This window comes from Marinilabiliales bacterium (genome assembly GCA_007695015.1).
Lineage (GTDB): Bacteria > Bacteroidota > Bacteroidia > Bacteroidales > PUMT01 > PXAP01.
The window spans coordinates 1-115,343 of the sequence record REEN01000065.1 but is presented as its reverse complement, the minus strand read 5'-3'; the positions used below and the strand labels follow the sequence as shown (position 1 = coordinate 115,343).

Sequence of the window (115,343 nt, the reverse complement as noted above, 5' to 3'; positions counted from 1 at the left end):
GCCTGTCACTAACTGTCATCATATCCGATACCAGCTTGGCCGTGTTATCGGTACTGCCGTCATCCACAATTATCACCTCTCCGCTGATCAGGTTATCATCCATAAATGCAAAGGCCGCCTCAATATCTGCAGCGATCTTATGCTCCTCATTAAGAACCGGGAAAACTACCGAAAGTTCCATGCTGTAATGTAGCAATATTTAGTTAATCAATGAAGCCAGCGTCTGGTCCCGGTAATGTCCTGGCCGGGTTTTGCCTGAAAGGCATGTGTGATTAAAAAATTCGCGGTGCGAAGCTAAAAAATGGTATTACGGCTTTACCTCTGCGGCGTGGCATGTTCGAGCAGGAACCTCTCCGCTTCGGACGACCATATAAAGTCGTTGGCCTCAAGCATCCTGTGGAGCTCCCTGAAGCAGGGATCAATGCGCCCGAGCTTACCGAAATCCTCAATGGCTGTCAGAGGAAGCGAGATATTGGTATATATCAGTTTCTTGCCGCCCGGTATTTGCGGCAGGCGCTTCGTGGTGTCTATCACCGCATCGAGTCCCCCGATATGGGTTATCATGGCGGCGGGGTTCAACCTCCCGGCAGCCATCATCTCAAGGGCCTCCTTCATGTCGTCGGTGTTGCCACCGCTGGTTCCTACAATATGGGTAAACGCGTAATGCACATTGTAAAAATTCATTTCGGCGCTGAACCCCGGATCCGAGGGGCCGGCAAAAAAGTTGAGGCAACCGTCAAAACCGAGTATCCTGTCTCCGGTTTCGACAACCTGTCGCACAGGGGCAAATACGAACACATCATCATAACCCTCATCTCCGGTAAGAGACCTGAGGTACGACACAGGATCTGACACATCAGCCGTGTTAACATACTTTAGCTCAACACCGTTCTTTGCAGCCTCTTCAGGCGTATGTATTTTGGCCACCCTTTCCAGCCGCGCCTTGTCAATGTCTGTAACTACAAGCAATCCAGGCTTCCTGTCACAATGAATTGCATAGTCAATTGCTCCGAGTCCCATAGGACCCGCTCCCGCAAGGATTGCCGCCTTTCCTCCTTCCCTTATTCCCATATCGTGCCTGTATACACCGTTTTTGGTATGGTAAGAGGCATGAAAAGCCCCGATAACGCATGACATAGGCTCGGAAAGTGAGGCGTGAAAGAAGCTTTCTCCATTGTAAGGCAGCAGGCAGTCTGTCTCCATCACCTCATTCGGTATAATGACATGCGTTGCATTTCCTCCGATATACCGGAAGGAATACCCCGGCGCATCAAGGCTCCCCTTATAGTTCATTGCCGGCTGTATGGAAAACTTGTCTCCCTCCCTGAAGTGGTCCTTCCATTTTCTTCCAACTTTCAGCAGAATACCGCTGAACTCATGACCTATGATAGTGGGATTGTTGTGCACATCGTTGGGAACACGCTTGTGGTCGGCACCCTGGGTAACAGCCTTGTAGGAAGACATGCAGATACTGTCAGATACCACCTGTGCCAGTATCTCGTCCTCCTTCATTTCAGGCAGCTCAAACTCCTCGAGCCTGATATCGTTCTTCCCGTATAATCTTATTGCTTTTGTCTTCATCATGATTATAGTTAATATGTCCTCTCCTGCAGCCGTCACTCAATCCACATGGCCGGCGGGGGGGCAGGCCGCTGGCAACACTGGTCAGTGGAGCATGTTCAGGCCGCCTGTAACAATGACCATTGGAGCATGTACCTGCCGCCTGTAACATATGGTCAGTGGAGCATGTTCTGACCACCGGTGACAGGCACAGCCTGGCCTGTTTCATATTCCTGCCCGATCACGTAGTAGATGGCCTTCATTACATCTTCAACGCGGCATCCGCGGCCTGCAGGAACCTGTTTCTCATAATGCCGTTTTACATCATCAACCGTCTTTGCGCCAGGCACCTTGCCTGTACGCAGATACTGCACAAAAAGCCCGTTTTCGGGGTCGGACCACAGCGGGCCCTCAAAAAAGTTGCCGGGGCAGATGGAATTAACCTTGATGTTGAATTGCATCAGTTCGAGCGCAAAGGACTGGGTCAAACCAATTCCCCCGAATTTACCGCCTGCATATGCGAAATTCCGGTTGCTCCCCTTAAGTCCGGATTTGGAGTTTATCTGGATAATATCGAAAAAGCGGGCCTTGCTGAAGCGGTTCTGCAGCTTCATGACCGCCGATGCATATTTCGCGCAGTGAAAATAGCCGGTATAGTTCACCCTGGTGACACGTTCAAACACCTCCTCATCCATCTCATCAAGAGAACCGGCATACAGTATTCCCGCGTTGGACACCATCAGGTCGAGTCCCCCGAACTCCATCACGGTCTTATCAACCAGCTGTTTTACAGACACCGGAACGGTTATGTCACTTTCAATGAAGACCGCCCTGTTCTTCCTGCCGGGGCCATTCAGTTGGCCTGTCAGCTTCTCTCCCTCTTCCCGGCTGATATCGGCAATCACAACATTTGCACCCTCATCGATGAGCGACAAAGCGATCCCTGCACCAAAACCCATGGCGCCACCAGTAACAATCGCCGTTATCCCCTCAACCCTGCCGGAATGTTTCTTTCCTGATGCAACGTTTCTACGGTAATTCTCCACCTCCCAGGTATCAATAAACTCTATCTGCCGGTCATTCATGAACCGCGGCCCGCCGAAGCTTTCGGTATAGCGGCTGATCTTCATGAGGTCCTCGAATATGTCGAGCGCCGTGTCAGCCATCTGCCAGTTATCTCCAATCCCAAACAGCCCGTATCCTTTCACGACAACTATTACAGGGAAATATCCGTTTTCGCTGCGAAATCTTTGAATTCCCGACTCAATCGCACCGATTATCTTTTCAGGCGAACCGTTTTCATCAATATAGAGGTATGAGGATTTGCAGTAAACAATTATATCGGGGGTGAAGGGAGCCGATACTTTTGAGAAGGAACTGCTGCTTTGGCTGAATCGGGAGATGAGTGTGTTGTTCCTTGCCGACACTGTTTTATGCCCCACGTCCGACACAAGCATGCGGATCACCGGCATGAACTGTGCGGCACCTTCCGGTACAGCCAGCTCCTCTGTCTCATCTGCCGGCCCGAGCCGGGCCCTGATCCCGGAAAAGATCCTGTCGTAAATCTGCCTTATCTCACCGGTGGTTCCGGCTGAAACGAACACCCCGTGGTTCTCCATGAATATTACCTGTGGTTCATGTCCCCTGGCCTCCCTGTATTTTTCAATCTCATCCTTCACCTTGCGGAAAAGGGTATAGCCCGGGTCAGTATACTCAATGTAAAGTGCATCAGGGAAAAGCTCTGCAGTGACCCTGCGCGAATCAAGGCTGCATAACAGTCCCCCGACCAGGGCCGGATGCAGGTGCACCACATAACTGTACTCTATTATCTCGTGAAGATTTGTCTCGACAGATGGGCGAAGCGGACTTGACGGATCGGCAGAGCATGCATGAAGATCGGCCTTGACCTGGCGCTCCCTCTCAAATGGGTCGTCGCTGTACTTTTTTTCTGCCATCTCCCGCAGCTTTGCCCTGCTCATTACGGCAAAACCGTCACGGCCGATGGTTTCAAGGCTGGTGCCGCTCGCTTTTATCCAGAGCCTGTCACCGTCCTTCCAGGAGGTGTTCCCCCCTCCTGCTATCACGTAATCCTTGCCCGTACCGTAAAACCGGGATATCTCAACAAGATCGTCCAGTGCTTTATCTTCCATAGTTACTTTAATTTAAATCCGGTAACCGTTATAACCGCCTGCTACAGATGGTTGCCGCTCGCAGACCATCAACCGTCCTTCTCGATAAACCTTGCTATTACCGCTTTCCCCAGCTCCTCAAACTCCTCTCTCTCCTCCTTCACGGGAAAACCGGCATAGCCTGTTTCTCCCTTCGCCCGCAAATACTGGTGTGCGGCAACAAGGCATGCACCCAGGTAAGAAATGCCGGCCAAATCCGGGTCAGGTTCCCCGCCGCCCCGAACCGCCACCTTCAGCGGCTGCAAAGCCGGTGTGTTGTGTTCTGTGCCGAACATAACCACAAATCCTTTATCCCTGAAAAAGCCGGTAAAACGCCTGATTGCTTCGGGGGAGTTCCTTCCCGGAATAAGTTCCACGGCCGGCACATCCCATGCCCTGAGCCTGCCCGACAGCGCTTCCAGGTCACTCTCAAACTCAGTGCAGTTTCCGCCGGCATCATCCAAAAGAACAGGATAACAGGGTATTCCGCCGGCATCTGCGATAATTCCGCATATCTCATCAATATCCAGGAAGGCCTTGCTGTCCTCCTCCACAAATGCAGGGCCTCCCGACTTGAGCAGCCTGCCCCTCAGCTCATTTTCAAGAGCGGCCACATCTGCCGGATCTGCTGCTGGTTCAGTGCCTCCAAAAAGGTCTTTGAGGAACATCTTTCTTTCACCGGCTGCCGGGTGCTTCTGAAAGATCATAAGTCGCAGGGCCCTGGCAAGATGACGTTCCCTCACCATGCCCATGGTCAGTTTTTCCCTTACCTCGTCAAACCCGATCCTCTCACTTGAACCAGCCGACTGCAGAAGGTCATTCAGCCGGGCCGTCATCTCCCTCACCTGGCGGTGGCTCTCAGCTGTCACGCTGGTTATCTTTGCTGATGAAGACCCGCTGAGGGATACCGGAAAATCAAGCCCTTTCCCGCAGAAGTAGATTCTTCCCGGGTTATTGGGGTCATTAATCCTGACCCCTTTTCTCTGCTCCTCTTCCAGAAGCCCCATAAACTCGATGTTGAAAAGGGGAAAGACCCTGTATGCAAGACCCAGTTCATAGAACCGGCTGTACCCTTCGGTTGTGTTGAAATCATTTATTCCCAGAACTTTCACATCCTCCGCGGCAGCCATTGAGAAAGCCTGCTCAAGATCATCAAAGGCACTGAACGAGTAAGGGGAGTGAATGTGGCAGTTCACTTTCAGGACAGGGCCGGGACCTTTCTCCGTGTACCATTTTATCAAATCCCCTTTCGGGGGAAAACCACGTAATATATTATGCATACTTCCGGTTATGGGGCATTGCGAAACTATTGTCAGGTAAGCAGTTCGAGTTTGTTCAGCTCCATGTTGATGAAACCAAGTTCTTCATCGGAGAGTGAGAACCCAAGTGTTCCGGCATTGTCTGACACCTGTTCCGGATCCCTTGCTCCGGCAAGCGCACAGGTTATACCCGGCTGCTGAATGGTCCAGCGCAACACAAGCTGCGACAATGTTGCAGCTTTCTCTTCGGCAAGCGGCCTGAGCTTATCGAGAAATTCATTTACCCTGACGATATTTTCCCTCCTGAACCAGTGCAGTCCGCCCCTTGCATCACCTTCGCCGAACTTGTGGCCGGGGTTGAACTTACCTGTCAGCAATCCCCTCTGCAGGGGACTGTATGCAAGGATGCCCACATCATTACTGATACACCACGGAACAACATCCTTTTCAATATCCCTTTTAAGCATGCTGTATGGCACCTGGTTCGATGCGATCACTGTTACACCGGCAGCCTCCTCCATAAGTGGCACATCGTAATTGGAAACACCTGCTGCCCTTACCTTGCCCTGGCTTATCAGCATGTTCAGGGCCTCCATAGTCTCGCTGACGGGAGTTGTGGGATCGGGCCAGTGTATCTGCAGCAGGTCAATATAATCGGTGCCCAGCCTCCTGAGGCTGTTCTCACACTCTTCGATCACCGAATCCCTTGCCGAATACCCGTACAAATCAATGCTGTTACCACTGTTATCCTTTGTCGCCATGAAAAATTTACCCCTGGTGCCGTCCCATCGCAATCCGAACTTGGTAAGGATCTGCACCTTGTCACGCATACCCTTAACTGCTTCTCCCGTGATCTCCTCGCTAAGCCCGAAGCCGTAAACGGGAGCGGTGTCAATGGTTGTTATACCCAGGTCGACAGACTTCCTGATGGCCTTTACAGCCGCGTTCTTTTCGGCCCCGCCCCACATCCAGCCTCCAATGGCCCAGGCACCAAAGGCGATAGGGGTGACCTCAATTCCGCTTTTGCCCAGTTTTCTTTTTTCCATATCTCTTTTTTTACGTAAAGATAATCATGCTGTGTAAAATACCCCGTAGCGCCTTCCATATTTACATCAGAACCCCGGCTAAACCCTTAACTGCTTTCCTTACCCGGCGCCGCACCTTTATTTCATAACCTATCGGGCCATTTTCGATGTAACGCCATTTTAACGCCAGCTATCATGCCATTTTAGATGCAACATCCTTTAAACCCCCTCCCGGCTTCTGGCCAGCAATGTCTCATCGCTGAAGTCCTCCGACACGGTGTGCCCGTCAAGCGGAACGATGCGCTGATGTATCGCATCTATCATCCACGCGGACTGAGGGAAATAGAAGTCCTCCAGCTCATGGGCAGGCACGATCCAGTTCCTTGCACCCACGACAACAGGTGGTGCATCAAGATAATCAAAAGCCAGCTCGGTTACGTTCCTGGCGATATCATTCAGGAATGAGCCCCTGGTGTTGGCATCGCCCGCGAGCAGAAGCCTGCCGGTCTTCCTGACCGATTCGAGCAGAACCTCGTAGTTAAAGGGCACCAGGCTCCTGGCATCAATTATTTCGGCCGACATTCCATACCTCTCATTGAGTATATCTGCAGCCTCGATCGCCCTGTACAGGGTGGCGCCCACGGTAAGGATGGTAATGTCATCGCCGGCCCGCTTGACGTCAGGTTCCCCGAAAGGGATCTCATAATACTCCCCGGGCACTCCCCCCTCGTGAAAATGCTCGCCAACATCATATATCCTCTGGCTCTCAAAGAAGATGACCGGATCGGTACCCTGCAGGGCTGAATTCATAAGCCCCTTGGCATCATACGGGGTAGCCGGGAAAACCACCTTCAGGCCGGGAATGTGTGCAACGAGCGATGACCAGTCCTGCGAATGCTGGGCTCCGTACTTGGAGCCTACCGACACCCTTATCACCACCGGCATCCTGATCAGGTTTCCGCTCATGGCCTGCCACTTGGGCAGCTGGTTGAACACCTCGTCGCCGGCGCGGCCAAGGAAATCGCAATACATGATCTCGGCTATCACGCGGCCCCCGCACATGCCGTAACCGATTGCGGTCCCCACAATGGCACCTTCAGATATTGGTGAATTGAAGAGCCTGTTATAGGGAAGCGCCTCGGTCAGTCCCCGATAGACCGCAAAAGCTCCTCCCCAGTCCCTGTTCTCCTCGCCATAGGCCACCAGGGTAGGATCTTTGTAGAAACGGTCTGTTACAGCCTCGAAAATACCGTCGCGCAGCTGGTACTGCTTCAGTTTTGAAAACGGTTTACCGTCGCTGTCAAACGCAAACCGCTCCTTTTTACTGATCTGCTGAACCCTGGGGTTATCCTCAAGGGGCATCAGCGTTTCGGGCTCCCTCTCCTCCATCCTGTCGGCCGAACCGCCCGAAAACATCATTTTTCCTATAAGTTCAGGCTTTGCAACCAGATCCATCCTGGGAGATATTTTGTCATCGACCGACAACCGGGTGGCCTTGAGAATCAGGTCAACCACCTGGTTCTTTATCTCATCAAGGGTATCACCGGCTGCCACTTCGGCTGAAACCAGGTTTTCACCGTATCCCTTTATGGAATCCACCTCCTGCCATGCCTCCAGCTCCTCTTTTGACCTGTAGGATGAGGCATCTGACGGCGAGTGCCCTGAATAACGGTATGTGAGCGTATCAAGCAGAACGGGTCCGCCTTTTTCCTCCAGTATCTTCTTCTTTCTTTTAAAGGCATCCATCACTGCCAGCGGGTTGTATCCATCAACCCTTTCAGCATGCATCATATCGGGGTTAACTCCCGCACCGACCCGGGCAAGTATGTCATACCCCATTGTTTCACCCTGGGTCTGTCCCCCCATGCCGTACTGGTTATTCATGAAATTGAATATCACGGGCATTCCTCCCCGGTATTCACCCTCCCACAGCGTGCGGAACTGATCCATGGCGGCAAAGCATATGCCCTCCCATACGGGCCCGCATCCCATGGAGGCGTCGCCTATATTTGCCACCACGATCCCCGGTTTAAGGTTGACCTTCTTGTAGAGGGCGGCACCCACCGCAATATCGCCCGAGCCGCCTACTATGGCATTATTCGGGTAAACCCCGAAAGGGGTGAAGAAGGCATGCATCGACCCCCCAAGGCCCCTGTTGAAACCTGTATCGCGTGCAAATATCTCGGCCAGGGTCCCGTATAGCAGGAAATCGACGGCCAGCTCCTTTACGGTCCCGTCGAAGCCCTTCTCCACTATCTTCAGGATAGATCCCCCGAAATAGGAGCCCATGATGTTCATCAACTCTTTGTCATCAAGCTTATGGATTGCCGAAAGTCCCTTGGCCAGTATTTCGCCATGGCTGCGGTGCGAGCCAAAAATATAGTCACTGGCATCAAGATGCCAGGCCATGCCCACTGCGGCCGCCTCCTGGCCGATTGACAGATGGGCGGGTCCGGGATGATTGTATTTAACTTCCCTGTACTCGTTCTTTGTCTTTATCTCATGGAGCATTGTTTCAAACTCCCTTATTATTGCCATATCCCTGTAAACACGCACAAGGTCGCTGTCAGAATAGGCTTTTCTCTCCTCCCCGATTGACCTGTCATATGAGTTCACAGGTATGGTACCAAACTCTATCTTCCCGGGCTTTCTGACTTTTAAGGGATCAATAAACTGGTTCTTAGGCATATCAATGTTTTTATATTGTACACTTTTCTATTGTTTCTATCTCTTTCCTGACTTCGGCAAGGAATGCGGAAGCAGGTGCCCCGTCCACCGCACGGTGATCGTATGTGAGCGACAATCCTATAACCGGGATGAACCCGATAACACCCTCTCCAATGTCGGCGGGCCGGTATGTGATGGTATTTACTCCAAGTATGCCTGCCTGGGGCAGGTTAAGAACAGGGGTGAACATCTCCACTCCGTACGCACCCAGGTTGGTAACGGTAAATGTGGCGCTCTCACTTGCCAGCAGACCCGGATCAACACTCCCTTTCCTGCACTCCCCTGCAAGTTCCCTTATCCGACCTGCCAGTTTCCCAACATTCATGTCACCCGCATCCCTGACGGCAGGCACCATCAGTCCCCGTTCCGTATCAACGGCAATTCCAAGGTGGACCTTGTTGAATACCCGTATCTTGTCGCCCAGGTAATGAGCATTCATGTACGGATGTTTTTTCAGCGCCCTTACAACGGCAAAGCATACCATATCATTGATAGTGATGTCGCCCGTGGCGGATCCGTCGCGGTTTTGCTTTATCTCCTTCCTCCATGCAAGCATCTTTCTTGCATCGGCGCTCATATGGTGGGTAAGCTGGGCCGAATTCTGAAGTGACTGCTCCATGCGCCCGGCAATGATCCTGCGCATGTTGCTCAACTTAACGTCACGGTACCCGGATCCGCCTGCTTCTGCGTGAGACGGGCCGGCTCCGGGAGCAGCCGCAAAATCCGGGGCAGCCTGAGATCCGGCGGAAGGTATTTCCTGCACATTGGCCGAAGATTTACCCGGAGAGGGAGCCCTCTTTTCACTTTCTGCCGCTGCCCTTTTCACGTCACGTCCGATTATCCTGCCTCCGGGGCCCGTACCGTGCAGGTTTTCAGGAGGGACACCAAGCTCCCCTGCCAGCTTTCTTGCCAGCGGCGATATACGAATTCTCCCTGTGCCGGGCACTGCTCCGGCGGCTACCGTGGCTTCTGCTCCTTTGGCAGACACTTTTTCTGCAGGTTCGCTTTTTACAGTATCTCCTTCTGCAGTCTCCTCCGGGGCACCATCAGCAGACCCGGCGTCCCCTTTGTTGTCCGGTCCCGGTTGCCGGTCATCATCTTTTGCGTGCGAATCACCAGTTTCCGGTTGCCGGTCATCATCTTTTGCGTGCGAATCACCAGGTTCCGGTTGCCGGTCATCATCTTTTAACGATGCACCGCCAGGCGCCAGTCCGCCATAATCCTCACCGGCCTCTCCGATTACCGCAACGGTTTCGAGAACCGGCACCTCATCTCCGGCCTCAAAGAAAATATCCAGGAGAATGCCTCCTGTTTTCGCCTCTTCTTCAAAAGCGGCCTTGTCTGTTTCATAGGAGAAAAGAATATCCCCTGCCACAACCGTATCGCCTTTATTTTTGTGCCAGCGGGTGATAATGCAGGATTCCACACTCTGGCCCTGTCTTGGCATAACAACTGAAGTTGCCATAAATAATTCTTTTACATGTTATTACAAGTACTGCAAAAACAAACCTATTCTAAACCTGAATCACTGCTAAACAAATATATACAAATATAATACTTTTACTTGTAATTACAAGCTAAATAAGTTGAACTCCTGATACACTTTGAACGGAAAGCTTCCGGCACGTATGCGGCTGAATGCCGGAGCTTATCAGAATGTACCGTAAATGGAATGGAAACGGGTGTTGCAGTATATTGATGAGTAGATATTTAGTTCCTGACGGTTTGTGACCATTTTTCTTTCCATATGCAGTACCGGATCGCCTGGCCTGATTTTCAGCCATGCACATAGTTCTTCATCGGCCTTGATTGCCCGTATCCTCTGCTCACCTCCCTTTATTTCCACCTGGTATTCCTTTCTCAGTATCCCGAACAGCGACCGGTTTTCAAAGCTGCGCGATGTGAACCGGGGAAGGTTTATGGCCGGGATGAAGCTGATGTCATAAAAGATGGGTTCATCATCAAGCAGCCTCAGACGGGTCATGTATATACATCCCGATTCGAGCTCAAGATCGCTCAGGCGAAACATAAACCCGTCAGGCCATGGTCTCATGGCCGGTTTAACAATGATACTGGTCTTAAGGTTCTTGTTCTTCAGTGCAGAGGTGGTGCCCGAAACCGACAATATCCCGATCCCCTGGGGCAGCTTGTTAACAATGCTCCCCTTGCCCTGCTGCTTGCTTATATAGCCGTCACTGACCAGCTCCGACAGAGCCTGCCTGACAGTGGGCCTGGTAAGTCCGTAAACACTGCAAAGCTCATTTTCAGAAGGCAGAAGGTCACCTTCATTGTATACGCCTTCGGTAATATGCCTTCGCAACACCTCGTAAAGGCGCCTGTATTGAGGAACACCCTTCTCCTGTAACTTTTCCGGTCCGGCAACCATACTCAAATATTAGGTAAAGCAGCATAAAGATAGAACAAACAACTTGTATATACAAGCATGTATAACTTTCACTCAGTCCAGAACCACCAGCCTCTTTACAGATGAATTCACCCTTACCAGGTATATACCATTACCGCCAAGATTTTCCACAGGTATAACAAGTTGCGCCGGCGGATCAGGGTCGTGATAAACCAGGACGCCCGTCTGGTTGTAAATCCGGATCACGAAATCACCTGCACCGGTAATAATGGTAACATACCCTGATGCGGGATTGGGAAATATATTTATTCCATCGTCACCGGCAGGATCTGCCTCATCAATTACTGTTGGTGCAAGCACAACCAGTTCCCGTGAAACCTCCGGTGCGGCATTATAGTTTTCATTGCCTTCCTGCATTGCAGTAATTGTGGTAGTTCCTGCCCCGGTTATCTGGATCATCCCTTCTGAAACAACAGCCACTTCAGTATCAGAGCTGGTATAGGTCACCTCCAGACCCGAACTGGCTGTTGCCCCGGCTGGAAAATCAGCATCGTCCACTGTCTTTTCAGGTAGTTTGGGAAAATTGATGGTCTGCCCGCTTTTCAGCACTGTTAGCGTCATTACTACCGGGGTTGCCGGGTACCAGTTTTCATTCCCGTTTTGGCTGGCGGTGATTTCGGTTACTCCCGCTCCGGCTATAAAGATGCTGTCACCCTTAACGGTGGCAACCTCATGGTTAGAGCTTGTATAGCTGACCGGCAATCCGCTGGTTGCAGTTGCCGGATGACCCGGCCAGGTATCACCGAACGTTATCTCGGCGGAAGTCTCCATAATAATTTCCTGGCTGCCCTGGCCAACCGCAAGGGTTTGGGTTACCGGTTCGGCCGGAGCGAAGTTCCGGTTTCCGTCCTGGTAGGCCGTGATCTCAGTGGTGCCGGTCCCGGTGATGACGATCTTTCCGTCCAGGATAACGGCTATATCATGATCGGAGCTGGTATAGCGGGCCGGGAGTCCGGATGATACTGTTGCCGGGTCGCCCGTAAATTCAACGCCGTAGGCTGTCTCATCAAACGGCTCCATTGAAATGCCCTGACCGGCTTTTTGAACGGTAAGGGTCCGGGATACCTGCACGGCCGCGGTTGCATGATCACCCTCCTGGTATGCTATAATTTCACATTCACCTGCCCCTATTATTTCAACCCTGTCATGGCGGACAACCGCAACCTGGGGATCGGTGGTTGCAAACTTTACCTGCAGTCCGGAACTTGCCGTTGCATGAAGCCTGAAATCACTGTCACCAACCATTTTTACCGGCAGCGGATCAAACTCTATTGTCTGGCCGGGAAGGGTGGTATCCTGTTCGACAATGACAAACAGGGTTCCCCGTCCGGGAAGTTCAAGCCTGATATCGCCTTCAATAGTTGTTCCGTAAGGGATGATTTCCGAGTAATTATCGGGGCCGCCGCCATCGTATGATGTAGTCAGACCGTTTACATAAACCTTCCGGGAGAAATCGCCGTTATCATTTCCCCCGGTAAGCAGATAATAGTAGTACCGGTCGCCTGCATTAAAATTTTCCATATTAATAGTGACAACCTGACCGGCAGTTCCCTTGTTCACAAGAACTATTCCGCTCTGCCCGGAATGAAACCTGGAGGCATAGCCCACTACATCCGCATTGCCTTCAACCGCCAAGTGGACCATACGGTCGCCGAAAAACTTCTGGAAATAGTACATATGGAAAAAAGGCGCTCTCGGAGTGTATCGCGGAATCCCGGGCTCGCCGTCGGCAAATATGCCGTGATTGTCGCCGTCGCTCCACCCGTTTACAAGATCCCAGCGGATCGTCATACCGTACTGGTTTTTGATCGCCTCACCCAGTACAAGGGCGGCGTGCATGCCGTTGATAAATGATACCTGCTGCATCCTGCCCTCGGCAAAAATGTTCCATTCGGTTAGCGCGATTGGCTGGGGATCGAGGCCGGCATGGTTCTTTAATCCGCCGTCAATATAATCCCTTATGCTTTTTACTTTTGTTTCGGAATTCAAAATAACATCGACTCCGGAGTTTTCCTTATAAGGGGTAAAATAGGTATGGGGTATAAAAAAATCGGCCATATCGCCCACCTGGCTCATCATACCCCGGTTCCAGCTGTTCATTACATTATCGGTATAGGTAACGTGCTCATTACGGGTTACTACCCCGATTTTGATATCATGCCCTGTTTCCCTTGCCGCCTTTCTCATCTCTTTGATAAATACCCTGGCATGTTTGCCGTAAAGCTCTCCGGAGATAAGCCTGGGCTGACCGTCTTGATTGAGAGACTGATCTATTATATAACCGCTTTCCCAGCTACCATAATTTTCATTTCCGATTTCCCAGAAGCGGGTCCTCCCATTGTCATACCTCACCCAGTCGGCCGCATACCTTGCGGCAGTGCGGACCGGATCATCGCCCGTGCCATACCGGGCATAGGAATAGTTTATTGAGATACTTCCCTCTGAATTGGTTTTCTCCAGCAAGTCATAATAGTTATCGACCGACATCGTCCAATCCTGGTTATTGGATCCGTAATGAAGTGCCCTGTATTCAAAATCTGGTGGAAGGTCAGGGGGACAGGTAGCCCTGCTGCTGGCATTCCAGAAATAATTATTCGACATACTGCCGCCGGGCCACCTGATTACGTTGGGAGAAAGATTCTGTATATTCTCAAGCGCCCTGGAGCTTTCATTTAGCTTTCCGCCCCAGGCTGCCGCGTTATGGCCGTACACAAACGGACTTACCCTGGTAATTACCGAATCGGCCCTGACCGAAACTGTAACCGTCGCCTCCTCCGTGGTCTGAATAACCTCATCAAAATCGGTTATCTCAATGGTTTTGGGAGTCCAGTCATCAAGGAAGAAGCCCTGTGCACGGGCATCCTGTCCGCCATAAGTTATTTCAGTTACCTCTCCCTTGCCAATCTGCCGCCACGTTGTGCCGGAGGTTGCGTTCATCATTGTCCCGCCCTCGGGAACCTGTGATCTGAGCAGCCCGGGCAAAAAAAATGGAATGATTAAAAAAACCGAAGCAAAACGTAATACTCTCATCTCTGATAAATAATGACATTTACAGCACGAATATAACAAATTTACCGGCCTGGAATAACGGGCGGGGCTGTCTGGAACGACTTATTGCACAGGTGTAATAAATTTCCGGGTATAATATTTTATCTTTACAGTCAGTTATAGGATCAGGTCTTGATTACAACAAACAAAGAGAAGCAAATTTCGTTCAGCCATGTACATTAAAGCGATCATAGTACTTTTCCTGGCACTTACTGTCACCCTTAATGCGAGGGATACAGTATATTACTACGGTGTTAACGGTAAGCCGGTCGAAGAGCCCGGTAAGGCCATAGAGAAGATCACTGTTACAAGGTCCTCTGCCAGCCGTTACAGGGTGCAGCACAGTCTGATCACAGAAAAGGGGCCGCAGAGGATCAGGACAGAGAGGATCAGAGTTACACGGGACGGCACACTGAAGATCCGTTACAGGGAAGAGACGGTTTTTTCGAAAAGGTATATGCGGCATATTGAGGAGGTTGAACGCGGACTTTACCGTTTTACAGAAGAGAGAGCCGGGCAGATAATGAGAACCGGCTACACAACCTCCCCTTACCACCTGCACCTTGAGGGTGAGGTAACCGAATACTATCCCGGAGGTGCAATTAAATCAATTTCAACATACAATAACAATTTACTGGTTTCCAACAGAAACTATTACCCTGACGGTACCGAGTACATTCACGACATATTTTATTCCACAGACCAGCCGGCCACCTATTCCTTTGGCGATGAGTTTTTCAGGAGATTTGTCATGTCAAGGGTCGAACAAGTGGATCTCCCTGAGATGAACCAACGGATTATTATTGGTGCCGTGGTTATGGAGAACGGAGAATTGTCAGGAATAAGGGTACTTGAAGGCTCAGTACCATCTGTCAATACCTTTTTCAGGGAAACGATCGAAATGCTTCCGGGACAGTGGGAACCCGCAAGGCTGCAAGGAGAAACCGTCAGGTCGTTTATCCAGATCCCCTTCAACCTTAGTTCCAGCAGGGCAGAACTGAGATACCTCCACCTCACCAAAAACGGCCAGCTGCTGTTTCACGACTGACAGGCAGATTCGGTGACTGCTGCTGTAACCCTGCGGCGACATTCTTCTCATACTGCATGTCAACCGGCCAAATTGCCTCTGCCGGGATTAAGTCATGGCAGATTGATATGTTATTTTAAGCAAAAACTTACCGGTTAACTATAATAATGAAGTGACAATATTAATCATCCTCATATTCCTTGAGGATCTCTTTGACTCCGTCGGGAGCAACGCGTCCGTAAGTTTTGTCCCCCACCAGCACCACCGGTGCAAGTCCGCATGCCCCCACGCACCTCAGTCCCGCAATAGAAAACCTGCCGTCGGGAGTGGTCTCTCCTACCGGCACTTTCAGGATACGCTTGAACTCGTCAAGCACCTTCTCGGCTCCGCGAACATAACAGGCGGTTCCCGTACAGACAGAGATGGGATATTTGCCGCGCGGAACCATCGTGAAGAATGAATAGAAGGTTACCACGCCATAAACCTTGGCAACAGATACATTTAGCTCCCGGGCCACCACTTCCTGAACCTCTGCAGGCAGGTACCCGAAAATCCCCTGTGCCCTGTGAAGCACGTTGATCAACTCACCAGGTTCATTATTGAACGAACTGCAGACCTCCTTGAGCTGTTTGAGGTCATTTTCCCTGAGTTTTATTTTGATTGCTGACATTTGCTGTTCTCCTGTTTGTTTCGAAATATAATATTTTACTTGTTTTCTTCTTTCACATCTGCGTCAATAACAATTTCCTTACCCCTGTCGAAATACTTTGTGTGCAACAGGTGATGGGCCTTCTCGCCCAGGGGCTCACCAAGGAACTCCTTGTAAAGCTTGATTATGGAAGGGTTCTCATGTGATTTTCTGATCGGTTTGGCAGCATCTTCCTGGTAAATGGCCTTCTGTCTTGCTTTCAGAATAGCCGAATTACCATGGTGCAGGGGCTGTCCCCCTCCCCCGATACAACCGCCCGGACAGGCCATGATCTCTATAGCGTGGAACTCGCTGTTTCCTGACCGGATGTCCTCCAGCAGCTTCCTGGCATTTCCCAGTCCGTGGGCGATACCTATCTTCAGCGGGAAGCCGTCAAAATCGACAGTAGCTTCCCTGATACCTTCCATCCCCCTTAACTGCTCAAAATCAACTTTTTCAAGCTTATTGCCTGTATGCATCTCGTATGCACTCCTTGTGGCAGCCTCGATCACCCCGCCAGTAGTTCCGAAGATCACAGCGGCGCCTGTAGATTCGCCCATGGGGCCGTCAAACTCCTCGTCGGAAAGCTTGTTGAAATCAATATTTGCCCTCTTTATGAGATTGGCCAGCTCGCGGGTCGACAATGAAAAATCGACATCCGGATTCCCGTCCACGCTGAATTCCTCGCGTGTGCACTCAAATTTTTTGGCGACGCATGGCATAATAGATACTACCACCATATCCTTGCGGTCTCTCTTGATCTTATCTGCAAAGTAAGTCTTTGCTATCGCACCGAACATCTGCTGCGGCGATCTTGCTGTTGAAGGTATGTCAAGCATGTCGGGAAAATGATACTCGAAGAAGCTCACCCATCCGGGGCAGCATGATGTAAGAATTGGCAGTTTAACATCCTTATCCCCCGCGAGGAACTTCCCGAGACGCCCCAGTATCTCAGCGCCCTCCTCCATGATGGTAAGGTCGGCAGCAAAATCAGTGTCAAAAACATAGTCGAACTCCAGCTGCTTGAGCGCCGCCACCATCTTGCCTGTAACCAGCGTTCCCGGTTCCATCCCGAACTCCTCGCCGAGGGCTGCCCTTACGGCAGGAGCAGTCTGAACCACTACTGTCTTGTTTGGATCTGCCAGTGCCCGCAGCACCTGGTTGGTATGGTCAACTTCGGTAAGCGCTGCAGTTGGGCAGACAGCTACGCACTGGCCGCAATAGGTACATTCACTGTGATCAAGGTTTCTCTCAAATGCAGGTGCAACCACCGACTCAAAGCCGCGGTTTATGGCAGAGAGAACTCCTACTGTCTGCACCTCGTTGCACATCTTCTCGCAACGGCGGCACATAATGCATTTATCCACATCACGCAGTATAGCAGGAGATGTATCGGGCTTGTAGGTTGATTTTTCACCTTCATAGGTTATTTCCCTTATCCCGAACTTGATCGCCATGCTCTGCAGATCGCAGTTGCCCGACTTGGCACATGTAAGGCACTCAAAAGGATGGTCGGAGAGCATCAGTTCCATCACCGTGCGGCGCGCATTCAGCACCCTGATGCTGTGGGTCTTCACCTCCATCCCGTCATGGCAGTCAGTCGCACACGAAGGCGCCAGGTTCCTGCGCCCGTCGACCTCCACAACACAGATGCGGCATCCGCCCGGCTTGTGCTCGATCCCCATATCCCCAAGGTTCATATAGCAGAGGGTGGGAATATCTATATCAATCTTCCTGGCGGCCTCAAGGATTGTGGTTCCCTTTCCCACCTCAACCATCCGGTTATCTATTTTAACTTTTATTTTTTCCATTATATTAAAAATAATTTATGACACACTTATTGCATTAAACTTGCACTTCTCGAAGCAGGCTCCGCATTTTATGCAGAGGCTCTGATCTATGAAATGGATCTCTTTCCGCTCGCCGCTGATGCAGTTGACGGGGCAGTTGCGGGCACAGGCAGTACAGCCCACACAGTTCTCCTCGACAACCTCGTAGCGGATGAGCTCCTTGCACTGCCCGGCAGGACACATCTTATCTTCGACGTGAGAGAGATATTCATCCCAGAAATTGTCCATTGTTGACAGAACAGGGTTCGGTGATGTCTGCCCCAGTCCGCACAACGATGTATCCTTTATCACTTCACTCAGGTTCCTGAGCTTGTCAAGTTCGGCATGTGTGCCGTTGCCCTTGCTGATCACATCCAGCAGCTCATATAACCTTTTGTTCCCGACCCGGCAGGGAGTGCACTTCCCGCAGGATTCCTCGACGGTAAAATCGAGGTAGAAACGGGCCACCGATACCATGCAGTCATCCTCGTCCATTACGATCATACCGCCCGAGCCCATCATCGATCCGCTTGCAATCAGAGTATCAAAATCAATGGGTGTGTCAAGGTGCTTCTCGGTAAGGCATCCCCCGGAGGGACCGCCTGTCTGAACGGCCTTAAACTTTTTACCATCTTTTATCCCGCCCCCTATTTCAAAAATAACCTCACGGAGGGTGGTTCCCATAGGCACCTCAATAAGTCCGACGTTATTTATCTTCCCCGCAAGGGCAAATACCTTTGTCCCTTTGGACTTTTCTGTTCCGATTGATGCAAACCATTCTGCTCCCTTGTTATAAATAACAGGTATGTTGGCAAAGGTCTCCACGTTGTTTACGTTGGTCGGCTTGCCGAGGTAACCCGACTGCGCCGGGAAAGGGGGCTTGAATGTAGGTTCGCCCCTGTGACCCTCCATTGAATGGATAAGTGCCGTCTCCTCACCGCATACGAAGGCGCCGGCGCCATAACGTATCTCAATTTCAAAATTAAAACCGGTACCAAGGATATCCTCACCCAGCAGGCCGTATTCCCTTGCCTGGTCAAGTGCTATCTTCAGCCTCTCGATGGCCAGCGGATATTCTGCACGAATATATACCAGCCCTTTATCCGCCCCTATACAGTAACCGTTGATAGCCATAGCCTCGATAACTGAATGGGGGTCACCCTCGAGAATTGAGCGGTCCATGAATGCCCCGGGGTCGCCCTCGTCGGCATTGCAAACCACATATTTCTGATCGGATTCGACCTTGCGTGCTATGTCCCATTTTACACCGGCAGGAAACCCGCCGCCACCGCGCCCTCTTAGTCCGCTATCAATCACAACTTTGGTAGCCTCTTCGGGAGTCATTTCTGTCAAAACCTTACCGAGGGCATTATAACCGTCAGCTGCAATATACTCGTCAATATTCTCGGGATTGATAAAGCCGCAATTTCTCAGCGCTATTCTGAGCTGCTTCTTGTAGAACCCCATATCTTTGGAGTCGCTTATCACCTCTTTCCTTACGGGGTCCTTGTAAAGGAGTCTTTTTACCTGGCGGCCCTTGATGACGTGTTCGGCAACTATATCGGTTGCGTCTTCAGGCTTCACCTCCGTATAGAAGGTATTATCGGGAATAGTTTTCACTATCGGTCCCTTTTCGCAAAAACCGAAGCAACCAGTGGATATTACCTGCACTTCACCGGAAAGGTCCTTGTCGGCCACCTCCTTCTTGAGGTTTTCAAGAAGCTGGTTTGAAGCTGAGGCATGGCAGCCTGTTCCGCCGCATACAAGGAGATGCATTTTGTATTTAGACATTGTTCTGTTCCTTTTGTGTATTATTTTTTATCAATAGTTTCATAATTAACCGGGATTATCCCGTCTACCAGCTCTCCCTGCTTAATATACTTTTCAATTATCTCATCGGCCTTTTTCACGTCAACGAAACCATAGACGACAGGGTCCTGTCCGGGAAGCCTGACCTCAATGGTCGGTTCGGCATAGCAGTAGCCCATACAGCCGGTCTGGGTAACGATGGCCTCAACATTGCGCTTCTCAAGGTTGCCGGTAAAGAATTCCATTACATCCTTTGCTCCCGATGCGATCCCGCATGTAGCCATGGCTACCTTGACCTGCACCATACCCTCGGGGTGCTCGCTTTTCTCCCTGAGGGAGATCGATGACTGAAGCTGCTCCTTCATCTTCTTAAGGTCAGCCAGTGACTTTACTTTTGCCATATCCGTATTTTTATAGTTTTTAGAAATTCTGCAATCTTTTCAGGGATGACAAAGCTATCCCATTAAATATAAAAAATTAATGATTTTTATTATACTTTGTAAATTGTTGTTCAAGCTCGCCCAGATTCTCTGCGATCATCTCCTTCATATATCCGATCACTTTTGGCTCACTCAGCGGCACACCTTCCAGCACCTCTTTCACCTCACGGGTATCAAAGATATATTCAGCCTCTCCGTATTTGTGCCGGTAAACAAAATCCATTTCCGGATTGGCGCCTGCAAGCATGCTTATTACCCCTGCTATATCGCCTTTCGGCGGAAGGTCAATATGCGAAAGGCTGAAAACCGCCGTGACCCTGGTCCCATTGCCCGGTTCAGAGCTTATATCGATCCAGCCCCCGGCCTGAACCGCACTCTGCATCAGCAGTGGTATCCCCATTCCGACCCTTCGGGTTGTCCGCGACGTAAACCACGGATCAGTCAGCTTCTCAACAGTTTCGCTATCCATTCCGCAGCCGTTATCGGTTAAAGTCACCGTTAACCTGTCCGATCCGCGACACTCTTTTGTCTCAACAACAATCAGTTTAGCACCGGCAACCACAGAATTCTGGGCTATGTCAAGTATATGCAATGCTATATCCTTCATGGCGAAACCACTCTCCTTCCCCCTTCACCGGCCAGGGCCATTTTAATTTCGGAAAAACTTGCCTCATTCATTCTGAACAGAGAATGCACCCTCCCGATATCATCCGGAAAATGGGCATCAGAGTTCTGCAGAAATGTGAAATCAGACAGGTACGGGTTATCGCCGAGAAACTCCTTTTTCCCGGTATGCCTTGATATCTCGAGGGCATCTGCCTTTATACCTTCCGGCACAAAACCAAGCTGGCTGATAAGACTGTTCATGCCCCTGTTAATGTGTGCCGGTATGAACAGTCCGCCGAGACTGTGCACCATCTCCTCCACCTGATCAATATCCCTGTCTATTGCGTATACCAGCAGGTTTTCAACCTCGTCGAGAATATTATCATTTTCATCTACGACTACCTGGTGCCCGAACCTCCGGGGATCATTTCTGAAAGGGATCAGAGCGTCATCCAGGAATTCCTGGAAAAGTTTGAGTTGCCGGTCTGTTTCAAAGAACGCGAGGCAGTGGACCTCTTCCCTGGTGGTGACCTCGGCGCCGGTAAGCACGAAAATACCTTTCTCCCTTCCCAGTCTGCGCATCAGAGGCCCGTGCCTTGTTGAATTGTGATCGGTTATACCCAGAATATCTATCTTCTTTTCAACGGCATGGCTGATGATGTTTCGGGGACTCATCTCAAGGTCCCCGCATGGGGAGAGGACTGAATGTATGTGTAAGTCGGCCCTGTAATCATTCATTGTTGCCTGGTTTTTGCCTGGTTTTTCCCTGCCGTTACCGGAAGGCCTATTCCCTGTTCAGCAGGTTGTGAAGCTTCCCGGCCACATCGAATGCCTGCATTCCGGTCCCCAAAACCGGTATACCCTCCATGGCTGCCTGGCCGGCCATATCATCGTCGGGCACAAGCCCCTTGACAAGTATGATTGCCGCAAGATCCTTCAGAGATGCAACTGCGGTTACGTTCCGGTGCGTCTGAAGGGTGATCCATACCATACCTTCAGCAGCGTTACCCATCACATCACTAAGCAGGTCAGAAACATAACCGCCCGTAACTTTCCCGTCGAGGTTTTCTTCACCTGAGAACACCTTTAATCCAAGCTCTTTTACTATATCTGCAACTGTCATTTTTCTTCTGCATTAATTATTTTACAAACTGTTTATGCCTGACCATTTACTGCCGGGCCGGTATTTCAGCAATTCTTGTCAAGCTTGTCCCCTCCCCATACCTCTTTCATGATCCTGAGTGATTCCTCGCATGAGAGTATCCCCCTGTTCTCAAAGATACGCTGCACAAATACACACTGGTTTATCTTTGCATAACCCTGTACAATGTCCTCGGCAAATGCCTGGCAATTGGGCGAGCCGCAAGCGGCACAGTCCACATCAGGGAGACACTTGGTTATCTCTTCAACCCTTTTCAGCTTTTTCATGGCCTCCGACATATCCTCATCAAGCTTGAGCATTGAACGGGGCTCAATGGGACTGATGGTCATCTGCTTTTTCAGAAAATCTCCGGTCTCTCCGTGAGTCACATCATCCACCAGTTGTTCAGCCAGCTTCCTGAGTCTTTCAACTGTAAAAAAGCGGTTTGCCGTGGTAAGTACTCCGCCTGCACAGCTCTCATCGCAGGCCCGCAACTCAAGGAAGTCTATATCCATCATCTCCTCGTTCTCAAGTTGTTCCAAAAAATTGATCACATTGTGTATCTCGTCTATGGCAAGACTTCTTCCGGGTGCATGATCAGATTCTCCACCGGTAAGGCTCCACAGCAAAGATCTTGGTGTAAGCTGCCGTATCTCAGGCACTATGCAGGAATCACCTTTTTCCTGCCTGACCCTGGTATAGGCTTTATTGAATAAGAAATTCATGTTTATTACACCGGTTATCGGGGAATCTTCCTGGCCGACCGGACTTTTAACAGCGGCGATCTTGGCAGCACACGGTGTTATATAGAATATCCCTATATCATTGCCGTCATATCCCTCCTCAATAAGTTGCTCCCTGAATCCCAATGCAGATATGTCAAGAGGGGGCTTGAGATGGATCAGGTTCTCAACAAGTGCCGGGAACCTGACCTGTATAAGCCGCACTATCGCAGGACAGAATGCCGATATCAGGGGGCGGGTACCTTTATGCTTCTCCATGTACTCCATCATCACCCCATAAAGTAACCCGACCCCATGTTCAACCTCACATATATGGGTAAACCCAAGAGCAAGCAACTCACTGTGAATCTGCCTGAGCGAGACATTTTCAGGAAACTGCCCGGTAAGGACGGCAGGCATAAGGGCAACCCTGACCTTGTATTCAAAGATCCTGTTGAAGTCGTCCTGCTCGACAATTATTGCATTAACCGGACATACCCGGTAGCAGAACCCGCAATCAACACACCTGTTGTCAATCAGCACCGCTTTCCCGTTCCTGACCCTGATCGCTTCGGTGGGGCATATATTCATACAATGCGTGCAACCTATGCACACATCCCTGTCAATCTTCAGCGCATGATGGAAATCCGGTTTTTTCATAGTCCGCTTCCCCTTTATAAATATGTTACCATTACTACTCTTGTTCCCTTTCCAACCTCACTGGTAATTTCGAGCTTGTCAACATTCTTCTTTATATTCGGCAAGCCCATACCTGCTCCGAAGCCCATCTCCCTCACTTCAGGAGAGGCAGTGGAAAAACCTTCCTCCATTGCCCTTTCAATATCGGGTATGCCGGGGCCCTTGTCATCTATTTCAAGGCTTATCCTGTCACGGTCTATATCCACCCTCATAATACCGCTCCAGGCATGCGCCACAACATTTACCTCCGCCTCATAAAGAGCCACGACAACCCTCTTTATAATTTTCAGGTCAACATTAAGCTGCCGGAGCTTTTTCTTTACTTCGCTCGAAGCGTAACCAGCCCTTGAAAAGTTACCTCCTTCTATTTCATATTCAAAGTGCATGACATCAGTATACAGGCCCCAAACCGGCCTGATAGAGCAATCCGCTTGTTTTGAACATGGAATACCTGCACTCTATCAATTCTATTCCGCTTTCATTTGCCAGCTCAACCATCTCCGGACTCACCCTTTTGTTTCTTACAAATATAATACAGTTTATGTCAGCCATCTCAGCCGTACGAATAGTTTGCAGCGTTGCAAGTCCGGTAAGCAATACCACGTTGTCATTGCTTAGTGTCAGAACATCGCTCATGAGGTCTGATGCAAAAGCAAGATTAAAGCCATTGCTGCTTACCCCTCCTGTCGTTCCGTTCAAACCCGGCGCCGGAATTCCGTTACCGTTGCCCGTAACCAGCCTGCCGTCGATCGTATCCAGAATTTCCTGCAAAGTCATTAATAAAGTATTTGTTATGATCATTACTGTTAATTATTTCACACTACAAAAATAACCATAAAATCATAACGCGCAAATATTTTTGTGATTTATTTAACACTGTTATTCTTTTCACACATAATTTATAATCATTCTGCCTAGCAAGACTATAGCGCGCCTGTAACTTATCAATCTCATCTATTTTTAGCGCTGAAATACGAAACCTGCTGATTATAAAAAATCCGGCCTGCAGAGGACCGGTTTTCGGAGTACATTTATCTGTTGGCGCCCGTTGAGCTTTCAGGATCACTGCCATTATTAAGAAGAACCGGATCCTGTGGAGTTTACGTTTGCTGGTACCCGATTAGCTTTTGGAATCACAGCCACTCATCAGGAGGGCAGGATTCTGTAGTATATATGTTTGTTGGAAACTAACTTCAGAACACCCTTTTTACAATCTCAACTATATTGTCGGGACGGCTCATCGTATAGTAATGGATTGCAGGAACGCCTGCTCCTTTGAGTTGGGCCGACTGCATCGAAGCCCATTCTATGCCCAGACTGTAAACATCTTTATCTGATTTACAGGCTCTTATCTGCCCGGCCAGCTCCTGAGGTATGGTAACGCCGAACACATCAGGCAGTATATCAAGATGTCTCTTTATGGCTACAGGCTTAAGTCCCGGAATCACCGGCACGCTTATCCCGGATTCCCGGCACCGGCGGACAAACTCGAAATATACGCGATTGTCAAAAAACATCTGGGTAACAATATATTCTGCCCCTGCATCAACCTTCATTTTAAGATATTCCAGATCGGTCTTCATATCCGGCGCTTCATAGTGCTTCTCGGGATAACCGGCAACCCCGACAGAGAAAGCTGTTGGTGCGGGGTCGTTAATATAATTGTCAAGGTAGATGCCCCTGTTCATGTCCATGATCTGGCAAACAAGGTCGACTGCATGTGCATGTCCGCCCTCCTCCGGTTCAAATACACCTGTTTCCCTGTTTCCGTCGCCCCTGATAACAAGAAGGTTGTGAATACCGAGAAAGTCCAGGTCGATCAGGGCATCCTCGGTATCCTGCCTGGTAAAGCCGCCGCAAATAATGTGCGGCACAACATCAATACCGTACTTGTGCTGGATGGCCGCCGCTATGCCAACCGTACCGGGCCTTTTTTTCACCACCCTGGTCCCGCGTGTGCCGCCGGGTTTTGTAATGGTTACCTTTTCTTCACGGTGATAGGTAATATTGATACATGCAGGGTTGAATTCAACCAGCCGGTCTATCGTTCCGTAAACACTCTCTATACTGCTTCCCCTTAACGGGGGAAGCAACTCAAACGAAAGCCTGGTGCCGTTCCCTTCGTAATGCCTGGTAACTTTCATTAATTATCAAAATAATTAACAGATCCGGTCAGGGTAACCACCCCGACCGGTCTGCTAAAATAATATTATTTTATTATCAACAACTCTCAATCCCTGCAAATATGCCATCCAGGGTAAAATGCAATAATCCGTCTCAGGCAAGGTGCTTTACCTTTTCAAACCCCTGCTTCAGATCTGCGATGATATCATCCTTGTTTTCAATGCCTACTGAAAGCCTTATAAGTCCGCTCACCACTCCCGACGACCTTCTCTCCTCCTCTGTAAGCTGCTGATGCGTGGTTGATGCCGGATGGATGATCAGCGTTTTGGCATCCCCTACATTTGCAAGGTGGCTGATCAGCTGTAGGCTGTTTATAAGTCCGTCAGCTGCCCCGGTACCTCCCCTGACAAGGAAGGATAGAACACCACCGAATCCGTTTGTCAGGTATTTTTTGGCCAGGGAATGGTAGGGACTGGAAGGCAGTCCCGGATAATTCACCCTTTCAACCTGCGGATGTTTCTCAAGCCACTTTGCAACAGCCAGTGCATTGTCGGTGTGCCTCTGCACCCTCAGCGACAGCGTTTCAAGTCCCTGCAGCAAAAGAAATGCATTGAAAGGGCTCAATGCGGCCCCGTAGTCACGCAATCCCTCAACTCTTGCCCTTATGCTGAATGCAATATTTCCGAACGGACTGTCACCGCCAAAAGCCTCCCAGAACTTCATTCCATGATACCCCTCCGAGGGTTCCGTGAACTGGGGAAATTTACCGTTGCCCCAGTTGTAGTTACCGCCGTCGACAATTACCCCGCCCACAGAGGTGCCATGTCCTCCTATCCATTTGGTGGCGGACTGCACTACGATATTTGCGCCGTGTTCCAGCGGCCTGAACAGGTAGCCGCATGCACCGAATGTATTGTCAACAATCAGGGGAATATCAAATTTCCTTGCCACTCCCGCAATTGCTTCAAAGTCGGGAACATTGAATTCGGGATTGCCAATAGTCTCAAGATAAATGGCTTTTGTCCTCTCATCAATCACCTTCTCAAAATCGCCTGCCCTGTCGCCGCTCACAAATCTGACACCTATACCCAGCCGCTTGAACTGGACCTTGAACTGGTTATATGTGCCACCGTAAAGGTAAGAGGTGGATACCAGGTTGTCGCCTGACTCCAATATGTTGGTCAGTGCAGTAAACTGAGCAGCCTGGCCCGATGCTGTTGCAACGGCAGCAACTCCCCCCTCCAGGGCGGCTACCCTTTTTTCAAACACATCGGTGGTAGGATTCATTATCCTGGTATAGATGTTCCCAAACTCTTTCAGCTCAAAAAGTGAGGCTGCATGAGCAGCATCTTTGAAAACGTAAGATGTGGTCTGGTATATAGGTACGGCCCTTGACCCTGTAGCAGGGTCAGGCACCTGCCCTGCATGCAGCTGCAGGGTTTCGAACGAAAGTTTCTTTTCTTTTTCCATGATTGTTATTATTAAAGTACAACAGATGTAAGGTCTGAATGGTCCTGAAGTAAAACTTGCCTGTCATTGCCGAAGAAATAGCTGTGCGTAGCCATGACTGCCCTGTTGCAGTCATTTTCCTTCACCACGAAATAGATGGCAGCCGTCGATGCGCCTGCTGCAATAATCTCAACATTGATATTCTCAGCTGCCACTGCCTGGAAAGCCCTGGCGGCAACTCCGTGCCTCTTTGTTATGCCTTCACCGACAAGTGCAACCAGTGCAATATCGTTTATTGTTTCCACATCGCTTATAAGTGACGGGGCATTGACCTTTACTGCCCTTGTTGCCTTTTTCAGGTCCCCGCTTTGCAGCAGGAAGCAGATGGCTGTCTGCGATGTAAAAACCGAAGAAATATTAACCCCCGCTGCATCCATTATCCCGGCTGCCCTGGCCAGGATGCCGGGTTTGATCCCGACACCCGGTCCCTTTAACTTCAATACCGAAAAGTGCCGGCTGAAAGTTATGCTTTTGGGACTGGTAAAACCATTGCCCGGATCAGGCCCTATGAGTGTTGCAGGCTCACCGGAGGGCGAACCTACGTTAAACACCCTTACCGGTATATTTTTGGGTTGGAGCGGCTCAACCGTTCTGGGATGCAGGATCCGTGCACCGAAATATGAGAGCTCGGCAGCCTCACTGTAGGAGAGTAGTTTTATGGTTTGAGGATCAGCTACCACCTTGGGGTCTCCGGTCTGAAAGCCGTCAACATCCTTCCACACATCGAGGCTTGAAGCATCCAGGAGGTACGCAAGCGCCGCAGCCGAATAGTCGGTTCCCCCGCGGCCCAGAAGGGTTATCTTATCCTCATCCGAAACACCGTAAAAACCCGGGACCACAAAATAGCGGTTGCCGGCAAAATGCTTCCCTACCTTTTTGGCAGATTCCTTCAGAAGGATGCTGGATGAACCGAATTCGCCATCTGTAACCAGTCCGATATGCTCCGGCAGCCGGAGAACCGAATCGAGTCCACGTGAAACCATTACTCCGTTAAATATGACAGCGCTTATCCTTTCTCCGAAACTGAGAATTGAATCATGAATGCCCGGGGGCAGTTCACCAATCGCATGAATACCCCTGTAGAGATCAGAGAGCCTGTCCAGCAGGCACTGTACCTCCCTTCCGGTGTCGGCAGCAACCCGGTCATCATCAATATTCAGCTTTATCTGTTCAAAGCAGGAATCGGTCAGAGCCTCAATGCTTCCGGAAGGGAGTTTACCCGAGTCAGCCGCCTCAAATGCTGCCTGCCTGAGCTTGTCAGTTACCCCGTAAAACGCTGATAATACGATCACACAGGGCGTGTTGTATTGTTCCGCAATCCCGGCGCATCTGCCCGGGTCATTTACTGTCTGGAGGTTTGAACCTCCGAATTTAATTACCTTGTAAGACATGACAATATGATTTATTAATTGGAAGTCAGGAATAACATAATCGCCCCCTTACCGGCAGCCTTGGCCGGGAATAAGGCTTATCCACCCTTGTTAAGGCTGATATCAGGAAAGCATGCTGCGCATGCAGCGCATAAACATATGCTTCGGGATGAGAAGCGGAAATTGCGGTATATGTACAAATGCAGGAACCGGGGCGGTTGGTCGCCCTGGCTTGTAAAGATTTAAACTGTAACCTGAATCGTTCATGATCTACGGTTTTGGTTTATAATCCCCCCTGGGGGGCAGGTATTAGCACCATTTCTCCGGTGAGAGGGTTGCTAGAGCTTCAACGAGCCTGTTCTCTCAGCTCTTCTTTATAAATCAAACCCTTTGAAAAACGGGAATGAAATTTTACAGCTGTAAAAGTAATTGTTTTCAACAAAAACCCAAAACATCACCGAAGCTTTTTTATATCCCACTTTAATATCATCCGATACCGGCTTCTATGAAATCAGGCTCCCGATGTTTTTCAAACCTTTAAGATCTGCAGCAGATAAAATTCTTTTACCTGCACTGTACCTGGCCTGAGGTTTGTCCCTCAGGTTAAAATCAAGGCTCATAGACTGGGCGTATGCCCCGCAGGATAGTATCTGCAAAAGATCACCGCGGGAAGTTGCCGGTAAAAGGATATCCTTCCCGAATACATCGGTCGATTCACAAACAGGTCCGACAACATCATACAGTTCCGGGTCACCGGAAGAGTTGATATTCTTTATGCGATGTGTTGCCTGGTAAAGGGACGGCCTCATAAGTTCGGTCATTCCGGCATCGGTAATAACAAAGTTTCTCCCGACTCCCTGCTTGGTATAAAGCACTTTTGTAACGATCCTTCCACACTGTCCTACCAGACTCCTGCCCAGTTCAAACCGCACATCTGTCCCCGAAGGCAGATCAAGGGTGCCATTAAATACAGCAAAAAAAGAGCTGAAATCAGGTACCGGATGCTGCTCAGGATCATTGTAATCAATCCCAAGGCCACCTCCCAGGTTCACCATTCTTCCTCCGTATGCCTCTATCCCGAACTCCTTCCAGATGCTGCTGACCCTTTCACAGAGCCTTCTGTAAGGCTCCAGTGATGTTATCTGGCTCCCTATATGAAAATGAAGCCCCATAAAGTCAACACAATCAGAACCGGCACAAATTTCAAGAGCCTTCCTGAGGTGCGGGAGACTTATACCGAATTTATTCTCGTTAAGTCCGGTAGTTATATACTGGTGAGTTTCCGCTTCAACCGATGGATTCACCCTTAATGCAACCCGGGCTCTCATCCCGTATAAATCAGCGATATACCTTATCACTTCAAGCTCTTCGACAGATTCGACGTTTAAGCAGAAAATGCCTTCGGCAAGTGCAAGCTTTATCTCGTCATCAGTCTTACCAACCCCGGCAAAAACAATTCCACCAGGAGAAAAACCATATTCAAGTGACCGGCGTATCTCATTGCCGCTAACACAATCGGCACCAAGGCCCATATCCCTTATTACCGCCGATACCACCGGATCATTGTTGGCCTTTATAGCATAGTGGATAGAATACCCGTAACGGGCTGCACCTTCTGCTGCTTCTGAGACTGTCTTCTTCAGAAGGTCAAGGTCATAAAGGTAATATGGTGTTCTTAATCCTGTGAGATCATCCATCTGTCACCAGCTTTAGAACGGCTCCCGAAAAGGAATGTGTTGAGTGACCGTAAAATATCCCTGACCTGTTCTGCGGGAACAACAACGGTAATATTGTTCCTGCTCCCGCCGTATGATATCATACTTACGTTAAAGTGCCTCAGAGAATCAATTATCCGGCCGGCCCTGCCGGCATGTTGCTCCAGCACATCGCCCACAACACATACTATTGCCTTTGCGGATTCTGTATCCACTTTCCCCAGTTTTTCAAGCTCCGGCAGGATCGCCGGGAGGCACGTGTCATTATCTATTGTAACCGACACCGAAACCTCCGATGTGGTTATTACATCAATAGGAGTCCTGTGCTTTTCAAAGATAGCAAATATCCGGCTCAGAAAACCATATGCATTAAGCATCCGGTCTGATCTGACCCTGATCACTGTTATTCCGTCCTTCGCCGCAACAGCAGTGATGCCCTTCCTTACCGGTCCCGACCTGATCAGGGTGCCCGGGGCATCCGGCTCCAGGGTGTTTTTGAGCTGAACAGGGATATTATTAATGCTGGCCGGCCATACGCATGCCGGGTGAAGTATCTTCGCACCAAAATATGCCAGCTCGGCAGCCTCGTCAAACGAAAGTTCCCTTATGGGGAATGTATCATCCACAAACCTGGGGTCATTGTTGCGCACACCATCAATATCGGTCCATATCTCAATGGTTTCGGCTTCCAGGGCTGCCCCGGCAAGAGTGGCCGTATAATCACTGCCCCCCCTCCTCAGGTTTGAGGTATTACCTTCGTGATCAAGACAGATATAACCCTGGGTCAGGAAACGTCCCGACGGATTATCACCAACGACAGCGGAGAGCCTCTGTCTCATATCCGTTACCGAGGGTTCACCGTCACTGCCTGTCACCGTAAAGTCAAGAGCATTGAGCCATGTTACCGATATGCCACATGAATTAAGATAAAGGGCGAATATTTCTGAAGTGATTATCTCACCACGGGAAAGCAGCCAGTTTTCATTATGGATACTGTAATCTTCACCAAGGCGGCCGGTTAACATTTCAAAATGACCGGAAACAATGGAGGTCGCCTCCAACGTAGCCTTTTCATTGTCAAACAGGTCGTAGCATGTCAGCTCAAAATGCTTTTTAAGCCCGGCAATAATCTCCGCAACCACTTCCCGGTTGCCAGCCTTCCAGTGACCGGATATATCAACGAGCGAGTTTGTTACCCCGCTCATAGCCGAGCAGATGATGAAACTTTCATCCCTTCTTTTGATCAGTTCTGCTACCTGCCTTATTCTCTCTGCATTTCCGAGGGAAGTTCCCCCGAACTTCATTACTATCATAATACTTTAAACGGTAAAATTTCCTGCAAAGAAAACAAAGCAACCGTTCATTGTAAAATATATTTCACAATTTCACTATTATTAAACTTATTGTTAAAATTTAAACATTGAAGAGCGTCTCCTGAAGAGATAACCAGGATTATGTTTTGGCAGGTGACCAGTCAAATGATATATATTCCATATAATGTTTTGGAAGGTGACCGGGCAAAAAGGCGTCTGTGCAGGATAATTTACTCATTGCTGAACGTCATCTGCGAGTAGCTCTGTACCGTTAAAGGGAAAGAGGGCGCTATCTTCAGGCTTGTCGAGGTAAACCATGTCTCCCTCTTCCAGCCCCTGTTCGACAATCACGAAATTCTCATTCGAATCGCCTGTTATCACTACCTGCCTCGTTCCGTCACTGTGGTATACATATGATATCCCGTCCTGCTCATGGAGTGCAGCCAGGGGAATATATTCAACATCATCGTACGAAGCGACAACTATTGAATTGCTTGAGGTCATTGCAGGGCGCAGGACATAGTCAACCCGGTCAATATGCACCAGTACCTCAAATACCTTTGCCTCAGTGCCGGGCAGCTCCTGTCCCACATTTGAAACTTCCACAACCGTGCCCGAATATGTGCGTCCGGGATATGAATCCACCCCGATCCTCGCCGGCTGTCCGGGTGCAACCCTGGTCACGTCTATTTCACTGACCCATGCACGCGAAACCAGGGATGTCAGGTCAGGCATCACGGCTACCGTGAGATCACGGGGATTTATATTTGAACCGACAGTTCTTTTCTGGCCGCTCCATTCACGGTGATAGATCACCATACCCGACTGCGGGGCGGTTATAACAAACTTGTCCATCACATCTTGAAGAGCCCGGAAGCGCCGTATGCGCCGTTCAAGGTTCAGGGCTGCCTCTTTTACTGTCCCTGAAGCCCTTTTCTCATAAAGAACATAATTTACCCTGGCCTGCTCAAGATCCCGTATCGCCCGATCAAGGTTTATCTCAGCCTGCCTTATAGTGGCGGGCGGCTCATAGGCCGACTGCTCAAGGATCAGCCTTCTCTCTTCGACAGCATGTTCAAGGTTTATAAGCTCATCACGCCTCCTGCTCATCTGGATTGTTGTATCTAATATTGCAGCATTATACTGCGCCTCTTCCCTCAACATCTGATCCTCGAGATCCCGCAATGACAACTCTGCTTCGGTCCTGTCGAGTGTAGCCACCCAGTCGCCCCTGTTGACCTCTGAACCTTCTGGTATAAGATCCTGGATGGGAATACCCCTGAGCCTTATATTCCGGCTCTGCAATTCGCGTGGGGCCTCGATCAGAACCTGGTTTTCCGATTCCAGTTCCCCGGTTACGGTAACAAGTACCTCAAACCTTCCTCCCGGAACCTCAAAAAAATTATGTTCACTACTGTCACTTCCTGTAGTCAGAAAAACTATCATTAACACCAAAAGAACTGAGATTCCTGAACCGATCGCAATATTTTTCCTGGTGATCTTCATTTTTGCTGGTTTATTTTATATAATTTCAATTTCAACCGGCTGGCAGGACCGGATCAGTAAAATGTACCCAACCGTTACATCATAATATGTATAACGACATGGCTCCGGGAAGATTGCCCCGGAACCTGAAACTGCCTAGTCCCATAAGTCCGGTATGCCACCGTATCCCCGTGCACGGGCAGGTGGCCTGTCAAACGGTTCAATGGCGCCCGAATGGACGTCAAACAGCCTTTTCGCTGTAGCCGACATAGCTTCCACCTGGTATGGGTAGGGCCGGTCGGTCACATCCACCAGTCCGCAATTATAATTCTCACCATCGTACCCCCTGCCGGTCAGGTCCTGGTCAGCCCATTGAAAATAAGCGGTGCCTATAAGTCCAGGATGTGCATATGCCCTCTCGGTATAGTACCGGTAGGCTGTACCGCGTTCTTCCTGGCTGTCAACCTGCCAGAGCGCCTGTGCCATGCCCCTGTCCACCGTCCCGAAATGATACTCACCTATGATCATCGGTAGGCCCGAAACCTCAAGTATCCTGTCCATGGTCTCCTGTGGCGGGTAGAGGTCGTAACAGTTGAAGCTGAAGACATCAAAAACGTTGGCGCATATCTCAAGTATCTCCCGGTTTGGCACACCGCCAAAACGCATCCCCAGGTTGAGATGGCCCGGACTGTGCCGCTTAACCGCCTCGTCGACCGTTTCAAGAAACATCCTGAAAGTCTCATATATGAACTGCTCCCTTCTTTCGGGCGTGTCGCCGTTTTCAAGGTATCTTACAAGCTCCTGCCTGATAGCCCTCTCCTCATCAAGTCCCAGTATGATATCGCAGAGCCTCTCCTCGTGGCCCAGCCATGCCGGCTCATTGGCAGTAAAATAGCCTATCAGCCAGGGATTGTCTTTGTAGGGTTCTGTAAACCTTCTTACTGATTCATCAATCCGCCCGGAAAAACCATCGGCATAAACATCGGCAAGCCCCATAAGCTCCCCCTCGATCCCCAGTCCCCGCAACTGCAGCATGAAGGCCTTACGGTTGCGGTTTATGACTTCTGCGGAAGACCAGTTTCCAATGGTATTGATGCCCCACCTCTCCATGCGGGTAAAAATGTTTTCGATCGACTGCTCCATATGGTCAGCACCGTACCTGCGATAAAGGTTCCAGGTGCCGAAATTTGCCACACCGGGCCTTCCGGGGTCAAACCCCTTCCCTTCCGGGGGAAGTTCGCCAAACATATTCCTGCGCTCATTGATCCTTACTGCGTTTCCGCCGCCTCCCGGACTAACGCAGTTAACGGCAACCGACAAAAAAAGGTAGCCCTCCGGATCGACGAACCACCACCGCCCGTTTATCTGCAGGGTGCGAAAGAAACCAGTGCCTTCATCAATACGGGCGTAGCTGTATCCGCCATATTTAGAATAGCCATAATCGCCAAACGGGTTTCCGGAACTGTCTTCAGCCTCCCATTCTTCTACAAGCTGCTCCTCAGAATAGATCTTCCCCTCCCAGTCACCCAGGTTCCACTGCCCGAATTTGTCCATTACAGGAACATCTCCAAGATAGATATCGCCCGGATCTTCAACATGCAGGGAGACAGATCTGAGCCTCAGCACCTGGTCGCCTATCGGGGCCCTCATCCGGATACCTATGGAATCGACTCCCCGCAAGGGGCCGCGCCGTCCCCCCAGGTTTATCCAGCCGGTATTGCGTGGCTGATTATACGTGCCGGCAAGATCGTGCCAGGCTCCGGGGGGTTCGCGGTAAAACCTCAACGGTATGGCAAGCCTGCTCCAGCCGTTAGCCGTATAGCTCATCACCCTGAGCTCATTGTAACCGGTTTCGGTTGTAAACCCTACATGAAATCTCTGTGGCGTTGTTATCATGAACTCCAGCACGACATACTCATACCGGTCCCAGTCCGCCGGCAATCCGGGGGAAATATCCTCCAGGGCGAACATCCTGCCCGATACCTCCCGGCTGCTGTCAAAAACTATCTCAACATAATCGCTTTTGCACGATACCATTGCAATAAAGGTGACCAGCAAGGCCCAGACCCTCACTTTTTTAACGTTGGGCAGAATATTGCCTTTTTCTGAATTTTCCATAAAACATGCAGTTTTTATTCCCTGTGATAATTTATTTGCTATCAGATCGTGGCGGTTCGCTTTTAAGTGCCCGGCTGACGGCACCGTCGAATGAGTAAACATCATCATACCAGTAAACATGCCCGTCAGCGGCCCTGGCCGTTATATAAACTATTTCGGCAGGCACAGTCCTGCTGATGTCGATTATTAGATTTTCTCCCTCTTCTATCTCCTCCTCAAGCCTTTCCATTGTCCACTCCTTATCGTGTTCAAGCAACCATTCAGCCAGCCTCAGGGGATCTTCAACCCTTATACACCCTGAGCTCAGGGTACGCTTATCGCGGATAAAGAGATGACGGTCAGGGGTGTCATGCATGGTTACATAGTAAGGGTTAGGAAGCTCTAATTTAATATTTCCCATCTGGTTGTACGGTCCCGGCTCCTGTCTTATGATATAGGGAAACCCGTTATCGAAATCACTGTGCCAGTCCACCGAATCCGGATCAACCACAGAGAAGTCTTCACTAAGCACTTTCATATTACGGCTTTCGAGGTAACCAACATCCTGCCTTATAGCAGGCAGGATATCATCTTCAAGCATACCGGGAGGGACTATCCAGTAGGGGTTGAGTTCAATCCATTTTATTGCCGATGCAAAGACCGGTGTGGGCCTTTCATCGGTCCCCACTATTACCTTCAGGCTGAATTCAGGGTTGCCTTTTTCCAATGCATACAATTCAAAAGAAGGTATATTCACCCTTAGGATACGTTCAGGCATATCTGCCGGCATCCATCTCCACCTGTCAAGGTTGGCTTCAATTACATCCATCAGGTCGTACAACGGAATATTCATTGCAACAATGACCTTTTCATCAACAATTCCGTCATCCGGAAGTGAGTGACGCCTCTGGAACAGCTCAACCTGTTCCAGCAGCGGCCGGTCAAACAGCTCTTTGTCCATGCTGCCGCCGGCAGGATCACCCTGCTCTGCAGCAAGCCTGGACCTGAGCCGGGGAATATCAGGATGCCTCATGCCTTTTTCAAGACTATCCAGGGACGTGCTGAAATGATCCCATCCACCTTCTTCACCGATCCCCCTGTATTTTTCAAGTGATGACCTAAGGTTGCGGTATTCATTATGAGCGGGAAGCAGAGAGAGAAGGTTTTCCTCAACCTGCATATTTATCAGGCTGCTGTCGACAAAATGCGGCCAGTATATAACTGTCTCAGCATCCCTGACATTCCAGACAGGAAGGAATTCCCGGCGATCTGTCTTGCCACCGGCAAAGTGGGCGGCAAGAGTAAGGAATGCATCGGTAAGCAGAATGTCAAAGACCACGCTATCTGCAATTTTTGCCTCTCCCGCAAGCATAGTGTCAAGCAGATATTCAAGGGTGTCGATATGATAATCTTCCGGGTTAAGACCCTCCCTGTATGAGTATCTTACAGTATTGATCAGCTGGTCAATATTTTCCAGGTTATCCCATTTGGCACGTAAAAGGCCTTCTTCCCTTACATATAGCCGGGCAAGAATTACAGGATTGAATACTGCATTTTCGTATAGTCCGTCAGTATCATCCTCAAAATTTACCAGGTAGCCCTCCATGATTTCCGAAAACTCACGGGACACCCTGCCGGGGTTGCATCCAGCCAGCAACAAAAGCACCGTGAGCAGGGTCACCGCCGTTGGCAGCACTATCCGCGCCACTCTTTCAGTATTTCCTGAAAATAAGGATTGCATTCAACGATCATTTATTTAGTTAATCCGGTCAGCCTTACTAAACAAAGAATGACTTTCCATATTGATCTGTACTGTCCGCCACATACTTACGCGGAGGCATACCTGCTCATCAGTGATTCTCCATGCTGATATGTGTTATTCGCCACAGAAATGCCCGGTTATCAAACCCCTTCAACAATGATCATTCCGGTAGTTGCCGCTCTTTGCCGGATCTCCCTGGCAAATGTGTATTGGTCGGATTCCCACCACTCCCTGGCACGTTCGACAGATGGAAACTCCAGAACAACTATCCTCTCAGGGTTCCAATCCCCTTCCAGGTTTTGAACCCTGCCCCCGCGGGCAAGGAATTTTCCTCCGTATGCCTTCACCGCAGCCGGGGTATGCTTTTTATATTCCTCATATTCGCCGGGATCGGTTATCTTAACATCAACTATCACATATGCTGCCATAATGATTATTTTTGAGGTTGGACAGATTATTACATTCTCAAAAATATAACCTAATTTTGAGAATATATAATTACCCGTGATAAAAGGTCTGTTTATGGGAAAAGCGATAGTAAAACTCAATATTGCCACATACGCCTATGAAGAGTATGTTGTGGAGGTCCCCTGCAAGAAGGATGATGTTGAAGAGATAATCATTGCCAGGGCCTGGAAAATGCTCAAGGAGCAGGAAGGGGGATCGCTTCCTTACGGCCACCGCAATGCTGAGATTATCAAACGAACCGACTGAACTGTTTGCAGCACCATTATTAAACCTTTCGGTAAGCAGGCTCTGATTCGGGCCGGACTTTAACCATTTGGCTTCAAACCTTTACCGGCTAAATCAAAAGAGGCCATCCCGGTCTGGAGACAGCCTCTTTTTGTATTTGCAGTCAATATTTCCGGTACTGATTAGTACCTGTGCCGTGCCTTGTAATGAGTGTGCAGAAGCTCATGCGACTTATGTCCGCAGGGCTCCCCGAGGAACTCCTTATAAATGGCTGCTACCTCGGGATTCTCATGCGATTTCCTGATAGGCTTGCCTGAATCTTCCATATAGATCGCCTCGGTGCGTTTTTTCCTGATCTCCATGTTGGTCGGTATCGGCTGGCCACCGCCACCAATACAGCCACCGGGGCACGCCATAATCTCAATAAAATGGTAATCTGCCTCACCCGATTTAACCTTCTCCATTACCAACTTGGCATTTGTCAGTCCGTGAGCAGTTACAGTCTTGAGTTCCGCACCTTCAAGGAAGCTCCAGTCCGGCAAAGTTCCCTCTATTTTCACGGTGGCCTCCTTCACACCGTCCATACCCCTTACCGGTGTTATATTTAGATTCTCAAAAGGCACCTCGCGTCCTGTGACGATCTCATATGCAGTACGAAGGGCAGCTTCCATAACACCGCCGGTTGCTCCGAAGATAACTGCGGCTCCTGATGATTCGCCCATAATGCTGTCATAATTGTCCTCAGGCAACCCGTTGAAGTCCAGTCCTGCCTGCTTGATCATCCTGGCAAGCTCACGGGTGGTAAGCACGTAATCCACATCCTTGTAGCCGCTGCTCCTCATCTCGGGCCTGTCGGCCTCAAATTTCTTGGCAACGCACGGCATGATGGAAACAGAAACGATATTTTCAGGGTCAATTCCCCTCTTCTGTGCATAATAGGTCTTCGCCAGGGCGCCGAACATCTGTTGCGGTGACTTGCACGTTGAGAGGTTGTCGAGATATTCCGGGAATGTATGTTCTATGAACTTGATCCAGCCCGGTGAACATGATGTTGCCATAGGGAGTTTAGCGGTTGGGTCCTTGTCCACCAGCGCCTTCTTCAGCCTGGTGAGAAGTTCTGTACCCTCTTCCATTATAGTGAGGTCGGCTGTAAAGTCTGTATCAAGAACCGAGTCGAAACCTACTCTCTTAAGGGCTGAAACCATCTTGCCGGTTACAACCTTGCCAGTTTCAAGTCCCAGGTCCTCACCAAGAGCAACCCTTGTTGCAGGTGCCGTCTGCACCACAACATGTTTATTCTCGTCGTAAATGGCATCCCATACTTCATCCACATAGTTGCGCTCTATAAGCGATCCTGTCGGGCACCGGTTGATACACTGCCCGCAATTGGTACATACCACATCAAACATGGAATTTTCAAAGAAGGTCGATATCTTCATCTTGTCTCCCTTGTATGCAACACCAAGCGCACTCACATGCTGCAGCTCCTCACATGTCCGCACACAACGCTGACAACGGATGCACTTACTGTCATCCTTAATTATCGAAGGTGAAAAATCATCGATAGTGTAATTCTTGAGAGGGACAAGATCCAGGTAAAGCGACTCGCCTGAGGTTTTGTATTCGCTTGCCAGATCCTGCAATTCGCACTGCTTGTTCTTGTAACAGTTGGTGCAATCGGCGTTGTGCTCTGACAGCAACAATTCAATGATGTTCTTCCTTGCTGACCTTACCTTAAGGGTGTTGGTTTCAACCTCCATACCCTCCGATACGGGCATTGCGCAGGAAGCTACAAGGGCTTTTGCTCCGGTTACTTCCACAACGCACACCCGGCAGTTGCCGGCAACGCAAAGATCCTCATGGTAACACAGGGTAGGTATATGGACATTAATGGCCCTGGCTGCATCAAGTATGGTTTTGCCTTCTTCAACCTGAACATCTACACCGTCTATCTTTATATTTATATTATTAGCCATTTTTCTGTTTTTAATGGTTTAATTGCAAATTAATATATCATCTCTTCCCTGAAGTTATCAACTATTGAGCTGAAGGAGTTGGCGACCGACTGGCCAAGTCCGCATTTCGAGGCCAGCTTCATGGTCTCGCTCAGTTTCATAAGCTGATCCAGGTAGGCAGCTTTCTGCTCGCCTTTTTTGACAGCTTCAATGCCTTTGATAAGCTGCTGGCACCCTACCCGGCAGGGTGTGCATTGCCCGCATGATTCTTCCTCGAAAAACTCAAGGTAATTATGCAGTACATTGTACATTGACCGTGATGAGTTGAACACTTTCATCGATCCTCCGGTTGGAACTCCTTCAAATCCGATAATGGTATCATTGAATTTCTTACGCGGCACACAAAAACCGGCAGCTCCTCCAACCTGCACCGCCTTGGTATCGCCATCGCCAAATTCCTCCACAAAATGGTCAAGCGACATACCCAGCTCCAGTTCATAAATTCCGGCAATGGGAGTATCACCGGAAACAGAGAAAACCTTTGACCCCCTGGAATCGGAAGTGCCCAGCTCCTTGAACCTTGTCGGACCGTGCTTGCATATCATAAAGGCATATACAAGGGTCTCGACGTTATTTATAACTGTCGGTTTGTTCCTGAATCCTGCAATGGTCGGATAGGGAGGCTTGTTCCTGGGCTCTCCGCGCTTTCCTTCCATCGATTCAAAAAGAGCGCTCTCCTCTCCGCATATGTAGGCGCCGCTTCCCATCTGTATTATAATTTCGAAATCAAGCAGATCCTTAATTTCCTTGTGAAATACATCCAGCGCCTTGGTCAGCTGCGGCAAAAGGAACCTGTATTCCCCCCTCAGATAGATATATCCTTTCTTGGCACCTATTACTTTGGCACACACAGCCATACCCGAAAAGACCTTGCTTGGAACCTTGAACAATATCTCCCTGTCTTTGAAAGTGCCGGGTTCTCCTTCATCGGCATTGCAAATCACAAAGCGCTCGTCGGAAGGTTGTTCGGCTGTGAATTTCCATTTAAGTCCGGTTGGGAAACCAGCTCCGCCCCTGCCCTTGAGGCCCGATTCAAGTATGTCGTTTATGACCTCATCATTGCTCTTGCTGAAGGTTTTCTCTAGCACTTGCCTGCAATCGCAATCCTCATGGAAGATAAGATCAATTCTCTTTAACTTTTTATATGTCATGGCGAGATTCTCCTTTATTTTTAATGTTTTTATTTATTCTTTAGCGTAATCCATAATGATCTCGATCACCTTCTCCTCGGTCAGGTTGGTATAGGCCTGATCATTGATAAGCATTGCCGGTCCTTCATGACACCATCCCATGCAGTTTGTTTCGAGAAGCGTGAATTTATTGTTCTGGGTTGTTTCACCAAGCCTGATCTTGAGGGTTTCTTCGATTGCCTGTATAATTCTGTTCTTCCCTTTCATGTCGCAGCTTATTGTACGGCACACCCTTACAACATACTTGCCTCTGGGCTCGGTGTCAAGAAAGGAGTAGAATGTAGCAGTACCATAAACCTGCGCGGCAGACAGGTCAAGCTCCCGGGCAACTTCAGTCAGCGCCACATCAGACAGGTATCTCTCCTGCTCAACTATGCCTTGTAAAATATGGAGGAGATTCTCCCTCTTCCTGCCATATTTTTCGGCCAAACTTTTTACTAATTCCTGAACTTCTGGCATTGTTTTCTTTTATTTAATGATTATTACTGTATTGTTACAATCTTAACATTGTTATTTTTATAACACTAATATATATTCCAAATCTCGTTTTGGCAATCATAAATTTATTATTTGAATTATACCGAAACCATAATAAAAATCATGTTTTCGGTCTTTTACCGGCGAACCGGAAATTTAAAACCGGATTAAATAAAGAGTTGGAAGCAGTCAGGGTACAAGGTGCATCTCCTCAAGCAGGTATCCGGCACCTGCATATACATCTGTAATATACAGTATATAATTTACATCAACACTGATATTACGGCACACTTCGGGATCGAACATAATATCGCTCATTGTACCCTCCCATACACGGTCAAAATTTACCCCGATGAGGTGCCCGTTGCCATTGATAACCGGACTGCCGGAATTACCTCCCGTTGTATGGTTGGTGGCAATAAACGAGATCCTGATCTCACCGGGCCGGGCAAATTCACCGTACCCTGTTCCATCGTACAGTTCCTTAAGCCGTTCCGGTACAGTATAATCGGGCTCGCCAGTCTGATACTTCTCCATAACCCCCGAAAGCGTGGTGTAATAATTATAGCTGACAGCGTCCCGGGGATAATATCCACCAACCTGGCCATAAGCAACCCTGAGTGTACGGTTGGCATCCGGATAAAATGCCCTGTCCCGGTCCATTTCCCTGAGCCCCTCAATATAATACCTGTATAAAATATTGAGCTCGCTGTTTATATCCTGCCTTTCAACAATCACATGATCATTGTAGACCGCACGAATATCCCTGATAACGCAAGTCATGGGATCGTTCCTGATAATACCGGCAGCATCTTTATCAAAGTCACCAACAAGTGCAGAAAGTTCATTCTCCCTTGCAAAAACCGTATTGCTGAGAAGGTCCTCTACAAATAACCTGAAGTCGCCGCTAAATTCAGCATCGACGGTGTCGAAGAAACCGGGGTAAAAGTCCGTATCAACATTATCTCTGTACATCTCAAGCATCCTGATAAAGATCTCCTGGTCGACAGGCAGATGATAATCACGGTAAAACCCTGCAATTGATCTTTCCAGCTGAGGAATAAAGTCATGCACCACATTTTCAAAGTCTTCGTCAGACAAATCGGCAACGCGGACAAAATCACCTGCAAACCTTACCAGCTCGATAGCCAGCAAAGCTTCCCGGCCATAGTCAAAGGGCAGGGTATAACGTTCAAGAGCGGTATATAGCGAATCAAAAGCCGGCATGATATACCCATACCTCATCTCTCTTTCAGGACACCCGCCGGCCCATCTGACAAACCTTTCCTCAAGCTCTCTCTTTCGCCCCACAGCATCCATTCTTGCCAGACCCCTGTTCTCACCTGCCCACCTCTTCCAGGCATTACTCACTCCTGCAAACTTCGATGCATACTGAATCCTCACTGTATCATTGCGTTCCATCTCACGGCCCATTATATCAAGCCTTATATCCCTCAGCCGGATGTTATGCGGATTGCTCAGGCCGGTAATAAGGCCTACTGCATGAGATGTAAGATACTGGCTGGTACTTCCGGGAAACCCGTAAACCATTGTAAAATCACCTTCCTTTACCCCGCCGGTGGAAACGGGTATATGTGCCCGCGACCTGTATGGCGTATTTGAAGGTGAATATCCAGCCGGCTCGTTATCATCTCCTGCATATATCCTGAAATAGGCAAAATCGCCGGTATGCCTGGGCCACATCCAGTTATCGGTATCACCCCCGAACTTCCCGACAGATGAGGGCGGCGCCCCCGTTAACCTTACATCTTCAAAAACATCATAAACAAAAAGATAAAATTCACTGCCATAGTAAAAGGCGCTGACCTCGGCAGTAAAACGGGTCCCCTCGACAGCCTCATGCCTTATCCTTTCAGAGGCCAGTATAATCGCAGCCCGGCGTTCATCCTCGGTCATATCATCATCTGTAAGCTCAAGCACCCTGCCGGTTACATCTTCCATCCGTACCAGGAATGTAACTGTCAACCCGGGATTGGGCAATTCCTCCTCTTCCGACATAGCCCAGAATCCATCTGTCAGATAATCGTCCTCCACGGTGCTGTGAGACTGGATCGCCCTGTAAGCGCAGTGATGATTCGTCAGTACGAGTCCCCGACCCGAAACCACCACCCCGGTGCATCCTCCGATCCTGACAACTGCATCCTTCATGCTCGTTTGGTTAATACTGTATATATCTTCGGCTTCAAGCCTGAAGCCTTTGTCTCTCATCTCCTCTATATTGTATTTGTCAAGAAAAAGAGGAAGCCACATTCCCTCTCTGGCATTACCGGGAAGGAAGACTATCAGCAGAGCGAAAGCAAGGAAAACGTTACGGATCATTTTTACTTTTTTTATAATGGCTAATTGGGAATTTATCATTGTTCAGAACTTCATCAGCTCACTGTAAAGCATGTCAACCGGAAGTCCCATTACATTGAAGTAGGAGCCCCTGATCGATTTAATTGCCACTAAACCTATCCACTCCTGGATACCATAGGCTCCGGCCTTATCATAGGGGTCACAATTATCTACATACCAGTTAATCTCATCGTCAGTCAGATCACGGAACCATACCGATGTGGCCGAGGTGAATGAAACAGATTTATGGCTGTTCCTGAGGCAGACACCGGTGATCACCTGGTGCCTGCGACCGGACAGCTCTTTAAGTATTGCTATGGCATCATCCCGTCCGGCCGGTTTGTCCATTACCCTCTTCCTGCACCAGACAATGGTATCGGCAGTTATCAGCAGGACATCATCACCGGCAATCCCCTTGTATGCATCTGCCTTCTTACCAGCAAGGAACAGGGGTATCTCACTTTTATCAAGATACCGTGGCCAGGTTTCATCAGCGCCCTGATTACCTGCAACCTCAAAATCAATCCCGAGCTCCCTGAGCAGGGACTGCCTCCGTGGTGACCCCGATGCAAGGACAATCCTTGTGTTTTGGAACTTTTCCCTGAGCAAAGGTAGTGACATATCTAAAAACCTTTTAACACAATGTACCTGACAAGCAGTGAATAGAGCAGGCCCATAAGCATTATGATCTTTGACAGGTGGTTTGCGAAAGTGTAATCCTCTCTTGTTTTTGCCCTGATCACCCTGTAAAGAAGCAGCATAAGCGGCAGGAAGAGAAAAAGCAAAAACCAGATCAGGCTCAGGTAATCTATATTTCCGGAAAAACCAATCCTGAGGTAAACATAATAGAGAAAAGCAAGCGAGGCAATGACAAGTAGGATCAGTGCACCAATGATGATCCTGGTATTACCTTTACCGAGTACAATTGGAACGGACCTTCTCCCCTGTTCAGTATCACCTTCAAAATCTTCAATGTCCTTCACCAGTTCCCTTATCATGGTTGTCATGAAAGCAAAGTAGCCAAACGAAGCGACCCATGCGAAAATATGACTGAACCCGGGGTGGTAGAAGCCGGGAATCTCGGTGTACTCCCTGCTAAGCATTGGTATTTCGAAGATCACTACCATGACCGGCACCATGGCTGTAAGCGATGCTATTATTATATTGCCAACCAGAAACCGGCGGTTATAAGTTGTTGAATAGAACCACAGTAGTCCCGCAACCATAATAAAGAAAAATCCCAAAAGTGGTATCCCTATATGGAATGCGAGGTAAAAACCTGCTGCGACACCTGCAAAGTTAAGGACCCAGTGGAGAATGATGGCCGTTCTTCTTCCTATATAACGCCCAATTACTACCGTACCGGGACGATTAAGCATATCTGTACGGGTATCGAAATAATCATTTATTACATATCCGGCAGCTGTTATCATAATGGTGGCAAGAACCAGCAAAAAGAAATGAAACCCGTCAAGCTGAAGCTCAAACCCGTTGACAGCAAGCAAAGGCTCTACTATGGCAAACCTCATAAGATACTGGGTTGCCGCAACAATAAGCAGGTTCTTGTACCTGATCAACCGAAGGTATGCTTCCATATTACCAGTTACAATATCTTATTATCAACTCTCAATCCGAACTACTGTCAGAGTTTTCTGCCTTCGCTTCAATGATACTATCAGAGATAAGACGGTAGAGATGCTTTAATTCCGGTGAGAAAGATAGCAAATCCAGATGCTTTTTAATAATTATCATATCATTTCTTGCGGCGGGACCTGTCTGCACCATCGCCGGAGAACTTTCCGAGGCTTTCTTTGCGGTTTCCATTACCAGGGGATGAAGTATTTCAAAGGGGACACCAGCCCTTGCAGCAATCTTCCCGGCCAGGACATACATATGATTTGTGAAGTTGCTGGCAAAAACCGCGGCCAGATGCAACATCATCCTGCTTTCAGAATCCAGCTCGTAAACAGTGTCGCTTACAGAAGAGGCAAGATCACGTATCCGTTCAAGACTGGCCTCATCGCCGGCCTCAATGCAAAAGGGCACACCGTACTCCCGCAGATTCCTCCCGGCCGTTAAAGTCTGCAACGGATACAACACCCCATATTCGGACGAACAACCGGAAAGAATACTCATTGGTATACTGCCTGCAGTATGTAAAATCATCCCCTTTCCAAAAAGTCCTTTTTCTGAGAACTTAATTAATGCTTCATCCGGTATTGCAGCTATCTGTATGCCTTGTGCTGCCCGGATATCATCTGTATTGCAGGTGTAGCGGCTGTTAAGAAGCTTTCCCAGTTTTTCGGCATTACCTGCAGTACGGCTGTATACCATCTCTATGCAATGGCCTGCAGCATGCAGGGATGATGCCAGGAAGGCCGCAACATTCCCGGCACCTATCATTACTATTCTCTCCTTAACGTGCAAATTCAGGTGTCAAAATTATATTTCAGCGAACCAAGGTTTTTTATGTTAAATCTCCTGATATATTCTGCTTTTTCAAGATTTGCGGCCCTGGCTATATCAACAAAAGAAGATGCCGCCAGCTGGTATTTTTCATCCCTCCTTGCGTCCCTGAGCAGCAGGTACCCCATTATAATGTTGCCGGCCATCTCAACAAGACGCCTGGCATGGAAATCAAGATATTCACCATCGTTTGCCTCGATTACATGTGCCGAGTACTTTTCAAATTCCGCAGTCATCTCTTCAAGCGGCGGCTTCAGGTACTCAAGCTCAGGCTTAAGGGTTTCTTTTTCATAAATATCCCTGATGGCAGCCAGGTATGTTCCGGAGGTCACTCCCCTTATGGCCGCCACAACCTGCAGTTGCGATGTACCTTCATATATGGATGTTATCCTTGCATCCCGGTATATCCGTTCGACAGGAAAATCCTTCATAAATCCCGCTCCACCGTGAACCTGCAATGCATCATAGGCTATCATGTTCGAATATTCGCTTGAAACAAGCTTTAGCAGCGGGGTATATACATCGGATAGACGCTGGTATTTTTTCTGTTCAGCACGCTCATCAGCTTCAAGCTTTCTCTCCTCTGAAATTGCATTATAGTTTTTGTATACATCAACAAACCTGGCGGTCTCATAGAGCAATGAACGCATTGACTTGATCTTCACCTCCATCAGTCTTATCATCTCATAGACTGCAGGGAATTGTATAATGGGCCTGCCGAACTGGGTACGCTCTTCCGCATACTTGAGCGCTTCACGGTAAGCAGCTTCTGATATTCCGACCGACTGTGCCGCGACCCCAAGACGTGCGCTGTTCATTAGGGCCATGACATATTTGATCAATCCGAATTTCCTGTTGCCTACCAGTTTAGCAGGGGCATTCCTGAATACAAGCTCGCATGTGGGAGAGCCTTTGATACCAAGTTTATTCTCAATACGCCTTATTGTAACTGCTTTCTCCTTCCGGTCATATACAAAAAGAGAGAGCCCCCTTCCATCGGTGGTCCCGTCCTCAGACCTGGCAAGTACAAGTGATATATCTGCATCACCGTTGGTGATGAACCTTTTTACACCATTGAGATACCAGGTATCACTCTTCTCATCATACGTTGCCTTGAGCTGCACTGCCTGAAGGTCTGATCCGGCATCGGGCTCGGTAAGGTCCATAGCCGCCGTCGCCCCCTTGTTGAACCTGGGCAGGAACTCATCGCGCAGCTCCTCCGAACCAAATTCGTGTATTGTCTCTGCACAGTCCTGCAAGCCCCAGATATTGGCAAAACCAGCATCAGCCCTTGACACGATCTCCGCCGCCATTACATATGGAACCATGGGAAAATTGAGTCCCCCGTATTTCCTGGGCAGGGACATTCCAATCAGTCCGGCTCTCGTAAGAGCTTCATGATTTTCAGCTGTACCGCGTGCATATTTTACTTCATTGTCAACCAGCGAAGGACCTTCGGCATCGACAGATTCAGCATTTGGAGCAATGACGTTTGCGCAAATATCCCCAACGATCTCCAGAACCTTGTCATAACCATCCATGGCATCCTCGTGATCCATAAAAGCATAATCACAACTCTCCTTTTCAGCAAAATCAAGCTCCTTGAGCCTGACTATCTTTTTCATCATGGGGTGTCCCAGGTGAAATTTCAGGTCGCTGTTGTCATTATAGAAGTTTGCCATTATTTTGTATTCTTTTGATAATACTTGATCATTTTCGGGATTATATCAGTAAGATCGCCTACAATAGTATAATCGGCAATCTGGTTTATAGGGGCATCCGGATCGTTGTTTATGGAGATGATTATGGAGGACTGGTCCATGCCGGCCCGGTGCTGTATCTGTCCGGATATCCCGCAGGCAATATAAAGCCTGGGGCGCACTGTCACACCGGTCTGCCCCACCTGCCTTTCATGCCCGATAAAACCGCCGTCAACCGCTGCTCTCGAACCAGCCACCTCACCACCGAGAACGCCGGCCAGATCAAAGAGAAGCCTGAAGTTCTCCTTTGAACCAACACCATACCCTCCGGCCACAATTATCCCGGCGCTTTTTATGTTAACCTTCCGTTGCTCAATATGGCGCTCAATAATTCTAACCACAAAATCATCATCGCTAAGCCATTTACCAGCATCGATCGTCTTGACCCTGCCTTTACGATCCTGTGCGCTTATCTCTTTCTTCATGACGCCTTCACGAACAGTCGCAAGCTGGGGCCTTGTTTCCGGGTTGATGATGGTTGCAATGATATTCCCGCCAAAAGCCGGCCTGATCTGGTAAAGAAGATCCTTGTAAACCTCGCCGGTCTTGTTTTCTGTATGATCGCCTATTTCGAGCGCTGTGCAATCAGCTGTAAGTCCGCATTTCAAAGCCGATGCGATTCTGGGTGCCAGATCCCGTCCCACCGAAGTAGCGCCAAGAAGCCCGATCCGGGGCTTCTCCTCCCTGAAAAGTCCGCTCAATATGGCAGAATGGGGCAATGTCTGGTAAGGATACAGCCTCTTGTCATCAGCAATATGTACCACATCTGCCCCGTAGGGTAAGATCTGTTTCTCTACACCCTTTAAGCCTGAACCAATAACTGCAGCTTCAAGACTGCACCCGAGCCTGTCGGCAAGGGAACGGCCCTTTGAGAGCAGCTCCAGGCTAACCTCTGCAACCTGTCCCTCTTCAATTTCACAATAAACAAAAACGTTGTCCACCGTTAACTTTTTTAGGTTAAAAAAAAAACCTGCAGCAGCAACTGCCAGGCATCTTCAGCAAATACCAGTCTACCCTATTGTATGACTGTCAATAAGCTCCTTCATCAGGGCTTCAATATCATTTTCACTTCCTGACAGCACTTTGGAATCACGGCCCGTAAAAACTACGTTCTCAATCTTTCTTACCTTGGTAGGCGATCCCGACAGTCCGAGCTGATCAACATCGGCGCCAACATCACTCACCCCCCATTCGTCGATTGTCAGATAAGGCCTGTCCTTTCGCAACTGCAGGTAATCCTCGCTGGTATCCTGCAGTTCTCCCAAAGTTCTTGCATGCCGGTATTTAATAGTATACCTGGCATTCCTTGACCGGCAGGCCGGGGCCGAGCTGTGTACGGTTAAAACAAGCGGCATCGGCGCCTCCACGGTCTCAACGCCTCTCTCAAGTCTTCTCTTGATCGTAATCCGGCCCTTGCTGACCGACAATATATCCTCGGCATAGGTAACCTGGGGTAAACCCAGCTTTTCAGCAACCTGGGGGCCTACCTGAGCCGTGTCACCGTCAATAGCCTGCCGGCCTGCAATAACAAGGTCATAAGGGGCAATTTTCTTTACCGCCAGTGACAGGGCATAGGATGTCGCAAGTGTATCAGAACCGGCAAATTTTCTGTCGGTCAACAGGATACCCTTGTCGGCACCCCGGTACATTGCCTCACGGATTATCTCCGCTGCACGACCGGGCCCCATAGTCAGAATCGTAACGGTTGCACCTTCGTTTGTGTCTTTGATCCTTAATGCAAGTTCCAGCGCATTCAGGTCCTCCGGATTGAATATAGCCGGCAGGGCTGCCCTGTTGACAGTCCCGTCAGCTTTCATGGCATCTTTGCCAACATTCCTGGTATCAGGCACCTGCTTTGCCAGTACAATAATCTTAAGTCCCATCATTCAATGATCTGTTTGTTTGTCAATTATTGCTTCCATTCTGCGGGGTGGATGGTCTCACCTTACCAGAGAAGGCGCTTCCGGATGCTGCCCGGAAAACGAAGAGACAAATATAAAAAAAAATAACACCATACAAAGACAAAACCCGGCAGTAAGGCCGGGTTTTATAATCTGCTTTGAATCAATCAGGCCTGTGCCGAAGGTCCGCCAAAATTCATTGGCATTCCAGGGCTGCCTTTGCCTTCCACTTTCTTTATCGGGCCATGGACCGATTCAAACTTTGCAATATTCTCCTTGAGCGCATGCAGTAATCGCTTTGCATGCTCAGGTGTGATAATGATCCTTGATTTAACGCTGGCCTTCTGTATCCCGGGAACCACCCTTACAAAGTCAAGAACGAACTCAGAGCTGGAGTGGGTGATCACCGCAAGGTTTGAATATGTTCCCTGTGCTACCTCCTCCTTCAGCTCAATGTTTATCTGGTTTTGCTTTTTGGATTCTTCCATCTGCCAATAGTTTTATTGCTCGGTTACACCCACGTCACTGGGCTCCTTTTCCTTTTCAGACATCAGTGCATCATACTCCTCCCTGGATCCTACAACCAGTTTGCCAAACTCCTTCTGACCCGTGCCGGCCGGTATCAGGTGACCAACTATTACATTCTCCTTCAGACCCTCAAGATGATCAACTTTACCGTATATGGCAGCTTCATTGAGAACCTTGGTGGTTTCCTGGAAGGATGCCGCCGATATGAACGACTTGGTCTGCAGTGCCGCCCGGGTTATACCCTGGAGTACCTGGCTTGAAGTCGAAGGTATGGCCTCCCTGGAGGTAACAAGCTTCATATCCTTTCTCTTCAGCACAGAGTTCTCATCACGCAGCTTGCGTGCGGTAATAATCTGCCCGGCTTTTAGTGTAGCGGAATCACCCGGATCAAGAACAACCTTCTTGCCGTATATCCAGTCATTCTCATCCATGAACTCCCACTTGTCAACAATCTGTTTTTCAAGGAACTTTGTGTCGCCAGGATCATCAATGGATACTTTCCTCATCATCTGGCGCACGATTACCTCAAAGTGCTTGTCATTTATCTTAACACCCTGCATCCTGTAAACCTCCTGCACCTCGTTAACGATATACTCCTGTACCTTCGTCGGCCCCTTGATCATTAGTATATCTTCCGGTGTAATGGCGCCGTCGGAGAGGGATGTTCCTGCCTTGACATAATCGCTCTCCTGGACAAGTATCTGTTTTGCAAGAGGTATAAGGTATTTCTTTAGCTCGCCGGTTTTCGACCTGATACTAATCTCCCGGTTTCCGCGCTTGATCTTACCGAACTGCACCTCACCGTCTATTTCACTGACCACAGCTGGGTTTGAGGGATTCCTTGCCTCAAACAGCTCGGTTACACGCGGCAGACCACCGGTAATGTCACCCGACTTACCAACAGCCCTGGGTATTTTCACAATTATCTCGCCGGCCTTGACAACCGAATCGGCCGAAACAGAAACGTGTGAACCAACAGGCAGGTTATAGGATTTAAGTGCCTCGCCGTCATCTGAAAGAATTCTGATCATCGGGTTCTTTGACTTATCCCTGGTCTCTATTATCACCTTCTCACGGAAACCTGTCTGTTCATCAGCCTCTTCCTTGTAAGTAACTCCCTCAATAAGAGCGTCAAACTCAACACGGCCGGTTGATTCGGTAATGATCACAGCATTGTAGGGATCCCACTCACATATCAGGTCACCCTTGCTGACCACGGCACCGTTCTTCACGTAGAGTCTGGAGCCGTACGGTATGTTCTGGGAAGTAAGTGCAATGTTGGTATTCTTGTCAATTATACGCAATTCTGCAAGACGGCTGATCACAATCTCGATCTTGTTGCCAAGTTCATCCTCACGTTCTACCGTACGAAGTTCATCCATTTCAACAATTCCTTCATACCGCGCCAGTATGCTTGATTCGGCAGCAATGTTCGAAGCTGTACCGCCAACGTGGAATGTGCGGAGCGTTAGCTGTGTACCGGGCTCACCAATCGACTGTGCCGCAATAACACCCACCGCTTCTCCAATCTGCACCATTTTTCCGGTTGCAAGGCTCCGGCCGTAACATTTAGCACATACACCCTTCTTGCTCTCGCATGTAAGTACCGACCTGATCTCAACCTGTTCTATCGGCGATTCTTCTATGACGGCTGTAATCTCTTCGGTCAGTTCCTCCCCTGCAGCTACTACCAGCTCACCGGTTGACGGGTGGTACACATCATGAACGGTTGTCCGGCCCAGTATCCTTTCAGTAAGCGATTCTACAACCTCTTCGTTGTTCCTGATGGCTGTCGCCTGAAGTCCCCGCAAAGTCCCGCAGTCAGGCTCCGAAACGATCACATCCTGTGAAACATCAACCAGTCTCCTGGTAAGGTAACCTGCATCAGCAGTCTTGAGGGCAGTGTCGGCCAGACCTTTCCTGGCACCGTGGGTTGAAATAAAGTATTCGAGAACTGACAACCCCTCCTTGAAATTGGACAATATGGGGTTCTCAATGATTTCCGAACCTGCGGAGCCGGATTTCTGTGGCTTGGCCATAAGTCCCCTCATACCGGAAAGCTGCCTGATCTGCTCTTTGGATCCCCGGGCACCCGAGTCCAGCATCATGTAAACCGGGTTGAACCCCTGCTGGTCGGCTGTAAGCTGCCTCATCAGTGTCTGGGTCAGCTTGGCGTTTATGTGTGTCCAGATGTCAATGATCTGGTTGTAGCGCTCATTATTGGTAATGAACCCCATATTGTAATTATTGAACACCTCTTCAACCTGGGCATAACCTTCGTCAATAAGTTCGGTCTTCTGATCAGGAATGATTACATCGTCGAGGTTGAATGACAGGCCTCCCCTGAAGGCCATTTCGAACCCCATATTCTTGATGCTGTCAAGGAACCTGGCAGTCTTGGCAGTCCCGGTCTTTTTCAGGACCAGTCCGATAATTTCGCGAAGTGACTTCTTGGTAAGCAGTTCATTTATAAATCCTGCCTCATCGGGAACGTACTGGTTGAAAATTACACGGCCTACGGTTGTTTCAACCATACTGGATTCACCTGTAGTATAATCCCTGATCTTAACCTTGATAATAGCATGAAGGTCCGCCACTTTTTCGTTATAGGCAATGATCACCTCTTCAGGTGAATAAAAAACCATGTCTTCACCTTTCACCGGATGGTCAGGCTCACTTTTACGGGCTTTTGTCAGATAATAGAGTCCGAGTACCATGTCCTGTGATGGCACACTGATGGGAGCGCCGTTTGCAGGGTTCAGAATATTATGCGATGCAAGCATCAGTATCTGGGCCTCAAGGATGGCAGCATTGCCGAGCGGCAGGTGTACAGCCATCTGGTCGCCGTCAAAATCGGCGTTAAACGCCGTACATACCAGCGGGTGAAGCTGTATAGCCTTCCCCTCTATCATTTTTGGCTGGAAGGACTGTATTCCCAGACGATGCAGAGTCGGTGCACGGTTCAGAAGGACCGGGTGCCCCTTTATCACATTCTCCAGTATATCCCATACAACAGGGTCTTTACGGTCGACGATCTTTTTGGCTGACTTGACGGTCTTTACAATGCCCCTCTCTATCAACTTCCTTATAATAAAGGGCTTATACAACTCAGCGGCCATATCCTTCGGAAGTCCGCATTCATGCAGCTCCAGCTCCGGGCCCACAACTATAACCGACCGGGCTGAATAGTCGACCCTTTTACCCAGCAGGTTCTGGCGGAACCGTCCCTGCTTACCCTTAAGGCTGTCGCTGAGGGACTTGAGAGGCCTGTTGGCATCGGTCTTAACCGCATTGGCCTTCCTTGAGTTATCAAACAGGGAGTCGACAGACTCCTGCAGCATCCTCTTCTCATTGCGGAGTATGACCTCGGGAGCCTTTATCTCTATCAGGCGCTTGAGCCTGTTATTCCTTATTATAACCCTCCGGTAAAGATCATTCAGGTCTGATGTGGCAAAGCGCCCCCCGTCAAGTGGCACAAGAGGCCGCAGCTCGGGAGGAATTACAGGTACTACCTTCACTACCATCCATTCAGACTTGTTAATACCCTTGGACGCACGGAAAGCCTCAACCACCTGCAGCCTCTTCAGGGCCTCATTTTTCCTCTGCTGGGAAGTTTCCGTGTTTGCCTTGTGACGCAGTGAATAGGAGAGCTCATCAAGGTCTATCCGTGACAGTAGCAAATTAAGCGCCTCCGCACCCATGCCGGCGATGAACTTATTGGGATCGTCATCTTCAAGATTCTGGTTATCCTTGGGCAGAGACTCAAAGATGTCAAGGTACTCTTCCTCAGTAAGGAAGTCAAGGTATTCAACACCGTCAGCCTGCTTTACACCGGGGTTGATAACGACGTAACGTTCGTAGTAGATAATCGATTCAAGTTTCTTCGTGGGAAGTCCGAGAAGATACCCTATCTTGTTGGGCAGCGACTTGAAATACCATATGTGGGCCACGGGAACGACAAGGTTTATGTGCCCCATTCTTTCACGCCTCACCTTCTTTTCGGTAACCTCGACACCACAACGGTCGCACACAATGCCTTTGTACCTGATGCGCTTGTATTTACCGCAGTGGCACTCGTAATCCTTCACGGGCCCGAAGATCCGTTCGCAGAAAAGACCGTCCCTCTCGGGCTTATAGGTCCTGTAATTAATGGTCTCTGGTTTGAGTACCTCTCCGCTTGAGCGCTCAAGTATCTCCTCGGGTGATGCGAGACCAATAGAGATCTTTGTAAAACTGCTTTTTACCTTGGTATCTCTTCTGAATGACATATCTGATTCAATTAATTTATTAACCAAACAGACCGGGCAGGCTTGTGGGGCCAGCCGGCCAACACATTTTAATATCAGACCAGGTTGATACTCAAACCCAGTCCCCGCAACTCGTGCAGAAGAACGTTGAGAGATTCGGGAATTCCCGCCTGTGGCAGGGGATCGCCCTTTACTATGCTCTCATATGCCTTGGCACGACCGATCACGTCATCAGACTTGATCGTAAGAATCTCCTGCAGGATATGTGAAGCGCCGAACGCTTCAAGCGCCCATACCTCCATTTCCCCGAAACGCTGTCCGCCGAACTGTGCCTTACCGCCCAGGGGCTGCTGCGTTATTAGTGAATAGGGCCCTATAGACCGTGCATGCATCTTGTCATCCACCATATGGCCCAGCTTCATCATATATATCACGCCAACAGTGGCGGGCTGGTCAAAACGTTCGCCTGTTCCGCCGTCATAAAGGTATGTCTTGCCGAATTCCGGCAGTCCGGCCTTTTTAGTATAACCGGTTATCTGATCTATATTTGCGCCGTCAAAAATTGGTGTGGCAAATGTCATACCCAGCTCTTCCCCGGCCCAGCCAAGGACCGTTTCATAGATCTGCCCCAGGTTCATCCTTGAAGGCACACCAAGGGGGTTGAGAACAATATCAACCGGGGTTCCGTCTTCAAGGAAAGGCATGTCCTCTTCACGAACTATCCTGGATACGATACCCTTGTTGCCGTGACGGCCGGCCATCTTGTCGCCGACCTTGATCTTTCTCTTCTTGGCTATATAAACCTTTGCCATCTGCACTATACCTGCCGGCAGCTCATCACCTATGGTGAGATTGTACTTTTTCCTCTTGTATACAGCATCATGCTGCTTGCACTTCAGTATATAGTTCTGTATAAGGAGCTTTACGGTTTCGTTCCTCTCCTTGTCGGTTGTCCATTTGTTGGGGTTTACATTAAGGTAATCTATCTCCTGGAGCTGTTTCTGGGTGAACTTGACTCCTTTCGGTACAACCTCAACGTTGAGATAGCTTTTCACTCCCTGGGAAGTGCGGCCGTTGACCAGAATGAACAGCTTGTCTACCAGCTTACCGGTAAGATCCTCTATCCTGTTGTTGAACTCCTCATCAAGCTTAGCTATGGTTGCCTTCTCTGACAGCTTTACCTTTTTATCTTTTACTGACCTGGAGAACAACTTTTTGTCTATTACCACACCATGCAGCGATGGCGACGCCTTTAGCGATGCATCCTTAACATCACCTGCCTTGTCGCCGAATATGGCACGTAACAGCTTCTCCTCTGGAGAAGGATCTGATTCTCCTTTGGGCGTGATCTTGCCGATCAGTATATCGCCGGGGTTGACCTCCGCCCCGATGCGGATGATACCGTTCTCATCAAGATCTTTCGTGGCCTCCTCGCTTACATTGGGTATGTCGGATGTCAGCTCCTCCATGCCACGCTTGGTATCCCTGACCTCAAGAAGGTACTCATCGACATGAATGGATGTAAAGAAATCCTCCCTGACCAGCTTCTCGCTTATAACGATGGCATCTTCAAAATTGTATCCTTTCCAGGGCATGAATGCCACCTTCAGGTTCCGGCCCAGGGCGAGTTCTCCCTGGCTTGTACCATAGCCCTCGGTAAGTATCTGTCCTTTATGAACCTTGTCGCCCTTGGCCACCATAGGCTTAAGGGTAAGCACCGTATTCTGGTTGGTCTTTTTGAATTTAGGCAGCCTGTACCTCTTAACCTCGGGGTCAAAGCTCACAAACTGCTCCTTGTCCGACCGGGTATATCGAATTAGTATCTCTTCGGCATCAACATATTCAACAACTCCTTCGCCTTCGGCAACGATCAGGACCCTCGAATCTGCTGCCACCTTCGACTCTAGTCCGGTACCCACGACCGGAACCTCAGGTTTGAGCAGGGGCACGGCCTGTCTCATCATGTTTGAGCCCATCAGCGCCCTGTTGGCGTCGTCGTGCTCAAGGAAAGGTATCAAAGATGCGGCGATCGAAGCAATCTGGTTTGGCGCCACGTCCATCAGTTCCACCTGCTCCTGCTCTGCCAGCGGGAAATCGCCGTTAAATCTTGCCTTAACCCTGGAATTAATAAACGAACCGTCATCGTTCAGCAAGGCATTCGCCTGTGCAATGGTCTTAGCCTCTTCCTCTTCAGCGCTCAGGTAGATAATTTTACTGGGATCCAGGCTCACCTTACCGTTCTCAACTGGCCTGTAGGGAGTCTCTATAAACCCAAGATCGTTGATCTTGGCATAGACGCACAACGAAGAGATAAGTCCGATATTCGGACCCTCTGGCGTCTCAATCGGGCACAGACGGCCGTAATGCGTATAGTGAACGTCACGAACTTCAAAACCGGCCCTTTCGCGCGACAAACCTCCGGGGCCCAAAGCTGACATACGCCGTTTGTGAGTCATCTCGGCCAGCGGGTTGGTCTGGTCCATGAACTGAGAAAGCTGGTTCGTCCCAAAAAATGAGTTTATTACCGATGAAAGGGTCTTCGAGTTTATCAGGTCAATCGGAGTAAACACCTCGTTGTCACGAACATTCATTCTTTCCCTGATCGTACGTGCCATACGTGCCAGTCCCACTCCGAACTGATTAGCCATCTGCTCTCCCACCGTCCTCACGCGCCTGTTACTGAGATGATCAATATCATCAACATCTGTCTTTGAATTTATCAGTTCGATCAGATACTTTATGATGCTGATAATATCTTCCCTGGTAAGCACCTTGGTGTCAATATCTGTATCAAGTCCGAGCTTCCTGTTTATCCTGTAGCGACCCACATCACCCAGGTCATAACGTTTGTCGGAAAAGAAGAGCTTTTCGATAACATCGCGTGCCGTAGTCTCATCGGGTGGTTCTGAATTCCTCAGCTGCCTGTAAATATGCAGCACAGCCTCCTTTTCAGAGTTACAGGGATCCTTTTGAAGGGTATTGTATATTATTGCAAAGTCCGCCAGATTCTGGTTCTCCTTGTGGAGAAGTATATTTTGTGCCCCGGAATCGATTATCTCTTCAATATGGTCATTCTCGAGAACCGTTTCACGGTCAATAATCACCTCGTTCCTTTCTATGGATACGACCTCGCCGGTGTCTTCATCAACAAAATCCTCAACCCATGTCTTAAGCACCCTGGCGGCAAGTTTCCTGCCAACATTCTTTTTGAGAGCTGTTTTTGATACCTTGATGTCATCGGCAAGGTCAAATATCTCAAGAATATCCTTGTCGCTTTCGAAGCCTATTGCACGCAACAGGGTTGTGACGGGAAGCTTTTTCTTCCTGTCTATATAGGCATACATCACATTGTTGATGTCGGTCGCAAACTCAATCCACGATCCCTTGAAGGGAATTATCCTTGCAGAATAAAGCTTGGTCCCGTTGGCATGTATACTTTGCCCGAAGAAAACACCGGGTGAACGGTGCAGCTGCGATACTATAACCCTTTCAGCACCATTAATAACAAAAGTACCCCGGTCAGTCATGTAGGGAACAGTCCCCAGATAGACATCAGATATCACCGTATCGAAGTCCTCGTGTTCCGGGTCGGTACAATAGAGTTTCAACTTTGCTTTCAGAGGCACATTATATGAAAGGCCCCGCTCAATACACTCTTCAATGGAGTACCTGGGCGGATCAATATAATAATCGATAAACTCAAGTACAAAATTGTTCCTGGTGTCTGTTATAGGAAAATTCTCGTTAAAAACCCTGAACAGACCTTCATTTTTCCGGTTTTCGGGTGGTGTTCCCATTTGAAAGAAATCGGAAAATGATTTGATCTGTATTTCAAGAAAATCAGGATATTCAAGTTGGATCTTTGATGACGAAAAGTTTATCCTTTTACTTCCGTTATTTGCTGCACACATCTTATAAAATTATTAAAGTTGAAGCCTGACAGTTATAACAATAAAAAGGGTTAGAATCTATTTTCAAGATTCTAAACCCCTAAGCACCAATATTATCTGGTAATTGCTATTTAAGTTCAACTTCTGCTCCTGCTTCTTCAAGTTGTGATTTGACCGATTCGGCTTCTTCCTTTGATACACCTTCCTTAACAGGCTTAGGGGCACCGTCAACCAACTCCTTAGCCTCTTTCAGACCAAGTCCGGTCAGTTCCTTAACCAGCTTAACTATCTGCAATTTTGCACCACCTGGTGCTGTCAGTATCACATCAAACTGTGTCTTCTCTTCAGCTGCCGCACCTTCGGCTGCAGCGGGACCTGCAACTGCAACTGCAGCTGCAGCAGGCTCAATACCATATTCATCCTTAAGGATCTGAGCCAGCTCATTTACCTCTTTTACAGTCAAGTTAACCAATTGCTCTGCAAACGCTTTTAAATCTGCCATTTTTTGTAGAATTTAATTTTGATTGTTCTGATTTTTTACTCTTTTTCTGATAAAGTTTTTACAATTCCTGCCAGCTTGCCGCCACCGGACTGTAGGGCCGATACGACATTTTTGGCGGGTGACTGGAGTAGCATAATTATGTCTCCTATCAGCTCTTCGCGTGACTTGAGCTGGGAAAGAATATCTACCTGGTCGTCGCCAAAGTAAAAGGACTCCTCAACGAATGCTGCCTTAAGCAAAGGCCTCTCATGCGTTTTGCGGAACTCCTTTATAAGTTTGGCAGGAACATTGGCTGTTTCCGAAAACATGACCGATGTTGAATCTTTCAGAACATCGTACAGGTTGTCGAAATTTTTTTCCGATTGCTCAAGTGCTTTCCTCAGCAGGGTATTTTTTACCACCACCAGGTTGATGCTTCTGTCAAAGCATTTCCTTCTCAACAGGCTTGTATCAGCCGCATTCAGGTCGGAAATGTTTGTCAGGTAAAAATGATCATACCTGTTCAGCTTTTCGGTAAGCTCCTGAATAATCACGTTCTTATCTTCTCGCTTCATTATTGTTGATTACATTAAACAATTTGTATAAGACATGGAATAAATCCCGGTTAAATCAATTCATATAAAACCTTTTCTTCCATATCTGTAAAATTTTAATAAAGCAGTCAGTGGCTTTCATTTCCCCGGAAGGGAAATTTTTCAATCCGGAACTGCCTTGCTAATCAACTGACTTAGGATCAATTTTCAGACCGGGGCTCATAGTGCTTGAAAGATATATGCTCCTTATGTATGTACCTTTCGCAGCAGCAGGTTTGAGCTTAAGAATGGTCTGAATAAACTCCCTGGCATTCTCAACCAGCTTGGGAGTTTCAAAAGATACCTTACCTATCGAAGTATGAACGATACCAAACTTGTCTACCTTGAAATCGATCTTACCTGCCTTGACCTCGGTTACGGCCTTTCCGATATCCATAGTAACCGTGCCGCTCTTGGGATTAGGCATCAGTCCGCGTGGCCCCAGTATCCGGCCGAGCTGTCCTACCTTTGCCATAACAGAAGGCATGGTTATAATAACATCCACATCTGTCCATCCTCCCTTGATCTTCTCAACATACTCGTCAAGACCGACATGATCTGCACCGGCAGCTTTAGCCTCTTCCTCCTTGTCAGGTGAACACAAAACCAGGACCCGTATCTCCTTGCCGGTTCCGTTGGGCAGGGTAACAACTCCCCTGACCATCTGGTTGGCTTTTCTCGGGTCTACACCAAGCCTCATATCAATATCGACCGATGCATCAAAACGTGCGGATGTTATATCCTTAACCATCTCTGCTGCCTCGCTCAATTTGTAAAGCTTACCGGGTTCAAGTTTCTCCAGAGCTGCTTTTCTGTTTTTAGTGAGTTTAGTCATTATCAATAGATATAATTATCAATTAGCAAAAGGGGAAGCTCCCTTTACGGTTATCCCCATACTCCTGGCTGTACCGGCCACCATCTTCATTGCCGACTCAACAGTAAAAGCGTTGAGGTCGGGCATTTTGTCCTCGGCAATCTTTTTTACCTGGTCCCATGTTACCGAAGCCACCTTCATACTGTTGGGTTCAGAAGAACCTTTCTGTACCTTGGAGGCTTCCATCAGCTGAACTGCAACCGGCGGGGTCTTAACGATAAAATCAAACGATTTGTCAGAATAGACCGTAATAATTACCGGCAACAGTTTTCCAGCGCTTGACTGGGTCCTGGCATTAAATTGCTTGCAAAACTCCATGATGTTAACACCCTTGGCGCCAAGCGCCGGGCCCACCGGAGGAGACGGATTGGCGGCGCCACCCCTGATCTGCAACTTAATTAATCCAGCAACTTCTTTTGCCATAGTTTTACTTTATTTGCTTTTTGTGCAACGGTTACTTCCTGGAAGCTTGTCAATAACCGTCTTTGTTATATGAAACATCCGCTGTCAGATCCTGTGAAAAATTCTGCATGATCCTGATTCGGTTGGTTCATAATACATGAAAAATTAATATATATGAAAGGATGCGTAACAGTTTCCTGATTAATCGCTGCCAGATGCAGCTACTCTTTCTCAACCTGCATAAAACTCAGTTCCAGAGGTGTCTTGCGCCCGAATATCTTTACCATCACCTTGAGTTTTTTCTTCTCATCATTCACCTCCTCAATTATCCCTGTAAAGCTGTTGAAGGGTCCATCTATAACCTTGACGGCTTCACCGACAAAAAACGGCACATTGATCTCCTCCTCACTTGCAGCAAGCTCATCTACCTTTCCGAGTATGCGGTTTACCTCGGACTGGCGCAGCGGCACCGGTTCATCGCCCTTGCTGCTGCCAAGGAACCCGATAACATTCGGGATATTCTGAAGTATGTGAGGTATCTCACCGGCAAGAACTGCTTCAACAAGCACGTATCCCGGGAAATAGTTTCTCTCCTTGCTGATCTTTTTCCCGCTTCGTATCTTATAGACCTTTTCGGTCGGGATCAGAACCTGTGAAATATAGTCCTGCAGGTTCAGCCTGTTGATCTCACTTTCCAGGTATTCCTTGACTTTCTTCTCCTTCCCCCCGATAGCTCTGAGTACGTACCACTTTTTTATGTTATCACTCATTACAACTCCCGCATTAATAGAATATGCTGTAAATAACCTCCATAAAATTTTCAAAAACCATATCCATTCCAAAAACTATCATGGCTATGATGAAGGAGGCGATCATAACCACCACGGCTGAATTCTGCAGCTCCGCCCATGTTGGCCAGGACACTTTATGTACAAGTTCGGTAAAAGCTTCCTGAAAATATGTCTTGATTCTCATGTTGAAATTAATTAGCACGGGTGGAGAGACTCGAACTCCCAGCCAACGGTTTTGGAGACCGCTACTCTACCAATTGAGCTACACCCGTGTCTGGAATGCAAACAGGCAGAATGCCCGCGGGCATTCACCTGTTTCCTGTTCGGTACTAATCCAGAACTTCAATAACCTGTCCGGCTCCGACGGTACGTCCGCCCTCGCGTATTGCAAACCTGAGGTTCTGATTGATGGCAACGGGGTAGATAAGCTCAACTGTTATCGTAACGTTATCTCCGGGCATAACCATTTCTGTTCCCTCGGGAAGCTTGATCTCTCCGGTAATGTCAAGGGTCCTCAGGAAAAACTGCGGACGGTAATTGTTGTGGAACGGAGTGTGACGCCCGCCTTCATCCTTCTTCAGAACGTATACCTCAGCCTTGAACTTGGTGTGAGGAGTGATCGATCCGGGCTTGGCTATAACCATACCCCTCTTGATCTCCTTCTTGTCGACACCTCTGAGCAGCAGCCCTACATTATCACCTGCCTCACCGCGGTCAAGTATCTTACGGAACATCTCAACACCTGTAACAACAGTCTTCCTTTCTGCACCAAGGCCTACAAGCTGCATCTCTTCGCCCGAGTTAACAACACCAGTTTCAATCCTGCCGGTGGCAACAGTACCACGTCCCGTGATCGAGAACACATCTTCGACAGGCATAAGGAAAGGCTTTTCAACATCCCTCGGGGGAACAGGAATAAACTCGTCAACTGCGGTCATAAGCTCCATCACCTTCTCTTCCCACTTCTCCTCTCCGTTGAGGGCGCCAAGCGCCGAACCGTGAATAACGGGTGCATTGTCGCCATCAAAATCGTAGAAGCTCAGCAGCTCACGAACTTCCATCTCAACAAGCTCTAGTAGCTCGGGATCGTCAACCATGTCAACCTTGTTAATAAAAACAACAAGGCGGGGTACGTTCACCTGGCGTGCAAGAAGTATATGCTCACGTGTCTGGGGCATGGGTCCGTCAGTACCGGCTACAACGAGAATTGCACCATCCATCTGCGCGGCACCTGTAACCATGTTCTTAACATAGTCGGCGTGACCTGGGCAGTCAACGTGTGCATAGTGACGTGCTTCGGTCTGATATTCAACGTGTGCAGTATTGATGGTAATACCTCTCTCCTTCTCTTCGGGGGCATTGTCGATCTGATCAAAGGTCTTGATCTCTGAAAGGCCCTTTTTTGAAAGCAAGAGTGTAATCGCTGCAGTCAAGGTGGTTTTTCCATGGTCGACGTGACCTATGGTTCCGACATTGACGTGAGGTTTGGTTCTTTCAAATTTTGCTTTTGCCATAACTCCAGAATTATTAGATAAAATGATATAAAATTATTGGTTTCAAACTCTGTAAAAACATTAAATATTCGAGCCAATGATGGGAATTGAACCCATGACCTCTTCCTTACCAAGGAAGCGCTCTACCTCTGAGCTACATCGGCAATGAAAGAGCGGGAGACGGGACTCGGACCCGCGACCCTCAGCGTGGAAGGCTGATGCTCTACCAACTGAGCTACTCCCGCTTGTGCAACTGGTGGGGAGAGAAGGATTCGAACCTCCGAAGTCGTGCGACAGCAGATTTACAGTCTGCCCCAGTTGGCCACTTTGGTATCTCCCCCTGTTACTTTTACCACACTTGAGCCGATGGACGGATTCGAACCCCCGACCTGCTGATTACAAATCAGCTGCTCTGACCAGCTGAGCTACATCGGCATCAAAAAGAACGTACGATCACGAGGTTACCCTCCAAAATCGGTTTGCAAATGTATAAATATTTTGGCAATAACCCAAAAATAACAATCTATTTTTTCTGATAAGATACGGAGATACAAACTACTGGTTAATCAGCCAATTGCATCACCGGGATCAAATCATATCTTTCTCAGTTTTTCCTTTTTCTTTTTGGCCTGCCTCCTGAGGGCCTCAACCGTGAGATCAGTTGCCTCTTCAAAGGTCTTGCCCTGCTTCTTGGCGAAGAGGCTGTTGCCGGGTATATCCAGCTTGATCTCTGTTATCTTGTTTTCCATATCCTGTGAATTCTCCAGCCGGAGAAACACTTCAGCGGCAATAATGTCATCATTGAACTGCGCCAGCTTGTTTACCTTCGACTTTATGAAGTTAATAAGCTTGATGTCTGCATCAAACCTGACAGAATGAATTTTGATATCCATATTGCTTTCCTCCTCTAGTTTATGCTCGCGGGTGAGCCTGTTTATAAATCTTTTTCAGTTTTTCAAATGAGTTGTGCGTATATACCTGCGTTGCGGCGAGGCTTGCGTGCCCAAGCAGGTCCTTGATCGCGTTCAGGTCGGCGCCGTGATTCAGCATATGGGTTGCAAAGGTATGCCTCAGCATATGCGGCCCCCTCCTCTCTACAGTTGTAATAAGCTTCAGATAATTCCTTACCACGCGGTAGACCAGTTCGGGATATATTCTTTTGTTGCCGGCTGTCACAAAAAACGGGTTGCCGGGCAGCAGGGTGCCGAACTGATGTGCCTTTACTGCCAAATACTCCCTGATGGTCCCTGCAAAACTTTGCCCAACCGGCACATATCGCTGCTTATTGCCTTTTCCGCGGACTTTTATCACCATTGCCCCGGTATCCACATCCCTGTTATCAAGCCTGATCAGCTCAGACCTTCTCATACCGGTAAACCAAAGCATTTCAATTATAAGCCGGTCGCGCACACCGGCATAGTCCGTTCCGAAATCGACATCATCCAGAAGCATGTTCATCTTATCTTCGGGGATAAATCCCGGCAGGCGTCTGCCTGCCCTGGGAAGTGTAACCTTAACGACCGGGTTGGCCTCAATATCTCCTTTTCGTAACTGGTACCGGTAATATGAAGCAAGGGCAGAAATCTTCCTCCTCACTGTTACAGGGGTGGTTCCCTCTTCCATCATCTGCACGATCCACCTTCTGATGTACCTGTGCTCTGACCCTCTTATCATTTCACCTGATCCCTCTGAAACAAGGAAAGCCAGAAACTGTTTCAGGTCATTCTCATACGCTTTCAGCGTATGCTCAGAGTACCGTCTTTCAGTTTTCAGGTAGATAATAAAGGAATCTATTTGCATGATGCATTGTGGAAAAATGTCCGGTAACCTGTGGAAAGTTTGTACTTACGTTTACAAACCGGCAGGACGAACTACTCTTCTTCCCGCTGCAGCTTCTGAATGTATATGGCCTTTTTGACCTGCTCCCTGCGTTTGACAGAAGGTTTTGCAAAAGCCTGGCGGCTTCTCAGTTCCTTTACAACTCCTGTCTTCTCGAACTTCCTTTTGAATTTCTTCAGAGCTCTCTCGATGTTTTCGCCCTCTTTCAATGGTACAACGATCATATGCAATTTTTTTAGTGAGCCGCAAAATTATTATTAATAATGTTTATTTCAAAACATTTTTATTCCAAACATTATTGCCTTACGCCTTAAAATTACAAAAATCCCGGCAAAAAATCCACCATGAACATAAATATTTGGCCCGGTTATTTGCTCACTCAAGGTAGAACCTCAGCCTTTCGGCCTCAAAGCGCGAAAACAGCGGTGAAATAAAAATATCATCGTAACCGGTATTTATTTCGCTTTCGCGGAAGCGAACGATCCAGACAACCTGGTCGTAATCGAGGTACGGATGCCTGAGCAGGTCCCTGAACTCCCCTTCCGAAAGGTCAAGTTTGGAGATCATTGATCGATCGGCATCCAGGTAGTGAACTATCTGAAGGTACCGGGATGAATCAACACCGTATACCTCAAGAAGCTGCGAAGTGCAGTAATACCCTCCCAGGAGCTCCCGGTACCTCAGTATCCGGCGTGACAGGACAGGGCCCAGGCCCGGCACTGCCATAAGGCAGGCCGTGTCGGCGCTGTTGAGCTCTACCGTGAACCTGACCGGGACATTCCGGCCGGCAGTCCGGCCGATGCCGCCATCCCGCAACATTTGTACACCAACTGATCCTGATGCAGCAGCAGTCGCACCCTTTGCGTCACCTGATCCCTCAGTAGCAGTCGCACCCTTTGCGTCACCTGATCCCTCAGTAGCAGGCAGACTAAGTACACCGTCAGACCCTGCATCAGTAACCGGCGCACTCTCCCCAACATGCATTCCCGTCTCTGCAAGCGGCAGCTTCTGGTTACCGGATGAATCCGGAACAACACCCTGAAGATTCGTCACGACAGGCGATCCCGTATCAGCACCAGGCGCCCCTTCATCCCCGGTGCCGTAGAACCGGGCAATCAGCTCCAGTAGTTCCTGGTCTGGTTCGTAAACTGCCGGTCCCCTCACAACCTCGTACAACCAGGGAAGAACCAGCAAAAGCATCATTATTACAGCCAGTGCCGTCGCCCCGTTCCTTTCAGAACGTGTGAAGGTGAGCCAGGAGGCCAGGAACTGCCGTAGTTTTTCCATACCGGTGCTGTTGGTCCTGTGGGTGCAAAGCTTATTGCATACATAAGTTACCAAATTAGCGGGAAAAAAACAAGCAGGGTATTATTTTACCTGCAGGGTTTGATTTCACCCGATCTGAGTCTTTTCAGGTAGGATTCAAGGTCTTTTTTCACCTCGGGCGCCAGTATTATAAGTCCCGCGATATTAGGAAAGGCCAGGCTGAGTATCATCATGTCAGAAAAATCGATCACCGACCCAAGGTTGGATGATGCCCCCACCACTATGAAGAAAAGGAAAAGAAGCTGGAATGTTACCGCAGCCACCTTTTTGCTGCCAAACAGACGAACGGAAAAACCGCCCAGCAAAAAATCAAATCCTTTCAGCCCGTAGTATGACCATGATATCATGGTGGAGAATGCGAACAGCAGGATTGCAAGTCCAAGTAAATAAGGAAACCAGCTGAACACCGTAGCAAAAGCAGCCGAGGTCAGCGGAGCACCCTCCAGTCCCCCGGGATTCTTGTACATACCCGTAAAGATGATCACCATAGCGGTCATGGTGCAGATGATCACAGTATCAATAAAGGGTTCAAGGAGAGCCACAAACCCCTCGCTTACCGGCTCATCTGTCTTTGCAGCCGAATGCGCTATAGATGCGGATCCCAGGCCGGCCTCATTCGAAAAAGCCCCCCTCTGAAAACCGGTTATAAGTACCCCTATTACGCCACCCTTGAGGGCCGGGGCAGAGAAGGCACCGCGCACTATAAGCGAGAAGACCTCACCTATCTGGCCTATATTCATGATTATGATCACGAGCGAGGTCCCTACATAGAGAACAGCCATAAACGGAACTATCCTCGAAGTCACCCTGGCAATGCTCTTTATCCCGCCAATGATAACTATACCAACCAGTAAAGCCAGTACCAGTCCGAATACAAAACCCATCCTTTCCATCGGAGGGAACAGGTACACAAGCTGGGAAAATGCCTGGTTGGACTGGAACATGTTGCCGCCGCCGAAGGAGGCAACCACCATCATTACAGCGAAGACAAATGCCAGTACCTTTCCTGTATATTTCAGGTTTCTTTTTGCAAGTGCATCCCTCAGGTAATACATCGGTCCCCCGCTCACCTCGCCGTTCTCATCTATCACCCGGTACTTCATGCCCAGGGTGCATTCGGTAAACTTGAGCGACATACCGAAGAACCCGGCCATGATCATCCACAGCGTGGCGCCCGGCCCCCCGATAGCCATGGCAATTGCCACTCCGGCAATATTGCCCAGCCCCACGGTGGCCGACAATGCCGTGGAAAGGGCCTGGAACTTTGAAACTTCACCATGGTCCCCGGGTTTGTCATACCTGCCGCATACCAGTCCCACCGCATGCCTGAAACCCCTGATATTTATGAACCCCATTCTCAGGGTAAAGAAAGCGCCTCCGAATATGAGCCATATAACCACCAGCGGCACCCTTGCGCCAATGTCAATTCCCATGGCAGCCACCGGATCCCAGAAAAGAACCGCAGAAAGCATCTCAACCAGGGGTTCAAACCAGGCGTTGATCTTTTCAGCTGTGGTAAGTTCCGGTGTCATCGGCAGGTTTGCAATATTTCAGTGTCTTTAAATGATCAAAACCTGAGCAGGCCAAGTCCGTAAATAAATACAAGCGTTATTGCCACCGGTGCAACGAAACGCACAAGAAAGATGAAGACCGGGAAATATCCGAGCCTGTAGACGCCATCATTTGATATCTCGCGCCTCGCAGGGGCAGATCCCAGGTACCAGCCCACGAACATAACTATGAAAAAGCCCCCCAGAGGAAGCAGCAGATCAGAGGCGGTGAATTCCATCAGGTTGAAAAAATCCATTCCAAAGATGCTCACATCCGACATTATGCCGAATGAAAGTGTGCAGAAAACCCCCAGTACGGTTATCATGACCGATGCAAACACCGTAGCCATTTTTCTGGTAAGACGAAGCTCCTCAACAAAGTAAGCCACTACCACCTCCAGAACAGATATCGATGAGGTGAGAGCCGCGATGGCAAGAAGGATGAAAAATATGAGTGCAAAGAAATAACCTCCCGGCATCTGAAGAAATATATTGGGCAGTGTTATGAACACAAGTCCGGGACCCTCACCGGGATCAATGCCAAAGGCAAATACGGCAGGGAATATGGCTACACCGGCCATCAGGGCAATGATCGTATCGGCCGCTGATACCTGGACCACCGTTCCCGGCAGGTTCTCCTTCCTGCCGATATAGGAACCGTATGTTATCAGTGTGCCCATTCCGAGGCTCAGAGAAAAGAACGCCTGTCCCAGGGCGCTTAGCATGGCATCGGCCGTAATGGCTGAAAAATCGGGTTTGAAAAGAAAAGCAATTCCCTCGGCAGCCCCCGGCAGGGTGACGGACCTGACACATAGAATTATTATCATCAGTATTAGGACCGGCATCAGCACCTTGGTGTACTTTTCTATTCCCTTCTTAACGCCGGCGGCAACTATCCAGGCAGTCAGTATCATGAATACAAGCTGCCAGAAAAGGGGTCGCCAGGTACCCGAAATAAAATCGCCGAACATCAGGTTGAGTCCGGCATCACTATGACCGGCAAATGAGTTGGTAACCGACTTGAAAACATACTCAAGGGTCCATCCCGCAACAGCACTGTAGAATGAAAGGATCAGGAAAGCTGCAGCCACTCCCATAACCCCCACCAGGTACCAGGGGGTGCCCGGAGCCAGTTTCCTGAACGAGCCTATCGCATTACGCTGCCCCTTCCTGCCGATGGTAAACTCGGAAAGCATTACCGGCAGTCCTATGGCAATAATGAAAACAAGATATATAATAAGGAAGGCGCCCCCTCCGTTCTCCCCTACCACGTATGGGAATCTCCAGATGTTTCCAAGACCCACGGCCGATCCTGCTGCAGCCGCTATGATCCCGAACCTGCTTCCGAAGTTTTCACGGGGAGTAAAATCAGATCCGCTCATTTACAATGTATATTTGGGTGAAATTTCGGGGCGCAAGATTGTAAATTTTGTCGGTTTATACAAGACAAACAGATCTAAAAAGGATATCCTATTCCTATATTGACGGCAAAATCATCCTGGAAGTTCAGCGACCGGTTCAGCGGTATCCACCTTTGCCCCTCCGGGTAAGCAGGATTGCGCAGCTTCACGCCCATGTCGAAACGGAATATAAAGAATGAGAAATCAAACCTGAGGCCCATACCAGTACCTACGGCAATATCATTGTAAAAACTGTCTAAACGGAATAACGCACCCTGCCGACCGTCATTATCATCAATTGCCCAGATATTGCCGGCGTCCAGGAAGAGTGCGCCCTCCAGCACCCAGAAAAGGTCAAAGCGGTACTCCAGGTTAGCCTCGAGTTTGATATCGGCCGTCCGGTTCGGGAAGGACCTGTCGGCCGGTTCATGGAAGGAGCCGGGGCCGAGTGACCTCACCTGCCATGCTCTTATGCTGTTCGCGCCACCTGAAAAATATTTCTTCTCGAATGGAAGGGCCGTAGAATTGCCATAGGGAAGTCCGGCACCGGCAAAAAACCGGTATACAAGCGAATTATCGTCATCAAGCTGACGGTAATACCTGACATCAATGTCGGTCTTGAAATATTGTGCAAACCCGGTGCCCAGCACCCGGTAATACCCGTCGTCCCTGGGCCTGTCGGCCATGCTGCTGTAGGCGGCAAGGATATTGCCGGCCACCTCGGCATTGAACCGGAGAAAGACAAAATCGCCACGCCTTCTGATGTCCTGGTTATTGAAGATAAAGCTGTAATTGGTCTCCGTAACCATATGGTCCCTGAAGCTCGCCTCAAGGTTGTAGCGGCGTATTATTTCCTCAAATTCGGGCGCCGCATAGGGCAGGCTAACCAGGTTTATCTCAACAGGATTAATTATGTGTGTTGTAAATTCCGATCCCCTCCATGTATAGCCGAAAGCTGCATTGGCAATGGTACGTGTATAGTCGGGACGCAACTGGTAGTTGTAGGCAGCGGCAAGGTTGGTGCGCGGATTGTAACGTCTTACAAAACTAACAGAACGCAAAGGCAGCATGAACCTTGGTATCTGCAGCCCTGCCTCGGCACCATATTCATAGGTATTCCTGAAAGAGCGGCTGTAAGACTCACTCAGGGTCTCTATCGCACCCTTGATCCTGAAATCAAAAATCTCGGCTCCCCCGAAAAAATTTCTGTGCTGGTATGCGATGTTCCCGCCAAACCCGAAATCGCCTGAGGAGTTTGTACCCTCCAGCTCAACGGTATAGGACTGCTGGTTAAATGGTGTCAGATGTATCCAGGCATCGAGCCGTGGCAGGGTGTCCCCTGTCCGGTTCCCGGTATCAACGGGTTGGCTTTCATCGTCCACTAAAAACGGACCTTCAGAGTCTTCGTAGAACTGGCCCTGATCAATGTCTGACGACGGGCCCTGATCGCCATCGAAAGGCGTGCCTTGATTGTCGTCAACCGGAAGGAGTTCATCACCGTCAACTCCGGGATTGATACCGGCTTCCGAAAGCCTTATATTTACAAGCCGGTATTGCCTGAGTGCAAACATGTGACGGTAAGTCCTGTCCTCATTCTCCTTCCTGTAGATGTCGCCCGGCAGCAGGAAGGTCGATTGCGCAAGCACCCTGGCCCTTACCGGCATCTCTTCCCTGTAGAGATAGTGCATATCCCTGAACATGAGCGTATCAAATTCCCGGTAGTATTCATCGGGACGGTCAATGGCCCCCCTCGGGTCATAGGAGGGGATCACATATACATCTCCTATACGGAACCTGCGGTGCGGCACTGATTCAAACCTTCCGCTCTCCCTTCGCTGCCTGTACCGGCTGATCCCCAGTGTCAGGTCAACAGCCTTGTCGCCTGCCGTGGTATCGGCATTGAAATATACATGCTCCCTGGTGAAGTAATAATAACCCTCGTTGCGCAGGTGTTCCGCAATTCTCAGCCGTTCATCCTGCAATATATCAACGTCAAAGATGATTCCCGGACTGATAAGGGAGTTGGCCGTATCGGCCAGGACTATTTCTCTCAGTCCCTCATCATCAAACTGGTAGTTCAGCGCCGAAACGTAGTAAGGCTCGCGCGGTTCTATAACATATGTCACTACTGCCCTTTTCCTCCTCAGGCTTACCGTATCATCAACTATGGCGTTATAGAACCCCTTGTTGCGAAGATACTGCCTCAACTGGGTTGAAGACCTGTCTGTTATGAACGGGTCATAAATAACAGGTTCCTCGCCTATACTGCGCAGCCAGTTGTGCGGCCACCCGTCCTTCACGGGATTGGCCATATTGTAGAGCCAGAGATGGAACCTGAAACCAAGTATTCTCTTGTTCGGCCTCTGCCTCACATATCTTCGCAGTTCCTCCCTGTTAATATCATTGGTGGGCGCCTCAATCCTGTAGCGGTCAAGAAGATGGTTGCTTTCGGGTATGTGCCGCGCAGGCCGGCAGGAAAGAAGCCCTGCGGCCATTAAAACAATGGCAGGGAGTAACTGTATAATCCTGCTATATAAGAATTTTGATCTCAATTTCTTTGAAATACAGAATGACTTGTTTACATTGCCGGCAAAAATACACCAAATTTTTTGCATCCGAAATCATACACCTTATGAACACCTTATCTCTCTTGTAAAAATAAGAAAAAACATGTCCGGACTCCCAGGTTTGAAATTCATATCATCGCTCAAACATAAAAAATACCGTCGCCTGCACAATCTTTTCGTTGCAGAGGGTGAAAAGATGGTTGATGACCTGCTGAAAAGCAGCCTGCACACTGAAGCGGTCTATGCCACCGGACAGTGGTTCGCCGAAAGAGATATAGAACCTGATGGTGGCAAACATGATCAGGTTGAAGCCGGGAGTCGATGGCTCGTTGGAAAGGATAAGGTGCCGGGCGGAACAGAAAGCGAAGTGAGAGGAAAAGCATTTCGTTCCGGCTGCCCCTTTTACAGGATAACAGAAAAGGAGCTGCAGCGCATCAGCAGCCTCACCACTCCCAACAAGGTTCTGGCCCTGGTGCGCATCCCCTCATACAGCGAAGATCACGAAAAGATGAAGAATTCGCTGACGCTGATACTTGACAGGATCAGGGATCCGGGTAACCTGGGTACACTGGTGAGGTCGGCGGACTGGTTCGGGGTGGATACCCTGGTACTGTCAGAAGATTCAGCCGAGATGACAAGCCCCAAAACAGTCCAGTCCACTATGGGCTCGCTGTTCAGGATCAGGTACCATTATGTGCACCTTCCCTCATTCCTTGCATCACCCCGGTTTTCAGGAGTCCCCGTTTATGGTGCATCTTCGGGCGGATCATCAGTATGGTCACATCCGCTTTCGAAGGCGGGGTTCCTGGTGCTGGGCAATGAATCGCAGGGGATCTCACCGGAGGTTGAAAAGCTGGTTACCCACAAAATAGGCATACCCCGGGGCAGGCCGCGCGGTCAAACTGAATCACTGAATATTGCAGCGGCAGGAAGCATAATAATGGCCGAATTCAGCCGCCGGATGTTTGACGGCACCTGACAGCAAACCGGCAATACCGGTAATGCCATCATCACCGGCTCGGGTATCACTCGAAATGGAAGGAGAGGATGAAAAGATTTGAATGGAGCCTTTCGATCGTATCCTGGTACCGCTGACGCCTGCTGGACCGGGGTTCCAGCACATGAAGAAATCCGGTTGCATATTTCAGTTCTGTTGAGAACTTGAAGAACGGCAGGTAGAAATCAATGCCGAACCCTGTTTCAAGGTACACATCAAAAGGCTTCAGGCTAAGGTAAATCCCATCCTCCTCGCTGAAGTTCTTCGCAAGGTCATACCTGAGGCTTGTACCGGCAATCAGATAGGGCCTGTAATTGTTTATGCGGACCGATTTATATTTGAATATGAACGGGAACTCAATAAACGACGACTCCATGTCCTGATAGCCTTCTTTTATGGGCTCACTCCTGCTGTCCCATCCGCTCTCGCCGGGTACTCTTCCTCCTGGAATACGGTAGTAATTTATCCTGCGCTGCCCGAATGCGACCCCGGGAAGCATCCTGAAATCAAAGTGGTTCCCGAGCCTGAAGTTGGATACAATATTGATGTTGAACCCCGGAGTAAGGGTGCTTACCTCTGCAAATAAGCCTTCATTGACAGCATATTCAGATGCCCTGATCCTGAAATCCATAGTGTTGACACCCAGGGTAAACCCGAAATGCATGGCCCTGTGGTCATACTCGGGCATGTTGCGCACTATGACCCTCTGTGCGCCTGCGGTAAGGGGAAAAAGCAATAACAATATAAGAAAACGGTTCCTCAAGTCATTCATGTTAAAGGGGCAAATATACAGACAACATATTAATTAACTGCCAGGGACAATAAAATATTTTACGCTTGCAGAAATAAGAAGTTACAAGGCGGCTGGCGCTGATAAAGTTATTAAATTAGCAGAAAAAACCTTATGCACCACTCGCACGAAACCCTCCGGGATTTTACACGCGGCTTTTTTACCCGAATCGGCTGCAGCGAAAATGATGCATCGATCATTGCCGACGTATTCATAGCAGCCGAACTCAGGGGGATAGGGTCGCACGGACTTATACGGATTGCCGATCACCATAACCTCTGGAAGGCCGGCCGCCTGAATACCGCCCCCAAAATCACGGTCGTCCGCGAAACCTTATCAACTGCTGTCGTTGACGGCGACAATGCCCCGGGCATGCTGCCGGCCGTATTCAGCATGGAAACCGCCATAGGCAAGGCCCGGGATGCGGGCACCGGATGGGTGGCATGCAGAAATTCAAACCACTTCGGCATAGCGGGTTATTATGCCATGATGGCCCTTGACCACGACATGATAGGCATATGCCTGACCAATGCCAACCCGCTGGTGGCACCTACATTCTCTATATCGCGACTGCTGGGCACCAACCCGGTAGCAGTGGCCGTACCTGCCGGCAAGGAGCCGCCTTTCGTAGCCGACTTTGCCACAACCCCCATTGCAAGGGGCAAGCTTGAGGTGGCCGTAAAGAAAGGGGAAAAAACCCTTTACGGCTATGTGCAGGACCGGGAGGGCCGGCCTGCCGACGATCCCGATATCCTTCGCAAGGGAGGTGCCATGCTCCCTCTTGGTGGTGACCGCGAACACGGCAGCCACAAGGGCTACTGCCTGGGTGCCATAGTTGACATACTCTCAGCACTCCTGTCCGGCGCAGGCTTCGGGCCGTTCGTACCTCCTTCGGTCGCCTATCTCCCCCTTCCGGAGGAGGGTAACGGCAAAGGGACCGGGCACTTCTTCGGGGCCATGCGCATCGATGCGTTCAGGGAAGCAGGCGAGTTCAGGGATGCCATGGACAGATGGATAATGACATTCAGGAATGCAGAAAGCGCCGAAGGCAAACCGGCGGTGCTGATACCCGGTGATATTGAGAGGAAAAATGAGGAGACAGCAAGGAAACGCGGCATAAGCCTTATACCTGCCGTAAGGGAGGAGATGAACAGGATTGCAGAAGAGCTCGGTATGGAAACAAGACTTTAGGATTGCCGCATAATATCAGTGCCATTTGCGGCATCCATATCCCGCTTTCAACTCTGCCGCACAGGTACGGCCGGTCACCGGTTTCAGGGTCCGGCGCTGATATCACCCTGTCAGACTGAGGTTTTCTCCTCACTTTTTATTATTTTTGCATACTGTTTTTTGTTACCGGAGTTCTTGTATTATCAATATCTAATTACTGAAAAATATGGGAAAAGGAGACAAAAAGACCCGCAGGGGCAAGATTATCAAAGGAAGTTACGGCGTCAGAAGGCCCCGCAAAAAAACCGGGCCTGTAACCACGGGTACCGGCAGGAAAAAGGCATCCGGCGCCAAAGCCTGAAAAGAGGAACGGGGCCGTATCTGCGGCTCCCATATCTTAAAATATAAAGGATCATGCCGGAAAAAGTAGTCGTAGGGTTATCGGGGGGGGTGGACTCCAGCGTGGCGGCATACCTGCTCAAAGAGCAGGGTTATGATGTCAGCGCCCTCTTCATGATCAACTGGCATGATACGGAGGGTACCCTTTCGGGCGACTGCCCCTGGCATGACGACCTTATCTTCGCATCGCTGGTAGCCGAAAAGCTGGGCATTCCGTTCCACAAAACCGACCTCAGCAAACCCTACCGCGAAAGGGTGGTGAATTACATGTTCAGCGAGTACGAGAAGGGACGTACCCCAAATCCCGATGTGCTGTGCAACCGTGAGATCAAGTTCGACCTGTTCATCGAGGAGGCGCTGAAGCTTGGCGCCGACAAGGTTGCCACGGGCCACTACTGCAGCAAGGAACAGATAACCTCGGGGGGCAGGACTGTATACAGGTTGCTTGCAGGCGCCGATCAGAACAAGGACCAGAGCTACTTTCTCTGCCAGCTCAGCCAGAAACAGCTCGAACGGGCCCTCTTCCCCCTGGGCGGCATCAGCAAGGAAGAGGTGCGCAAGACGGCCGCAAAGCTTAACCTGCCGACTGCCGGTAAAAAGGATTCCCAGGGCATCTGCTTCGTGGGCAAGGTGGACCTGCCGCTGTTCCTGCAGCAGAAACTGCAGTCCCAAAAGGGTGAGATAATTGAGATACCCCGGGGGTTTTACAGGCACCTGGAACAACCCGGCAGCGACACGAAATCGCCAGGCAGCGGTACGGAGTCGCCAGGCAGCGGCGCGAAATCGACCGGCAGCGGCACGGAATCGACCCGCAGCGGCACGGAATCGACCCGCAGCGGCACGAAATCGTCCGGCAAACCATTCCGGCCTGAAGAAGACAGCGGCGCAGAACCGGCAGAAAGAGTATCCCGGGCCGAAGAAGACAGCAGCACCGTTAATGCCGAAACCCTTGAGAGTATCTGCCGCCCGGTTGCCTACCTGCCCGATGACGGTATCCGGACCGGTTCGCATAACGGAGCATGGTATTTTACCGTGGGGCAGCGCAAGGGCCTGAACGTGGGAGGCCGGAAAGAGCCGGTGTTCGTGATCGCCACCGACACAAAAAGGAACATAGTATACACTGGCGAGGGGCATTCGCATCCCGGACTGAACCGGCGGGGACTCTTCATACGGGCGGAGGATGTACACTGGATACGTGACGACATTAAAATGCAGCCCGGCGAAACAGCAGCTTTTATGGTACGGGTGCGTTACAGGCAGCCTCTTCAGAATGCCCGGCTGTTCATGAGGGAAGACGGTCTCTATATTGTTTTTGAGAATAAGCAGAGGGGTATTGCTGCCGGACAGTTTGCGGCATGGTACCGTGACGGCGAGATCCTCGGCTCCGGCATAATCGACTGAGAACAGGTCAGGATCCGTCCGGCGGCCTGTTGTGAAGGCCGCACTCCTTCTTCTCAGGCTCTTCCCACCACCATCTTCCCGCCCTCACATCGTCTCCCGGCTTTACCGCACGGGTGCAGGGCTGGCAGCCTATGCTCGGAAAACCTTTGTCATGCAGAGCATGGTATGGTATATTGTGCTCCTTGATATAGTCCCACAACTGCTTCTCCGTCCACTCGGCAAGCGGATTGAGCTTCACCAGGTTGTTGCCTTCATCCCACTCTGCAAAATCAACATTGAAGCGGGTAACGGACTGCTCCCGGCGGAGGCCGCATATCCATGCATCAAGTCCACCGAAAGCCCTCTTCAGTGGCTCCACCTTCCTTATGCCGCAGCATAATTTCCTGTTTTCAACGCTGTCATAGAAAAGGTTTATCCCTTTTTCAGCCACCATCTTCTCCACCTGCAGGTAATCGGGGAAAAAGACCTCGATGTTAATACCGTAGTGCCTGTTGGTACGCTCAAGCAGCTCATAGCTCTCGGGAAACATACGCCCCGTGTCGAGGGTGAATATCCTGGCCTGGGGGTCAACCCGGCACACCATGTGGGTGAGCGCCTGGTCCTCTGCCCCGAGGCTGCTGGCCAGGGCGATCCTTCCGCTGAAACGACTGCAAGCAATTGCCACTATCTCTTCGGCGGTTTTCCCCCGGCACATGCTGTTCAGTTCATTGATTTCTGCTTTATCCATATCGGTGCTCAATTATAGATTATTTGTGTCTGTGCCTGACACAAATTTAACCCTTTTGACCCAAAAACCTCAAACCTGATCCCGGACGCGCACCCTTTGGTTGCCGCGAGGGCTTACAAACGCGCCAGGAGGAAGGGTCCTGTAGCTGCCGGCGCGCCCCCCGGTGGCCGTCATACGGTTCCGGCAGCAGGCAGCCGGGCCGGTCCGGATAATTTTTTTATCTTGCCGGCGTTATGTGTAAAAGCTTTCGTGGTGAACCCTTTCCCCATTCTTCTTATCATGCTGCTGGTCCCGGCCCTGTCGCTGCAGGGACAAATACTGCTGGATATAAAAGGGCTTGAAGGCGTAGCCTTCCCCGAAAGGGTAATCACAGCAGATCAGGATGACCTGCAGTTTAACGATACCCTGGGCATTGAAAGGCACCTGGCAGGCATAATAAGCGCCCTCCACTCGATGGCCCACCTTGAGGCATCGGTCGACAGCCTTGTTTTTGACAGATGCGGTGCAACTGCCTATATCCATGCAGGAGCCCGGTACGGCACAATCGGGGTCTGCCTTGGCGGGATTGACCGTGAAGTGCTTGGCAGGCTCAATATAAGGGAGCGAAGATACGAAAGGAGGCCGGTTGATATTGCCTCGTTCAGGCAACTGCAGCACCGGCTGCTGACCCATTACGAAAACAACGGTTACCCCTTTGCATCCGTTGCCCTGGAAGGAACGGAGATCCATAATGATACCATACGGGGCAGGCTGACCGTTCAGAGGAACAGGCATTACCGCATTGACAGCATACATGTTTACGGGGATACCCGTGTTGAGAGGAAGCATCTTTACCGCCACATCGGGATTGTGCCGGGAGATCCCTACAGCGAAAAGCGTTTCAGGCAGGCCGGCCAGAGGATAAGGGAAACCGGCTTCTTTGAGGAGATACGTGAGCCAGAGGTTGAGTTCATGAGGGAGGAGGCTGACCTCTACCTGTACCTGAACCACAGGCAGTCCGGTTCATTCAACGGGATTATAGGGCTGGCGCCCTCCGGCAGCGGGGGCATCAGGCTGGCGGGAGAGGCAGGGCTGGACCTGGCAAACATGTTCAACCGCATGGAGCGGATTGGACTTCACTGGCAGAGCCCGGGCAACGGCGTGCAGCAGATCGATATTGAACTTGGCCAGCCCTATCTTTTCGGCAGGGCTTTCGGGGCTGACCTTAATTTCCATATGTTCAGGCAGGACAGCGCCTATCTCAGGGTAGAGGGCGAAGCAGGCATCCCGTTTACAATTACGGGTGGTGGAGCGGTCTCCCTATTCGGCCGGACCTCCTCGGTAATGGTAATTGCCGGTAAGGAACAGGTGCCCGGGGGTATCCCGGCGGCAGGGGTGCGCAGCCGGATGACAGGCCTTTCATGGAGGTACCGGAGAATAGACAACCTGGTCAATCCCCGCAGGGGCTGGAGTTTTCGCACTTCCCTCGGGGCTGGCAGCAGGTCAGTAACCGAACCCGGTAACCAGGATGCCACAGCATGGTTTGCCGAAGGCGCCGGCGAGATAAGGCTGTTCATACCGGTAGCCACCGCAAGCACCATAATGCTCTCCGGCAACTCGGCCGGGAAGCTCAACATCGGTCACGACAGGGAAGCAGACCACTTTTATGCAGGCGAGCTGTACCTGCTGGGAGGAATTCACACGATAAGGGGGTTTGATGAAAGAAGCATCGCGGCAACGGAATATTTCATACCGAGGGTTGAATACCGCTACCTCTTTGATGCAACAGGCAACATCTTCCTGTTTTTTGACGGACTGGCTTACAGGGCAAGGCTGCCGGGCGGGACTACCTCCGACACGCCTTTCGGTTTGGGGACCGGAATTACCGTCGGTACCCGGGCAGGACAGTTCACAATAAGCTATGCCGTTGGAAGGGAGCTTGGCAACCCGTTTTCATTCCGGTCGTCAAGGGTGCATATGGGGGTACTGAGCAGGTTCTGATTATTACAGGCGCCTGTAGAAATACAGCACAGGTATTGTGTCATCCACCTTTTCACTCAGTGTGTAGTACCCGCTTCCGTCGGGCATCCAGCCGAATGCCTCACCCTGGGGCTCCACCCTGTATGGCAGCAGGAGAGGCTGGCGCTTAAGCGCCTCGTAAACCGGCTCTCCCCTCTTCCTCTGCCAGTAATAGATCCTGTCATCTGTTTTAACGGCAATCTCGCTGCCGTCGGCAGATATGTCGCCTGCAAGCGCCCTGTTGAAAGGGAAATAACCCACCTTTTCGAGTGTTATCACCTTCCCGGAAACCTGTGGATAAATTGCCACATAAACAATTGACCTCTCATCCCTCTTGGTGACGATATAAATATCGCGGGTTTCAGGATCGATCATAAGGGTCTCCGCATCCCTTGCCCGGCCGTCGGGATAGATGAAGTCAATTCTCTCGACCCCGTCAACCGGTTCATTTGCAACCGAATCAAGCAGGCTTATATCAGGTTCAGGCACCCTGTACACCGACATTATATCGTACTGCGCATGGTTATCTCCGATTTCACCGATATAAAGGTAGGTGATGCCGTCGAGCGGACCCGGACCGGCAGCCATATCCTCCCAGTCCCTGTTAAAGGCGCCCCTTATGATGAACTCACCGTAATCTTCGGCGTTTTCGCCCACCACGAACAGCCGGTTAAAATCGCCGCTGTCATTGTGAACCCATATTTTCGAAGGATTGCTGCGGCTCACCGCAAGTCCGCTTGCCTCAACAATATACCTGTTTTCCAGCTCCCCCCTGGCCTCCGCCCCTGAAAAACCCGGATGATATTCCAGGTTATCAAGGTCGTACTGAAAATTCAAAGGTTCAGGGGGTAACATCGTCCCGCCATTGTCAGGCTTTGAGCAACCCTGTAACAATAACTGTATAGACAATACATAGATAAGTCCGCCAACCCTGTTGACCATAAACAGAAATATTGATGAAAACAGAAGCAAGTATACTAAAAAATTACCGTCTTAAAGAGTATATTTCTCCTGTAAAAAATCAAAATTTTGTATTCATAAAGAAACAAAATTTTGACTTACAGTCGGAACCGCTTCGCTTTACCATAAAATTTTTTTTATCCGTCGGTGTGTAATTTGGATAAAAATAATTTCATGTACATTTGCATCTGACTGAACATAAAAAACTACAAAAACATGAAGAAGATATTCCTACTGCTGGCCATTGCGGCCGCCACCTTTACAGGTTGCAAGGATGAACCGCTGGCACACGCCAGGTTCTGCGCCGATATCAGTCCCCAAAACCCCTGTGTGGGCGAGGACAATGTATTTATCCAGGGCACCAATGTGTGGGCCCACCTGATCCTGAGTCCCCGATTCAACGATACTGCTGTAACCGCCAACTTCTACGGGTATCAGAACGGACAGCGCATTTTCATTGAGAGTATCCATCATGAGCTGGACCCCGGACAGACCCTTGTCATGGAACAGCTCTTCATCAACCTCTGCGGTGATTTTGAGATCGAATGGAAGGACAGCAAAGGCAACCTCCTGGCAAAAGGCGAATTCGAGATCTGGTAACAAATAAGTGTAAACATGCAGCAAAACTGCCTGTAGTACCAGTGAAGATATAATGGCTGCGTCTTTATGCCATACGGGCCGCCCGCATGTGTTCACCCGATTCTGAAAAGATAGCAATCTAATGGCGGGCTCATCCTGTATCATACAATAAAAAAAGCATCCCGGAGGATGCTTTTTTTGTTGCTGTGTATCTCAAATTCCTAGTAGCCAGGATTCTGCTGCAGCACGTCAGGCTGAAGGTCGAGCTGCGACTGCGGAATGGGCTGGTACCTGTCCCTGTCGGTGAATGTGGCTCCCCTCATGAAGGTCCTGATCTCCTCATCAGCCCTTGCAAAGTCATTGAGGGTCTTGGCCATCGGCACAGAGTTAAGTCCGGCCGGCAGGTCGTCCCAGCGCCTCAGGTCAAAGAAACGCTGCCCTTCGGTGGCAAACTCAAGGCGCAGCTCCCACTGTACGGCCCTCATAGCCTCAGCCTGGTCTGCAAATGCAGGATAGAGGCCGATGTTATAGTTGGCAGCAGGCTGATCCCAGTCCACGTCACCACCAGACATATAGTCGCCTTCATCGGTACCTGGACCCCACGGGTGTGCTTCAGGAGGAAGTTCAGTGATCAGCACGCGGCCCATCACAACCTCGTTTCCGGCACGTTCGCGTATCATGTTAACATATGTGCGGGCTGTCTCCAGGTCATTTTCAAACGCTGCAACCTCGGCTCTCCACAGAAGTACGTGTCCGTAGCGGATGTAACGGTAGTTGTTGGCGTTGTTTCCGGTCATCCAGCCCGTTGTTGTGGAAAGGCTGTAACGCTCATGCTGGTAGAAGAAGGGCTTCGAAACCGGCATGTAGGGGCCGCCGTTGCTCTGGTCGCGTATCCAGTCCCTTCCGCGCATGATACCCCAGTCCCTGTAAGGAATGCCCCTGCGGCTCACGGTCCAGTCAAGGCGCGGGTCAACCTCATCATCAAACGGGACGAATGTTGCCGATGATGCTACACCCTGATCATTCTTCAGGTGCACGTTAACCTGGTCAAAAACAGGAAGTCCGTTGGCATCTACCCTGAAGGCATTCACCAGGTTCTGTGAAGGCTGGTGAAAGCCGCAGCACATGCCAATGTCGCCTCCGTGAGGCCAGTTCAGCCCAATTCCCATCTCGGCGTTACCCGAGCAGCAGGCTCCGTCATTCACGTTTGCCTGTATCTCGAATATCGACTCCGGGTTGTTGTTATGGGCAATCCTGTAATTGTCCAAAAAGTTCGGCATCAGCTCAAACCTTCCGCTGTTGATGATGTTGTCAAGCAGCGGCTTGGCCGAAGAATAGTCCAGCACCTGGAGGTACGCCCTGGCAGCAAGCGCCATGGCTGAATACCTTGTCGGGCGTCCCGGATCGGACTGGGTAGCGGGCAGGTTCTGCCATGCGTATTCAAGGTCGCTGATAATATGAGCCAGCACCGCTCCTTCGGGATTAACGTTTGAAACTTCGGACGGGTTCTCAGTCTCCTCGGTAATGATCGGGATATTCTTGAACACCAGCCATGCCTCAAAATTGTAAAGAGCCCTGAGGAAACGGGCCTCAGCTGTTTTCCTCGCCCTGAAATCGTCGGTTATGTCCTCTGTGGCATTAATGATCCTGAGCACCTCGTTTGCGCGGTTAACTCCCATACCGATGGCCCATTTCCATTTCTCACCCGGGTAGGGGTTCGTGGTTGGTACTTCCCATCGTTCAATGTCATTGGCAGGAACCTGGTCGGTTAACTCCGATCCCTTGTAGGCATCGTCAGAAGCGGCCGAGCCGTATGTCCAGTTCTGGATTGAGGCGCCCCAGCTAACCTCCCATACGGCACCTCCGCTGACTATTCCGTATGTTCCGAGCAACAGCGCGTCAATTCCCTTGGCGCTGTAGAAGACCGTCTCGTCGGTCACCCCCTGTGGGCGTTTGTCGAAAAAGTCCTCCGAACATGAGTATGATATGGCCAGTAGCATTACCGCGGCCAGTATTATTGATAGTTTTTTCATGTGGTTGTGTTTTTTATTGATTAAAATAATTGCCTTCTTACAAACCTAGTGATACACCGAACATGATCTGGCGCGGTGTCGGCCATGCGCCCATATCCATACCCATGCTTCCGCCTGATGTATTGAGCTCGGGATCAAGTCCGCTATAATTGGTTATGGTGAACAGGTTGGTAACCTGGCCATAGATCCTCACGTTCTGTATCTGCATCCTGTTGGTCAGCTCCTGCGGCAGCCTGTAGCCGATCCTCAGGTTCTTCATCCTCAGGAATGATCCGTCCTCAACAAAATGTGTTGAAGGCTGCTGTGATCCTTCTGCAAGGTCATGAATGGGAAGCTTGGCCTGTGCATTGTCAACATATGGGCTGCCCCACGAGTTATATAGCGCATCATGGCTCTTACCACCGTTGAACATACCGAAGTCTATCCAGCGGCGTACGTAGTTGATCATATCATTGCCGTAGCTTCCGTAGAAGAACATGTTAAGGTCAAAGTTTCCATAACCGAGGTCAATGTTCAGACCTCCCGTAAAATCGGGATGGGGACTGCCGATATATTGCATGTCGGCCGGAGTTATTTCACCGTCACCGTTAACATCCCTGTACTTGAAGCGGCCCGGCGCGTTATAGTCGCCAAAGGGCGGATGTGCATCAGCCTCTGCCTGTGTCTGGAAGATGCCATCAACTATGTACCCGTAGAACTCGGGGAACGCTGTTCCGACAGTGGCCCTTGTATATGACATCTGCCTCTGCCACCCCATTACCAGGTACTCCTCTACATCGTCCGAGAGCTGCATCAGCTCGTTCACGTAACGTGACAGCGTTCCACTTACGGCATATCTGAACTGTCCGCCCATAGCGGTGTTGTTGTATCCCAGCTCAATATCAAAGCCGGTGTTCTTCATCTCGCCGATATTGACGAAGGGGGGGGTTGCTATACCCATCACCTGCGGAACGCTCAACTGGTAAAGCATGTCGGAGGTGTACCTCTGCCAGCCGTCTATTGAGAAGTTGACGGTGCTGTTGAACAGTGTCATGTCAAGCCCGAGATTGACAGTTTCAGTGGTTTCCCAGGTCACGCCGGGGTTACCGACTGCCGAGGGCTGGAAGCCCATTTGCGAGGAGGTGTTTGAACCGTCAATGGCATATGCAGAGTGCATGATATGTGTCCCGTAGGTCGAGAAGATATTGTAGTTACCTATCCTGTCGTTACCCGACACACCCCAACCAAGTCTCACCTTGCCGAAATCGAGCCAGCCCCTGGTGCCTGCCATGAAATCCTCCTGGGAGAATGCCCATGCGAATGATGCTGCCGGGAAGTTGGCATAGCGGTTGTCTGCTCCGAAGCGGGATGATCCGTCGCGGCGGACAGTGGCCTCGAACAGGTACCTGCCCATCAGGTCATAGTTAACCCGGCCGAAGATCGAGAAGAGCGACCATGAGGAGGCCGAACCCGAGTTGGCCTGGTTTATCTCGCCCGATGAAAGCTGCATGTAGTTCACATCGGTCGAGAAGTACTGGCTCCTGGAAGCATTCATCCACCTGTAGTTGTTGTCTATGGCCTCCGTGCCCAGTATCACCGCAAGGCGGTGGTCATCGCCGAAACTGGCAGCATAGTTAAGTGTATTTGACCAGTTCCACTGGAGCGAGTAGTTGTTGCTCCTGTTGAATCCATCAATCCTGTTGGGCTCTGAATGTTCGAAGTTGGCAATGTTTGCCCACCAGCCGTTCCACTGTCCGTAGTTGTAACCCATCGTTGACCTGAAACTTAACCCTTCGTAAAGATCTGCCTCAGCAAATATATTACCAAGAATCCTGAACCAGTCCCCTCCGTCGTTCCTGGCACGGTACAGCATCGCTACCGGGTTGCCCGAGTTACCCATTCCGGGAGCCCTGGAACCCGCAAAGTTTCCTTCTATGTCATACACGGGAATGATTGGCTGCGAACGGTACGCCTGTGAAATCGGGATGCCTTCCGAGTTATCGCCCAGGTTACCGTAGTTGCTGGTGTTGATAACCTGAACCGATTGTCCGGCCTTCAGCCAGTTGTTGAACCTGGCATCGGCTGTGTTACGGAAGGTGAACCTCTCAAAGCCTGTATGAATAAGCATACCTTCCTCATTCAGGTAACTTCCCGAAAAGGAATAAGTAACATTCTCGCCGCCGCCCGTGACCGACATGTCGTACTCCTGTATAAAGCCGTTCCGGTAGATCTCGTCATACCAGTTGGTGCCAGGCACGCTCGCCTCAAATATCGGGAAATCCGGGTACCTGTAAAGCCCGTGGTCAACGCTCATGGCACCGGCAGGCAGGATATAGTTGGGTATCCTGGGCTCTGCACCGTCGCCGTATTGCGGATGCGAGTAGTTAACACCCGGGGTCAGTCCCCTGTTGCGGGCCTCAAGCCAGAGCATCTCACCGTACTCTGCCGTGTTGAGCAGGTCATACTGGTTAACTGCCTGGGTAATACCGGTGCGCACGTTAAAGTTGACTTGCGGCCTCTGTCCCTCGCGCCCCCTCTTGGTGGTGATAATGATAACACCGTTAGCGCCCCTGGTTCCGTAAATGGCCGCCGATGAGGCGTCCTTCAGGATGGATATCGACTCGATATCATTGGGATTAAGATTGTTGCCTGGTCCTGCAGGTACACCGTCAATGATGTAAAGCGGATTGGCATCGTTGATCGTACCCAGTCCGCGCACACGCACTGTAGCGTCGCCGCCCGGAGTATTGGCAGTAGTCACGGTAACACCTGACACCTGGCCCTGGATACGGCCCATGGTACTTGGAGCTGTCGAGATCTCCATCCGGTCGCCCGACAGGGTCGAGACCGAACCTGTCAGCTCCTCCCTCATACGGGTACCGTAACCAACGACAACGATCTCGTCGATGGCTCTTAGCTCAGGCTGCAGAACCACATCAACAACATCGCGGCCCTCAATCGCAACACGCTGCCTGGCATATCCCACATATGATATAACTAGTATTGATGTGGGGGCCGGCGCTGTGAACGAGAACTGGCCGTCAACATCGGTAACTGCACCAATTGTTGTTCCTTCAACAATCACGTTCACTCCCGGCAGGGATACTCCCTCAGGGTCGGTAACAGTACCGCTGACCCTGTGCTCCTGGGCGCTTAGCTGAAAAGCACACAGGAACAGTACCAGGAAAGCACTTGTGATCTTGGTCATCAAAGAGCTTTTTCGGAAATGTTCCGTTGGAGAGAACAAATTTCCGGTTTTAGGTAGTTTTTTCATAAATGTGTAAGGTTTTAAGGTTAAATAACAATAGACACAAAACGAAACCGTATCGTGTCAGACTTGATAAAAAAAGAAATTTTCAGATTCTATCCATAAAGGCTTTTTAAATTTATTTTAAAATACTATTCTGCCCAAATATAGGCACAAATTAAGAAAAACAAAATAAAATGTTAAATAATTTAAAATTGAACCTGCATTCAGAAGCACTCTCATTGATAAATTCAAAACAGGTGATATTTAAATGATTAACAACAAACAATTACCTTCCCGGTCGCATCCGGCGGGTAAAAATTCAGGCATGTTCCGGGTGGAATGGATAGCCGAATGACCCGGTTGTTAAAAAATGTTTATATAAAGATGCAATAAGGAGGCCTCAGGTTGCAAGAATTTGCTTTTTTTTCCCTTGCCCGCAATTAATCTCCTGAAAACCTTTTTCCGCAGGGCGAAATCCGGAAACCGGCTTATTGAAAAAACCGGTTTTAACCTCCGGATTATCTGTTTCCATCGCCTTTGCCTTTGGCTTGCGGTTTGGCTACGGTTTTGGCTCTGGCTGGCGGCTTGGCTCCGGCTTTGACTTGCGGTTTGGCCTTGGTTTTGGCTTTGGCTTGCGGTTTGGCTCCGGTTTTGCTTTCAGCTTTGTTTTCAGCTTTGCTTTTTGCTTCTGCCCCGGTTTCTGCCTCCCCCTCACTTTCATCGCTGCCCTGCGGTTTATCTTTGTTTTCTTCGGCCCTGGCAAGCAGCCCGGGAAGGTCATGCCTGAGCAAAATATTGTACCAGCTGAGGATCTTCTTTATGTCAGAAACATACACTCTCTCCCTGTCATATTCGGGCAGTACCACACCGAAAAACTCCTTCAGCCCGGCCGGCGGGGATTTTGGATCCGGGGCTTCCCGTCCCTCATTATGGTTGTGTATCTTTCTGAAAACATCGGCAAGGGGTAGTTCGCCTGAACCGGTATAAACAGATATCTCTTCAAGTGTGCTTATCCGCTGTGTTGAATAAGCGCTCATACGCTTTTTGTCATCAAGCGATTCAACAATTATTGCATTTCTCCCCTGGGAAACAAACCGGTAAAGTCCGGGATATCCCGAAATTGCCATTAGATCCTTTAGTTCCATATCCATATTTGAGTTAATGATTATATTATTCAGCCGGCAATATCCCGCGGCTGAGCATGTCATGCAGACTTAGCAGTACAGGGAGTACCGGCTCGCTTTCATCATTCCTGATCACTGTTCCTGCAAGAGGTATCTTTTTCTCATCGGGCCACTGATTCTCCATCCGTTTCTCAACCTCATCGCGGGTAATACCGCCACGTTTCAATATCCTCTCCATTCTCATCTGCTCAGGTGCAGCAACCAGGATGATCCAGTCCAGTTCTCTCCATGTGCCCGTCTCGAACAGTATGGCAGCCTCCTTTATTATGTATGGCCCACCATAATGATCCTCCAGCCAGGCTGTGAAGTCATTGTGCACTGCCGGATGGACAATGCTGTTAAGGGTATCCAGCGCCCCGCTGTTCTCAAATACGAGCGATGCCAGCTTTCCCCTGTCCGGTTTACCGCCGGTGAAGAAATTTTCGCCGAATGCCTCCAGCAGGCTGCGCCTCACCTCTTCATCACAGGATAAAATATTCCTTGCCCTGTCATCGGCATTGTATACGGGTACACCCAGTATTTCGAACACCCGGCAGACTGTTGATTTGCCCGAACCAATTCCTCCTGTAACTCCAATTTTAAGCATGACCAGTCAATTACCCCTCCTTTCTGCCGGATCTGTTTCTATAATAAAATCGACCGATTGCGGATAATACCTTACCGACCTGATAAAATCGGGTTGTTTGACCAGTCGGACAGGCAAACGTCCGGTGCCGGGAACCCGTGTGCGGTAATCGGTCTCTGCCCTGAACTGCTGACGGCTCACCTTATCATAATCGGTCAGGGCGACGAGGAAAGAGACTGACACCTCAGAAGGGAAGGTTATTATCAGCAATGTATCGGGAAGATTGATCACTTCAACGGGAATTCTCAGCCCTGCCTCCGTGAATTGCTCAACAGGTATATTGACCCATACAGCCGGTTCGGAATATTCAAGCATATCCGCCTCATGTATGGCCGCCCTTCTCCGTAGTGCGTCACTTACTCCCCTGGCAATCACGGGGAGGGTCCTTACCGAACTCATTGTATCGACTACTGTGGCAGGACCCGACACGATTACAGAATCCGGTTCTGTCCTGATATTCCCCTTGACCATGAACTGCGGCCTGAATTCCAGTTCAACTACAGGCTCAACAGGCAACTTCCTGCTCACTTTATCGGTAAAGTTGAAAAAAAGAGTGTCGGGCCTTATTTCAAGTATCTCTATCCCGGCACCCAGTTGCCCGGCAATCCTGTTTGCAGCAACTGATGAAAGGATGTAGAAGTTACGGGTCCCGGTGTCGGGCAGCCTGTTTAGCGAAAAAGAATTAACGTCAAAAACTATGGGAAGAAGCCTGCGGCTTATATAATACCTGAGAAGAGTATAGCCGTGTGCATTTACAGTCAGCTCCAGGCTGGAAGGCAGTTCTCCCACCATGACCATATTCGGAGGGAAATTCGTATAGCGCACCGGGTACCCTACGGGAACAGTATATTCTTTGCCAAGTGCATTGAGAAACCAGAAAATGGCGGACAATGCAACAAAAAAAAGAAAAACCAGTACCCTGCGATCCGGCCTGAACCTGGACAGCCTTTCATGTACCCTGCTGATTATGTCTTTAACCTTAACCAATTATAATACCGGTTGAGTGTCAAATCTTACTGATCCCGGGTGAAGCTCAGCCTGCCCCTGATGGAACCGGACTTACTGCTTTCGGCGGCAGGGGCCTGACTACTTCTGTCCTGCCAGATCGGTAGGATCCTTAAGGACTGCGTTCTTGTCGACCTTGATATGAATATTGTTACCAACGTCCATGGTAACCACCTGGCCGGAGATATCGTTTATTTTCCCGTATATACCTCCCGTGGTGACAACCTTGTCACCCTTCTTCAGAGCTTCCCTGAAGGTTCTCAGTTCTTTCTGCTTTCTCATCTGTGGCCTTATCATGAAAAAATAGAATACAAAAATGATAAGCAGAAGCGGTAAAAATGAGATCAATGGATTCTGGCCCGGCTGTGCCGTTGCCGTAATAAATGTAATAACCTGGTGTGTCATACTGTAAAATTATAGTTAGTAATCAATTAAATGCAATATTTTTTTCAGGAAAAGCTTATCAGGCAGTCGTCCTGTTTCATCAAATGCCTATTCAATCATAACACGCAATGCAAGCGTTACCATAGCATTATCGGCATTTGTAAAAAGATTGATGGTCTTTACCTGCCTTCCCCTGAATCCCCTGGTGTCAAATACCACGCGAAGGCCTCCCTCCTCGCCCGGGCCAATTGGCCGGCCGTCAAATTCAGGGACAGTGCAGCCACAGTCGGCACTGGATGAATGAATTATCAGAGGCGCATCACCCGTGTTCCTGTACCTGAAGGTATGGACCAGTTTTTCGCCATGCCTGACAGTGCCAAAGTCGTGCCTGATATTTCGAAACTCAATATAGGGCCCTCCCTCATGAACTGACATCTCTGCAAAACCCTGGTCACGAACCGGCCCTGGACCACAGGAGGTCAGCATGATCAGCACCATACAAAACGCCACCTTTACTATATGGTTCATAAAAAGAGTGTTATTAAACTGCAAAATAAGCATAAAATTACAATAACAGCAAAAGTCTTTCAGGACTCACCTATAAGACCCCGTCCCTTCTTAACGATCCTGTTTTCCTCTTTGAGCTGCCCGATGATCTTGTCAAGTATCCCGTTAATGAAATTACTGCTTTTGTCAGTACTGTAATACTTTGCAATTTCTATATACTCGTTGAAGGATACCTTGGTCGGGATCGATTCATTGGCCAGGATCTCTGCTATTGCCTGCTCCATGATCAGGATATCCATAAATGCTATCCTCTCGACGTCCCAGTTCCGGGTATGCCGTTCTATCAGCTTTTCATAATCCTTATGGTTAATGATCAGGTTCATGAAAAGCCGTCTTACGAACTCGCGGTCATCTTCATCTTTGAATAGCTGATATACCGGCACCGGAGTATTGTGATCGCCCGAAAATTTCCTGATGCTCTTTTCTACCATTCGCACTGTAAATTCAAGGTCATCATTCCAGTAGATGCTTCTTTCCTCGAGCACCTGGTCAAGCTGCGGGGAGAGGAGTATAAGATCATTGAGCACTGTCAGTACAAATTTTTTATCGGACTGCCATGTTGCTTCAGACTCACCCATGTACTCCCTGTATAATTCTGAGCTGGCCAGTGTATTGAAAAGCCCCCTGATCAGTTCGGGGTGGCCGGCCCATGAAATCTTATGATTACGTAACAGGGTGCCCAACTCACCGTGCTCCTCCAGATGAAGGATAAGCGAGTTTTCGGCAAACCGGGTGTTTGGATTAAGGTCCTCCCATGCAGGTGAGAGTTTTGACCGGGCAAGGTCAATCCTTTTTCTGGCATATCTGGCAAGGTCAATCAAAAGCTGGTAAACAGAGAGATACAGTTCCCATGTTTTGCCTATACTGAAAAACAGCTCCTTTTCACTTTTGGCAGGGGTGTCAACCCCTGCTTTGAAATAAGCATAAGCGGCCTGCAAGACCTTGATCCTTAATAATCTCCTGCTGATCATTTTTATTTAAAAGAGCCCGTGCAACATGTTCAGGGAGGTGCAAAGTAAATGTTTTTTGCCCAAACAACCTGTTTTTTGGAAATATTTCGACCAATATTTTAAGTGACAAATTTGTGTTTCGCCGCCAAAATTATTTTATTTGTTAAAATAATTGATTCCACCAGGATGCAATTATTTCTCAATCACGTGAAACATAATCTTTTTAAAAAGCAGGAAGATGGAAGAGAATGACAAAAAAACCGGAGGAGATAACGACGCAAGACAGGAAATCTACTCGGAGACGGTAAGGGCTGGAAAGAGGACCTATTTTTTCGATGTCAAGGCTACCAGGAACAATGATTACTACCTTACCATTACCGAGAGTAAGAAAAGGTTCAATAAGGAAGGGAAGCAGTTTTTTGAGAAACACAAGGTGTTCCTGTACAAGGAAGATTTTGAGAAATTCAGCGAGGGACTTACTTCAGTCATCTCATACATCAACAACGCACAACCGGCTGAACCGGCAGAGGCAGGTGATGAGGATGAAACCGGCAAGGAACTCACCGGGAGCTTTACAGATGTCAGTTTCGACGACCTGGAAAAACAATCATAATTCAGTCCGCCTTCTTTTGCAGGACAATATCAGTGAAACAGGCTTAACGGCCAGTTATTGCTGAATTGTTCTATAACCTCATACATACCTGGCGTGAGCTTGCTTACGACCGGTTTTACCATATTAACTGGTATCTCTTTATAATAAGCCTGAGCAATGGCGCCTGTTATGGTTGTGATAGTCGCAGTCCTGTTCCCCAGGGATATGGCAAGCCTTATAGAATCACCGAAATTCCGGCTGTCCAGAAACGCTATGATAGCTTCAGGCACCGAACCCTGGCATGACTGGTCATAGCGGAAACGGGGCCTGATCTCTTCAATGGTACGGTTAAGGTCATAACTGTACTCCGCCTCAATATGGCTCCGGATCTCATCCTTTGAACGCCCGTTCTTTGCAAGGAATACAGCAGAAGCAACAGCCTTTGCTCCTATTATACCGTCAGGATGGTTGTGACTTACCATGGCGCACCGGGCAGCCTCATCAACCACCTCGGGCAATGTCCTGCCCGAATAGCCGACCGGACTGACCCTGAGTGCAGCACCATTGTTCCAGCTATGGTATGGCTTTGGCTCCTGCTGTGAGATCCAGCGCATGAAGGCAGCGCCATATCCCCTGCCCGGGTATTCATTACCGTACCTTTGCAGGTTATTTATGTAATCCTTTCCGTTAAGCAGAGAGTCCATCACTGCCACAGTCAGCACGCTGTTACTTGTAAAACCCGCCTTAATTGAATCCGGGTCGGGCTTTTCCGGCATCCTGCCCGATTCAGAATACTCAGTTCCCAGGATGTCTCCCGCAATTGCACCGATAATCAGTTTCTCAACCATAAATAATTTATTGCTGTTTTTGAGCAGATTATTCTTCTTTATCCTTTTCTGAAATAAACTCTTTTATCTCTTCGTATGAAAGCTTCTTCACGTTCGTAACGATGAACTTCTCACTGAGGAACCCACCATATTGGTTGCATTCGGCAACAGCCTCCCTGAAAACATCGCGTACGGGCGCCCTGACAGGAAGAACAGCAAGTAACGAACAAAAATTATCCATAAAGCATATCTCCTCTGCTTCGGCTCCACAATTCTTCAGATGATAGTCAAACTCAGTTCTCACAAGCTTACGCTGGAATCCACTGAATTGTTTCCCGGAACTGCTTATAAGGACCACAAAATAACGTAGCCCGGATCCCTTCCCGCCAAGTCCGGTTGATATGAATACCTGATCCTCATCCAGCAGCCGGCTCTGGATCACCATCCTGCTCTCCTGAAATGCCAGTACGGCCCAGTCCCTCAGCTCCGCATCAGGGTTCCCGAGATACCTTTCTATGGCCCGGTAGGCAGCCACCTCCTCCGAAGCGGCAAGCCGGGCCAGGAGTCTCTTTTTCTCTTCTGCCGGAAACCCGCAATCGAAAAGTTTCTTTGAGAGTTCAGGTATATCAGCATTGACAGGGTTCTTTTTCAGTTCCCTTGCGAATTCAAAGTATTCCACCTGCAGGTCTATGTCGATCTGTTCTTCAAGAATACTTATATTTCCAGGGGAGTGGCCAAGAGCATCCTCTATCTTCTCATATATGTTTTCGTCTTCCATAATGGTGACAAGGATATCAACATAAACGGACCTGTTCCTGAAAGATTATGGACAGGTATAATTTTTTTTAAATAATCTTTACAACGACCCTGATACCCCACCCTGAGACCAGTTTATTTTACAATGCTAAGAGGGGGTAACACCGCCAGGAAACTGGCAAAAATACCCATATATAGGTATATGTACAAAGCAAAATATCGCCTATTTTTGCATTTCGCAAATACTGATGGGGCCTGAAAAGGACCATTGCCGATCTAAATACAGAATATGACCCTTGCAGAGCTTCATACCGACCAGAGCGGGATCATTACCAAGGTTAAGGGGCGGGGCGCTTTCCGCAAAAGGATAACCGAGATGGGATTCATCAGGGGAAAAACTGTGAAGGTAATCAAAAATGCCCCTCTTAAAGATCCCGTCGAATACAGCATAATGGGTTACGAGATCTCGCTTCGCAAAAGTGAAGCAGCCCTTATCGAAGTGATCACCCCTGATGAGGCTCCCGAAAAGGTTAAGGAAAAATACAACGGGATCGTAACTGAAAAATGGCTGAAAAACAAGGCTGATGTAAAGGGGAAAGTCATCAATGTTGCCATGGTGGGCAATCCCAACTCAGGGAAGACCACACTCTTCAATTCTGCGACACGCTCAAAGGAGAGAGTGGGCAACTACGGGGGTGTGACAATTGATGCCAAGTATGGAAAGTTTTCCCTCAGGGGATACAGGTTCAATATTGTCGACCTTCCCGGCACCTATTCTCTTACCGCATGGTCTCCCGATGAGCTGTTCGTCAGGGAACATATAATTGAGCAGCTTCCCGATGTTGTAATTAACGTTGTTGATGCCTCAAACCTCGAACGGAACCTGTTCCTCACCACCCAGCTGATCGACATGGACATCAAGGTGGTAATGGCTTTGAACATGTATGATGAGCTGCTCGAGGCGGGTGACGAACTGGACTATGAATCTCTTGCCAGGATGACCGGCATCCCGGTAAGCCCCACCATAGGCTCAAGGGGAATTGGAATTAACGACCTGTTTCAGAAAGTAATTGATGTTTATGAGGACGAGGACAGGGACATGAGGCATGTTCACATCAACTACGGCCCCGAAATAGAGCTATCGATAGGGCGCATACAGGAAAGGATCAAGGTAAACCTCCATCTTACCGACAAGATATCTTCACGGTTTCTTGCTCTGAAGCTGCTTGAGAAAGACAGCGATGCCGGAAAACGGATATCAGTGCTTGAAAACGCGGCTGAAATTGCCAACGTTGCAGGCAGGGAGGTAAAACGCCTGGAAGCTGCCATTGGCGAGGACAGCGAAACCCTGATAACAGATGCAAAGTATGGTTTTGTATCGGGTGCCCTGCGGGAGACCATGAAACGGTCGCCTGTGACACGCCGTAAACGGTCGGAGGCCATAGACGCCATCCTTACCAACCAGGTTCTTGGTTTCCCTCTGTTTCTCCTCTTTATATTCGTTATGTTCATGGCAACCTTCAGGCTTGGGGAATATCCGATGGAATGGATAGAGGGCCTGGTTGAGGTCACCGGTGAGTTTATTGACAGCCGAATGGCAGAAGGAAGCTTCAAAGATCTGCTTATCAACGGGATGATAGGCGGGGTCGGGGGAGTGATCGTGTTCCTGCCGAATATCCTTATCCTGTTTTTTTTCATTTCACTTATGGAAGATACCGGGTACATGGCCAGGGCAGCCTTTATAATGGACAGGTTGATGCACCAGATAGGACTGCACGGAAAGTCATTCATACCCCTGATCATGGGATTTGGCTGCAACGTACCTGCAATTATGGCCACACGAACCATAGAGAACAGGAACAACCGGTTGCTGACGATGCTCATAAACCCGTTCATGTCGTGCAGCGCCAGGCTGCCCGTTTATGTGCTGATCATCGGGGCCTTTTTTCCCAAATATCCGGGGATTGTGCTGTTCGGACTTTACGGGTTCGGGATTGTAATGGCGGTGATGGTTGCCCTGATTTTCAAAAGGCTGCTGTTCCGCTCCGATGATGTTCCTTTTGTAATGGAACTGCCTCCTTACAGGATACCCACACTCAAAACAACTCTGCGCCATATGTGGCACAAGGGATCACTCTACCTGAAAAAGATGGGGGGTATAATACTGGTTGCATCAATCATCATATGGGCCCTGGGCTATTTCCCCACAGGATCGCGAACTGCCGCAGTAAATGACCAGAACACGGCACTCGCTCACTATGATACTGACAAAGCCGCAGAATTGATAACCCCGGCATCAGCTACCCCAGGATCAGGTGCCGCAGGCATGCCGGCAGACGCGGCAACGGATGCCTCCCAGGGTTTCAGTACTGAACAGAGCTCATATATAGAAAGAATTGGCAGGTTTATCGAGCCTGTCCTGGCACCACTCGGATTTGACTGGAAAATGGGGGTAGCCCTTGTATCGGGACTTGCAGCAAAAGAGATCGTGGTAAGCACAATGGGGGTGCTGTACCATGCTGAAAGCGAAGTCGGTATCCCGTCTGAAAGCCTTGGAGACAAACTGAAGCAGCAAAGATATCCCGACGGCACCAGGGTTTTCACCACCGCATCGGCCCTTTCATTCCTGGTGTTCATACTTCTGTATTTCCCGTGTGTTGCTGTTATTGCAGCTATAAAGAACGAATCGGGGCACTGGAAGTGGGCGGCTTTCATGGTTCTATACACAACCGGGCTCGCCTGGATAATGTCGTTCCTGGTCTACAATTTTGTTAGCCTGATTATCTGAAAAAAACTATGCAGGACATACTGTCATATTCAGCAATTATTTACGCGGTTACATATACCATATACCACACGGCACTGACTTTCCTGCCTGACAGGCTTAAGGGCGGCATGGGAGCTATCAGTGGCGGCACAGGAAAGTTCACCGCCGGCACTGATGTAATATCCGGCAATAAAAGAGGCCCCGCAGCAGGAAAGGGAAGTTTCACTGCCGGACCGGGAACCCTCTCCGGTAAAACGGGGAAGTTCACCGCCGGCTACTGTGCATCATGTTCCGGGTGTGCCTTCAGTAAAAAGTAATTCGGAACCCCGGCAGTCCGGTCAGCTAAAAATTCCTATTTTTACCCAATGGATGTAATTCTGCTATCTGTCTCGGTCCTGCTATTGCTTGCAGGAATTGCGGGCTGCCTGCTTCCCGTCATCCCGGGTCCCCCGCTTAGCTTCCTGGCACTTCTCCTCGTAAGCTTTACAAAATATGCAGAGTTTACAGTAAACTTCCTCATCATTACAGGAATTATTGCCGTATTGGTTACCCTGGTTGATCTGGCAGTTCCCGTATGGGCCACCAAAAAGTTCGGAGGCTCCAGGTACGGCATGTGGGGGGCGGGAATAGGCATCTTTGCCGGGATATTTTTCTTCCCGCCGGCAGGACTGCTGCTGGGGCCGCTTGCAGGGGCAATTGCAGGGGAGCTGATCAGGGGCGCTGGAGGGCGCAGGGCGGTGGTCGCGGGACTTGGCTCTTTTGCAGGGTTCCTGCTGGGAGTGGGACTTAAGCTTGCCGTTTCGGGCACCCTCACGGTTTACTTTGTAAGAGCCGTATTCAGCGCGTCATAGAACACCTGGAGTATTTCGGTCCTTATATTCATAATGCTGATAAGGTTATTGTCCCTTGTGGGATGAACCCTGTTTGACAGAAAAATATAGAGCAGGTCATGCTCCGGGTCCATCCAGACAAAAGTGCCGGTGAAGCCGCTGTGCCCAAAGCTGGACGGCGAAGCGCCCCTGCAGGGGTATGCCCTTTCGGGGGAACGGTCAGCATTGTCGGGCACAGGTTTGTCAAAGCCGATCCCCCTGCGGTTGTCGTTCTCAGGGAACTGAACCCGGGTAAATTCAGCGATCACTTCCTCCGAAAGGTATCTCCTGCCCCCATACTCACCCCCGTTGAGATACATCTGCAGTAACTTGGCAAGATCGACAGCCGATGAAAAAAGTCCGGCATTGCCGCTTACCCCTCCCAGCACGGCTGCAGCCTCATCATGAACATAACCGTGGACCACCTTTCTCCTGAAGTTGTTGTCTGTTTCAGTAGGTACGATCCGGTAGAGCGAAAAGAATCGGCGGGGATTGTACCGGAGGGTCCCCGCCCCGAGGGGCCTGAAGAAATCATCGTACAACGCCTCGGTATATGGTCTTCCGTCAACTCTTGACAATACTTCGGGCGATACTATAAAAGGCAGACAGGAGTACCTGTATTCACCTTGCGTGAACAGGTCGCTCCTCCTGATATCACGGTACACCCGGTCGCGGAAATCATCCCTCAGGTACAGATGAGTGCCTATTTCCGTGTTGTGACGCCCTGCCGGTTCCAACCTGTACCACCGCCTGATGTAATGCCCCCTTCTGACGGTCCGCTCCCAGTAGTTGATATAGGGGACGATACCCGACTGGTGTGTGAGGAGATCGCGCAGCAGGATATCCTCCTTGTTCGACCTTCTGAACAACCTGTTCTCCCAGTCATCCCAGTAGTGGCTGAGGGGCATGTCCAGGTCAAGACGTCCTTCGTCAACAAGCTTCATGTAAAGGGGCAGCGGGCCTGATATCTTGGTAACCGAAGCCAGGTCATACAGGTCATCCCGGTGCACGGCCACCCTGCGGTCATATGTGTGGTGCCCCCAGGCCTTGTCGAATATGACCTTTCCGTTCACGGCAGCAAGCACCCTGCATCCCGGGAATGCCTTCATCTCCAGTCCGCTCTTCACAATGGAATCAACCCTGTGCTGCAACATTCTTCCGTCAATCCCGGCCTCGCCGGGTACGGAAAATGCCAGCCTCCACCCTCCCGGTGTGGCAATTCCATGTCCCTGTTCAAAAATACTCCCTGCAGCCTCCGGCAGGTTGCCTCCGGTGGCTATGGCCCCGAAGAGAGCCTGTGCGGAAAGGTCCTGTGCAAGCGGTGTGTCATTGCCGGCCCACAGAAGTCCGGGCACACCGTCAATACCGCCCCACTGACCCAGGAACAGCAGGGGACCGAAAAAGACCACGGTGGCTTCTTTCTCAGCAAGGAATTCCGTCAGGCGGCCTGACAGGATGCGGTTATCAGGATTTGCAGGCAGGGCGGCAGCAGTGATACCCGCAATAATGCGGTCATGCCGCGACAACCTCACGAACGCCTCATCATATGATCTGATACAAAGAGGGTCAATGTTTACAACCTCCATGGCAAGGTAGTCGTTGAGCCTGGTTGCAAAAAACTCTGCCTGCCCCACGGTAAGGACTGCAAAGCTTCCCTTTTCAAGATCTGCCAGTGGCAAACGGGCATTATCGTTGACCAGCACTGTAAGAGAACGGGCGACCGCCTGCCTGGCGCCGGGCACCTCCTGTACCTGGAAAACAGTCCGTTCATGATGAACGGCATCAAATCCGGTTTTCGATGCAGGCTTGCCGGAGAATACCGGCGGGGCAGCACCGGCATAGGCCATTGAAGTGATGAGTACCACAAAAAACGAAACAACGGATCGCAGGAAGGGCATACTTCAGGAATTTTGAATTAATAAAGCGGCGCCGGAGTGCCGGCAAAGGCCATCCGGAAACTGAGCCAACTTCAAAAATAATCAAAAGAAAAACAAAGTGGCGACCCCGAAATATATTAGCAGTCCCGTTATATCAACCAGTGTGGTAATCGCGGGACTTGCAGCGACAGCCGGGTCGCCCCCGAGGCGCTTGACCAGCAGTGGAAGTCCGGCACCCAAAACCGTAGACGTTATGACCTGCAGGCTTAATGCAAGCGAAATGGCAAATGCAATAAACAAAAGGTTATATTCCGGGGGCACATCAGTCTCCCATGAAAGGAAAAGTATCTTGCCGAAAGCTATAACACCGAGTACCAGTGACAGCAGGAATGCTATCCTCGCCTCCTTGAACAGAATTTTCAGCCAGCTCCGGGCCGTTATCTGCCCGAGCGCGATCGCCCTGATGACCATGGTTGCAGCCTGTGAACCGGCGTTACCTCCCGTATCGGCAATCATGGGCATATAAAGAGCAAGAATGATAAGCGAAGTCATCGCCTCTTCGTAACGATGTATTATCATTCCCGAAATAATTCCTATCACGGCAAGAGACGACAGCCATACCACCCTTTTCCTGAAATGCCCGAACACTCCCGTTTCAACATAATTAAGGTCCTCCGGGGCATGCACAATACCCATGAATTTCTCCAGGTCCTCGGTATGCTCTGCCCGGATGACATCTATAGCCTCATCATGCCTGACGATTCCTGCAAGCTGCCGGTGGGCATTGAGAACCGGTATGGCAACCATATCATATTTCTCTATCTTTTGTGCAACACTCTCCCTGTCCTCTTTCACATCGGCCCAAACAAAGTCGGAATGCAATATATCTCCTACCGGGGTATCAGGTTCAGCCATGATGATATCCTTGAGAGTGACAAAGCCTCTCAGCTTCATGTTCTCGTCAACCACGTAAACATAGTAGATCATCTTTTTGGAGGGTGCATCCTGCCTGATCTTTTCAATGGCCCGGTTAACAGTCATATCTGCCCTTACCGTGGCAAAGTCGGTGATCATGATACTTCCTGCCGTCTCTTCCGGGAAGGAGCTGAGGAAGATAACGTTCTCACGGGTCCTTTTGTCCAGGAAAGGCAGCAGCTCAAGCTGCTGGTCCTTATCCAGTTCCTGGTAAAGGTCAGCCCTTATATCGGACGACATGTTGGTGAATATCCTGGCAAACAGCCGCCGGTCTGCAATATCGAACAGTTCAAGCAACTGCTCCATCTCCATGTTTGAGGCGATATCCCCGAGATCCTCATCAGCAAAATCCGGCAGAAGTTTCAGGATCTGTTCACCGGACAGGTTCTTAAGAAGTTCTGCAGTCTCAACCGACGGCATCTTTTTTAAGATCGCCCCGAGGGCTTCCATCTCGTCAGCCTCAATAAGACCCCTTACGATAGAGTGTCTCTGGTCCTTTACTATATCTACCATAACCCGGTGTTATTTATTTACATGAAAAATCCGCACAATAGATGGTTAAAGTCCCGGGTGGGCTTATAAACGGGCAGGGCCAAATAAAAAAAGCCCTTCCGTGGAAGGGGCATAACAGACATACAGACTGATTCGCGGGTTTGTGCCGCTAACCGGTATGAGAAAGATGCCCCTTGTTGAGTTTTAGCTCTGAATGACTTATTCCGTGCAAAACGGAAAGCTGCATTATGCCAAGCCTTAATCCGGCAGGGCCTGTTCTACCCATTGGCGTCTGTGGACGTTTTTGGGCAGCAGCCTGTGTTCATTCAGTAGCCTCACCTAACAGGCTAAAACCGGGCACAAAATTAAGAAGAATATTCTCAAAAAAAAAACAGCTGTTCACTAATAAAAAACCTGTAAAAAATTGCATTAATTCAAAAAACCGCTAATTTGCGCCGGTATTCTCAGCACAAAAAGAGGTTATAACTATGGCAATATCTGAAAAGCTCAAACCGGAACTGATCTGGAAATATTTTGAGGAAGTCAGCAGGGTGCCCCGGCCTTCAAAAAAAGAGGGGAAAATAACAGAGTGGCTGATCCGCTTCGCTGCAGAGCAGGGTCTTGAAATCAAAAGGGATGCCGCCGGCAACCTGCTTATAACCAAGCCGGCTGCCGGGGGATTTGAGAACAGGCAGACGGTTGTCCTGCAGAGTCATATGGATATGGTGTGTGAAAAAAATTCTGATGTGACCCATGATTTTGAAAATGACCCCATCATACCGGTAATTGACGGTGAGTGGGTCAGGGCAACTGGAACAACCCTGGGTGCGGATGACGGTATTGGCATGGCAGCCCAGCTTGCTGTTCTGGCCTCAGGCGATCTGCAGCACGGCAAGATAGAGTGCCTCTTCACCGTCGACGAAGAGACCGGTCTCACGGGTGCATTTGCCCTGGAACCGGGTTTCTTTGAAGGGAAAACCCTGATAAACCTGGACTCGGAAGATGAGGGAGAGCTTTTCATTGGCTGCGCCGGAGGTGTGGACACACTTGCAACCATGGAGTATGATGAGGAGGAGATACCCTCTTCCCATACCGGATTCATGGTTAAGGTCGGGGGACTTGCAGGGGGGCATTCGGGTGATGACATTCACAGGGGCAGGGGTAACTCCAACAAGATACTGAACCGCTTCCTTTGGAACCTGAACAACAGATATGATATGAAACTAGTATCATTTAACGGAGGCAACCTGCGTAATGCCATTCCAAGGGAGGCCGAAGCCCTGTTTTCAATCCACCGAGATGATGCCGGCGACATGAAGGAGTACTTCGGATCATTCAGGCAGGCAGTTATGACGGAAATGACCGAAGCGGACAGGGGACTGTCGATCTCCCTCAGTGAAGCTGAACTGCCGGGAACTGCGGTGGATGAGGACACGCAGATCGATCTTCTCTATTCACTTTACGCATGTCCACACGGAGTAATAGCATGGAGCCCGAAGATAGAGGGACTGGTTGAGACCTCCACCAGCCTCGCCTCTGTAAAATTTAAAGACAACAGGATCCTTATAACCACAAGTCAGCGGTCATCATCCGATTCCGCAAAGGCCGATGTGGCAGCTATGGTCGAAAGTGTTTTCAGGCTGGCAAATGCAAATGTAAAAAGAACCGGATCATATCCGGGCTGGAACCCCAACCGGGATTCGAAGATACTTAACCTTACAGAATCCGCCTATAAGAAGCTGTTCGGTAACGAACCGGTGGTCCGCGCAATACATGCGGGACTGGAATGCGGACTTTTCCTGGAGAAGTATCCCGGACTCGATATGATATCCTTTGGCCCCACTATAAAGGGGGCCCACTCGCCTGATGAGAGGCTGCATATCGGCTCGGTGACCCGGTTCTGGGACCTGCTGCTGGAGGTGCTCAGAACAATACCCTGAAGCCGGCATATCAGGCAGCCGGAAAGCCGGGTCCTGCTGCCGGCATCAGTTATCTAGACGCCCTGTCCCCGGAGGGCCGGTTCACCGGTCTCAGTCCGCCGGCTTGAACTCCTCTGTCCCTGCGCCGCACACCGGGCATTTCCAGTTGTCGGGAAGCTCCTCAAAGGGGGTTCCGGGTTCAATCCCGCCGGCTGCATCGCCGTTTTCCTGATCGTAAAGGTATCCGCATACCCTGCATTTGTGTCTCTTCATAGCTTTGTTTTCGTTCAATGGGTAAATAAAAGATATATTCCTGATTATAACAAGAAGCTGAGTAAAATACCTGCGGCAACTGCCGAACCAATCACGCCTGAAACATTGGGTGCCATGGCATGCATCAGCAGGTGATTGGTGGGGTCGTAGCGCAGCCCTTCATGCTGCACCACACGGGCGCTGTCGGGTACGGCCGACACACCGGCAGCACCTATCAGCGGGTTGATACGATCATCACCCCTGAGAAAAAGGTTCATCACTTTTGCAAAGACCAAGCCACCGGCAGTTGCTATCATGAACGAAACGGCACCCAGTACGAATATCAGCACAGATGTCGGGGTCAGGAACACGTTGGCCTGTGTTGAAGCGCCAACGGTAAGCCCAAGCAGTATGGTCACAATATCTATCATGCTGCCCCTTGCCGTTTCGGCAAGCCTCCTTGTTACACCTGATTCCTTGAGCAGGTTGCCAAAGAACAGCATCCCGAGAAGTGGCAACGAACTGGGTGAAATAAGCGCGGTAATGATTAGCCCGATAATGGGGAAGAGGATCTTTTCAAGCCTTGATACGGCCCTTGGAGGCTTCATTCGGATCAGCCTCTCTTTTTTTGTCGTAAGCAGCCGCATTATGGGGGGTTGTATAACGGGGACCAGGGCCATGTAAGAGTAAGCGGCAATCGCGATCGGCCCGATAAGGTTCCGCACGGTCGTGCCGTCAGGCAATATATTAACCCCGTCAGCCAGTTTGGAAGAGAGAAAAATGGCCGTGGGTCCGTCTGCCCCCCCTATGATGCCAATGGCGCCGGCTTCAGGCAGTGCAAAACCAAGCGAGAGAGCGCCAAGGAAAGTCAGGAATATACCTATCTGTGCCGCTGCTCCCAGCAGCATAAGGCGGGGATTCGAAATGAGTGATGAAAAATCGGTCATTGCACCTATTCCCAGGAATATCAGGGGCGGATAAACGCCTTTCAGAACCCCGAAATAGAGATAATTCATGACACTTCCCTCCTCGTAAACACCAAGCTGCAGACCGGCATCCTGCACAAAGGGCATATTCCCTATAATTATCCCTGTACCAATGGGTACAAGCAACAGGGGTTCATATTCATATCTGACTGCCAGAAATATGAAGATCAGTCCGATCGCAATCATAAATACATTGGCCCAGGTGATATTTACAAAACCGGAAAAACTGAAAAACGTCTGCAGCCCCTCTGCCGCTCTTGATCCTGTAGCCCTCAGGGGGGCGGTTGCATCCTGATGTATGCTGACATATTCGCCAAATGGGGGGTCTGAAAGGTGTATGGAAGCCTCCCGGGCAGCGGGAAACACAGGGGTGCCAATTAAATGTCCGCTACCCGACCACAACAGGGCCAGGAGTGCGATAAGGCCAAAAACGGTAAACAATCTCTTCATCTAAGAATATTTCTAAATCCCGGGCATATCATACCATTTCTATCAGGATATCACCCTGCAAAACACTAGATCCCCTGTTAACGTTAACAGATTCAACGACACCTTCCTTTTCTGCCCTGATCCTGTTTTCCATTTTCATGGCTTCCATCACCAGGATCACCTGGCCTTTTTTTATCATATCCCCGGGTTTAACCATGATCTCAATTATTGTTCCGGGCAGCGGGGCAACAACAGGTTCAGTTGATCCCTTCTCTCTCTTTTCTATATCTCCTTTGTCACTTGGAGGTAATTCGGCCCTGACAAGTGTCGGGGTCTTTGTCTTTTTAACTTCCCGGTGGACCTCTACGGAGTAGCTGGTGCCGTTGATCTCAATTTCCGCCGTTGTATCCTCAAAACTTTTTATCTCAGCCTCATATGTGTTACCACTGATGGTAAATTTGAACGTCTTCATATTCTAGTGCCTTGGATTTTGTCTTAACCCGTATATTTTTGAACTCCAGGGAGAATATCTCTTGGAGATCTTTTTTATCGTTATTACCCCGCTCTCCTCATCATGCATCTTGTTCAGATACAGGAAAAGAGCCATTCCAATTGCTGCATTTACCTCACCTGTAACCCGCAAATCGGTGTCTTTATCTGCCTCCGGTTTCATTCTTCCTTTATGAAGTATTCCCCTGAAGTCGAACTTCAGTATTGAGGGCATTTTGTAAAAGACCATGTACAAAAGCACCAGGGCTGCAAAAACAACAATGTAACCGACAAGGGCTACCGTGGCAGAGAAACCATCTATTTGGGTAAAGTCAAACATAAATTATAAGGGTATATTGGAATGTTTCTTCGGAGGATTGACATCCTTTTTCGTAACCAGCGTCTGCAGCGCCCTGATAATCCTGAACCTGGTATTTCTGGGTTCAATAACATCATCTATGTATCCGTGCCTGGCCGCCTCGTATGGATTAGCGAACTTTTCAACATATTCATTCTCTTTTTCGCTTATGTACCTGGCTTTTTCCTCATCCCCGTCAATTTGTGCAATATTCCTGCCTTCAAGGATTTCAACAGCGCCCCTCGCTCCCATCACCGCGATCTCGGCAGTGGGCCAGGCATAATTGATATCCCCGCGAAGCTGCTTGCACCCCATAACATCATGCGCACCTCCGTATGATTTCCGCAATGTGATGGTAACCTTGGGAACGGTAGCCTCTCCGTATGCGAAAAGAAGCTTTGCACCCTGAACAATTATCCCTCCGTACTCCTGGGCACTGCCGGGAAGAAAACCGGGCACATCAACAAACGTTACAACAGGTACGTTGAATGCATCGCAAAAACGGACAAACCTGGCAGCTTTACGTGAAGCGTCAATATCCAGCACCCCTGCCAGGTAGTTCGGCTGGTTTGCAACAATACCTGCCGGCATTCCGTTGAATTTTGCAAACCCGACAACTATATTACGTGCATAGTGCCGGTGCATCTCAAGAAACTCCTTGTTGTCAACAACCGAATATATTACATCCTTGACGTCATATGCCTGGTTTGATTCTTCAGGGATGATATCATTGAGTATGTCATCCGCCCTTTCGGAAGGATCGCCGGTTTCTGTTACCGGAGGATCTTCCAGGTTATTCTGGGGCAGGTATTCCAGCAGCTTCCGGATGATCATCAGGCCCTCCTCCTCATCCTCTGCCCTGAAATGGGCAACTCCCGATTTGGAGGTATGAACCTCTGCACCACCAAGATCTTCGGTACTTACAACCTCTCCTGTAACCGACTTCGTAACCTTTGGCCCAGTAACGAACATGTAACTGGTCTTCTCACTCATTATTATCACATCGGTAAGAGCGGGAGAATAGACCGCACCCCCGGCACACGGGCCGAATATCGCAGAGATCTGCGGTATGACACCCGATGCCATGATATTCCTCTGGAAGATCTCAGCATAGCCGGCCAGGCTGAGAACTCCCTCCTGGATACGCGCACCGCCGCTGTCATTGATCCCTATTACCGGGGCCCCTACCTTCATCGCCTGATCCATGATCTTGCATATCTTCTTCGCAAAGGTTTCCGACAGAGATCCGCCGAGAACGGTAAAATCCTGTGAATAGACATAAACGACCCGGCCGTCGATCGTTCCATGCCCTGTGATTACTCCGTCACCCGGGTATTTCTTATCCTCCAGTCCGAAGTCATTGCAGCGATGGGTAATAAACATATCATACTCTTCGAAGCTGCCTTCATCGAGAAGAAGCTCCAGCCTTTCTCTTGCCGTTAATTTACCTTTTGCATGCTGGGCCTCGATCCGCTTCTTCCCTCCACCCAGCTTTGCCTGTTCACGCAGCTCAATAAGTCTTTGTATCTTTTCCTGTTGGCTCATATTTAAAATTGGGATTTATTATCAAGCCAGACTGCAAGGCTTCTCCGGATCACCGTAAAACATCTATTTGCTTTTATCCTCACACAACTCGGTCAGTACGCCAAGAGTCGACCTTGGATGCAGAAAGGCGATATCCAGCCCCTCGGCACCTTTCCTGGGCTGCTGGTCTATTGTCTGCACACCCTTCTGTTTTGCATGTTCAAGCGCCTCTTCTATACCCTTCACAGCAAAAGCAATGTGATGGATGCCTTCGCCCCTCTTTTCTATGAATTTTGCAACGGGGCCGTCGGGTGATGTCGATTCCAGCAGTTCAACCTTCGTCTGACCCACCATGAAAAAGGCCGTTCTGACCTTCTGGTCTTCTACCTCTTCAATATTGTAGCATTTCAGTCCGAGCACATCCTCATAAAAACTGATCGCCTCTTTGAGATCTTTCACGGCAATTCCAATATGCTCAATGTGTGTTGTCTTCATGTCTCTGGTTTTTTATTACACAAATGTATCTACAATCCATATCTGACTGTATGATTTTTATCAACTAACAAAGTAATAATAAGTGCTTTTAAACATAAAGCCGGACTGCTGCGACAATGATCTGTCAGGGCATTGCAGACAGCCCTATTATGGGAGACGCGGCGCCTATATGCGGGGGGTTGCATTCTGCCTGCTGAATGCATGTGCGGCTCTGATCTGCCATGGCATAGTGTCCGGTATGATGCATGCAGATGCGGCTTTAATCCGTTATTGCATCGTAAACTACCTGCTGAATGCGGGTGCGGAGGTTCATCTGCAGCAGCTTGTTGTTGAACTGATCGGGGTGAACCCTGTTCGACAGGAAAATATATATTATCTCTTCAGCCGGGTCTGCCCAGGCCATGGTCCCGGTAAAGCCACTGTGGCCGAAGCTTTCAGGCGAGGCTGAAGATGCCGTAGGCCCGTTTCCTGAATTGTTTCGCTCGGGCTTGTCAAAACCTATACCCCGGCGGTTCCCATTATTGCTGTTCGGAGCCGACGTGAACCATTCAATGGTTTCAGGATCAAAGTACCTTACCCCTCCGTATACGCCTCCCTGCAGGTATAGCTGCATAAGCTTGGCAAGATCATTGGCATTCGAAAAAAGTCCGGCATGGCCGCCCACACCGCCCAGCATTGCAGTACCCGGATCGTGCACGTGTCCGTGAACCAGCTGCCGCCTGAAGATCACATCATTCTCAGTGGGAACAATTTCAGTTTCCGGGTACCTTTCAAGAGGAAGGTAAGTCATCCTGCCTGCTCCGATGGGTTTGTAGAAATTTTTCCATGCATACTGATCAAGAGGTTCCGAACCTATTCTTTCTATAATGCTTTTCAGGTAATAATACCCAAGGTCGCTGTACAGGTAACGGTTGCTGCTCCTCAGAGGGGAATCATTGATCCTTTTGTATATGGTGTCGCGCCATGCCCTGTTCATGAACATCCTGTTGGCAACCCTTACCGTATAATCTCCTCCGGCCTGGTCACTGAAAAGGCTGTCCAGGAACCGGTAGTTTCTGTTCATGAACATATTTGCTGCAAGCATATACGGATAATGAGCCGAAACCCTGCGGGAGAAAAGCTCCTCATCCGGCACAAGACTCTCAAAGGTGTCGTAATAGAATGGTATCCACGGTTGCAGACGTGCCTGGTGCATAAGCACATCCTTGATAACCAGGTCGAACTTATTTGTACCTTCCAGCTCAGGAAGATAATATCCCAGGGTTTTTGAAAGATCCAGCCTGCCCTCTTCAATAAGCCTCATTATTGCCGGAACAGAAGCAGCAATTTTCGTTATCGAGGCAAGGTCGTAAAGATCGGTTGTCCTTACCGGGTTTGTCTGCCTGTATGTGTGAAACCCGAAAGCCTTGTGATACACAACATTGCCACGCCTGGCCACAAGCACCTGGGCTCCTGGTATTGCCTTCTCACTAATTGCATTATTGACCAGTTCGTCAATTTTCTGAAGTTTCTCTGAATCGAGGCCTGCATCCTCAGGCACCGAGTACCTGAGTCTTCCCGTCAGATAAGTATCCTTCCCGGCTCCCGCAGTGAACCGGGAACTGACACTGACCGGCAACCTGCCCGATGCAGCAACCGCACCGAATATTAACTGCGCAGAGTATTGCTGTGCAACCGGGTTATCGTCATATGAAACAAGCAGGGCATCAACTCCCGAAAGATCGTCAAAGAAAGAGATTGCATAGGGTGAGGTGAAAAGGACAAGCACCAGGTTGTTCCTGGGGGCCAGCCTCCTGATGAAGTAGGATGTCTGGGGAGATACTCCGTACTGCCTTGACCGCCGGTTATCAGGATTATGAACACCTGCAATAACAAGGTCGTATTTGTCAAGCTCTGCCATCAGGTTTCCGAACTGCTGAAGTGTAGCATATTTACTGATCGAATAGTGCTTTACAGGTGAGTACAGCTCAAGCCCTTCCTGGAACTCTGTTCTGCTCCCGTCGCCAATTGAGACGCTGGCAATGCGGAGTGTATCGGGCCGGACAAGCGGCAGCATTTCATTACGGTTTTCAAGCAGCGTGAGGGAAGCTCCGGTAATCCTCCTGAAGTTCACCCCGGCAGATGGCCGGTTAAGGTCCCGCATAATGTCCGATGTATCAACATGGCTGAGACTGTTCAGCCCTAACCAGTATTTAACCTGCAGCACCCTCCTGCACCTCTCTTCGATGATCTCTTCCGGAATGATCCCGCTTTCTACGGCCTCCAGTATTGCAGCAACGGCCCTGTCAACATCCGGCGGCATAAGCAGTATATCGTTACCGGCCAGCAAAGCCTGCACTTCAAGATGGCCCGGACTGAAATGGTCGGTTACACCACTCATACCAAGGCCATCGGTAAAAACCAGGCCACGGAATCCGAGGGTCCTCCTCAGAAGTTCCTCAACAGCCAGCGGAGAAAGCGATGTCGCAAGCATGGGTGTGCTGTCTATTGCGGGTACCTGAAGATGTGCAGTCATGATCCCGCCTGCACCCTTGTCAATGAACTCCTTAAAGGGAACAAGCTCGAGGGTGTCGATCCGTTCAATGGAATGAGGAATAAGCGGGAGCGTATGGTGGGAATCCATGTCTGTATCACCGTGCCCGGGAAAATGTTTGCCCACGGCAAGCACCCCGTTATCCTGCATCCCATTCATCAGATGCAGACCCTTGTCAGCTACATTCCACCTGTCATCGCCAAATGACCTGCTGCCTATAACGGGATTCCGGGGGTTGACATTGATGTCAAGAACAGGTGCAAAGTTTACGTGCGCACCTACCCGCCTCATCTGGTGGGCAATCTCAGCACCCATTTCATATATAAGCCTGTTGTCCTGCACTGCTCCGAGGACAATATGGCGTGGCCATGACATAGTGCTGTCAAGACGCATTTCGAGTCCCCACTCAGCATCCATGGCGATCATCAGGGGTGTAGCAGCATGCGACTGGTAACGGTTGGCCATATTGGCCTGCCTTACAGGCCCTCCCCTCATAAAGATAAGTCCCCCGATATTATACTCGCTTATCAGCCTCAATATCTCATCCTCATCGGCATACCGGGAATCGGAATATGCCTCGGCCATTATAAGCTGACCTATTCTCTCTTTCAGGGTAAGGGAGTTAAGAACGGAATCAACCCATCCGTCGCCTACCCCTGCATACGGCGGCGGTATTATCCTTCCTTCCTGGGCTGCCAAATTCAGCACTGGAGGATGATTAGCCGGAAGAAGAAGGAGGACCAGTATTACAGGAAACAAGAACCGGGAAAATGAAAACATAATCCAAACCTGATAAAAAGTTGCAAGCAAGTAATCCGGGAAAAAATGCCGGTCAGCAACGCAAAGATACTTGATTACCCTGTATTGCCCAATAAATACGGTTTTTTTTAAAAAAAATTGCATGTACTTTTACAACCATAATAATTAATGATTGAATTAATCAACTGAGTTCAGACATGACAAAAAAAATTACAGTTTTTACGTTACTGCTGTTTGCATTCTGCATTACTGCAGCCCGAGAGGAAGCCAGGTTGCTGAGGTTTCCCGCAATTCACGGCGATCAGATAGCATTCAGTTACGCCGGAAGCCTTTATACGGTAAGCAGTTCAGGGGGGACAGCCAGGAAGCTTACCGGGCACGACGGTTATGAGATGTTTCCCAGGTTTTCGCCCGACGGTAAACATATCGCTTTTACCGGCCAGTATGACGGCAATACCGAGGTGTTCCTCATTCCCGCCGGAGGCGGCGAGCCTGAGAGGCTGACTTACACTGCCACACTGGGGCGTGATGACCTGGGAGACCGTATGGGGCCCAACAATATTGTGATGGGATGGACACCCGACGGCAGCAGTATAACATTCCGGTCGAGAAAAAGATCGTTCAACTCTTTCAAGGGGCAGCTATACAACGTCCCGGCAGAGGGGGGACTTCCGGTTCAGCTTCCCCTTTCAGAGGGAGGTTTCCTCTCCTACTCGCTCGACGGACAGAAGTTTGCATACAACAAGGTGTTCCGTGAGTTCCGTACCTGGAAATATTATGAAGGTGGAATGGCCGATGATATCTGGGTATACGACAGGGTTGCGCGGACCAATACCAACATAACAAACAGCAAATCACAGGACATAATCCCCATGTGGGTAAGAGATGAGATATACTTCCTTTCCGACAGGGAGCGTATCATGAACATGTATGTTTATAACACCAATACCGGAGAGACCAGGAGAGTGACCAACTTTGCCGAATATGACATTAAGTTCCCGTCCCTGGGCAGGAACTTCATCGTATTTGAAAACGGCGGATACATATATAAGTTTGATACCAGGACGAAGGAGTATGAGAAGGTACCCATAACAATTACAGGTGACTTCGTTCATGCAAGGGCTGAATGGAAGGACGTCTCCGGATCGGTACGCTCGGCCGGAACATCGCCCAATGGCGAAAGGGTGGTCTTCTCGGCAAGAGGAGAGATCTTCAATGTGCCCGTGACAAAAGGCATTACAAGGAACCTGACCCAGTCACCCGGCGCCCATGACAGGAATGCCAGCTGGTCGCCCGACGGCGAACACATTGCCTGGGTGTCTGATAAAGGCGGGGAATTTGAGATTTACATGCAAAAACATGATGGCTCCGGGTCTCCGGTTCAGCTGACTTCTGCAGGCGACACCTACATATTCGGTTTCCAGTGGTCGCCCGACAGCAGGAAGATACTTTATCACGACAAGAGAAACAGGCTGAGGATAGTGGATGTAACTACCCGAACCATAACTGATGTAGCCTACAGCGGATTGTCGGTTATCTCAGACTACAGCTGGTCGCCCGACAGCAGGTGGATAGCATTTACAAGGCCCGAACGCGGAATGAACATCATCTGCCTCTATAATGTCCAGAACGGCAGCATCCATGAGGTAACCGACAAATGGTACGCATCGGGTAACCCGACTTTCAGTACAGACGGCAAATACCTGGTATTCACCTCCAGGAGGGATTTCAACCCCACTTACAGCCAGACCGAGTGGAACCATGCATACACTGACATGACCAGAATATACCTGGTTACTCTTGCAAAAGAGACACCCAGTCCCTTTGCCCCAAAAGATGATACGGTAGAAACAGCCGGCAGCAGCGGTTCGGCCGGACAATCATCAGGTCCTGACAGGCAGCCCGGAGATCCGATAAAGGTGGATATCGAGGGCATCGGTAACAGGATCGTCTCGCTTCCGGTTTCCCCTTCGAACTATTTCAGCGTTGTTGCCACAGGCGACCGCATCTATTACAATGAGAGGTCGACCGGCGCAGGAGCTACCAGCATGAAAATGTATGACCTTTCCAAAGAGGAAGAGACAAAACTTGGTGAGAACATATCCTTCAGCCTCTCTCCCAACAACAGGAAAATGCTTGTCCGCATCCGCAACAACTTCGCAGTCATCGACCTGCCGTCATCCCCCATCAACGTTTCCGACCACATTGACCTGTCCGGTCTCAGAGCCTGGGTTGACTATTCAGAGGAGTGGCAGCAGATATATGACGAAAGCTGGAGACAGATGAGGGACTTCTTCTATGATCCGAACATGCATGGGGTGGACTGGGAAGCGATGTATGAAAAGTACAATGTTCTGGTCCCCCACGTGCGTCACAGAACCGACCTGACCTACATAATAGGCGAGCTTATTGCCGAACTGAATGTGAGCCATGCATACGCACAGAACGGTGAACGGCCCATGCCCGAAAGGATCAATATGGGACTGCTGGGTGCAGAGCTTAGTACTGACGAATCAGGTTTTGCCAGGATTGATCGCATACTTGAAGGAGCCAACTGGAGCAGCAATCTGCGATCACCACTTACAGAGATCGGCATGAATGTCGAACCTGGTTATTTCATCCTTGCCGTAAACGGAAATCCGGTTAATGAAGTTGATAACATATACAGCCTGCTCATCAATACCGCCGGCAGACTTGTGGAGCTGACCGTCAACAGCAAGCCTGATCTTGAAGGCAGCCGTAAAATACTGGTTACACCTGTTGCCGACGAGGCCGACCTCTATTATTATAACTGGGTCCAGGATAATATTCGCAGGGTCGATGAAGCAACGGGCGGACAGGTTGGCTACATTCACATACCCGATATGGGTGTAAACGGACTTAACCAGTGGGCAAGGCTTTATTACCCGCAATTGCAGAAACGCGGACTTATCATAGATGACCGCGGCAACGGTGGTGGTAACGTTTCACCCATGATAATAGAGAGGTTGCAGCGGACAATGACCTATGCCACCATGCATACAAACCAGACGGTAGGTTCTGTGAACCCGGTAGGCACGCATGTAGGTCCGAAGGTAGCGCTGATAGACAGGTATTCGGCATCTGACGGCGATCTCTTCCCCTACAGGTTCAGGCAGCACAACATCGGGACAATCATCGGTGTCACAACCTGGGGAGGAGTTGTCGGCTACAGCGGAGCCATACCCTGCATGGACGGGGGCTCGATCATTACTCCATCATATGCCCCATATGCGGCAGACGGAAGCGGCTTTATCATTGAGGGCGAAGGGGTTGAACCCGATATCTGGATCGACAACGATCCTGCCAGGGAGTTCAGGGGGATTGATGACCAGCTGAACAAGGCAATAGAAGTGATACTTAAGAAGATTGAGGAGTGGGATCAGTGGGTTCCTCCAATACCCGAATTTCCCGATAAGAGCAAATAATGACGTGAACATACCCGTGGCCCGGGAAAGGCACAGGGACAGGCCTGAATGCAGGAGTTAAACCCTCCGGCATCCGGGCCTGTTGCCTTTATGCGCTCCGGTGGAAACCTAGCGGCTCCTCAGGTAATTCTCAATGCTCCGGTCATAGGTCCTTTCTGCACTTTCACTGAAGTAACACGCCGGGAGTTGTCCCATCCGCCGATGATAGTGAAGGCATTCGCAGCACATCCCCTTGCGGCTGCAAGAATATGTACAGTTACAAATCTCTTTGTTCTTTTCGATCTTGCATTCCATAACTGTTGCTTATTGTTTGTCATGATCTGTCAGCCCGCCAATATACAAAAGATCACACCCTGAAGCAAGAATTATACCCTGAAGAAACAATGATATTACCCGGCCAGTCAGTACGGGAGTTGTATCTTCCCTTACAATCTGATTAATATATCAATACATTTAGATTATCTTTGCAGTTGTAAACTAAACCCAGGGTAAAAATCATCATAAAATGGAAATGATTATAAGTTTTGAGGATGGCAAGAAAGTTAATGCAGAATACAAGGGCATGACAATTAAAACTGACCAGCCGGCCAAGGCTGGTGGTGAGAGCAGCGCACCGGAGCCCTTTTCCCTGTTTCTTGCTTCAATCGGGACATGTGCCGGCATATATGTTAAATCATTCTGCGATCAGAGAGATATACCTTCCTCCGGGATCAGGCTGGTCCAGACAATGAATTATAATCCCGAAAAAAGGCTGATTGACAAAATAAGCATAGAAATTCAACTGCCGGCCGGTTTTCCTGAAAGATACAGGGATGCGATAAAAAAGGCAGCAGACCTGTGCACTGTAAAGAAGCACCTGGCCTCGCCACCTGAGATTGCGGTGCAAACAATCCAGGATAGTAAATAGCAGTATCAACGGCTCTCTGAGCCAATAATCTCGAACTCAATCCGCCGGTTCAATGCCCTGCCCTCTTCGGTCTCATTTGTTGCTACCGGCATTGTTTCGCCAAATCCGCGGTATTCAACTCGTTGGGGACTAATACCGGCCTGGTAAAGGTAACCGGCAACCGATTCAACCCTCCGGTCCGACAGTTCCTTGTTGTAATCTGCACCTCCTACATTATCGGTATGACCGTTAATGCGTATCCTGATAGCCGGATTGTTGTTCAGGAAACTCACAAGGTAATCGAGCTCGACGATTGATTCCGGTTTCAGCTCGTAACTGTCAAACTCAAAAAATATGTTTCTGAGTACAGTCTTTTCACCCTCTCTTATAGGATTAAGCGGAATATCCTTCAGGTAGGGATCGGACTGGGGGGTAAATCCGCTAAGGGAAAAATGGTCAGAATAAAAAAGGTAGCCCTCCCCGGAAACATTCAGGGCATAATTCCTGCCCATGGTTATCGGAACCAGGAACTCACCCGTTACAGGATCTGAAAGAGATTGTATTACAGTCTCAGCGGTCTCCAGGTCAATCAGTTCAAAACCGGCAGACAAACGCCTCCGGGTTTCAGCGTCAAAAACGGTGCCTTTCATATAGGAGACTTCCTTTGGGCGTACTTCGGGGTAGAGCTCAAATGTATATATATCCCTTACGAGTCCGGTCATCCTGTCGGAGGCAAAATAACCCCTGTCGCCCCTTGCATTTACTATAAGACCGATCTCATCATGATGGGTATTGAGCGGATACCCGAGGTTCAACGGTGCGGTCCAGCCTCCCTCGTCATCCCTGCGAATAACAAACAGGTCATACCCCCCCATACCGGTGTGCCCGTCTGATGAAAAGTAGAGCGTCGTGTTGTCAGCATGGATGAAAGGCGACATCTCATTGCCCGGGGTATTGATCACTTCTCCCATATTAACGGGAGCGTCCCATCTGCCGTTCCCAAGGTAGTTTGAATACCACAGGTCCATATTGCCTAGGCCTCCCCTGCGGTTACTTGAGAAAAACAGGGTCTGGCCATCGGGTGTTACCGAAGGCTGGGCTTCCCATGCCGTGGTATTGACCGGCGGACCGAGATTAACAGGCTCCCCCCACTTGTTGCCGGTCCGCTCGGCAAAATAAATGTCACAACTGCCATGTCCGTCCTCACGGTTGCAGCCTGTAAAGAATATCAGCCTGCCGTCGGCGGTAACAGAGGGTGCTCCTTCATTCAGTTCGGAGCTTAGCGGAGGCCCTATTTCCCGGGCAGGGGTCCATTCATTGCCGGCAAAGTAGCTGACATAGAAATCCTCCCTTAAATTGGGCGGAACCCTTCTTCCTGAAGTATCCCGTTTAGTCTGTCTGGTGAAGATCAGTACCTGCTCATCGGCTGTCAGGGTGGGCCAGTACTCATCATCTTCCGAATTTATGGCGGGGCCTATATCCACCGGATCAAAGGGCACCGGGTTCTTCATGGCTTCTATCGCAAACTCACAGTTCAGTATCTTCTGACCGGCCGATCTCCGGATCCTTTCCGGAACATCATTGTAAGAGGATAGTTTATTGTAGGAGGTACGGGCCTCCTCATATCTTCCCAGGGCCATTAATGCATTACCCTTGTTAAAATATACAAGCGGGTAAAATTCTGCATTGACAGACACGGCTTGTCTGAAATGGTCGACTGCATCG

The 115,343-nt window shown here is 49.6% G+C and carries 96 protein-coding genes, 5 tRNA genes, 1 pseudogene and 1 riboswitch (1 of these 103 running past the window's edge); of the genes and pseudogenes, 17 read left to right on the top strand and 85 right to left on the bottom strand.

Going from position 1 to position 115,343, the window contains the following annotated elements; genetic code table 11:
• The 9 genes from EA408_09815 to EA408_09775 all read right to left on the bottom strand — a co-directional run.
• The coding region annotated (locus EA408_09815; protein TVR71283.1) for a glycosyltransferase crosses the window boundary (this coding region is incomplete at its 3' end): on the bottom strand, nt 1-196 show 196 of its 318 nt. The annotated region extends 122 nt beyond the left edge of the window.
• A gap of 119 nt (nt 197-315) precedes the next feature.
• The gene (locus EA408_09810; GenBank protein ID TVR71289.1) at nt 316-1,581 is read right to left on the bottom strand and encodes an L-sorbose 1-phosphate reductase; all 1,266 of its coding nucleotides are present in this window, start codon (nt 1,579-1,581) and stop codon (nt 316-318) included.
• Between the two features lie 155 nt (nt 1,582-1,736).
• Nucleotides 1,737-3,710, bottom strand: coding sequence for an SDR family NAD(P)-dependent oxidoreductase (locus EA408_09805; protein TVR71282.1), 1,974 nt, complete (start codon nt 3,708-3,710; stop codon nt 1,737-1,739).
• Between the two features lie 68 nt (nt 3,711-3,778).
• Nucleotides 3,779-5,008, bottom strand: coding sequence for a hypothetical protein (locus EA408_09800; GenBank protein TVR71281.1), 1,230 nt, complete (start codon nt 5,006-5,008; stop codon nt 3,779-3,781).
• 32 nt (nt 5,009-5,040) lie between these two features.
• Nucleotides 5,041-6,033 (bottom strand): aldo/keto reductase, encoded by a 993-nt coding sequence (locus EA408_09795; GenBank protein TVR71280.1) that lies wholly within the window; start codon nt 6,031-6,033, stop codon nt 5,041-5,043.
• A gap of 198 nt (nt 6,034-6,231) precedes the next feature.
• The gene (locus EA408_09790) at nt 6,232-8,700 is read right to left on the bottom strand and encodes a dehydrogenase (GenBank protein ID TVR71279.1); all 2,469 of its coding nucleotides are present in this window, start codon (nt 8,698-8,700) and stop codon (nt 6,232-6,234) included.
• A gap of 10 nt (nt 8,701-8,710) precedes the next feature.
• Nucleotides 8,711-10,204 (bottom strand): 2-oxo acid dehydrogenase subunit E2, encoded by a 1,494-nt coding sequence (locus EA408_09785; GenBank protein TVR71278.1) that lies wholly within the window; start codon nt 10,202-10,204, stop codon nt 8,711-8,713.
• A gap of 186 nt (nt 10,205-10,390) precedes the next feature.
• Entirely contained in the window at nt 10,391-11,125 is a 735-nt protein-coding gene (locus tag EA408_09780; protein ID TVR71277.1) for a GntR family transcriptional regulator, read from the bottom strand.
• A gap of 72 nt (nt 11,126-11,197) precedes the next feature.
• Entirely contained in the window at nt 11,198-14,194 is a 2,997-nt protein-coding gene (locus EA408_09775; protein ID TVR71276.1) for a T9SS C-terminal target domain-containing protein, read from the bottom strand.
• Nucleotides 14,195-14,384: 190 nt separating this feature from the next.
• On the opposite strand from EA408_09775, the gene EA408_09770 reads away from it, so the two are divergent.
• Nucleotides 14,385-15,260, top strand: coding sequence for a hypothetical protein (locus EA408_09770; protein ID TVR71275.1), 876 nt, complete (start codon nt 14,385-14,387; stop codon nt 15,258-15,260).
• A 160-nt stretch (nt 15,261-15,420) separates the two neighbouring features.
• Here EA408_09770 and EA408_09765 read toward each other — a convergent pair whose 3' ends face one another.
• From EA408_09765 to EA408_09670, 20 genes are all read right to left on the bottom strand, one after another.
• The gene (locus EA408_09765) at nt 15,421-15,909 is read right to left on the bottom strand and encodes an NAD(P)H-dependent oxidoreductase subunit E (GenBank protein ID TVR71274.1); all 489 of its coding nucleotides are present in this window, start codon (nt 15,907-15,909) and stop codon (nt 15,421-15,423) included.
• A gap of 35 nt (nt 15,910-15,944) precedes the next feature.
• Nucleotides 15,945-17,738, bottom strand: a complete 1,794-nt coding sequence (locus EA408_09760; GenBank protein TVR71273.1) for a 4Fe-4S dicluster domain-containing protein — start codon at nt 17,736-17,738, stop codon at nt 15,945-15,947.
• Between the two features lie 15 nt (nt 17,739-17,753).
• Nucleotides 17,754-19,547 carry an NADH-quinone oxidoreductase subunit NuoF gene (locus EA408_09755; GenBank protein ID TVR71272.1) on the bottom strand — a complete coding sequence of 598 codons (1,794 nt, stop codon included), beginning with the start codon at nt 19,545-19,547 and terminating at the stop codon, nt 17,754-17,756.
• 20 nt (nt 19,548-19,567) lie between these two features.
• Complete coding sequence (locus EA408_09750) at nt 19,568-19,966, bottom strand: (2Fe-2S) ferredoxin domain-containing protein (GenBank protein TVR71271.1); 399 nt, start codon at nt 19,964-19,966, stop codon at nt 19,568-19,570.
• 76 nt (nt 19,967-20,042) lie between these two features.
• Nucleotides 20,043-20,612, bottom strand: a complete 570-nt coding sequence (locus EA408_09745) for an ATP-binding protein (GenBank protein TVR71270.1) — start codon at nt 20,610-20,612, stop codon at nt 20,043-20,045.
• Complete coding sequence (locus EA408_09740; protein TVR71269.1) at nt 20,609-21,349, bottom strand: PHP domain-containing protein; 741 nt, start codon at nt 21,347-21,349, stop codon at nt 20,609-20,611. The genes EA408_09745 and EA408_09740 overlap by 4 nt, the downstream gene beginning before the upstream one ends.
• A gap of 46 nt (nt 21,350-21,395) precedes the next feature.
• On the bottom strand, nt 21,396-21,734 hold the full coding sequence (locus tag EA408_09735; GenBank protein ID TVR71268.1) for a serine kinase: 339 nt from the start codon (nt 21,732-21,734) through the stop codon (nt 21,396-21,398).
• 65 nt (nt 21,735-21,799) lie between these two features.
• Nucleotides 21,800-23,134, bottom strand: coding sequence for a 4Fe-4S dicluster domain-containing protein (locus EA408_09730; GenBank protein TVR71267.1), 1,335 nt, complete (start codon nt 23,132-23,134; stop codon nt 21,800-21,802).
• A gap of 14 nt (nt 23,135-23,148) precedes the next feature.
• Nucleotides 23,149-23,559, bottom strand: a complete 411-nt coding sequence (locus EA408_09725) for an anti-sigma regulatory factor (protein TVR71266.1) — start codon at nt 23,557-23,559, stop codon at nt 23,149-23,151.
• Nucleotides 23,560-23,563: 4 nt separating this feature from the next.
• Complete coding sequence (locus tag EA408_09720; protein TVR71265.1) at nt 23,564-23,974, bottom strand: hypothetical protein; 411 nt, start codon at nt 23,972-23,974, stop codon at nt 23,564-23,566.
• 19 nt (nt 23,975-23,993) lie between these two features.
• Complete coding sequence (locus EA408_09715) at nt 23,994-24,245, bottom strand: hypothetical protein (GenBank protein ID TVR71264.1); 252 nt, start codon at nt 24,243-24,245, stop codon at nt 23,994-23,996.
• Nucleotides 24,246-24,366: 121 nt separating this feature from the next.
• A complete protein-coding gene (locus tag EA408_09710; protein ID TVR71263.1) occupies nt 24,367-25,317 on the bottom strand; it encodes a methylenetetrahydrofolate reductase [NAD(P)H] in 951 nt (316 codons plus the stop codon).
• Between the two features lie 133 nt (nt 25,318-25,450).
• Entirely contained in the window at nt 25,451-26,767 is a 1,317-nt protein-coding gene (locus tag EA408_09705; GenBank protein ID TVR71262.1) for an O-acetylhomoserine aminocarboxypropyltransferase/cysteine synthase, read from the bottom strand.
• Between the two features lie 11 nt (nt 26,768-26,778).
• On the bottom strand, nt 26,779-28,197 hold the full coding sequence (locus EA408_09700) for an aspartate kinase (GenBank protein TVR71261.1): 1,419 nt from the start codon (nt 28,195-28,197) through the stop codon (nt 26,779-26,781).
• A gap of 259 nt (nt 28,198-28,456) precedes the next feature.
• A riboswitch (SAM riboswitch) is annotated at nt 28,457-28,559 on the bottom strand.
• A 120-nt stretch (nt 28,560-28,679) separates the two neighbouring features.
• Nucleotides 28,680-29,873 (bottom strand): diaminopimelate decarboxylase, encoded by a 1,194-nt coding sequence (lysA, locus tag EA408_09695; protein ID TVR71288.1) that lies wholly within the window; start codon nt 29,871-29,873, stop codon nt 28,680-28,682.
• Nucleotides 29,852-31,204, bottom strand: a complete 1,353-nt coding sequence (locus EA408_09690; GenBank protein TVR71260.1) for an aspartate kinase — start codon at nt 31,202-31,204, stop codon at nt 29,852-29,854. The genes lysA and EA408_09690 overlap by 22 nt, the downstream gene beginning before the upstream one ends.
• 234 nt (nt 31,205-31,438) lie before the next feature.
• Nucleotides 31,439-32,710, bottom strand: coding sequence for an HlyD family efflux transporter periplasmic adaptor subunit (locus EA408_09685; GenBank protein ID TVR71259.1), 1,272 nt, complete (start codon nt 32,708-32,710; stop codon nt 31,439-31,441).
• A 135-nt stretch (nt 32,711-32,845) separates the two neighbouring features.
• A complete protein-coding gene (locus tag EA408_09680; protein TVR71258.1) occupies nt 32,846-34,807 on the bottom strand; it encodes a hypothetical protein in 1,962 nt (653 codons plus the stop codon).
• Nucleotides 34,808-34,838: 31 nt separating this feature from the next.
• A complete protein-coding gene (locus EA408_09675) occupies nt 34,839-36,527 on the bottom strand; it encodes a hypothetical protein (protein TVR71257.1) in 1,689 nt (562 codons plus the stop codon).
• Nucleotides 36,528-36,688: 161 nt separating this feature from the next.
• Entirely contained in the window at nt 36,689-36,976 is a 288-nt protein-coding gene (locus tag EA408_09670) for a DUF1330 domain-containing protein (protein TVR71256.1), read from the bottom strand.
• Between the two features lie 94 nt (nt 36,977-37,070).
• Between EA408_09670 and EA408_09665 the strand changes: the two genes are divergently transcribed.
• Nucleotides 37,071-37,262 carry a hypothetical protein gene (locus EA408_09665; GenBank protein TVR71255.1) on the top strand — a complete coding sequence of 64 codons (192 nt, stop codon included), beginning with the start codon at nt 37,071-37,073 and terminating at the stop codon, nt 37,260-37,262.
• A gap of 161 nt (nt 37,263-37,423) precedes the next feature.
• Here EA408_09665 and EA408_09660 read toward each other — a convergent pair whose 3' ends face one another.
• The 32 genes from EA408_09660 to EA408_09505 all read right to left on the bottom strand — a co-directional run bounded on the left by EA408_09660 (nt 37,424) and on the right by EA408_09505 (nt 71,437).
• Nucleotides 37,424-39,217 carry a ferredoxin gene (locus EA408_09660; protein TVR71254.1) on the bottom strand — a complete coding sequence of 598 codons (1,794 nt, stop codon included), beginning with the start codon at nt 39,215-39,217 and terminating at the stop codon, nt 37,424-37,426.
• Nucleotides 39,218-39,246: 29 nt separating this feature from the next.
• Nucleotides 39,247-40,407 carry an NADH-quinone oxidoreductase subunit E gene (locus EA408_09655; protein ID TVR71253.1) on the bottom strand — a complete coding sequence of 387 codons (1,161 nt, stop codon included), beginning with the start codon at nt 40,405-40,407 and terminating at the stop codon, nt 39,247-39,249.
• A gap of 33 nt (nt 40,408-40,440) precedes the next feature.
• On the bottom strand, nt 40,441-40,905 hold the full coding sequence (gene nuoE / locus EA408_09650) for an NADH-quinone oxidoreductase subunit NuoE (protein ID TVR71252.1): 465 nt from the start codon (nt 40,903-40,905) through the stop codon (nt 40,441-40,443).
• Nucleotides 40,906-41,112: 207 nt separating this feature from the next.
• Nucleotides 41,113-43,263, bottom strand: coding sequence for a S46 family peptidase (locus tag EA408_09645; protein ID TVR71287.1), 2,151 nt, complete (start codon nt 43,261-43,263; stop codon nt 41,113-41,115).
• Between the two features lie 42 nt (nt 43,264-43,305).
• Nucleotides 43,306-43,902, bottom strand: a complete 597-nt coding sequence (maf, locus tag EA408_09640; protein ID TVR71251.1) for a septum formation protein Maf — start codon at nt 43,900-43,902, stop codon at nt 43,306-43,308.
• A 2-nt stretch (nt 43,903-43,904) separates the two neighbouring features.
• Complete coding sequence (locus EA408_09635) at nt 43,905-44,876, bottom strand: prenyltransferase (GenBank protein TVR71250.1); 972 nt, start codon at nt 44,874-44,876, stop codon at nt 43,905-43,907.
• A 31-nt stretch (nt 44,877-44,907) separates the two neighbouring features.
• Entirely contained in the window at nt 44,908-45,684 is a 777-nt protein-coding gene (locus EA408_09630; protein ID TVR71249.1) for a DUF2520 domain-containing protein, read from the bottom strand.
• A gap of 26 nt (nt 45,685-45,710) precedes the next feature.
• Nucleotides 45,711-47,429, bottom strand: coding sequence for an acyl-CoA dehydrogenase (locus tag EA408_09625; GenBank protein ID TVR71248.1), 1,719 nt, complete (start codon nt 47,427-47,429; stop codon nt 45,711-45,713).
• Complete coding sequence (locus tag EA408_09620) at nt 47,429-48,448, bottom strand: electron transfer flavoprotein subunit alpha/FixB family protein (GenBank protein TVR71247.1); 1,020 nt, start codon at nt 48,446-48,448, stop codon at nt 47,429-47,431. The genes EA408_09625 and EA408_09620 overlap by 1 nt, the downstream gene beginning before the upstream one ends.
• Nucleotides 48,449-48,517: 69 nt before the next feature.
• Complete coding sequence (locus EA408_09615; GenBank protein ID TVR71286.1) at nt 48,518-49,390, bottom strand: electron transfer flavoprotein beta subunit/FixA family protein; 873 nt, start codon at nt 49,388-49,390, stop codon at nt 48,518-48,520.
• 185 nt (nt 49,391-49,575) lie between these two features.
• Nucleotides 49,576-49,896 (bottom strand): DUF3467 domain-containing protein, encoded by a 321-nt coding sequence (locus EA408_09610; protein TVR71246.1) that lies wholly within the window; start codon nt 49,894-49,896, stop codon nt 49,576-49,578.
• Between the two features lie 12 nt (nt 49,897-49,908).
• Nucleotides 49,909-54,204 (bottom strand): DNA-directed RNA polymerase subunit beta', encoded by a 4,296-nt coding sequence (rpoC, locus tag EA408_09605; GenBank protein ID TVR71245.1) that lies wholly within the window; start codon nt 54,202-54,204, stop codon nt 49,909-49,911.
• A gap of 74 nt (nt 54,205-54,278) precedes the next feature.
• Nucleotides 54,279-58,094, bottom strand: a complete 3,816-nt coding sequence (gene rpoB / locus EA408_09600; GenBank protein ID TVR71244.1) for a DNA-directed RNA polymerase subunit beta — start codon at nt 58,092-58,094, stop codon at nt 54,279-54,281.
• 106 nt (nt 58,095-58,200) lie between these two features.
• Nucleotides 58,201-58,575 (bottom strand): 50S ribosomal protein L7/L12, encoded by a 375-nt coding sequence (locus EA408_09595; protein TVR71243.1) that lies wholly within the window; start codon nt 58,573-58,575, stop codon nt 58,201-58,203.
• A gap of 35 nt (nt 58,576-58,610) precedes the next feature.
• The gene (locus tag EA408_09590; GenBank protein TVR71242.1) at nt 58,611-59,129 is read right to left on the bottom strand and encodes a 50S ribosomal protein L10; all 519 of its coding nucleotides are present in this window, start codon (nt 59,127-59,129) and stop codon (nt 58,611-58,613) included.
• Nucleotides 59,130-59,289: 160 nt separating this feature from the next.
• Nucleotides 59,290-59,982 carry a 50S ribosomal protein L1 gene (locus EA408_09585; protein TVR71241.1) on the bottom strand — a complete coding sequence of 231 codons (693 nt, stop codon included), beginning with the start codon at nt 59,980-59,982 and terminating at the stop codon, nt 59,290-59,292.
• A gap of 18 nt (nt 59,983-60,000) precedes the next feature.
• Nucleotides 60,001-60,444 (bottom strand): 50S ribosomal protein L11, encoded by a 444-nt coding sequence (rplK, locus tag EA408_09580; protein TVR71240.1) that lies wholly within the window; start codon nt 60,442-60,444, stop codon nt 60,001-60,003.
• Between the two features lie 200 nt (nt 60,445-60,644).
• The gene (nusG, locus tag EA408_09575) at nt 60,645-61,193 is read right to left on the bottom strand and encodes a transcription termination/antitermination factor NusG (GenBank protein TVR71239.1); all 549 of its coding nucleotides are present in this window, start codon (nt 61,191-61,193) and stop codon (nt 60,645-60,647) included.
• Nucleotides 61,194-61,206: 13 nt separating this feature from the next.
• A complete protein-coding gene (gene secE / locus EA408_09570) occupies nt 61,207-61,398 on the bottom strand; it encodes a preprotein translocase subunit SecE (protein ID TVR71238.1) in 192 nt (63 codons plus the stop codon).
• A gap of 12 nt (nt 61,399-61,410) precedes the next feature.
• A tRNA-Trp gene (locus EA408_09565) sits at nt 61,411-61,486 on the bottom strand.
• A 57-nt stretch (nt 61,487-61,543) separates the two neighbouring features.
• A complete protein-coding gene (gene tuf, locus EA408_09560; GenBank protein ID TVR71237.1) occupies nt 61,544-62,728 on the bottom strand; it encodes an elongation factor Tu in 1,185 nt (394 codons plus the stop codon).
• A 68-nt stretch (nt 62,729-62,796) separates the two neighbouring features.
• Nucleotides 62,797-62,871 (bottom strand) — tRNA-Thr (locus EA408_09555).
• A gap of 8 nt (nt 62,872-62,879) precedes the next feature.
• Nucleotides 62,880-62,952: transfer RNA gene (locus tag EA408_09550), tRNA-Gly, on the bottom strand.
• 9 nt (nt 62,953-62,961) lie between these two features.
• A tRNA-Tyr gene (locus EA408_09545) sits at nt 62,962-63,047 on the bottom strand.
• A gap of 18 nt (nt 63,048-63,065) precedes the next feature.
• Nucleotides 63,066-63,142 (bottom strand) — tRNA-Thr (locus EA408_09540).
• Between the two features lie 158 nt (nt 63,143-63,300).
• Nucleotides 63,301-63,600 carry an HPF/RaiA family ribosome-associated protein gene (locus tag EA408_09535; protein TVR71236.1) on the bottom strand — a complete coding sequence of 100 codons (300 nt, stop codon included), beginning with the start codon at nt 63,598-63,600 and terminating at the stop codon, nt 63,301-63,303.
• Between the two features lie 19 nt (nt 63,601-63,619).
• A complete protein-coding gene (locus EA408_09530) occupies nt 63,620-64,507 on the bottom strand; it encodes a hypothetical protein (GenBank protein TVR71235.1) in 888 nt (295 codons plus the stop codon).
• Nucleotides 64,508-64,578: 71 nt separating this feature from the next.
• The gene (locus EA408_09525; GenBank protein ID TVR71234.1) at nt 64,579-64,770 is read right to left on the bottom strand and encodes a 30S ribosomal protein S21; all 192 of its coding nucleotides are present in this window, start codon (nt 64,768-64,770) and stop codon (nt 64,579-64,581) included.
• Between the two features lie 151 nt (nt 64,771-64,921).
• Nucleotides 64,922-65,887: a helix-hairpin-helix domain-containing protein gene (locus EA408_09520; GenBank protein ID TVR71233.1), complete on the bottom strand. Its 966-nt coding sequence runs from the start codon at nt 65,885-65,887 to the stop codon at nt 64,922-64,924.
• A gap of 32 nt (nt 65,888-65,919) precedes the next feature.
• A complete protein-coding gene (locus EA408_09515) occupies nt 65,920-67,404 on the bottom strand; it encodes an alanine:cation symporter family protein (protein ID TVR71232.1) in 1,485 nt (494 codons plus the stop codon).
• Between the two features lie 35 nt (nt 67,405-67,439).
• On the bottom strand, nt 67,440-68,804 hold the full coding sequence (locus tag EA408_09510; GenBank protein ID TVR71231.1) for a sodium-dependent transporter: 1,365 nt from the start codon (nt 68,802-68,804) through the stop codon (nt 67,440-67,442).
• A gap of 74 nt (nt 68,805-68,878) precedes the next feature.
• The gene (locus EA408_09505; protein TVR71230.1) at nt 68,879-71,437 is read right to left on the bottom strand and encodes an outer membrane protein assembly factor; all 2,559 of its coding nucleotides are present in this window, start codon (nt 71,435-71,437) and stop codon (nt 68,879-68,881) included.
• A gap of 55 nt (nt 71,438-71,492) precedes the next feature.
• Here EA408_09505 and EA408_09500 point away from each other — a divergent pair, with 55 nt between their 5' ends.
• The gene (locus tag EA408_09500) at nt 71,493-72,368 is read left to right on the top strand and encodes an RNA methyltransferase (protein ID TVR71229.1); all 876 of its coding nucleotides are present in this window, start codon (nt 71,493-71,495) and stop codon (nt 72,366-72,368) included.
• Between the two features lie 46 nt (nt 72,369-72,414).
• Here the strand turns inward: EA408_09500 and EA408_09495 are convergent, their stop codons facing one another.
• Entirely contained in the window at nt 72,415-73,158 is a 744-nt protein-coding gene (locus EA408_09495) for a PorT family protein (protein ID TVR71228.1), read from the bottom strand.
• Nucleotides 73,159-73,290: 132 nt separating this feature from the next.
• Between EA408_09495 and EA408_09490 the strand changes: the two genes are divergently transcribed.
• The 3 genes from EA408_09490 to mnmA all read left to right on the top strand — a co-directional run bounded on the left by EA408_09490 (nt 73,291) and on the right by mnmA (nt 76,146).
• Nucleotides 73,291-74,367 carry an Ldh family oxidoreductase gene (locus EA408_09490; GenBank protein TVR71227.1) on the top strand — a complete coding sequence of 359 codons (1,077 nt, stop codon included), beginning with the start codon at nt 73,291-73,293 and terminating at the stop codon, nt 74,365-74,367.
• A gap of 205 nt (nt 74,368-74,572) precedes the next feature.
• On the top strand, nt 74,573-74,707 hold the full coding sequence (locus EA408_09485; GenBank protein TVR71226.1) for a 30S ribosomal protein THX: 135 nt from the start codon (nt 74,573-74,575) through the stop codon (nt 74,705-74,707).
• Between the two features lie 53 nt (nt 74,708-74,760).
• Nucleotides 74,761-76,146, top strand: a complete 1,386-nt coding sequence (gene mnmA / locus EA408_09480) for a tRNA 2-thiouridine(34) synthase MnmA (protein TVR71225.1) — start codon at nt 74,761-74,763, stop codon at nt 76,144-76,146.
• Between the two features lie 7 nt (nt 76,147-76,153).
• On the opposite strand, the gene EA408_09475 is transcribed toward mnmA, so the two are convergent.
• The gene (locus EA408_09475; protein ID TVR71224.1) at nt 76,154-76,873 is read right to left on the bottom strand and encodes a phosphoadenylyl-sulfate reductase; all 720 of its coding nucleotides are present in this window, start codon (nt 76,871-76,873) and stop codon (nt 76,154-76,156) included.
• Between the two features lie 96 nt (nt 76,874-76,969).
• Here EA408_09475 and EA408_09470 point away from each other — a divergent pair, with 96 nt between their 5' ends.
• Nucleotides 76,970-78,853, top strand: coding sequence for a hypothetical protein (locus tag EA408_09470; GenBank protein TVR71223.1), 1,884 nt, complete (start codon nt 76,970-76,972; stop codon nt 78,851-78,853).
• 3 nt (nt 78,854-78,856) lie between these two features.
• Here the strand turns inward: EA408_09470 and EA408_09465 are convergent, their stop codons facing one another.
• Nucleotides 78,857-79,708, bottom strand: a complete 852-nt coding sequence (locus EA408_09465; GenBank protein ID TVR71222.1) for a hypothetical protein — start codon at nt 79,706-79,708, stop codon at nt 78,857-78,859.
• A gap of 339 nt (nt 79,709-80,047) precedes the next feature.
• Between EA408_09465 and EA408_09460 the strand changes: the two genes are divergently transcribed.
• A complete protein-coding gene (locus tag EA408_09460) occupies nt 80,048-80,431 on the top strand; it encodes a hypothetical protein (protein TVR71221.1) in 384 nt (127 codons plus the stop codon).
• 200 nt (nt 80,432-80,631) lie between these two features.
• Here the strand turns inward: EA408_09460 and EA408_09455 are convergent, their stop codons facing one another.
• Both EA408_09455 and EA408_09450 read right to left on the bottom strand, forming a co-directional pair.
• Nucleotides 80,632-82,443: a RagB/SusD family nutrient uptake outer membrane protein gene (locus EA408_09455; protein TVR71220.1), complete on the bottom strand. Its 1,812-nt coding sequence runs from the start codon at nt 82,441-82,443 to the stop codon at nt 80,632-80,634.
• A gap of 37 nt (nt 82,444-82,480) precedes the next feature.
• Nucleotides 82,481-85,696 carry a TonB-dependent receptor gene (locus tag EA408_09450; protein ID TVR71219.1) on the bottom strand — a complete coding sequence of 1,072 codons (3,216 nt, stop codon included), beginning with the start codon at nt 85,694-85,696 and terminating at the stop codon, nt 82,481-82,483.
• 391 nt (nt 85,697-86,087) lie between these two features.
• Here EA408_09450 and EA408_09445 point away from each other — a divergent pair, with 391 nt between their 5' ends.
• A complete protein-coding gene (locus tag EA408_09445; protein TVR71218.1) occupies nt 86,088-86,273 on the top strand; it encodes a hypothetical protein in 186 nt (61 codons plus the stop codon).
• A gap of 181 nt (nt 86,274-86,454) precedes the next feature.
• Here the strand turns inward: EA408_09445 and EA408_09440 are convergent.
• From EA408_09440 to nusB, 6 genes and pseudogenes are all read right to left on the bottom strand, one after another.
• Nucleotides 86,455-86,817 (bottom strand): annotated as a pseudogene (locus tag EA408_09440) (hypothetical protein).
• A 25-nt stretch (nt 86,818-86,842) separates the two neighbouring features.
• The gene (locus EA408_09435) at nt 86,843-87,442 is read right to left on the bottom strand and encodes a dephospho-CoA kinase (GenBank protein TVR71217.1); all 600 of its coding nucleotides are present in this window, start codon (nt 87,440-87,442) and stop codon (nt 86,843-86,845) included.
• 6 nt (nt 87,443-87,448) lie between these two features.
• The gene (locus EA408_09430) at nt 87,449-88,468 is read right to left on the bottom strand and encodes a hypothetical protein (GenBank protein TVR71216.1); all 1,020 of its coding nucleotides are present in this window, start codon (nt 88,466-88,468) and stop codon (nt 87,449-87,451) included.
• A gap of 99 nt (nt 88,469-88,567) precedes the next feature.
• On the bottom strand, nt 88,568-88,891 hold the full coding sequence (gene yajC / locus EA408_09425) for a preprotein translocase subunit YajC (protein TVR71215.1): 324 nt from the start codon (nt 88,889-88,891) through the stop codon (nt 88,568-88,570).
• A gap of 87 nt (nt 88,892-88,978) precedes the next feature.
• A complete protein-coding gene (locus tag EA408_09420) occupies nt 88,979-89,431 on the bottom strand; it encodes a DUF1573 domain-containing protein (GenBank protein ID TVR71214.1) in 453 nt (150 codons plus the stop codon).
• Nucleotides 89,432-89,457: 26 nt separating this feature from the next.
• Nucleotides 89,458-90,408 carry a transcription antitermination factor NusB gene (gene nusB / locus EA408_09415; GenBank protein ID TVR71213.1) on the bottom strand — a complete coding sequence of 317 codons (951 nt, stop codon included), beginning with the start codon at nt 90,406-90,408 and terminating at the stop codon, nt 89,458-89,460.
• A gap of 217 nt (nt 90,409-90,625) precedes the next feature.
• On the opposite strand from nusB, the gene EA408_09410 reads away from it, so the two are divergent.
• The gene (locus EA408_09410) at nt 90,626-91,000 is read left to right on the top strand and encodes a DUF3276 family protein (protein ID TVR71212.1); all 375 of its coding nucleotides are present in this window, start codon (nt 90,626-90,628) and stop codon (nt 90,998-91,000) included.
• A 29-nt stretch (nt 91,001-91,029) separates the two neighbouring features.
• Here EA408_09410 and EA408_09405 read toward each other — a convergent pair whose 3' ends face one another.
• Both EA408_09405 and EA408_09400 read right to left on the bottom strand, forming a co-directional pair.
• Nucleotides 91,030-91,812 carry an ADP-ribosylglycohydrolase family protein gene (locus EA408_09405; protein ID TVR71285.1) on the bottom strand — a complete coding sequence of 261 codons (783 nt, stop codon included), beginning with the start codon at nt 91,810-91,812 and terminating at the stop codon, nt 91,030-91,032.
• Nucleotides 91,813-91,855: 43 nt separating this feature from the next.
• Nucleotides 91,856-92,584, bottom strand: a complete 729-nt coding sequence (locus EA408_09400) for a hypothetical protein (protein ID TVR71211.1) — start codon at nt 92,582-92,584, stop codon at nt 91,856-91,858.
• Nucleotides 92,585-92,851: 267 nt separating this feature from the next.
• Here EA408_09400 and feoB point away from each other — a divergent pair, with 267 nt between their 5' ends.
• The 3 genes from feoB to EA408_09385 are packed head-to-tail and all read left to right on the top strand — an operon-like array spanning nt 92,852 to nt 96,180.
• The gene (gene feoB / locus EA408_09395; GenBank protein TVR71210.1) at nt 92,852-95,350 is read left to right on the top strand and encodes a ferrous iron transport protein B; all 2,499 of its coding nucleotides are present in this window, start codon (nt 92,852-92,854) and stop codon (nt 95,348-95,350) included.
• 8 nt (nt 95,351-95,358) lie between these two features.
• Nucleotides 95,359-95,646 (top strand): hypothetical protein, encoded by a 288-nt coding sequence (locus tag EA408_09390; GenBank protein ID TVR71209.1) that lies wholly within the window; start codon nt 95,359-95,361, stop codon nt 95,644-95,646.
• A gap of 48 nt (nt 95,647-95,694) precedes the next feature.
• The gene (locus tag EA408_09385; protein ID TVR71208.1) at nt 95,695-96,180 is read left to right on the top strand and encodes a DUF456 domain-containing protein; all 486 of its coding nucleotides are present in this window, start codon (nt 95,695-95,697) and stop codon (nt 96,178-96,180) included.
• Here EA408_09385 and EA408_09380 read toward each other — a convergent pair.
• Nucleotides 96,147-98,096, bottom strand: a complete 1,950-nt coding sequence (locus EA408_09380) for a hypothetical protein (protein ID TVR71207.1) — start codon at nt 98,094-98,096, stop codon at nt 96,147-96,149. The two genes, EA408_09385 and EA408_09380, sit on opposite strands and share 34 nt — an antisense overlap.
• Before the next feature lie 81 nt (nt 98,097-98,177).
• Nucleotides 98,178-99,563, bottom strand: coding sequence for a magnesium transporter (gene mgtE / locus EA408_09375; protein TVR71206.1), 1,386 nt, complete (start codon nt 99,561-99,563; stop codon nt 98,178-98,180).
• 227 nt (nt 99,564-99,790) lie between these two features.
• Between mgtE and EA408_09370 the strand changes: the two genes are divergently transcribed.
• Both EA408_09370 and EA408_09365 read left to right on the top strand, forming a co-directional pair.
• The gene (locus EA408_09370) at nt 99,791-99,991 is read left to right on the top strand and encodes a hypothetical protein (GenBank protein ID TVR71205.1); all 201 of its coding nucleotides are present in this window, start codon (nt 99,791-99,793) and stop codon (nt 99,989-99,991) included.
• Nucleotides 99,992-100,030: 39 nt separating this feature from the next.
• Complete coding sequence (locus EA408_09365) at nt 100,031-101,482, top strand: aminoacyl-histidine dipeptidase (protein TVR71204.1); 1,452 nt, start codon at nt 100,031-100,033, stop codon at nt 101,480-101,482.
• A gap of 90 nt (nt 101,483-101,572) precedes the next feature.
• On the opposite strand, the gene EA408_09360 is transcribed toward EA408_09365, so the two are convergent.
• The 7 genes from EA408_09360 to EA408_09330 all read right to left on the bottom strand — a co-directional run bounded on the left by EA408_09360 (nt 101,573) and on the right by EA408_09330 (nt 109,430).
• On the bottom strand, nt 101,573-101,734 hold the full coding sequence (locus tag EA408_09360; GenBank protein ID TVR71284.1) for a rubredoxin: 162 nt from the start codon (nt 101,732-101,734) through the stop codon (nt 101,573-101,575).
• A gap of 44 nt (nt 101,735-101,778) precedes the next feature.
• The gene (locus EA408_09355; GenBank protein TVR71203.1) at nt 101,779-103,149 is read right to left on the bottom strand and encodes a sodium ion-translocating decarboxylase subunit beta; all 1,371 of its coding nucleotides are present in this window, start codon (nt 103,147-103,149) and stop codon (nt 101,779-101,781) included.
• Nucleotides 103,150-103,177: 28 nt separating this feature from the next.
• The gene (locus tag EA408_09350; protein ID TVR71202.1) at nt 103,178-103,600 is read right to left on the bottom strand and encodes a biotin/lipoyl-binding protein; all 423 of its coding nucleotides are present in this window, start codon (nt 103,598-103,600) and stop codon (nt 103,178-103,180) included.
• Between the two features lie 3 nt (nt 103,601-103,603).
• Nucleotides 103,604-103,957 carry a hypothetical protein gene (locus EA408_09345; GenBank protein ID TVR71201.1) on the bottom strand — a complete coding sequence of 118 codons (354 nt, stop codon included), beginning with the start codon at nt 103,955-103,957 and terminating at the stop codon, nt 103,604-103,606.
• A 3-nt stretch (nt 103,958-103,960) separates the two neighbouring features.
• On the bottom strand, nt 103,961-105,520 hold the full coding sequence (locus EA408_09340) for an acyl-CoA carboxylase subunit beta (GenBank protein ID TVR71200.1): 1,560 nt from the start codon (nt 105,518-105,520) through the stop codon (nt 103,961-103,963).
• A 63-nt stretch (nt 105,521-105,583) separates the two neighbouring features.
• A complete protein-coding gene (gene mce / locus EA408_09335; GenBank protein TVR71199.1) occupies nt 105,584-105,994 on the bottom strand; it encodes a methylmalonyl-CoA epimerase in 411 nt (136 codons plus the stop codon).
• Nucleotides 105,995-106,253: 259 nt separating this feature from the next.
• Complete coding sequence (locus EA408_09330) at nt 106,254-109,430, bottom strand: hypothetical protein (GenBank protein ID TVR71198.1); 3,177 nt, start codon at nt 109,428-109,430, stop codon at nt 106,254-106,256.
• A gap of 53 nt (nt 109,431-109,483) precedes the next feature.
• Between EA408_09330 and EA408_09325 the strand changes: the two genes are divergently transcribed.
• Nucleotides 109,484-112,732 (top strand): protease, encoded by a 3,249-nt coding sequence (locus EA408_09325; GenBank protein TVR71197.1) that lies wholly within the window; start codon nt 109,484-109,486, stop codon nt 112,730-112,732.
• Between the two features lie 108 nt (nt 112,733-112,840).
• On the opposite strand, the gene EA408_09320 is transcribed toward EA408_09325, so the two are convergent.
• Nucleotides 112,841-113,026, bottom strand: a complete 186-nt coding sequence (locus tag EA408_09320; protein TVR71196.1) for a hypothetical protein — start codon at nt 113,024-113,026, stop codon at nt 112,841-112,843.
• 211 nt (nt 113,027-113,237) lie between these two features.
• On the opposite strand from EA408_09320, the gene EA408_09315 reads away from it, so the two are divergent.
• On the top strand, nt 113,238-113,639 hold the full coding sequence (locus EA408_09315) for an osmotically inducible protein C (protein ID TVR71195.1): 402 nt from the start codon (nt 113,238-113,240) through the stop codon (nt 113,637-113,639).
• A 5-nt stretch (nt 113,640-113,644) separates the two neighbouring features.
• Here EA408_09315 and EA408_09310 read toward each other — a convergent pair.
• Nucleotides 113,645-115,343, bottom strand: a 1,699-nt coding sequence (locus EA408_09310) for a tetratricopeptide repeat protein (GenBank protein TVR71194.1), incomplete at its 5' end; no start/stop codon positions are given.

Bases quoted from the DNA above. Each gene is read 5' to 3' on its own strand.
- EA408_09370 (TVR71205.1), top strand. From the start codon at position 99,791: ATGCCAAGCCTTAATCCGGCAGGGCCTGTTCTACCCATTGGCGTCTGT.
- maf (TVR71251.1), bottom strand. From the start codon at position 43,902: ATGTCACTACCTTTGCTCAGGGAAAAGTTCCAAAACACAAGGATTGTC.
- nusB (TVR71213.1), bottom strand. From the start codon at position 90,408: ATGATCAGCAGGAGATTATTAAGGATCAAGGTCTTGCAGGCCGCTTAT.
- EA408_09460 (TVR71221.1), top strand. From the start codon at position 80,048: ATGAAGAAGATATTCCTACTGCTGGCCATTGCGGCCGCCACCTTTACA.
- EA408_09350 (TVR71202.1), bottom strand. From the start codon at position 103,600: ATGAAGACGTTCAAATTTACCATCAGTGGTAACACATATGAGGCTGAG.
- rplK (TVR71240.1), bottom strand. From the start codon at position 60,444: ATGGCAAAAGAAGTTGCTGGATTAATTAAGTTGCAGATCAGGGGTGGC.
- mgtE (TVR71206.1), bottom strand. From the start codon at position 99,563: ATGGTAGATATAGTAAAGGACCAGAGACACTCTATCGTAAGGGGTCTT.
- yajC (TVR71215.1), bottom strand. From the start codon at position 88,891: ATGACACACCAGGTTATTACATTTATTACGGCAACGGCACAGCCGGGC.
- EA408_09410 (TVR71212.1), top strand. From the start codon at position 90,626: ATGGAAGAGAATGACAAAAAAACCGGAGGAGATAACGACGCAAGACAG.
- EA408_09670 (TVR71256.1), bottom strand. From the start codon at position 36,976: ATGGCAGCATATGTGATAGTTGATGTTAAGATAACCGATCCCGGCGAA.
- feoB (TVR71210.1), top strand. From the start codon at position 92,852: ATGACCCTTGCAGAGCTTCATACCGACCAGAGCGGGATCATTACCAAG.
- EA408_09380 (TVR71207.1), bottom strand. From the start codon at position 98,096: ATGCCCTTCCTGCGATCCGTTGTTTCGTTTTTTGTGGTACTCATCACT.
- EA408_09720 (TVR71265.1), bottom strand. From the start codon at position 23,974: ATGATCATAACAAATACTTTATTAATGACTTTGCAGGAAATTCTGGAT.
- EA408_09525 (TVR71234.1), bottom strand. From the start codon at position 64,770: ATGATCGTTGTACCATTGAAAGAGGGCGAAAACATCGAGAGAGCTCTG.
- EA408_09635 (TVR71250.1), bottom strand. From the start codon at position 44,876: ATGGAAGCATACCTTCGGTTGATCAGGTACAAGAACCTGCTTATTGTT.
- EA408_09735 (TVR71268.1), bottom strand. From the start codon at position 21,734: ATGACAGTTGCAGATATAGTAAAAGAGCTTGGATTAAAGGTGTTCTCA.
- EA408_09675 (TVR71257.1), bottom strand. From the start codon at position 36,527: ATGCAATCCTTATTTTCAGGAAATACTGAAAGAGTGGCGCGGATAGTG.
- EA408_09365 (TVR71204.1), top strand. From the start codon at position 100,031: ATGGCAATATCTGAAAAGCTCAAACCGGAACTGATCTGGAAATATTTT.
- rpoB (TVR71244.1), bottom strand. From the start codon at position 58,094: ATGTGTGCAGCAAATAACGGAAGTAAAAGGATAAACTTTTCGTCATCA.
- EA408_09420 (TVR71214.1), bottom strand. From the start codon at position 89,431: ATGCTTATTTTGCAGTTTAATAACACTCTTTTTATGAACCATATAGTA.
- EA408_09705 (TVR71262.1), bottom strand. From the start codon at position 26,767: ATGGAAAAAGAAAAGAAACTTTCGTTCGAAACCCTGCAGCTGCATGCA.
- EA408_09610 (TVR71246.1), bottom strand. From the start codon at position 49,896: ATGGAAGAATCCAAAAAGCAAAACCAGATAAACATTGAGCTGAAGGAG.
- EA408_09765 (TVR71274.1), bottom strand. From the start codon at position 15,909: ATGTCAGCAATCAAAATAAAACTCAGGGAAAATGACCTCAAACAGCTC.
- EA408_09485 (TVR71226.1), top strand. From the start codon at position 74,573: ATGGGAAAAGGAGACAAAAAGACCCGCAGGGGCAAGATTATCAAAGGA.
- EA408_09745 (TVR71270.1), bottom strand. From the start codon at position 20,612: ATGAAGGATATAGCATTGCATATACTTGACATAGCCCAGAATTCTGTG.
- EA408_09330 (TVR71198.1), bottom strand. From the start codon at position 109,430: ATGCAATTTTTTTTAAAAAAAACCGTATTTATTGGGCAATACAGGGTA.
- EA408_09690 (TVR71260.1), bottom strand. From the start codon at position 31,204: ATGATAGTAATGAAGTTCGGGGGAACTTCCCTCGGAAATGCAGAGAGA.
- EA408_09660 (TVR71254.1), bottom strand. From the start codon at position 39,217: ATGGCTAATAATATAAATATAAAGATAGACGGTGTAGATGTTCAGGTT.
- EA408_09390 (TVR71209.1), top strand. From the start codon at position 95,359: ATGCAGGACATACTGTCATATTCAGCAATTATTTACGCGGTTACATAT.
- secE (TVR71238.1), bottom strand. From the start codon at position 61,398: ATGAGAATCAAGACATATTTTCAGGAAGCTTTTACCGAACTTGTACAT.
- EA408_09385 (TVR71208.1), top strand. From the start codon at position 95,695: ATGGATGTAATTCTGCTATCTGTCTCGGTCCTGCTATTGCTTGCAGGA.
- EA408_09510 (TVR71231.1), bottom strand. From the start codon at position 68,804: ATGAGCGGATCTGATTTTACTCCCCGTGAAAACTTCGGAAGCAGGTTC.
- EA408_09740 (TVR71269.1), bottom strand. From the start codon at position 21,349: ATGAATGATTACAGGGCCGACTTACACATACATTCAGTCCTCTCCCCA.
- EA408_09315 (TVR71195.1), top strand. From the start codon at position 113,238: ATGGAAATGATTATAAGTTTTGAGGATGGCAAGAAAGTTAATGCAGAA.
- EA408_09450 (TVR71219.1), bottom strand. From the start codon at position 85,696: ATGAAAAAACTACCTAAAACCGGAAATTTGTTCTCTCCAACGGAACAT.
- EA408_09730 (TVR71267.1), bottom strand. From the start codon at position 23,134: ATGAAAAAACCGGATTTCCATCATGCGCTGAAGATTGACAGGGATGTG.
- EA408_09775 (TVR71276.1), bottom strand. From the start codon at position 14,194: ATGAGAGTATTACGTTTTGCTTCGGTTTTTTTAATCATTCCATTTTTT.
- EA408_09685 (TVR71259.1), bottom strand. From the start codon at position 32,710: ATGAAGATCACCAGGAAAAATATTGCGATCGGTTCAGGAATCTCAGTT.
- EA408_09725 (TVR71266.1), bottom strand. From the start codon at position 23,559: ATGCACTTTGAATATGAAATAGAAGGAGGTAACTTTTCAAGGGCTGGT.
- nuoE (TVR71252.1), bottom strand. From the start codon at position 40,905: ATGCCAGAAGTTCAGGAATTAGTAAAAAGTTTGGCCGAAAAATATGGC.
- EA408_09680 (TVR71258.1), bottom strand. From the start codon at position 34,807: ATGGAAAATTCAGAAAAAGGCAATATTCTGCCCAACGTTAAAAAAGTG.
- EA408_09505 (TVR71230.1), bottom strand. From the start codon at position 71,437: ATGCAAAAAATTTGGTGTATTTTTGCCGGCAATGTAAACAAGTCATTC.
- lysA (TVR71288.1), bottom strand. From the start codon at position 29,873: ATGGATGATCTCACAGGATTAAGAACACCATATTACCTTTATGACCTT.
- EA408_09805 (TVR71282.1), bottom strand. From the start codon at position 3,710: ATGGAAGATAAAGCACTGGACGATCTTGTTGAGATATCCCGGTTTTAC.
- EA408_09345 (TVR71201.1), bottom strand. From the start codon at position 103,957: ATGTTTGACTTTACCCAAATAGATGGTTTCTCTGCCACGGTAGCCCTT.
- EA408_09495 (TVR71228.1), bottom strand. From the start codon at position 73,158: ATGAATGACTTGAGGAACCGTTTTCTTATATTGTTATTGCTTTTTCCC.
- EA408_09790 (TVR71279.1), bottom strand. From the start codon at position 8,700: ATGCCTAAGAACCAGTTTATTGATCCCTTAAAAGTCAGAAAGCCCGGG.
- EA408_09320 (TVR71196.1), bottom strand. From the start codon at position 113,026: ATGGAATGCAAGATCGAAAAGAACAAAGAGATTTGTAACTGTACATAT.
- EA408_09760 (TVR71273.1), bottom strand. From the start codon at position 17,738: ATGGAAAAAATAAAAGTTAAAATAGATAACCGGATGGTTGAGGTGGGA.
- mce (TVR71199.1), bottom strand. From the start codon at position 105,994: ATGAAGACAACACACATTGAGCATATTGGAATTGCCGTGAAAGATCTC.
- EA408_09750 (TVR71271.1), bottom strand. From the start codon at position 19,966: ATGGCAAAAGTAAAGTCACTGGCTGACCTTAAGAAGATGAAGGAGCAG.
- EA408_09655 (TVR71253.1), bottom strand. From the start codon at position 40,407: ATGACATATAAAAAGTTAAAGAGAATTGATCTTATCTTCCATGAGGAT.
- nusG (TVR71239.1), bottom strand. From the start codon at position 61,193: ATGAGTGATAACATAAAAAAGTGGTACGTACTCAGAGCTATCGGGGGG.
- EA408_09700 (TVR71261.1), bottom strand. From the start codon at position 28,197: ATGTCTTACAAGGTAATTAAATTCGGAGGTTCAAACCTCCAGACAGTA.
- EA408_09455 (TVR71220.1), bottom strand. From the start codon at position 82,443: ATGAAAAAACTATCAATAATACTGGCCGCGGTAATGCTACTGGCCATA.
- EA408_09785 (TVR71278.1), bottom strand. From the start codon at position 10,204: ATGGCAACTTCAGTTGTTATGCCAAGACAGGGCCAGAGTGTGGAATCC.
- EA408_09355 (TVR71203.1), bottom strand. From the start codon at position 103,149: ATGAAGAGATTGTTTACCGTTTTTGGCCTTATCGCACTCCTGGCCCTG.
- EA408_09770 (TVR71275.1), top strand. From the start codon at position 14,385: ATGTACATTAAAGCGATCATAGTACTTTTCCTGGCACTTACTGTCACC.
- EA408_09490 (TVR71227.1), top strand. From the start codon at position 73,291: ATGCACCACTCGCACGAAACCCTCCGGGATTTTACACGCGGCTTTTTT.
- EA408_09810 (TVR71289.1), bottom strand. From the start codon at position 1,581: ATGAAGACAAAAGCAATAAGATTATACGGGAAGAACGATATCAGGCTC.
- EA408_09515 (TVR71232.1), bottom strand. From the start codon at position 67,404: ATGACACCGGAACTTACCACAGCTGAAAAGATCAACGCCTGGTTTGAA.
- EA408_09585 (TVR71241.1), bottom strand. From the start codon at position 59,982: ATGACTAAACTCACTAAAAACAGAAAAGCAGCTCTGGAGAAACTTGAA.
- EA408_09475 (TVR71224.1), bottom strand. From the start codon at position 76,873: ATGGATAAAGCAGAAATCAATGAACTGAACAGCATGTGCCGGGGGAAA.
- EA408_09615 (TVR71286.1), bottom strand. From the start codon at position 49,390: ATGGGACTTAAGATTATTGTACTGGCAAAGCAGGTGCCTGATACCAGG.
- EA408_09360 (TVR71284.1), bottom strand. From the start codon at position 101,734: ATGAAGAGACACAAATGCAGGGTATGCGGATACCTTTACGATCAGGAA.
- EA408_09595 (TVR71243.1), bottom strand. From the start codon at position 58,575: ATGGCAGATTTAAAAGCGTTTGCAGAGCAATTGGTTAACTTGACTGTA.
- EA408_09590 (TVR71242.1), bottom strand. From the start codon at position 59,129: ATGAAGCGAGAAGATAAGAACGTGATTATTCAGGAGCTTACCGAAAAG.
- tuf (TVR71237.1), bottom strand. From the start codon at position 62,728: ATGGCAAAAGCAAAATTTGAAAGAACCAAACCTCACGTCAATGTCGGA.
- rpoC (TVR71245.1), bottom strand. From the start codon at position 54,204: ATGTCATTCAGAAGAGATACCAAGGTAAAAAGCAGTTTTACAAAGATC.
- EA408_09625 (TVR71248.1), bottom strand. From the start codon at position 47,429: ATGGCAAACTTCTATAATGACAACAGCGACCTGAAATTTCACCTGGGA.
- EA408_09500 (TVR71229.1), top strand. From the start codon at position 71,493: ATGTCCGGACTCCCAGGTTTGAAATTCATATCATCGCTCAAACATAAA.
- EA408_09795 (TVR71280.1), bottom strand. From the start codon at position 6,033: ATGGAAAAAAGAAAACTGGGCAAAAGCGGAATTGAGGTCACCCCTATC.
- EA408_09800 (TVR71281.1), bottom strand. From the start codon at position 5,008: ATGCATAATATATTACGTGGTTTTCCCCCGAAAGGGGATTTGATAAAA.
- EA408_09710 (TVR71263.1), bottom strand. From the start codon at position 25,317: ATGAAAGTTACCAGGCATTACGAAGGGAACGGCACCAGGCTTTCGTTT.
- EA408_09535 (TVR71236.1), bottom strand. From the start codon at position 63,600: ATGGATATCAAAATTCATTCTGTCAGGTTTGATGCAGACATCAAGCTT.
- EA408_09530 (TVR71235.1), bottom strand. From the start codon at position 64,507: ATGCAAATAGATTCCTTTATTATCTACCTGAAAACTGAAAGACGGTAC.
- EA408_09755 (TVR71272.1), bottom strand. From the start codon at position 19,547: ATGTCTAAATACAAAATGCATCTCCTTGTATGCGGCGGAACAGGCTGC.
- EA408_09715 (TVR71264.1), bottom strand. From the start codon at position 24,245: ATGGCAGTGATCCTGAAAGCTCAACGGGCGCCAACAGATAAATGTACT.
- EA408_09325 (TVR71197.1), top strand. From the start codon at position 109,484: ATGACAAAAAAAATTACAGTTTTTACGTTACTGCTGTTTGCATTCTGC.
- EA408_09645 (TVR71287.1), bottom strand. From the start codon at position 43,263: ATGATCCGTAACGTTTTCCTTGCTTTCGCTCTGCTGATAGTCTTCCTT.
- mnmA (TVR71225.1), top strand. From the start codon at position 74,761: ATGCCGGAAAAAGTAGTCGTAGGGTTATCGGGGGGGGTGGACTCCAGC.
- EA408_09435 (TVR71217.1), bottom strand. From the start codon at position 87,442: ATGCTTAAAATTGGAGTTACAGGAGGAATTGGTTCGGGCAAATCAACA.
- EA408_09340 (TVR71200.1), bottom strand. From the start codon at position 105,520: ATGAGCCAACAGGAAAAGATACAAAGACTTATTGAGCTGCGTGAACAG.
- EA408_09630 (TVR71249.1), bottom strand. From the start codon at position 45,684: ATGATAGGTGCCGGGAATGTTGCGGCCTTCCTGGCATCATCCCTGCAT.
- EA408_09400 (TVR71211.1), bottom strand. From the start codon at position 92,584: ATGGAAGACGAAAACATATATGAGAAGATAGAGGATGCTCTTGGCCAC.
- EA408_09780 (TVR71277.1), bottom strand. From the start codon at position 11,125: ATGGTTGCCGGACCGGAAAAGTTACAGGAGAAGGGTGTTCCTCAATAC.
- EA408_09665 (TVR71255.1), top strand. From the start codon at position 37,071: ATGGGAAAAGCGATAGTAAAACTCAATATTGCCACATACGCCTATGAA.